This is a genomic window from Collibacillus ludicampi, assembly GCF_023705585.1.
Lineage (GTDB): Bacteria > Bacillota > Bacilli > Tumebacillales > BOQE01 > Collibacillus > Collibacillus ludicampi.
Window position 1 is genome coordinate 173,015 of sequence record NZ_BOQE01000001.1, and the last position, 115,343, is coordinate 288,357.

The following is a 115,343-nucleotide window of genomic DNA, read 5'->3' on the forward strand; positions in this document are numbered from 1 at the left end:
CCGGCAACAAGACTTTTTTAATGCCAGCCCGATGGGCAGACAGACATTTTTCCTTTACGCCTCCGATAGGCAACACTCTGCCGCGCAAAGTGATCTCCCCTGTCATTGCCACATGGCGGGAAACAGGCGTATTGGTCAAAGCGGAAACGACAGCAGTGGCCATAGAGATTCCTGCAGAAGGACCGTCTTTCGGGATCGCACCTTCCGGCACATGGATATGAACATCAAATTTTTCAGGAAAGTCTTCAGGAATTCCCAACTGAGCGGCACGCGAGCGAATATAACTGAATGCCGCTTGTGCAGACTCTTTCATTACATCGCCCAATTGCCCGGTCAACGTGAGCTTCCCCTTCCCCGAAACGACAGAGACCTCGATGGACAACGTATCTCCGCCCGTGGATGTCCATGCCAATCCGGTCACAACTCCTACCTGATCTTCCTTCTCGGCCAAACCGTATCGGTATTTGGGCGCCCCGAGAAAGCCAGGCAAATTCTTCCGGGTAATCACGATCCGTTTTTTCTTGCCTGTGACGATCTCTTTCGCCGCTTTGCGGCAGAGGGTGCCGATCTGTCTCTCCAGGTTACGTACTCCTGCTTCACGCGTATATTCGCGGATCACTCGAAGCATCGTCTCGCTTGAGATGTTCAGATTTTCCTTGCGTAATCCATGTGCCTCCAGCTGCTTAGGCAACAGGTGGTTCATGGCGATATGCTGTTTTTCAATCTCTGTATACCCGGAGAGGTAAATCGCCTCCATTCGATCGAGAAGAGGCCCGGGAATATCTTGGGCTACGTTAGCCGTCGTTATGAACAATACGTTTGACAAATCGTACGGGATCTCGATGTAATGATCAGAAAACGTACTGTTTTGCTCCGGATCTAGTACTTCCAACAAGGCCGCTGCGGGGTCCCCGCGAAAATCGTGTGCCATCTTATCAATTTCATCAAGCAGGAAGACTGGATTGATCTGTCCGGCAGTTTTCATTCCCTGGATGATCCGTCCGGGCAATGCCCCGATATACGTACGCCTGTGCCCGCGAATCTCCGCTTCATCACGCACACCGCCGAGGGAAATGCGCACGAATTTGCGCCCTAATGCGGTTGCGATGGAACGGGCCAGTGATGTTTTCCCAACCCCTGGAGGACCTACCAAACACAGGATGGGTCCACGCAACTTTTTCGCCAGCGCTTGTACGGCCAGATATTCCAAAATGCGTTCTTTCACTTTCTCAAGGCCGTAATGTTCTTTGTCTAACACTTCTTCCGCGTACTTGAGATCGATCTCGTCGTTCGCTTTCTCCGTCCAGGGCAATGCCATGAGCCAATCGATATATGTACGCACGACTGTCCCTTCGGCGGAAGTAGGAGGCATTTTTTCCAGCCGTTCGATCTCTTTCTCGATCTTGCTCCGTACATCTTCCGGAAGGTTCATCGCTTTCATTTTTTCACGTAATTCATCCGCTTCAGCGCCACGGCCTTCTTTCTCGCCCAACTCTTTTTGGATCGCTTTCATCTGTTCACGCAGATAGTATTCTTTCTGCGTCTTTTCCATCTGTTTGCGAACACGTTGGCTGATCTTTTTTTCTAATTCGAGAACTTCCCGCTCGTCCGATAAGATACGAAGCAATATTTCCAATCGTTCTTTTATGGAAAACGCTTCGAGGATCGACTGCTTATCCGGGATTTTCAGTGTGAGATGAGAGACGATCGCATCTGCCAAACGACCGGGCTCATCGATATCAGTGACTGACGCAAACATCTCTTGCGTGACCTTCTTAGAAAGCTTGCTATACTGTTCAAACTGGTTTAACACGGCTCGCATCAGAGCATCCACTTCTGGGTCGCGAACCTCTTCTTCTTCGATCACGTCCACATCTACCTGATAATGTTCTTCCGTACTCGTATAAGCGATAATCTGCGCCCGCGATAAACCCTCTACCAGTACTCTCATGGTTCCGTTCGGAAGTTTTAACATCTGCTTAATACGAGTAACCGTTCCTACACGATAGATGTCATCCGGTTCAGGATCATCCATATGTGTGTCCTTTTGTGCAGCCAATAAGATCAGGTTCTCTCCTACCATCGCCTTTTCCAGGGCCCGCACTGACTTTTCACGCCCCACATCCAGGTGCAACACCATGGTCGGAAAGACAAGAAGGCCGCGCAAAGGTAAAAGTGGCAAACTTCGTCTGCTGGTTTGTCTCATGTTGTTCACCCCCATTGGTAAACATCCTACACATTGGCTTGATTTGCCACCTTATTGTACCCTATTCCATGAATATATGTCTAATGCAAGAGAAAAAAGCAGGGGATCCCCTGCCTCTTACAAATCATACCGAAGGGGAAGCGGTCAGAACTCCGGCAGCTGGAATCGGTACCGTATTGATTTCCGTCTGTTCTTTATTAGCGAGTGCCAGTTCGATCGCTTGCTCCACTCGTTCGACAGGAATGATTTCGATCCCCTGCATGGTGCGGAAAATTTCTTGCCAGTTATCCTTGGGAATGAGCACACGGGTGGCTCCCGCCTGCTTGGCGGCTTCGATTTTCGCGACGACACCGCCAACGGGCAATATGCGTCCGCGTATGGAAACTTCACCCGTCATCGCCACTTTGTTATCGATAGGAATGTCTTTGATCGCCGAGTAAATCGCTGTGGCCATCGTTATGCCTGCAGAAGGTCCGTCTACCGGTATGCCTCCCGGAAAGTTCACGTGCAAATCAAAATCATAGGGATGAACATTCATCACTCTTCTCAAAACGGTCAACACGTTTTCAACCGAACCTTTTGCCATACTTTTACGCCTTGTGACACGACCGGCTCCTCCTGTTTCTTCTTCTTCGATCACGCCGGTAATCATCAACCTCCCCTGACCAGGGGAAGCGGCCGGTACGGCTGTTACCTCCACATCCAGTAACATCCCCATATTCGGTCCATAAACGGCCAAACCGTTCACGACACCGACCTGCGGCTGTGTAGGCACCCGTTTTTCTGGCCGCGGGGAGATCTGAGAAGAGTTCACCACCCATTCTACATCGCCAACCGTGATCGTGTTTCTTCCTTCGGATAAAGCGATTCCCGCCGCGATCTGTACCACGTTAACTGCTTCCCGACCGTTTGTCGCATACCGTTGTACGACTTCCACCGCTTTCTCCTCGAATGGAAAATTGATCCTTTTTGCGGCGTTCCTTACAATGACACCGATTTCCTCTTGTGTGAGTGAACGGAAAAAAATCTCGACACAGCGGGAGCGAATCGCCGGCGGAATCTCATGCGGCATTCGTGTGGTCGCTCCGACCAGCCGAAAATCGGCCGGCAATCCATTTTGAAACATATCGTGAATATGACTGGGGATATTTTTATCTTCTGAGCTGTAGTACGCACTTTCCAAATATACTTTGCGGTCTTCCAGAACCTTCAGTAACTTGTTCATCTGAATCGAATGAAGTTCACCGATCTCGTCGATGAAGAGAATCCCTCCATGCGCTTTGGTGACCGCTCCCGCTTTCGGCTGAGGAATACCCGCCATTCCCATCGCGCCGGCGCCCTGATAAATCGGATCATGCACGGAGCCTATCAATGGATCAGCGATACCTCGCTCATCAAAGCGGGCGGTTGTTGCATCTAATTCTACAAACTTGGCGTCTTTACCGAATGGACTGATTCGACTGCGTTTCGCCTCTTCCAGAACGAGCCTTGCTGCAGCCGTTTTACCTACCCCCGGAGGGCCATAGATGATCACATGCTGCGGGTTGGGACCACATAAGGCTGCCCGAAGCGCGCGAAGACCTTCCGTCTGTCCAATGATTTCATCGAATGAAGTGGGGCGCGTCTTTTCGGCCAGGGGCTCCGTTAAAGATATCTGCCTCATTTTATGCAATTTTTCGAGTTCCTTTTTCGACTCCTTTTCAACGGCTGTACGATTTGTTTGCTGAGATTTCAGGAGATTCCAGAAGTACAGTCCGATCACAACAGCAAAAAACACCTGAATAAGACTCAGTATGGATGTGATATTCACGCGTATGTACCTCCCTACTAACGACATGTCTGCCATTAGTATGTCCCCTATGGAAGGTTTTCAAACGAAAAATAACCCACCTCAAAGTGTAAGAGGTGAGTCAATGTGATGAGTGATTCTGCTTATGCTGTTTCTTCTTTTTTCTTTCTGCCGTCTTTGCGCACAAGCACAGGAGGTACGTTTTGAAGCACCGTTTCTTTCGTCACGATACATTTCGCTACGTCATCACGAGACGGTAATTCAAACATCACGTCGAGCATGATTCCCTCGATGATCGCCCGTAATCCACGCGCACCGGTATTGCGTTTAATCGCCTCACGAGCGATTTCTTGCAGCGCCTCCTCCGTGAATTCAAGCTCGACATCATCCATCTCCAGGAGACGTTGATACTGTTTCACCAAAGCGTTCTTGGGCTCCGTGAGGATCCGCATCAAAGCCGTTTCGTCCAACTTTTCCAATGTGGTAATCACAGGAAGACGTCCGATGAATTCGGGGATCAACCCGAACTTTAACAGATCTTCCGGTAAGACTTTAGAAAGATATTCATCTTCTTTGAGATTGCGATCTGCCTCATCCGTTTTCAAATCTGCACCGAAACCGATGACTTTCTTGCCGAGGCGACGTTTAATGATCTGTTCCATTCCGTCAAATGCGCCGCCACAGATGAATAGAATGTTGCTCGTATCAATCTGAATAAACTCCTGATGGGGGTGTTTGCGTCCGCCTTGAGGAGGTACACTCGCCACCGTACCTTCCAAAATCTTCAGTAATGCCTGCTGTACGCCTTCTCCAGACACATCGCGCGTGATGGAAGGATTCTCCGATTTGCGCGCAATCTTATCGATTTCGTCGATATAGATGATCCCACGCTCCGCTTTTTCTACATCGTAATCTGCCGCTTGAATCAGTTTTAACAAAATGTTTTCCACGTCTTCACCAACATATCCCGCCTCTGTCAATGAAGTGGCATCGGCAATCGCGAACGGAACGTTCAGAATACGAGCTAACGTTTGCGCAAGCAGGGTCTTTCCGCTTCCGGTAGGTCCGATCAGCAAGATATTTGATTTTGAAAGTTCGATATCATCGTTTTTCTGTGTGCTGTTGATCCGTTTATAATGATTATACACGGCAACAGCCAACGATTTTTTCGCCGTGTCTTGTCCAATGACGTATTGGTCAAGAATCGCACGAATCTCAACGGGCTTAGGAACGTCCTTAAGTTCAAACTCTTCTTCTTCGCCAAGCTCCTCTTCAACAATTTCGTTACACAACTCTATGCATTCATCACAGATATAGACACCTGGGCCGGCAACCAGCTTGCGTACTTGATCCTGGGTCTTGCCACAGAAGGAGCACTTCAACTGTCCCTTGTCATCGTTGAACTTAAACATAACGTTCCCCCCTTAAGATAAATCGGTACGTTCGATCACCTTATCGATAATACCATATTCACGGGCTTCCTCCGCACACATGAAGTTATCGCGATCGGTGTCTCGTTCAATCGTTTCCAGTGGTTGTCCTGTGCGCTCCGAGAGGATGCGATTTAATCTCTCTCGTGTTTTTATGATCCAATCTGCATGGATCTTGATATCTGTCGCTTGACCTTCCACACCGCCAAGAGGTTGGTGTATCATGATCTCGCTGTTCGGGAGAGCATAGCGTTTTCCCTTTGCTCCGGCAGCTAACAAGAAAGCTCCCATGGAGGCTGCCATACCGACACAAATGGTCGATACGTCAGGTTTTATGTATTGTATTGTATCATAAATAGCCATACCTGCTGTAACCGAACCGCCAGGACTATTGATATAGAGGCTGATATCTTTTTCCGGGTCTTCAGCCGCGAGGAACAACAGCTGGGCTACAACCAAATTGGCTACATCATCGTCGATCGGGGTGCCAATAAACACGATCCGGTCGAGCAGCAGACGCGAATAGATATCGTAAGCCCTTTCACCATGGCTCGTCTGTTCAACGACGATCGGTACTACGTTCATCAAGAAACACTCCTTTCAGCAGGCATTGTTTGGAAAAACAAGGCACTTTGAGTAAGTGCCTTGTTATCTAAAACTCACTATATTTTACACTATATTACACCAGTTTGCTTTGATCCACTAAAAATTGTACGGTTTTGCGAATCTTGAGTTCGTTTTTCAAACCGAGGAAGTTAGGATCACGCGCTTGCAAGAGTTGACGGACACGATCCTCTTCCATTTTCGCCGATTCTGCAATTTTCTTGATTTCTTCATCGACTTCTTCTTCGGTCGGCTCAATATTTTCAGCTGCAGCGATCGCTTCTAAAACGAGGGAGGTACGCACGCGTTTTTCTGCGTTATCTCTCATCTCCTCGCGCATCTTCTCTTCCGTGGTTCCAGTAAATTGCAAATACATGTCATAAGGAATCCCTTGGAATTGCAAACGCTGCTTGAAGTCTGCCATCATGGAATCGATCTCGTTCTCGATCATCACCGGTGGCAAATCGATTTCCGCGTTTTTCACAGCTTCGTCAATGACCGTTTCTTCGATATAATGTTTTTTCTCGTGTTCCGCTCTTTCTTTGATCTTATTCTCGAGATCGGCTTTTAATTCATCGAGTGTCTCGAATTCGGAGATATCTTTTGCAAACTCGTCATCGAGAACAGGTAATTGCTTGCGTTTGATTTCATGCAGCTTGATTTTGAATACAGCTTCCTTTCCTGCCAGGGAAGTGACATGATATTCTTCGGGGAACGTAACCTTGATTTCTTTTTCTTCCCCTTTCTTCATGCCGATCAGTTGATCTTCAAACCCAGGGATGAATGTACCGGAGCCGATCTCCAACTGATAGCCTTCTGCCTGTCCACCTTCGAAAGCCTCACCGTCAACAAAACCTTCAAAGTCGATGATTGCAAGATCCCCTGATTGCACTTCTCCGTCTTCGAGGACGATGATTTCCGCATGAGACTTCTGCAATTCGGCAAGCTCTTTTTCAACATCTTCCGCGGTGACAGGAAACTCCTTGTTGGGGACTTCGACCCCTTTATACGCACCGAGTTTGACTTCCGGTTTCACCGTCACCTTTGCTTTGAAGAGAAGCGGTTTGCCTTTTTCCATTTGGATGATGTCGATTTCCGGACGATCCACCGGTTCAATCTGAGTTTCTTTCACTGCGCTGGTATACGCTTCCGGTAACAGGATATCCAGCGCATCATTGTATAATACCTCGACGCCGAAACGACTTTCAAAGATGAAGCGAGGTACTTTCCCTTTACGGAAACCGGGGACGGTAACCGTCTTAACGACTTTCTTGAACGCTTGATCGAGTGCGCTCGACACTTTATCCGCATCTACCTCTACTTCGAGGACTCCCACGTTATTCTCTATCTTTTCCCATTTAACAGTCATTACTTGCATTTCCTCCTTACCTGCTCCCCACGTCTATGTAGGCCGAGAGAATACGCCTTGGCATGAACCATCTCATTATAACATAGATTCCTGAGAGTTCAAACAGTTGTATGAAAGAACAAAAATAAAACCTTGCCATAACGACACCTGTTACGGCAAGGAACGGATGGCGTCCCAGGAGGGATTCGAACCCCCGGCCCACAGCTTAGAAGGCTGTTGCTCTATCCAGCTGAGCTACTGGGACGTACCGATTCTCTACAAGTAGAAGTATAAAGGATCATCGGGAAGGAGTCAATGTGACGAGATAATCGGTCAGTTTTCTCATCGCCTGCGCACGGTGACTGATTTGATTTTTTTGTTCGACCGTCAACTCTGCCATACTTTTGTCCAAATGCGGCAAATAAAACAGCGGATCATAACCGAACCCTCCTGTACCGCGCAGCTCCCGCAAGATTCGGCCTTCACATTCCCCGCGAAAAAATAGGGTGCGCTTTCCAGGAATGGATAAAGCGAGGACACAAACGAAGCGAGCTGTCCTAAGTTCGACGGGTACATCCACCATCTCTTGCAGAAGTTTTCGGTTGTTCATTTCATCGGATGCGTTTTCACCCGCATACCTGGCCGAATATACACCGGGACGTCCTCCAAGCGCATCGACTTCAAGCCCGGAATCGTCGGCCAATGCAGCCATGCCGTACATTCGTGCGATCGTTTCCGCTTTCTTTTGTGCATTTTCCGCAAACGTCAAACCGTCTTCGATGATCAACGGAGCGTCTGCAGGCAATCCTTGCAACGTCCATCCGATACGCGCAAAATAGGGAACCAATTCACGAATTTTCCCTTGATTTCGCGTGGCGAGAATGATCGTTTTGTTGTTTTGCTCCATGTCATCTTCCCTGCCTTGGTCATCGATCTTGAGAAACTTGCGGTTGGAGGAGATACCTCTATGCGCACGAGCTCGACGAGAGTCTCCCCGATTTGAAGTCGGTGTGATGTTGCGAGGCGACCTTTATGCCCGTTTTCCGCAAAGAGATATCCCCTAAGTAATCATTCATCTTTCTAAATTATATCTTGCCCACATACTCGCCCACTCGACCCAGCACGTCTTTCTGGGTGCGGATCAATTGGCCGATGCCCTTTTGCGCCAAGAAAAGCAAGTTCTGTAGCTCTTCCGCAGTGAAAGGAGATTCCTCTCCTGTACCTTGGACTTCTACAAACTTACCGCTACCGGTCATGACTACGTTCATATCCACTTTCGCAGACGAGTCTTCTTCGTAACACAAATCAAGAACGGGAACTTCATTGACAACTCCCACGCTGACTGCAGCCAAAAAGTCAGTGAGAGGCATTTTTTCAAGCGTTCCTCGTTCGATCAACGTATGCAAAGCATCAACCAGGGCGACAAACGAACCGGTAATGGAAGCGGTACGCGTTCCCCCGTCTGCTTGGATGACATCACAGTCCACCCATATCGTCCGTTCCCCTAACGTCGGCAAATGGACAACCGAACGCAAAGCGCGTCCAATCAGCCGTTGGATCTCCATGGTCCGACCGCCCAATTTTCCTTTCGTGGCTTCCCGCTGGTTTCTTTGCTGAGTGGCCCGCGGAAGCATGGAATATTCAGCCGTGATCCATCCTGTACCCGTGTTTCTTAAGAATGGCGGCACTTTGTCCTCAATGGTGGCGGTGCATATCACTTTCGTATCCCCTACAGTGATTAAAACCGATCCTTCCGCATGTTTGATATAGTGTCGTTCAATGGTCACTTGACGTATTTGATCCGGTAGACGGCCGTCAACTCTCATAAGCAAAAGCCTCCTCGACTCCCAAGTCCTATTATCCTATACTAACATAACCAAATTTAGAAAATCCAACGCCTTAAAAAATAAAACCAACGCATAACGGTAACAAAACCGCGTTGGCCTGAAGGAAATCATCGGTTTAGAGCGTTTTTTGATTCACGAACTGAGGTTTTGACACAGGCTTCGTCAAATCGATTCCCTTCTCGACTGAAGGAACCTGTCCGTTTACCGTGATTCTGATTTTTCCCACCCCCGCATTCGCAGACACCGACAACACGATCGACTCGATCGCCTCTTTGTCAATCGGTTTTCCTGCTCCACTTGACAATGCACCTTCGTTAAAATTGAGGGAAGCGACACCGTTTTCCACTTTTGCTGGAGACAGCAGCTTGGCTGTCGGCTGAACCGTCGCCTGCAATCCTTCCACTTTCGGACCTGCCGCCAATTCGTTTAATGTCGTCGCTACGGCGTCCGAATCATGGATCTTTGGAATCACGCGAGTGACAGGGACTAGATAATGGAAATTACCTTCCTGGTTGCTGCCTTCAAAGTACAGAGTGATCTTCGAACTGTTGGACGGATTCACACGATCCGCCACTTGCAAATTGATGCCTTCGTCACGCGACAAGGCCATCCCTACCGGAGTTCCGCCTTTCAATGCCGGAACCTCTCTGCCGTCAAACTGGATCTGCACCTTTTTTATATTTGGGAATTCCGTTAATGCCCAGACGATCGCATCTACCATCTGCGATTCTTCTTTCGAGGAAGGCAGGTTCATTCCTTCTTTGGATAGTTCCACACGGGCGAGGCCGTCTTTAATCGAAACCCCTTTTACTTTGGTTCCCTCAGGTAGTGCACCATGCAAGCCTGTTCCCTTTAATTGTGCGTCACCGGGTCCTTTCGCCACCATGTATTCCAGGACTTCTTTAGCAATTCCTTCCGTTTGCGGAACCTTCACCACAAGAGGAACGACGAAACCTTTCTGATCGACGAAGTATAATGTTTTATCGACTCCGTTAGCAACCGTTCCCGACTGTGACACAGGCTCGTTCACCGGTTCCGATGTTTTATGTGGTATGAGCCCGCAACCGGTCATTCCCGCAACAACCGTCGCCATGACCCCCACATACATCCATTTTTTAAAATGCATTCGATGGCCTCCTCTACCCAATAGTTCGTTTTATTTTTATGTATACGGGAAGAAGGACGAAGTATGCCCGATTTGTCCTAAAAACGCGGAAAAGCTTCCGCCGCTTGACGAAAGCTTTCTGTTGAAATCGGGTGCCCACCAGGTTTCCTCATACATATGAGAATGCGATCTTTTCCACGTGAATAGGGAAACCTAACCATCGTTCCCCAACGGCATGAAATCTTTCTACAGAACCGGTCGTATAAAATTCATAGGTGGCATGAAGATTCCCTTCGTTTAATAAGTCCCGTTCGGAGAGTACGACACTTGCTTCCCTGGCCGTTTCTTCCGCCGAAGAAATCAGTTGGACATGTGGCCCGACTGTATTCTGTATGACTTGCGAGAGAAGCGGATAATGGGTACACCCCAGGATCAATGTATCAATATCCATCTGCTGTATGGGCTCCAAGTATTCCCGGACAATCTGTTTCGTTTCATCGCTCTGAATGCGATCTTCTTCAACGATCGGCACGAACGGAGGACAAGCTTTTGCCACGACATGCAGTCGTGGATTAATCCGGTGTAATTCTCGCGTATATGCATGGCTCGCGATCGTAACCTCGGTGCCGATCACGCCGATACGCCCTGTCTTGCTCGCGAAAATCGCTGCGCGGCTGCCCGGCGTGATCACACCGATCACAGGAATCGGATACCGCTCTCGTGCCTCAGGCAAGCAAACGGCCGTCGCTGTGTTGCAAGCGATCACGATCATCTTTACATTCTTTTCCATGAGAAAATCCATGATCTCGAAAGTGAATGCCTTCACTTCTTCAGGATCTCTGCTCCCGTACGGACATCGCGCATTGTCACCGACATACACGAGATCCTCCCTTGGTAATTGGCGCATCAATTCCTTAACGACGGTTAGACCGCCATAGCCTGAATCCAGGCATCCTATCGGGTTGCTCCTCACATTTCTTCATCCTCTCCAATAACGTAAAGCGCCTTTTGTTACTATACGTTATGTAAAAAAAGCTTCAATCGAAGCACCATCAACGAAGTCATGAGCGTATTTTGCAAAGAAAAAAAGCGTCAATCTTGGAAACACAAACAGCTTCCATCGACGCCTTTATCATTACTTCATGATCATGTCATGCAGACTTTGCAATGAAACCTTTAATAATGTCAATGTCTCCTTATCAACGGAAGATAACGCTTTCATGATATAATCTCTACGCGTAAAGAGAACTTTTTCGATCAACTCTTTCCCTTTCTCACACATATGCAGCCGTACGACTCTGCGATCGTTCTGATCGCGCACACGTTCCACCAGTTCGTTTCGTTCCATCCGGTCGACGAGATCGGTCGTCGTACTGTATGCCAGATACATTTTCTGACTCAGTTCCCCAATGGTCAAATCCCCATGTTCTTGAAGCAACAAGAGAGCTTCAAACTGGGGCGGCGTAATGGAAAAATCCACAAGGATCTCCCGGCCCTTGCGTCGCATTTCCTTGCTCACATCACGCAAAAGCCGTTCGATCTCATATACAAGTTCCTTGTGAGTGCCATCTGCATTCATTTAGAAAAGCCTCCAACTCGCACTGCCTTAATCGCAAATATTGTATCATTTTTTTACGGAGATCGCCATCCCGTCACCCAGAGGCAAGAACGTCGTTTCCAGCTCCGGATGGAATGCCAGGATTCGGTTATATTCCCTCAAACGATTGACAATCGTCCTCAGTTTGTGTTTCACTTCTCTCTCACCAGGAACCAATCCATGGAAAAAAATATTATCCGAAATCAAAAGACCTCCTGTTTCCAAATGAGGGAGAAGCAGATCGAGAAAACGGGGATACTGCCCTTTGGCCGCATCGAGAAAAATAAGGTCAAACCTGTCAAGGCGTGGAATCCATTCGAATGCATCCCCTTCAATCAGGTCGACCTTATGAGTAAGGCCTGTTCGCTGCAAATTCATTCTCGCTTCGGCCGCGCGCTCCGGATCCACTTCAAGTGTCGTAATCGTTCCTTCGATCCGTCTCGCCATTCGAATCGTAGAATAAGCGATCGCGGTCCCAACCTCGAGAACCCGTTTCGGCTTTTTCATCATGAGCAGAACTTCGAGAAATCTGGCCGACTCCGGATCGAGAATCGGTATATACAGTTCATTGGCCCGTTGTTCAATCTCTTGTAAGATCGGATCACTCTCGGGCAGAAGGTTGTGAATATAATCGATCAACTCGCTCGCTATCATCCGCTTGTACCTCTTTCCAAAAAAGTGATCACTGAGGGTCGTTACCATTCCTCCTATGCGAATGGCCATCCGGGACGTCATCCGCAGTGTAAGCGAAATGATGGATCAACTTTTCCAATTCTTTTTCTCCCATGAGATAGTCAACAACCATGTCTTCGGCTTCTTCTTTTCCTCTTGAGTCGAAAAAACACATGTCCTCATCTGCATGCATGTCCATCCTCCTCCTTTCCACATAGTTTTGGCCATCTTTTCTCGTGTATACAGCTCATTTGCGGGCACTGACATTTTGCTCGTTTTGCTCGCTCCGTTTTTCATTTTGCAATTGCTCATCGTAAGTTTTTGCAAAATAATGCTCTCCGGAACCATCTTTCTTCGTAACATAAAAGAGGTAATCGTTATGATCCGGTTCGATCGCAGCCCTCAAACTGTCCAACCCTGGGGATGCGATCGGTCCAGGGGGAAGGCCGAAATGTTTATATGTGTTGTACGGACTGTCAATCTGCAAATCCTGAAGGGACAACTCATCTTTATGTCCCAGAACATATTGAACGGTTGCATCGACTTGTAACATCATCGGCGGCTGCGAATGCAACCGGTTATAAATCACACCCGCGATCACCGGCCTTTCCTTCGGGACACGGGCTTCTCGCTCAACCAAAGAAGCGACTGTAACGACTTGAGGAATCGTCATTCCTCTTTTGCCAATTTCCGCTCTCATCTCAGGTGTCAGACGGGTATCAAAATTTTTCAACATCAGTTCGATAATCTCATGTTCCGACGTTCCTTTATAGATTTCGTAAGTATCAGGGAACAGATATCCTTCCAGACGATGCTTTACCCCCGCTGTTTTCGGGATTTCTTTGAGAAAAGGAACATCGAATGAGTCCGAATCCGCCACGCGAATAAATGTTTCTTTGTTCGCTAACCCCTTTTTCGCCAGCAGGTCAGCGATCTGCTCGAGGGTGAAACCTTCGGGAACGGTGAAACGAACCGTATTATCTTTGGCTTCCCCTTTCGTCAGTATGTCGAGGATCCCATCGACACTCATGCCTTGTTTCATCTCGTACATACCGGCTTGCAATTTGCCGTAATCCCCTCGCATATACACCCACCAGCGAAACACAGCGGCGTTTTTGATCAAGCCTTTGTCTCGTAAAATATGGCTGATCGTATAAGTGGTGCTCCCTTTGGGAATTTCCAAGATGATCGTACGGTTGCCGGTATCAGGCGGCTGTAATTCACTTTTGATATATAGAATACCTCCCAGCAACAGCAATAAGAGAAAAATCGCGATCATAAGCCACTTTTTCCGTATGATTAAGATTCTGTACACTTCCACAACTCCTTGCTTATTTCGACAATGATTCCCCTCCATTATACAGAAAAAGCGATTTTTCGACAGTCATTGTTTATCGAGATAAAAAATGCAGACCAGCTGCTGCGGTCTGCGGATAGAAATGGGTTTATTCTTCATATTCCTCAAACAGAAGTGTGTCGTACACTTCCGCCACCCGATCCCACTCCTCATCATCCTCGATGTTCACGAGAATCGGATTCCCTTCCTCATCTTCCTCTACTCGCAAGATGATCGCTTCTTCCTCCTGCATATCTGTGGGTTGCAAGATGGCATACGTTTTCTCTTCGACTTCAAGCACTTCAAGCACTTCGAATTCGTGTTCGCCGCCTTCTTCATCTGTCAGCACGATGATATTTTGAGCCTCCAATTCGCTCATGAGTACACCTACTCTCTATTTTTTAGAATCAAGGTAACTTTGTAAAATGATGGCCGCCGCCATCTTATCTTTCACTTGTTTTCGCTTCTTGCGGCTTACATCGGCTGAAATCAACGCGCGCTCCGCAGCTACGGTGGACAATCGTTCATCCCATAATATCACCGGCAGCCCAAATTTTTTCTTTAGTATCTCAGCGAACGCCATCGATAATTCACCGCGCGGACCGATCGTCCCATTCATGTTCTTGGGCATACCCACTACAATCGTCTCTACATGATATTGTTCGATGAGTTGTCCAATTCGCTCGATATCAGCATCGTCCTTCTTTTTCTGAATCACTTCCAATCCCTGGGCTGTCCATCCAAACTCATCGCTGATCGCTACTCCAATGCGGACGTCCCCATAATCCAATCCCAGTATTCGCATGAATCTTATACCCTTGATGCAAGATAGTAGCGAACGAGCTCTTCGATTAAATCATCCCGCTCTACCCGACGGATCAGATTGCGCGCATCGTTATAGCTGGTGATGTATGCGGGGTCGCCGGAGATCAAGTAACCGACAAGTTGGTTGATCGGATTGTAGCCTTTGACTTTAAGCGCTTCATACGCGACGAGAAGAGCCCGTTCCGCTTCATTTGCCTCTTCCTCTTCATGTTTCACGTTAAATTTCATGGTTTTATCTAAATGCGAGTTCATCCATCCACACCCCATTTCTAGTTTACTCTCTGTTTTAGAAGAATTCTTCTTCCAAAGGTAAAATCCTCTTTTCTGTCTCGTTTTTCCTTTCATCGGTTTTCACTTTTATTTGCGCACATAGTGGAGAATCACATGCTGCAAAATCACTTTGACCACAGCAACGAACGGTACAGCAAGGATAAGTCCCATCACTCCGCCGATCTCACCTCCGAACAGGAGTGAGAGAATGATGAGAAGCGGATGCAAGTTAAGGCTTCTGCCTACGATCTGTGGAGAGATGATATTGCCTTCCAATTGCTGTACGATCATGTTGATCACCAAGACTTTAATCACCATAGCCGGGGTAACGGTTAATGCCAGGATCAGCGCAGGAGCAAGACCTATAAATGGACCTACGTACGGAATGATATTGGTGACCGCGACGATCATGGCCAGCATCAGAGGATATGGCATGCCGATGATCAGATATCCCGCATAGACAAGCAGACCCACAGCAAGCATGACCAGAAGCTGACCACGAATATAATTCCCCAGCGCATCATCGATCGATTTTAACAATTGGATCGATTCCCTGCGATAACGTACAGGTAAGAGAGCGATCACGGTCTTCTCCATGATCTTCAAATCTTTTAACATGTAAAAAACGAGAAAAGGGACGACGAACGCGATCAGGACTTGTTCGACCGATTTTCCCAACATGGATAAAAAATTTCCGGTAGCCTCGGTGATGGCCCGCTGCAAGGAATCCAGGTTGTTTTCAACAGCAATGCGTACGGCAGGCGGAAGGCTTCTAGTTCCATCCGCTAATTGATCAAGCCAACGATCCACGCGTTGAATCAACTCGGGAAGCGATTCGACAAAATCTTTCACTTGTTCGATGAAACGGGGCAATGTATTGACGAGAACGACCGTGACACCCGCAAAAAAAATCACATAGATAATGAGGATACTGGCACCGCGAGGTACGCCTCTTTTCACAAGCTTGGTCACTATCGGGTTCAACATGTATGAAATAATCATAGCGATCAGGAATGGGGTGAGCACGACTTTCAACAATGTCCATAAATGTGAGAACATTGATTGCATCTGGGTTAACAGAAACAGGCTTCCCAGGATGACAAGTACTAAGAGGGCGTAATCGAGTGCTGTTTTTCGTGGATGTTGACTCATTGAGAGCCCCCTCCTGTCCATGCTTCTGATCCTAGGATATGCGATTTTCCGGGTTGGTATGAAAAGCTTGCCTATCTTGAAAACTAGTGCTTGGGTGGGTGTATCACTTTGCGCTTGGGTTCGATGATGGTCGTCCCGCTGGGATTCTTTACAGAGGTTGCGGAACGACCTTCAACTCACCTCTGCGCCGCAAAGCGATACAACCCACCCAAAAGATACTCCGTTGCATTAGGCAGCTTAAATCTCTCTTCCCGCACAAGAAACTTTTCATCCTCTGATGGTGCCGCTTGCGGCATGGAGGGCTATCTTGAAAATGAGTGCTTGGGTTCTTTGAGGCATATGCTTTACGTTCGTTCTTCGTGGAGATCGTCATTGCGGGCATATGCTTTGCGCTCATGCTCCGTGAAGGTCGTCTCGCATGGAATCATCATCAAATGTTGCGAGACGACCTCCAAAGTCGCTGTTTCACGCCAAGCATATGCCCTCTTAACAGCTTAAAGGAAGCGCAACGACCTTCAACTCACCTCTGCGCTGCAAAGCGATACCATCCACCCAAAAGCCACTCTGTTGCTTATGGCAACTTTATATTTCTCTTCCCGCACAAGAATCTTTTCATCCTCTGATGGTGCCGCTTGCAACATAGTGGGCTACCTTCTTAGAAACCAGAGCGTGTCGCCGCAAAAGATGATCTCGCGAAAAAAACGTATCTCCAGAGGCAATAATTTACGCTACCAGAGACGCATAGAAATATCCGTTAGGGTAAAGAGAAACGCGACCGAAGCGATCACACTGTTTACCGTGAAGAAAGCGGTGTGGATCTGCGACATGTCTTTGGGTGAAACGAGACGATGTTCGATGATCAAGAGAAAAGCCACGATCGCAACGCCGATCTCATAGATCGCTCCCAATTTCAGAAAGAATGGAAGAATGGCGAAAAGTAATACGGTTGCGAAATGTAAAAACCGGGAGATATGCAGTCCATTTTTGATACCGAAAGCAGCAGGGATGGAATATATCCCTTCTTTCCTGTCGAAATCCACGTCCATACACGCGTAGATAATATCGAATCCGGCGATCCAAACGGCGACCGCGGCAGCAAGTACGATCCCTGGGAGATCAAATCTTCCCGTGACAGCAATCCATGCCCCGAGCGGCGCCAACGCATCCGCAATGCCAAGTACGAGATGGCATAGCCACGTGAATCGTTTACAATAGGGGTAAACGACGAGCACGACGACGGCGACAGGCATGAGATAAAAACAAAGCGGATTGAGCATCCATGCGGAAATTCCCAATAATAAAAAAGATAAGATGATGAAGACAGTCGTTTCCTTTATGGATATTAACCCGCGAGGCAATTCTCGATTGGCGGTACGCGGGTTTTTCGCATCGATGGAACGGTCGATCAATCGATTCAATGCCATCGCTGCACTTCGCGCTCCTACCATGGCTAAAGTAATCCAAAATACGGTCATCCATCCCGGCATTTTCCCGGTCGTGTAATAACTGGCTAGAATCATGCCGATATAGGCGTAAGGAAGCGCAAATATCGTGTGTTCAAATTTTATCATCTCCAAAAAGAGACGTATCTTACTCATAAAAAAACCCCCATGATTGTAGTTGTTCATACTTCATTACAACGATCATGAGGGAATCTGTCAACTAGAAATCTACGTTCCATACGTTATGCTAGACTCTCCAAATTGTCCGTCGGAATCGAATGCCACGAGAGAGCCGTCTTCTTCTACCTGATACATTCTCACCTCTTCGCCCAAGATGCTGAATTCCAGGAAACATCCCCAACAGTAGTATTGGTTCGTTCCGATTTTCCCGATGTCCCGGCATTTGCAATTTGGACAACACAACATATGCGGATCCTCCTATCTTGAAAAAAGTGTAGTTTGGTCGGCGTATGCTTTGCGTTCGCGCTCCGTGGAGGTCGTTTCAGCGGGTATATGCATTGCGCTTATGCTCCGTGAAGGTCGTCATTGCGGGCATATGCTTGGCGTTCATGCTCCGTGGAGGTCGTCTCGCTTGGAAAATGTTTAGTTGTTGCGAAACGACCTCCAAAGTCGCTATTTCACGCCAAGCATATGCCCCTTTAACGTTCCAAAGGAAGCGAGACAACCTCCAAAGTCGCTGTCTCACGCAAAGCATTACGCCCACTCGAAGACACTTTTCATCATCTGATGGCGCCGCTTGCGGCATGGGGGACTTCTTTGAAAATGAGTGTTATTTTGAAAAAGAGTGCTAGGGTGGATGTATCGCTTTGCGCTTGGGTTCGATGAAGGTCGTCATTGCAGGCATATGCTTTGCACTAGATTCCTTCCAAAGCGACACCATTCTTGACAAGTATCGCCTCACCGATTTCCAGGGTCGCTTCAAAGGGAACACGCCTGCGTCCATGCAACAAATCGCCGATCAGTCCGTCGGAAGCTTCGTACCCTACTATTTTGTCCGAATCGCTCGCAACGTAAACATCTACCACTGTACCCAAATTGAATCCATCTTCTCGAACCATTTGCTTTCCGACAAACCGCGTCTCGGTCCCCATTAAACAGCGATATCGACCGAGGTTTTCGATGACTTTGATTCGTTCGGGACTCTCTATGGTCACAGCGTCAGGTCCAAGACTATGAATGTCGGTAAGCAGAATCGCCCGTGAATGGAAGAGAAGTCCCCCCCGCTCCAAAATCAAAGCGAACGCGTAATCATCATGGGCAAATAACACATCCGTCACTTTGCCGATCGTGGTTCCGGTCTTCAGGTCGATGACAGGAAGGCCAATCCAATCACTCGTTCTTCTCATACTTTTCACCTCAAAAAAAACGTACCCAAGATCGGGTACGTTTCATACACAAATGGGTTCGATCTTTTATTTACGCAAGCGGTTTATGATCTCCACCGTTTTCCTGGCTGCTTCCGTCACTTCTTCGAGCGTATTTTGTTCAGAAAAGCTGAAACGGATGGACGATCGCACGATCTTCGGATCGATTCCCATCGCCAACAACACGTGGGAAGGCTCTAATGAGCCAGCCGTGCAAGCGGAACCGCTGGAAGCGGCGACCCCTTGCAAATCAAGATTCATCAGCGTAATGTCCGCCGGAACACCTGGAAAAGCGACCGATAATATCGATGGAATGGAACAATCTGGTGTATGTATAATGATCTCTTGAATTCCCTCTCTCAAGATAGCAATCATTCGTTCGCGCAGCATTTGGAGATGTTGAGCAGTCCGGTTCTGATTTTCTTTTATTCTTTCCATCGCGACACCAAGACCGACAATTGCAGCCAAATTCTCCGTCCCCGCCCTGCGGTTCCTTTCCTGCGATCCACCCCGTAGCAGAGGAGTCCATTTCGCAGTGCGGGATACATACAAAGCGCCTACCCCTTTCGGTCCGTGCAACTTGTGCCCGGAAAGAGAGAGTAAGGTAAATCCTTCTTTTTTCACATCGATGGGGAGTACCGGAACCGCTTGCACGGCATCTGTATGAAAAGCAATTTCTCTCTCCTGACAGATCTCAGCGATTGTATCGACAGGTTGAATCGCTCCGGTTTCGTTATTGGCATACATGACGGATACGAGCACAGTATCCTCCCTGATCGCCTCGATCACGCGTTCGACGCTTACGATTCCATCCTTCTCCGGTGCCACATATGTAACAGTACAGCCCATTTCCTCAAGAAATTCACATGTGTGCAGAATCGCATGATGTTCGATTGCCGTCGTTACAATATGTTTGCCGCGATCTCGATTGGCTAGGACGGTACCGATTAAGGCTGAATTATCCGCCTCCGTTCCCCCGCTCGTGAAAACGATCTCTGCAGGTTCCGCTCCGATGGCGTGCGCCACTTGCTCGCGCGCCTTTTCTATCGCCTGTTTTGCCAAACGGCCGTAACGGTGAATACTCGAGGGATTTCCAAACGTTTGAGACAAGAAAGGTTCCATCGCTTCTTGAACGCTCGGATGAACCGGTGTCGTCGCAGCATTGTCAAGATAGATGTTACTCATGCCATATACCCTCTCTTTATAGCCCTTCAGGCCATCAAATATAATACATATAGTTATCTCCCGCTTGTTTTTTCTTATCAACCAAATCTTGCAGGGTTGTTGAATCTAAAACCTCGTTTATCGCATCCCTTACCTTTTCCCACAAATCGCTCAGTTCTTCTTCGGGATTATCAACGATGGTGATCGGTCCCTCTAAAACCCGGATCACATCACCTACGGTAATTTCGTGCGGCTCTTTAAGCAACACATATCCTCCGTATGCCCCGCGAATACTTCGTACGAGCCCAGCATTCCGTAACGGGGCGATCAGCTGCTCTAAGTAATGTTCAGAGAGCCCCTGTCTCTCCGCTACCGATTTGAGAGAAATCGGTCCAATTCCGTGATGCATCGCCAAATCCAACATCAGAGTAACACCATAACGTCCTTTCGTAGACAGTTTCAAAAGAATTTCCTCCTTCTTCATAAATCATAATGCGATCCGTTTGTATATGCGAGTCGACTATTTATCCGGTTCCCGAACGTTGGACATCTCACTGCGTCTATTGGGTACATGTTCGAGATATCGTTTGATCGTCGCTTCATAGCCATTCGTCGACGGCCGATAATAGCGACGATGGAGTAATTCGTCCGGCAAGTATTGTTGCTCCACCACGTGTCCCGGATAATCGTGGGGGTAGAGATACCCTCTGCCATGCCCCAAACGTTCCGCACCTTTATAATGGGCATCCCTTAGATGAACAGGCACTTCCAAAGACATCCCGTTCCTTACATCGTCGAGCGCTTCGTTGATTGCTTTATAAGCGGCATTGCTTTTGGGCGCACTCGCAAGATAGGTGACGGCTTGTGCCAGTGGAATTCTTCCTTCGGGCATCCCGATCAACTCAACCGCTTGGTATGCTGCGACCGCCACTTGCAGCGCGCGGGGATCCGCATTCCCGATATCTTCCGATGCGGCGATCACCAATCGCCTTGCAATAAAACGGGGATCTTCCCCAGCCGCAATCATCTTCGCCAGCCAGTATACCGCCGCGTCCGGATCCGACCCCCGAATCGATTTGATGAATGCGGAGATCGTATCGTAATGTTGATCACCGTTTTTATCGTATTGGACGGCCCGCTGCTGAATCGATTCTTCAGCAACTCCTAGATCGATATAAACGATCCCGTCATCCCCCGGGACGGTGGAGAGGACGGCCAATTCCAATGCATTTAACAAACGCCTGGCATCCCCGTCCGCATAGCGAATCAAATGGTCAAGCGCATCATCGTCCAAATGAACCCGGAAATGACCTAACCCTCGCTCTTTGTCTCGTAGAGCCCGCTCGGCAATTTCTCGCAGATCTTTTTCCTCCAAACGTTTGACAGGGAACACCCGAGAACGTGAAAGAAGCGCCGGATTCACTTCAAAAAATGGGTTCTCCGTAGTCGCACCGATCAAGATGATCGTACCGTCTTCCACATGCGGCAATAGCGCATCCTGCTGTGCTTTGTTAAATCGATGGATCTCATCGATAAAAAGGACGGTACGTTTATTGTACATGGACAAGTTCTCTTTCGCACGTTCCACGACCTGTCGAATATCAGCAATTCCTGCCGTAACAGCATTCAACGTACAAAAGAAAGATTTCGTATGGCCGGCTACGATCTGAGCGATCGTAGTCTTGCCGGTACCCGGGGGACCATACAGGATGAGGGAATGCAGTTGATCGCTTTCAATCGCGCGACGAAGCAATTTGCCTGGTCCGATCACATCTTCCTGGCCCACGAGTTCATCCAACGTGCGCGGACGCATGCGTGCAGCCAAAGGAGCAACTTTCTTCTGTTCCTGTTCCGCTTGATAAGAGAAAAGGTCCATCTTATGCCACCCCTCAACCTCTTCGAAATTCGTTCGATCGCTGTATGGTCATTCATCATCAATAACTTTACAATCTTGAAGCATTCAATATCATCTTACGTAAATAGAGAACACCATATCTATCTTATTCTATCATACATGACCATCCCGATCATCTGTCTGCCCAGGAAGGAAAGAGAGAGTCGAATTCACAGCCAGTCCCCTCAACGGAAACTGGCTGTGTATCTCGACGTTCATTTTATTTTGCGCCTGACATTTTCGCTTTACGCGGAAGATGATGTATCTCACGCATGCTGCCGCTGATTCCTTTACTCGCAACGAAACGAGCAGATGTATACTAACAGTTTATTGCCTGAACCACTCGGTGAATTCTCTCAATTGCTGTACGGATATCATTCCTATCGACATCTTTATGTGTCACGAAACGTACCTGAGTCTCGCCAAAAGACACACCGAGAACACCTTCCCGTTCTATTAACGACAAAAATTCCTCCGCTGTTTTTCCGGTTTCCGATACATCGACGATCACGATGTTCGTTTCCACTGTTTGCAAGTCAACCGTTAATCCCTTCATATTGGCCAATGCATGGGCCAACGTTTTCGCCGCTTCGTGGTCTTCAGCTAAACGGTCGACCATTTCCGTTAACGCGAGAATTCCCGGTGCCGCGATCACGCCGGCTTGTCGCAGACCTCCCCCTAGGCGTTTCCGCCACACCCGCGCCCGCTCGATGAATTCTTTCGTCCCTGCAAGCAAAGAGCCGACCGGTGCCCCCAACCCTTTAGACAAACAAATCTGAACGGAATCTACATACTGCGTGAACGCTTTTACATCCTGTCCGGTTGCGATCGCAGCATGAAACAGACGTGCACCGTCCAGATGAACGGGAACATTCGCTTCCCGTCCGATATTATAGATCGCTTGCATATTCGATACGGGAATTACCGTGCCCCCCGCACGGTTGTGTGTATTTTCGATGGCGATCATGGCTGTGCGCGGTTGATGGATATCCTTTCCACGAACCGCTTTCGCCACGTCCGACGGATCCATCGCCCCGCGTTTGCCAGGAATGGTTCGCGTTTGTACCCCGGCAAACGCGGATGCGGCAGCCGCTTCATAGTAGAAGATATGGGATTCCGCTTCTAGAATGATTTCCTCGCCAGGGCGTGTGTGTGCAAGTATGGCGACCTGATTTCCTTGCGTTCCGCTCGTAACAAACATTGCGGCTTCTTTGCAGAGGATTTCTGCAGCCAATTCCTCGAGTCGATTGACTGTCGGATCTTCACCATATACGTCGTCACCGACTTCCGCCTCATACATGGCGCGGCGCATCGCTTCCGTCGGCTTCGTTACCGTATCACTGCGCAGGTCGATCCGTTTCACTTGACGACTTCCTCCTTGGCCGCCTCCGGACGGATATGAAGCTCACGCCATTGTCGCTCACTCACATCGGAGGGCGCTTGCGTCATCAGATCGGTTCCCGAAGATGTTTTCGGGAAAGCGATGACATCTCGCAACGATTGACGGCCCGCCATGATCATGAGTATGCGGTCGATACCGAAAGCAATTCCGCCGTGCGGAGGGGTTCCATATTCAAACGCTTCCAGCAGAAAACCGAACTTGTCCCATGCTTCTTCCATCGTAAATCCGAGCGCTTGAAACATCGCTTCCTGGATTTCTCTACGGAAAATACGCATCGATCCGCCACCGATCTCATATCCGTTCAGTACCATATCGTACGCTTGAGCGCGCACTTCCGCCGGTGAGGTTGTCAATTTGTCAAGGTCTTCCCACATCGGCATCGTAAACGGATGGTGTTCAGCCACATAACGTCCCTCTTCTTCATCGTAACTCAACAGCGGGAATTCGGTGATCCAAAGGAAAGCGAAGCGGCTCTCATCAATCATGCCGAGTTCCTTTCCCAGTTTGAGACGCAAATTTCCGAGTGCGTCCGCGACAACTTTTGGCTTGTCTGCCACGAACAAGAGAAGATCTCCTTGTTCCGCTTCCAGGTTGGCAAGAATCCCTTCAATCTCCGCATCTGTGAAAAACTTGGCGATCGGTGATTTAATTCCGTCTTCGTTAACAGCCATCCATGCGAGCCCTTTGGCACCGTAACGTTTCGCAAATTGTTCCAGTTCGTCGATTTGTTTACGGCTGTATCCAGCGCACCCTTTGGCATTGATTCCTTTTACCTTGCCTCCGGCTTCCACAGTCGAACGGAACACTTTGAATCCGGACGTGGCCACCACATCAGATATATCTTTCAACTCCATTCCGAAGCGGATATCCGGTTTATCGGAACCGTAACGATCCATCGCCTCTTTATATGTGAGACGAGGGAAAGGCCGCGGGATCTCAACCCCCAACAAATGCTGGAACATTTCGGCCATCAACCGTTCCATTAACGCCTGGAACTCAGGTAACGACATGAAGGATTGTTCGATATCCAATTGCGTAAATTCCGGCTGGCGATCTGCCCGTAAATCTTCATCGCGGAAACAGCGAGCGACTTGAAAATAACGTTCAAATCCGGAGACCATCAGCAGTTGTTTAAACAACTGAGGGGATTGTGGCAATGCGTAAAATTCTCCGGGATGCAATCGGCTGGGAACCAGATAATCGCGCGCTCCTTCCGGCGTCGAGCGCGTCAACATAGGAGTCTCGACTTCCAGGAAATTCTCGCGATCCAAAAAGTCACGAATGAATTTGATGGCTTTATGACGCAACACAAACGTATTTAACATTTCAGGACGGCGCAAATCGAGATAACGGTACTTGAGTCTTACATTCTCTTCCACATCAATGTGATCCTGAATATAGAAAGGGGGATTTTTTGACGCATTCAGGATTTCGATTTTTTCAGCTTGAACTTCGATCTCGCCCGTAGGGATCTTCTCGTTGATCGTGTTTTCGGCACGGGCCACGACTTTCCCTTGCACGGAAACAACGTATTCGTTACGAAGGCTGTCCGCAACCTCCATCACCGATTCCGCTTCTGTTCCAATCAACTCCGGATCAAAAACCACCTGAACGATTCCACTGCGGTCACGCAAATCGATAAAGATCAGTTTACCGAAATCGCGGCGTCTTTGTACCCATCCGGATAGAACCACCGTCTTTCCTACATGATCGATGCGTAACTCCCCGCAATGATGATCGCGGGTTAACGTAAATCTGCTGACACCGTTCATCAGGCTCATCCTTTCTGCATCTGTAATTTTTTGATTAATTCATGAAACGGTACGGAGATTTGTTCGCCTGTCGCCATGTCTTTGACATTGGCTACTCCTTTCGCCAATTCTTCCTCACCGAGAATCACCACTTGTCTCGCATGCACCCGATCGGCCGCCTTCATCTGCGCTTTCACGCTTTTTCCGAGATAGTCTTTGTCAGCCGTGAGTCCTGCGGTTCGAATCTCCTGCAACAGGGAGACGGCTTTCCGTTCAGCTTCTTCCCCTAATGCGATGAGAAATACATCGATGCCTGGTGTGATCTTCATGTCCACTCCCTGTTCGCTCAGGACATCGATCACCCGCCCCATTCCGCAACCGAAGCCAATCCCGGGTACGTCCGGTCCGCCGATCTGTTTCACCAGACCGTTATAGCGCCCTCCTCCGATCAGAGTGAGGCCGTTATACGTGATTTCAAAAGCGGTTTGTGTATAATAATCGAGCCCGCGCACGATCCTTGGATTGACCGAATAAGGGATACCGCAATCATCCAAGTATCGCTTGACCGCTTCGAAATGTGCGGAACACGATTCGCATAAACAATCGAGCATCGTGGGCGCATCGGCCGTCAACTCTTTGTCGCGCGGAACTTTACAATCGAGAATCCGCATGGGGTTTCGTTCAAAGCGATTTTGACAATCGCTGCACAGTTCCGGACGGATCGCCGCCAAATGTTCCAGTAACCGTTCTCTGTACACGGCACGGCAGGAAGGGCAACCGACCGAGTTGATCTCAAGTGTATGTCCCTGGAGACCGGCTTCCAATAGAAAGGTCATCGCCATGGCGAGAACTTCCGCATCGACACTGGGATGATCGCTTCCCAGCGCTTCGATACCGAACTGGACAAATTGGCGTTCGCGGCCTGCTTGAGGGCGCTCATAACGGAACATCGGACCCACATAGTAGAGCTTGGTGGTTTCCGGATTGCCATACAGTTTGTTTTCCACAAACGCGCGCACGACTCCAGCTGTCCCCTCCGGACGCAATGTAATGGAACGCCCCCCTTTATCCGTGAATGTATACATCTCTTTTTCAACGATATCCGTCGTTTCGCCCACTCCTCGTTGAAAGAGCTCTGTATGTTCGAAAATGGGTGTGCGGATTTCATGATAGTTATATCGGCGACATACGTCTCGTGCGACCCGTTCAACAAATTGCCACTTTTCTACGACACCGGGTAAGAGGTCGGACGTGCCGCGTGGACGATTGGTCAACATATGAAAACCTCCTTCATATTACTTTGAAAACTAGTGCTTGGGTGGATGAATCACTTTGCGCTTAGGTTCGGTGAAGGTCTTCTTGAGGCATATGCTTGGCGTTCATGCTCCGTGGAGGTCGTCTCGCTTGGAATATGTTTAGTTGTTGCGAGACGACCTCCAAAGTCGCTGTTAAACGCCAAGCATATGCTCCTTTAACGTTCCAATGGATGCGAGACGACCTCCAAGGTCGCTGTCTCACGCAAAGCATTACGCCCACCCAAAGACACTCATCACTCTTCTGATGGCGCCGCTTGAAATCTACGTGCCTAAGCAGACCAAAGAGCCATACAAAAAAGCCCCTCGCCCCCAACAGATCATTTTCCGCCAGGGACGAGAGACCGCACTTCTCCCGTGGTACCACCCTCATTGAGGCAAAGCCCCCACTCTTCGAGATAACGCTTGACCGCGCCCGTGACGGATAAATTCCGCCTTGGGTCCTCAGGGGTGTTCTTCCCTCGACGCTTCTGTAGAAACAGTCTCAGCCACGCTGTTTCCTCTCTGGTCAGGCTCTTCGAGGTACTTCTTCCCATCATCGGATATGATGTATATGGTTCAACACATTATGTATGTAAGATGGAATGATACACAGGCCCTTCACGGATTTGTCAAGATAGTTCTATTATAACCGAACCGGTGGGTGGATGCTAGTCTATACGCGTGTTTGCACTTGTTCAAACGTTTTGCGAAGTGCATCGATCTTTCTGGCTATAACCGATTCGATCGATTCTACATACGCTTTCGGTTCTCTCGGATTAAAAACTTGCCCCAAATTTTTCCCGTTTAATCCGATCAATTTGGTTGTCGCTCCCCCGCCGATACCGATGATCGTCTGGCGTTCTTCCATGATGCAAATGTTATAAATCCCCTCTTTACCAGGCAGAGAATATCCTACATTCTCCAAGTTACCGAGAATGTCTTTCTGACGATAGATATAATAGGGTTTATAACCGAGTGATCTTGACCATGCCGACGTCTCTTCCATCATTCTCCTGACCATTTCTGTATGCGGAATCTCAAATTTTTCCCTCTCTTTATTGACAACTGCCGTACGCTTGAAAGACATCGTATGTACAGTCACTGAATCGGGAGACAGTTTTTCGATCCGTTCCCGCGTATAGCGAATATCATCGAGATCTTCACCCGGGAGACCCAAAATCATATCCATATTAATATTTTCAAATCCCGCTTCCCTGACGAGGTGAAAACGGCGATCCACGATATCAGGGGTATGTCCGCGTCCGATGGTCTTGAGCGTTTCCGCTTTAAATGTCTGCGGGTTCACGGAAATGCGGTTGACTTTAAAGCGGCGTAAGACATCGATTCGATCAGGGGTGATCGTATCCGGACGTCCCGCTTCCACGTTGAGTTCACGCCAGCGGTCTTGCCCCGGAATTTCCTTGTACAACGCTTCCATGAGGCGTTCCAATTCGGGAGCATTCAACGACGTAGGAGTACCTCCTCCTACGTAAACACTCGTCACAGGGATTTCGTACTGGCGCAGGCATTCGCCCACAGCCTTTAACTCCTTTTCAAGAGCGCCCAGAAATTCGTGAGCATATGTGTATTTCTCGATCATCGAATAGGCGGGAAACGTACAATATGCGCAATGTGTCGGACAGAAAGGAATACCGATATAAAGGGATACTTCTTTTTCCAGTTGGTAGAGATCGGGGATCACCTGAAGTTGAATGTCTGCAATTTCAAGCAAGAGATCGATACGCGAGTCCGAAATCCTGTATTCTTCGGCGAGTCGCCGGCGAATCATCACTGGATCCAACCTTTGTTCGATCATCTGATGGACAAGTTTCATGGGCCTAACGCCCGTCAGAATCCCCCACGGTTGCTGTTCACCTGTATAGTCGGACAGACAATCGTGCAACACGTGCAGAACCGCCTGTTTTCCTCTCCTACGCCGAAAAACGGAATCCGCATCGTCAGGCAGCAGCTTGGTAAACTCATGTACATAAGAAGTACTGTCGCGCACATGCAATTCCCCTCGCGCCCGCAAAGCGTTTCCGAGATCCTTGAGCCACAGCTTGATCGTCACATCTTCATGTGAAGGTTCTGATGAAAAAACTAGAGAACATTCAGGCAAAAAAAGATAGATGAGCCTTTCCACTTCTCTCTCAAAATTAAACTGGACTTGTTCGACTCGAAGCAGCACTCGAGCACCTCCCAGTCCCTAAGTCTACTGCTGCAGAATCGGAACGTCAACGGAGAGGTTCCACTATTTACGCATCCGATTTTTTAATGTTTGTACTTCTTTATGGGTGATTCCCATCGTTGTCAGAGCTTCATCATCTTCCAAGTAGGCGGTTTTTTCCAAAAAATCATGAACATCAACCGGCAAGAGCCGCGAATTTTCGTTCTCATTCCAATGCTGCCAGATACTTTTACGCATGCCAGCCCCTCCTTTCCTTGTTTCCTAGTGTATCCGCTCTACGTAGGAAAAAAACGAGGAGATCTCGAGGAACGATCACAAATCATCGCTTATGACCTTGGAACTGACCGTTTTGTAATAGCAACCGCGTACGATGTCAGTATTCTGACGATACCGGGACTGATCCTCAGAAGAGGATGAAACAATAGCAACGACGAGCATTTTTCAGGAATCAGAAGCCGAATCGTTTTCTCCAATCATTTCCGGAATATTTAAAATAAGGTCGGAAAAAGAGTGTTTTTCGCCCTTTTTCCGACCTTTTTGACTAATTTTCAATCTGTTTCTTCAATGCAGAGACAAGGATTCCCGTGACCACGGCACCTATGAGGATCGCCAAAGCGTAAAGACCCACATGGCCGACAGCGTTCGGTACCGCCAGAACGAAAATCCCGCCATGTGGCGCCCGTAACGTACAATGGAACAACATCGACAACGCCCCTGTTACGCCCGAACCGATGATAATCGAAGGAATGACGCGGAACGGATCGCGTGCAGCAAAGGGGATCGCTCCTTCCGTAATAAAAGAGATTCCCAGCACAGCAGCCGCTTTTCCCGCTTCCCGTTCTTCCTGAGAATATTTGTGTTTTGAGATCAACGTGGAAAGAGCCATTCCGAGAGGCGGAACCATTCCGGCAGCCATCACGGCCGCCATAACGGTATAGCCGGCATCGGTCTGTGTGCCTAACAGTCCGGTCGCGAATGTGTAAGCCACTTTGTTGATCGGCCCGCCCATATCAGCAGCCATCATCGCGCCAAGTAACAATCCAAGCCCTACCGACGCGGAAGCTCCCATATTCTTCAATCCCATGGTCAGCCAATCCATCAGCCCCTTCACTGGCGTGCCTATGACAAAGACCATGACCAGACCGACGATCGCCGTCGCGAAGAACGGAATGATAAGAACGGGCATCAAACCTTGCAGATTTTTTGGCAGCTTGATGCCATCGCGAATCCATTTGGCAACATACCCGGCTAAGAAACCGGCGATGATACCTCCAAGAAACCCTGCTCCAATTGTCGAGGCGAGCATACCGCCGACAAGACCCGGTGCTAAGCCTGGACGATCGGCGATCGACATAGCGATAAATCCTGCAAGAATCGGAACCATAAGGGCAAATGCGGAGCCTCCGCCGATATCCATCAATGCTTTGGCGATCGAATGGTATGGGGAAGCGGGATCTTTAAAAGCGGTAATACCGAACGCGAAGCTGAGAGCGATCAACAAACCTCCGGCTGTCACCAAAGGAATCATATTGGAAACGCCGTTCATCAAATGTTTGTAAAACGGCGGCATCGCAGCTTTCTTCTCTTCTTTTGCCCGTCTTACACGATCGGTATAATCTTCTCCTCCTCGATAAACAGGAGCTGACAATGCTTGTTCAATCAAACCTTTCGCATCTTTGATCGCTGCAGATACCGGTACCTCCACGAGTTTCTTTCCTATGAAACGATCCAACTCGACTTTTTTATCGGCGGCAATGATCACTGCTTCCGCTTCCTGCAGATCTTTGTTATCAATAACATTCTCTGCACCGACAGAGCCTTGCGTTTCAACTCTGATCTCAAAACCGAGTTCTTTCGCCGCCTTTTCTAGCGCTTCCGCAGCCATATACGTATGCGCAATGCCTGTCGGGCAAGCGGTAACCGCCACCACTTTTTTTACTGCTTTAGGATCTTGAGAGGAATTTTGCTCGGGTTCCGAGTAGCGATCGATGAGAGCGATGACATCTTTCGTTGATTGAGCCGACAACAGTCCCTCACGTACCTCTTCGTTCATCAATAACCGTGAAAGCAACGCCAGTACGCGCAGATGCTCATCATTCGCTTCTTCCGGCACGGCGATCATAAAAACAATGTGAACAGGCTTGCCATCCAAGGATTCGTATTCGATCCCTCCGCGGCTCAAACCGAGTGCAAGTGCCGGACGGACAACAGCTGATGATCGACCGTGCGGGATGGCCACACCGTCGCCGATTCCAGTCGTTCCTTCCTCCTCCCGTTTGCGCAGCGCTTGCAGGTAAGCCTCTTGATCTGTAAGTAGTCCGTCCCGTTTCAAAAGGTCTGATAGTTCTTTGAACAGATCCGCTTTATTTTCCGCTTGTAATTGCAATAAAATTCTGCTTTCTTGTAATAAATCAGTGATCTTCATACACTCACCCCATTTATTGGCATACAAACAATCTGATTGACGAACTGTTCTGCCTCGGTACGGTTGCAGACTTGTGAACCTTCTTTGAGAACAGTAGCTACACCGCACGCATTGGCAAATACGAACGAAGCGAGCGCATCACCTGTTGATAAATACTTGGTCACAAATCCTGCTAAAGTCGCGTCCCCCGCACCGACGGTGCTTCTCGCCTCCACCTTCGGAGTAACCGCACGAAAGGCTCCCTGTTTGGACACATAAAGAGAACCTCTCTCGCCCAAAGAAACGAGGATATGCTTCACTCCTTGCGCCAATAGTTCCTGCGCGGTTCGCACAATCTCTCCTTCCGTTCGCAACTCAATACCTGCCAATTGACTCAGTTCTTCCTCATTAGGCTTAATCAAATCGGGTTTTCCTGCAATCGATTCTTTCAACGCTTCACCCGAAGTATCGAGCGCGATAAACACGTTCTTGCGAAGCGATTGAATGATCTTCCGGTAAACGATGGGATCCGTTTCGCCTGGTACGCTTCCCGCAAGAATGAGTGCATCCCCGTCTTCCAGCAATTGATCGATTTTGTTACATAAGCGAACCAGGTCCTCTTCATGAGGATGGGGCCCCGTACCATTGCATTGCGTCTCGGACTCCGGTGAGATGATTTTCACGTTTGTGCGTGTTTCACCCGCGATCTTGATAAAGTCGGCAGGAATTTCTTTATGCTTGAGATCCGCCTGGAGCCATTCCCCGGTTGAACCGCCGATAAATCCAGTCGCAACCGTTTTCATCCCCAAATTGTGTATCACTTTGGAAACGTTGATCCCTTTTCCCCCACTGTCTTTCCTCATGGAAGAAACGGAATTGATTTCGCCTATACGTAAAACATCCACATTGAGTGTTAGGTCCACTGCCGGATTGAGAGTCACTGTTACGATTTTCAAGTCCTTCACTCCTTTGCCTCCATGACTGTAACACCGTTTTCTTCGAGCCAGGAGCGATCTTCATTGCTGATTCCTTCGTCCGTTATTACGATGTCGATTTCGCGGATGCCGGCGACGTGCGAGAGTGTGACTTTGCCGAATTTCGAACTGTCGATAAGCAAAACAACTTTACGAGCCGCGCGGATCATCGCTTGCTTCACAAATGCTTCTTGCATATCAGGCGTGGTCAGCCCTTCCTCCTGTGAAAGCGCGTTGATCCCTAAAAAACAGATGTCGACATGAAACCGTGATAAGAGCTCCAATGTCAACTCGCCCACCATCGCTTGAGTATTGGCTTTGAGCACGCCGCCGGTCACGAGAACGTTATATTGTTTCCCTCTGAGGATCTCGGCGACATTCAACCCGTTGGTGATGACACGAAGATGAGGAGTCTGAAGATGTCGGGCAAGTGCGGCCGTTGTCGTGCCTGCATCAATTATCAACGAGGTATGCTCTTCCACGAGGCTTGCCGCAAGTCTCCCGATTTTTTCCTTAGCTTCCGCAAACATGACCGATTTATCGAGATTGGAGGGTTCGTAAGTCATATGTTGGAGCAACACAGCCCCTCCATGTACCCTTTTAATCAAACCTTGTCTCTCCAACTCTTCCAGGTCACGCCGAATCGTTGATTCGGACGCAGTAAGCATTTTCATCAATTCGGATATACGAACCGATCCCTTCGTTCGTATTTCTTCCATAATGAAATGTTGCCTTTCAACACTTAAAATACAATCACCTCCCGAAAGCGATTTCTTATAATGTATCACAAGGTTATCACACAATCAATCATAATCATTCATATTCAATCATTACCATTCAATTTTCTATCATAAACTTTCAAAGACAAATCTGTACATTACGTAACTACCCTTTTGGCATTCTGGGTGCAGCGATTGCTATCTTGAAGATGAGTGCTTGGGTGGGTGTATCGCTTTGCGCTTGGGTTCGATGAAGGTCGTATTTGTGGCATATGATTTGCACTCATGCTCCGTGGAGGTCGTTTCAGCGGGTATATGCATTGCGCTTATGCTCCGTGAAGGTCGTCTCGCATGAAATCATAATCATATGTTGCGAGACGACCTTCAAAGTCGCTATTACGCGCAAAGCATATGCCCCTAAACTTCCGAAAGGAAGCGGAACGACCTTTCACTCACCTCTGGGCTGCAAAGCGATACAACCCACCCAAAAGCCAGTCCGATTATTTTGGCAGACTCAATCTTCTATTTCTACTCAAAAAAGTTTTCATCTTCTCATGGTGACGCTTGCATTATGAGGGACTACCAAAAAAGAAAAGACAGTCATCGTGTATGATGACTGTCCAACTCGTATATGATTCACTTGACCACAATCCGTTTCGGATGGTCGCTGACAACCTCTCCGATGATCGCCGCTTCTGTGACACCTTTTCCGTGAAGCGCTTGAACAAGCGGTTCCGCATCACCCGCCGGTACCGATAAGAGAAGTCCGCCCGATGTCACCGCATCACATAGGATGTAGCGCATCGTCTCGTCGATATGTCCGGCATAATCCACATCGTCTTTCAACCAGTCGAAGTTGCGATGTGTGCCTCCGGGCATGATTCCCTGTTCCGCGAGGGAGCGTGTCTCGGGCAGCACGGGAACCCGATCCGCATGAATGACAATCCCTGCGCAGGAGCCGCGGGCCATTTCCATTGCGTGGCCGAGCAAGCCGAAACCGGTGATGTCCGTGCATGCGTGTATTTCAAAGCCATGAGCGACTTCGGAAGCGGTTTTATTCAAAGACGCCATCACTTGCTGCACGCGTTCGATCGCATCTTGCGATGCTTTTCCCCGTTTGATGGCCGTAGTCAAAATGCCTACGCCGATCGGTTTCGTCAAAATCAGCTTGTCGCCCGGGCATGCCCCGGCATTGGTCCATACCTTATCAGGATGAACGATGCCAGTCACAGCCATTCCGAACTTCGGATCACGGTCATCGATCGAATGACCTCCGATTATCACGGCCCCTGCTTCTTTCACTTTGTCGGCACCGCCACGCAAGATTTCCGCCAGAATCTTTTTATCCAATTTGCTAACCGGAAATCCTACGATGTTCAGTACGGTAAGCGGTTTGCCTCCCATCGCATAGACGTCAGACAACGCGTTTGCCGCAGCGATCGCGCCGAACATGTAGGGATCATCGACGATCGGAGTAAAATAGTCGACCGTTTGCACGAGGGCTGTTTCCTCATTCAAACGATAGACCCCGGCATCATCGGAAGTGTCCAGTCCGACGATCACATCCGGATTGGGCATGTTTTTCGGTAGATGGCTCAAAACTTGAGCCAAATCGGCTGGGCCGATTTTGCAACCTCAGCCCGCTTTCTCAGTCAGCAATGTAAGCCGAACAGCTTCTTCAGGTGTCATGCCGTCAACAGATGTTGGCGAACGCTCTGCGGACACTTTCAATGCATTCTTGGATTTCTCGTCTGAAGATTGTACGGACATCGAACAACAAAGCCTCCTTTCGAATCATCGCCATTACGGGGATATCCACAAGGCGCATCGCTTCTGCCAAAGCATTGAGTGAGAACTGACTGCTCTTCACAGCCACCAGTAAAGTCGGCAGCTCTTCCGTCGGTAAGCTGCCTCCTCCCACTTGCGAAACGCCATCGACCACCGACACGTTTGCTAGCTCGTGAAAGATCTTTCGCAAGCCGGATGCCAATTCTTCCGCAGCTTCTCTCAAGTCTTCAAATGAGCGGGTTAACATGTACAGAGTGGGAATTTCCCGGATCGCCTTCTCCTCGTCGAGATACAAGCGAAGGGTCGCTTCCAAAGCGGCTAACGTCAGTTTGTCCACCCGCAATGCACGCGTCAATTGGTTTCGTTTCAATCGCTTTATATATTCTTTTTTGCCGATAATGATTCCTGCCTGTGTCGCTCCGAGCAGTTTATCTCCGGAAAACGAAATGATATCCACTCCCGCTTTCACGCTCTCGCTGACGGTCGGTTCATCTCCGATGCCATATTTCCTCAAATCGAGCAGTGAGCCAGAACCGAGATCTTCGTATACGGGAACGTTTCGCTCATGGGCGATGCGCACAAGCTCTTCCAGAATGGGCTGATGAGTGAACCCGACAATACGAAAATTACTGGTATGCACTTTCATCACCAGTGCGGTTTCTTCGTCGATCGCCCGTTCGTAATCATACCCGTGCGTCTTGTTCGTAGTACCCACTTCATGCAAAATCGCTCCAGATTCTGCCATCACTTCCGAGACGCGAAAAGAGCCGCCAATTTCAACGAGTTGCCCACGCGAAATCACAACTTTTTTCCCTTTGGCCATCTCCCGCAAGACGAGCAAGACGGCTGCCGCATTATTGTTGACGACAAGCGCGGCTTCAGCTCCCGTCAGCCTGCAGATCAAATCCTCGACATGCGCATAGCGAGTGCCTCTCTCCCCCGTATCCAAATTCAGTTCGAGGTTCGTATACCCGGAAGCTGTCTTAACGAGGATATCGACCGCACTTGACGCCAGCGGGGCACGTCCCAAATTCGTATGTAAAACGACTCCTGTCGCGTTTATGACGCGCCGGTAATGTGTTTGATAGAGGAGCGTCAATCTTCTTTCGACCGCCTCGACCAATTGCTCCATCGTCGGCGCTTGCTGTTCTTCCCCCGCAAGCATGCGATTGCGAATCGTAGTGATCACTTCCGATACCGTTTTCGAAACAAGCGTGTGACCATACTCTTGCAACAATGGTTCACATTCCGGTGAAACAATCACACGATGAACCGCAGGAAGGTTGCGCAAGAGTTGTTTTCGCGATTCGTTCGACATCCTGTTTCCCCTTTCAGGGTTTACTTCTCTTTTCCACTAATTGTACATGAATAGCTTTTCTGCGGCAAACATATAAGACGCATCAAATTCCCTTGTCAACAAAACAATGAATAACGGATCAAAGCGGACCTTTTTTACACCAATAATGAAAGCATCCGCCTCAGATGTGCGGATGCGATGAACAGATACTGATCTTCTTGTCATATTGCGTATATTCAAATAGGTTCCAACTCTCTTGTTAGACCTTCTTCTCGCGCCACTTCTCTGACCGTCAAGATACGCTTTTTTACGCGATATGGGGCGCCCGAACATAACCGAGTCAAAGGATTCACCGATGTGCTCAACTCCGCATCATACTTGCAGCGTTCCCCATCCGCTTCCATACCTGCGATGCATGTATCGGTGAATGCCCGGATTCATGTGGACAAGATCAGAATCGCATGCAAGAGGTTATAAGCCAACATCGTGTTTCCTCCGTCTTTAGCTTTGAACATCGGTCAAATCGTTGCGCAGAATCGGGGCGCCGGCAGGAACGTTTTGTTCCACGACTCCGCCACCTTCATCCACCATTCGATCCATTCCTTCTTCCTTATCTTCTTCGGCCAAGTCGTTCAACACATTGCTAGATTCATTCACTTTGCGATTGATTTCTGGTTCCATAGGTTCCATATGTATTCCCTCCTCATCGAATTATTCCGTCCTCCGCCGATACAACTTGAGTAACTTGGACATCTACAACTTTTATCATGGTTAAAACGGAACAGGTTATGTATCTTTTGTCAAATCACTCAGAAGACGATTAGTCGATTCCGATTTGGCACAGAATAGTCGAGTAAACAAAAATCGGACATAAAGTGAGGTTGATACTGTTGGTTCATAACCCTTTCTCTTCACTGTCAACTTTACATATAAACGGAAGGTCTTATCAGTACTACCGCTTGCAAGCGCTTGAAGAACAAGGGGTTGGGCCTGTTTCCAGGCTCCCTTTCACGATCAAAATCTTGTTGGAATCCGTATTGCGAAAAATGGACAATCGGGCGATCACCGAACAGCATGTTCGTCGTTTGGCCAATTGGGATCCAGCACCGAGCAATGGCGGTGAAGTGCATGAGGTTCCTTTTATGCCCGCCCGTATCGTCCTGCAAGATTTCACCGGTGTTCCTGCCGTCGTCGATTTGGCCGCCATGCGACAAGCGGTGCATGATCTAGGTGGAGAACCGTCGAAAATCAATCCTCTTGTCCCTGTTGACCTGGTGATCGACCACTCGGTACAGGTCGATTCTTTCGGCAGCGCCGATTCGCTCAGCAAAAACATTGAGATCGAATTCAAACGCAATGAAGAGCGTTACAAGTTTCTTCACTGGGCAACAAAAGCTTTTCAAAATTTCCGTGTGGTGCCACCGTCTGCAGGGATCGTGCATCAGGTCAATCTTGAATACTTAGCTTCCGTTGTACTGCAAAGACAGGATGGAGATGTACTACAGGTCTATCCAGATTCTTTAGTCGGTACCGATTCTCACACAACGATGATTAACGGATTGGGTGTCCTTGGCTGGGGGGTAGGCGGGATTGAAGCGGAAGCGGGGATGCTTGGTCAGCCCTTGTACTTCGTCACCCCTGAGGTCATCGGTTTTCGCCTGACCGGACAACTTCCTGAAGGATCCACAGCCACCGACTTGGCACTTACGATCACCAATATCCTTCGAAAAAAAGGGGTAGTCGGAAAATTTGTGGAATTTTTCGGGAAAGGATTAAGCACGATCAGCTTAGCCGATCGTGCCACCGTCGCGAATATGGCTCCGGAATATGGTGCAACGATGGGCTTTTTCCCTGTTGACGAAGAGACATTGGATTATTTGCGCATGACGGGACGCAGTGAGGAACACATTGCTCTTGTGGAAGCGTATACAAAGGCGCAAGGGTTGTTCCGGACAGACGAAACGCCCGATCCTCTTTTCTCTGATATCGTTGAACTCGATCTATCGACTGTAATGCCTACCATGGCTGGACCGAGACGTCCGCAAGACCGCATCGATCTCACACACATGAAGGAGCGTTTTCAACAAGCGCTCGTGCAGCCGCTACGGGAAGGCGGATTTGGTTTAACGCCTGAACAAGCGGATAAAAAAGTGACAGTCAGACATGCAGACGGAACGACGGGCGAACTGACCAACGGTTCTGTTGTTATTGCAGCGATTACGTCTTGTACGAATACTTCCAACCCTTCAGTCATGCTCGCGGCTGGATTGTTGGCGAAAAAAGCGGTGGAAATGGGTTTGAAACGGAATCCCAATGTGAAAACAAGCCTGGGTCCCGGTTCCCGTGTGGTCACCGATTACCTTGAGAAAGCGGGACTTCTTCCGTATCTTGAACAACTCGGCTTCCATGTTGTCGGTTATGGATGCACCACATGTATCGGAAACAGCGGTCCACTGATACCGGAAGTGGCGGAAGCGATTCGAGCCAATGAGTTGACTGTCACTTCCGTCTTGAGCGGCAACCGAAATTTTGAAGGGCGCATCCACCCTCTTGTCAAAGCGAATTACCTGGCTTCGCCTCCGCTTGTCGTCGCCTATGCCCTGGCTGGAACGGTTAATTTCGATCCGTATAAAGACCCGATTGGTTTTGGAAAAGAGAATCAACCGGTTTTTTTGAAGGATATTTGGCCGAGCGGCGACGAAGTGGAAACAGCGATTCGCTCGTCGATCAGCCCCGAGATGTTCCGCAAACGGTACGAAAACGTACTGGAATTTAATGACCGTTGGAATGCGCTCCCCACTCCAGAAGGAGCTCTTTATGCTTGGGATCCGAACTCCACATATATTCAACAACCGGACTTTTTTGTCGGTTTGTCCCGGGATGTCAAACCGATTGAAGAGATTCGCGGCGCCTGTGTACTGGCCTTGCTTGGGGATTCGGTTACAACCGACCACATCTCTCCTGCTGGCGCAATTCCGCCCACTTCCCCGGCCGGAAAATACTTGATCGAAAAAGGAGTAAAACCTGAAGACTTCAACTCTTATGGTTCTCGTCGCGGAAATCATGAAGTGATGGTACGGGGGACGTTCGCCAATATCCGCATTCGGAATCAAATGGCACCGGGAACAGAAGGCGGCTATACCACCGTTCCGACGAATGAAGTAATGACCATTTACGAAGCAGCGGTGAAGTATATGCATGACAAACAACCTACGCTTGTCATTGCGGGGAAAGAGTACGGAACCGGTAGTTCCCGTGACTGGGCTGCGAAAGGAACTTATCTGCTTGGCGTGAAAGCGGTGATCGCCGAAAGCTTCGAACGGATTCACCGCAGCAACTTGGTGGGAATGGGGGTCTTGCCGTTACAATTTGTTTCTGGTGAAAACAGAAACACACATGGAATTACAGGTCAAGAAACGTTCGACATTATCGGACTGAACGATCAGATTCAACCGAACCAAAAAATACGCGTACGCATGACGAAACAGGATGGAACGGTTTCCGAATTCGATGTGATCATGCGCCTCGACAGCCAGATTGAGATCGACTATTACCGCAATGGGGGCATCCTGCAAACGGTCCTGCGCAATCTGATGACGAGCTAGTAGATTTATTGAAAATAAGTGCTTGGGTGGATGTATCGCTTTGCGCTCATGCTCCGTGGAGGTCGTCTTTCAGGCATATGCTTTACGTTCGTGCTCCGTGGAGATCGTCTCGCATTGTTGCGAGACGATCTCCAAAGTCTCTATCTCACGCAAAGCATATGCCTCATTCACGTTTAAAGGAAGCGAGACGACCTACAAAATCGCTGTCTCACGTAAGCATTACGCCCACTCAAAAGACACTTTTCATCCTCTTGATGCCGCACACAGAAAAAGAACAACGCACCTTACCCGAAAGTTCAAAGGCAGGGTGCGTTTCGTTTTCGATATTTTACAATTGCAAGAATCCCATGCGTTCCCGCACTTTTTGCAGGGTTCTATTGGCGATCTCTCGCGCCTTTTTCGCTCCCTCGCGGAAGGCATCGACCGCTTCGCCCGATTCTAACAACCGATGGAATTTCGCTTGTATCGGTGTGAGTAGTTCCACGACAGAGTCCGCCACTTCACGTTTGAGATCCCCATAACCTTTGCCCTGGTAACGGTTCACGATGCTTTCAATACTTTCTCCCGTACAGAGAGAGAGGATTTCCAGCAAATTGCTGATCCCCGGTTTCGCCTCTCGGTCATAGCGGATTTCTCGCTCCGAATCGGTCGTGGCCCGCGCAAATTTCTTCTTGATCTCTTCCGGTGTATCCAACAGGCTGATATAACTGTTCGGATTCGGGGAGCTCTTACTCATCTTTTTCGTCGGCTCATCGAGTGCCATGATTTTCGCCCCGATTTCCTCAATCCATGGTTCCGGAATGGTGAATGTGTCACCGTAATCACGATTGAAACGTTCCGCAAGATCACGCGTCAATTCGATGTGCTGCTTTTGGTCGATTCCAACCGGTACGCGTTCCGTTTGATAGAGCAAGATATCGGCAGCCATCAACGCAGGGTAAGTGAATAACCCGACACTGACAACGTCTGCGTTCGCCCCGCCCCCACTTTTATCTTTAAATTGTGTCATTCGCCCCAGTTCACCCATTCGTGCCACACATTGCAACATCCATGCGAGTTCCGTATGAGCAGAAACATGTGACTGCACGAATACGATCGCTTTCTCGGGATCGATCCCGCATGCCAAGTACATGGCACATGCCTCAATCGTCTGTCTGCGCAGTGCCTCGGGATCCTGCGGAACTGTGATCGCATGTTGATCGACGATACAATACATGCATTCGTCAGTCTCTTGAATTTTCACAAAGCGGGACAAAGCCCCGAAATAATTTCCGAGTGTGAGTTTACCGCTCGGTTGAATGCCGGAAAAGACTCGTGCCATACTAGATACCTCCTATCTTGATAATAGACTACCTTGAAAATGTGTAGTTTGGTGGGCGTATGCTTTGCGTTCGCGCTCCGTGGAGGTCGTCTCGCACGGAATATGATCAATGTAGCGAGACGACCTCCAAAGTCGCTGTCTCACGCAAAGCATTACGCCCACCTAAAGACACTTTTCATCCTCTGATGGCGCAGCTTGCGGCATGAAGGGCTATCTTGACAATAGGGAAAACACAAAAAAGCCTCTCATCCGTAAGGGACGAGAGACCGCGTTGCCACCCTCATTGGCTCGTGATTGAGCCCACTCTGCCCGCATGCATGGATCCCCTATTCTCCGCAGATCCATCCATGCGCGTCTCTGTTAACGTAGAGACCTACCGGCCCTTCCTACTCAAGGTTGTTTTAAAAGGCTCAAGCGACGCCCTTCAAAGGACACGCATTCACAGTTGAAAGTAGCCTTTTACTATACCTTCCCTCAGTCGGGCAGCTCGGAAGCCCATTCCGCATCCGTCCCTCACCGATTTGCACCTTCCATCGGCTCTCTGCGGAGGTCACAGGATACGTACTTTTCTTCCTCATCGCATTCAATTATTCTGGAAGTTATCCACTATTATAACAAATATTTAACCGATGTCAAAACGGAGAATGGGTTTTCCATTATCTGAAAGTCTTCGCTTTACTCTCTATCTTTATTCTTATGTTTTCCGTGATCCATATGTTCTTTTTGTTTTTCCCATCCTTTATGTAACCCATGATCAGGGACATTGACTTTTTCTTTGTCAAATTTGACCTTTTCCCCATCTTTCATTACAATGTTCAACTCATGAACGGCTGTAAGAGCTCCGCGGTCAATCGTGGTTCCCGGTTGAGTGAATGCTTTGTTCAAACCGTCGGTCAAACCTAACCGTTCAATCAATTGATTCAGCAACAGTTTCGCGTCGCTCCCTTTCACCTCTACATGTTTGTCGCCTAGAGAACCTGTGAGCTGTGCCGTACCCTCTTTTTCCGAGCGGTAATCAAGCTTTAATTCTCCCTGATTCGTGTTGCTGCTAAGGTGTAATTCTTGTACGTTTTCGATGGAAAAACCTGACGAATTGGCCGTTTGCGCTCCTCCACTCTGATTCTCAGTCAAGGTTCCGTTCGGGGACGCAGATGTTTGATTCCCGCTCTCCACAACAAACGGGTTAGGAATGGCGCTCGTTGAAGGAACACTTGCATTTGCATTCTCTGTACCGGTTGGATTCGTTACGGGCACAGGTTTCACTTCTTCAATCGAGATGCTGACACCTGATGAATCCGTGTTTTTCGAAGAATGTGAAGGTGAGGATGTTTGTGGAACCGTTTGGATGGATGAACGGTTTGAATCCGATGAACTGGTGAACCCGCCCGAAGCGAACGCATATACAGAACCCGCCATGACAGCGGGTACGGTAATCAGTGCGATTTTAGACCATTTCTTCACTCTTGATCCCCCCTGGTGATTGCTGATCTATTCGTGACGACTCTTTTGTCCGATCAGTGAACGCACGGCCCAATAAATTGTCGTTTTTTATCAAAAGAATCCGCGCGGAAAGTCCTTCTATCCAATTCGCAAACACTCACTCCGGAATGTCCGTCCGATCGATCATGGACAGTAAGGCCCTAAATTGTTACGATGAAACAGGAATTTCTTTAAGGGGGCAACATGCGATGGATCATACACTTTCACAACGGTACTATGAAGAAGCGTTAGAATATATTGTCGGAGGTGTGAATTCTCCCTCTCGTTCGTTTAAAGCCGTAGGGGGAGGAGCCCCTGTATTTATGGCCAAGGGAAAAGGGGCGTACTTCTGGGATGTCGATGGAAACCGTTATATCGATTATTTGGCAGCATACGGTCCTTTGATCCACGGACACGGAAATGAACATATCGCAAAAGCGATCGCACACGCGGCGGAAAACGGTGTTCTTTACGGCACACCAACCGTACTGGAGATACAATTAGCGAAAATGTTGCGCGAAGCAATCCCCTCCTTGGAAAAAATCCGCTTCGTGAATTCTGGAACAGAAGCGGTGATGACATGCATACGTGTAGCACGTGCCTATACGAACCGCACGAAGGTGATCAAGTTCGAAGGGTGCTATCATGGACATTCCGATCTCGTCCTTGTAGCAGCCGGTTCAGGCCCTTCAACGTTAGGCATCCCTGATTCCGCAGGGATCCCTGAGTCAATCGCCCAGGAAGTGATTACCGTTCCCTATAATGATCTCACAAGCTTTGAGGAAGCGTTGAAACACTGGGGAGAACAGACGGCAGCCGTACTTGTCGAACCGATCGTAGGCAATTTCGGTATCGTCCAACCGGAACCGGGATTTCTCGAAGGGGTCAACCGACTGGCACATTCGTACGGAGCGCTCGTCATTTATGATGAGGTGATCACGAATTTCCGCTTCATGTATGGCGGCGCACAGAATCTGCTCGGAGTGGAACCGGACATGACCGCCCTTGGAAAAATTATCGGCGGCGGTTTACCAATCGGGGCATATGGCGGACGCAGAGAGATCATGGAAAAAGTGGCTCCTCTCGGTCCTGCTTATCAAGCGGGTACGATGGCTGGAAATCCGGCATCGATTGCCGCGGGAATCGCATGTCTGGAGGAATTGCAAAAACCCGGTACATATGAACGAATGGACGAATTGGCGGGGATTCTTGCTGAAGGATTGCTGGCTGCCGCGCGAAAATATGGTCACAAGGTGACGATTAATCGTTGCCGCGGTGCATTCACATTGTACTTCGGGCGGGAGGAACCTGTGAAAAATTATTCGGATGCACAAGCTTCCGATGGGGAAGCATTTGCACGCTTCTTCAGGGCGATTCTTGAAGAAGGAATTTGTTTGGCTCCGTCCAAGTATGAAGCATGGTTCGTTTCCACGGCTCATAGCCGTGAGGACATCGATTACACGATTGCTGCCGCTGAACGCGCATTTGCCAAAATGTAAAAACACATAAGGGAGGATCCCTTTGTTCGAGACTTTCCGTCTAAGCCCGGGTGTGTGTTTCTAGCACACACCCGTTCATTGTAAGACGGACACCCCCTCGTTCTGCGTAAGACGATTGAATCCCCAGGAATCACTTCCTCCTTTACATTGTTCGATCACTATAAGTAACTTGGCTCCTCGATTTCGCCCCGAATATAGGCGATCTCCTCCTTATAGCGTCCTTCCGGCGTTTCAAGAATACAAGGCATGTCCCTTAAAACCTCATGGTGAACGATCCGTCGAATCGCTTCTCCCCCGATTGACCCTTTGCCAATGTTTTCGTGGCGATCCTTACGGGAATTAAAAGGGGTCTTTGAATCGTTGATATGAAACACTTTTAAGCGATCAAGCCCGATGATATCGTCAAACTCTTTCATGACCCCTTCAAAATCATTGACAATATCATAACCGGCCGAGTATAAGTGGCAAGTATCTCCACAGACCCCCAACTTCTCCTTGTACTTGACTAAGGAGATGATCTCCGCTATCTCTTCAAAACGGTTCCCCACCTTTGATCCGTCACCGGCCATCGTCTCCAGACAGACGAATACATCTTCTTCTCCTGTGAGAATCGCATTCAATCCTTCAGCGATCCGTTTGATCCCGTAAGGAATCCCTTCTCCAACATGAGAACCCGGGTGAAAAACAACATACCGAATCCCCAGATACGAAGTTCTGCGAATATCTTCCCGTAACAAATCGATGCCGTACTCCCATGTATCTTCTTTGGGAGAAGCCAGATTAATCAAATAGGGAGCATGAACCACCGGATCTACGATGTCGTGTTCTTTCATCAATTCATACGCTTTCTCCCGATTAAACTGTTCAATCGGCCTCGCTTTGCCTCCCCGATTCGAACGGGTATAAATCATAAATGTATTCGCACGATAACTGACCGTCTCTTCAACAGCCGCGAGCAATCCTGTTTTTGCGATCGATACATTAGCTCCAATTTTAATCACGAGTATCCTCCTAACAGTCAATAACTCATGCTTATTCTAACATGAAATTCGACGGGGCCGTCCAAAGTCTAATACATTTCTCTTGCGTTGCTCCTTTCATGGACACTTTGAAAATGAGTGCTTGGGTGGATGGGGGACTACCTAGAAGAAATTCTTTTGCACGATTGGAACATACTAGGGAAAAGAACACCATTTGAAAAGCAAACGAAAAGGAGGAGACTATGTTTTCCCCATCCCATTCACGTTTGCTGTTGCCATTTGTAATGGTCATCTCTAGTATTTCTTTAATCTTACTGATTTCATCAGAAGTGCCTTATGCGTACAAACAAGTGAAAGTGGAGACGGCAAACAAACAAAGCAAACCACAAGATATCACGAGAAAATCCTATGAAAATACTGGATCGGAAGTAGTCATGATCGCCAAGCGTTACATCGGCACTCCCTATCAGTGGGGCGGAGGGAGACCGAATGGGTTCGACTGCTCCGGCTTCGTCCAGTATGTCATGCGCCAAGCAGGAATTTCGATCCCGCGGATTACATACGAGCAATACAAGTTCGGCGATCCGGTCGATCGCAAACAACTACAAAAAGGGGATCTGGTCTTCTTTCAGACCGATCCCCCCGGCGCTTCCCATGTAGGGATCTACGCCGGCAATCAGACGTTTATTCAGGCTGATGCGACCAAAGGCGTGAAAATTTCTTCCCTCGAACACTCTTACTGGAAACATTCCTACTTGGGAGCGAGGCGAGTCATACTCCCCTAACGGATAGAAGCGTCAATAACAAAGGAAAGCCCCCTATATGACAATAGGGAGCTTTCTCAGATCAAATGAAAACGGCTTTTCAGGCGCTCTTATAAGACATCCGCCAATTTATCCAGCATGTCTTTTTTGGGCATATAACCAACGAGCGACTTCACAACTTCACCGTTTTTGAAAACAAGCATGGTCGGAATCGACATGATGCCGTATTTCTGAGCGATCGCCGGGTTTTCATCTACATTGATCTTACCGACAACCAGTTTGCCCGAAAGTTCGTTGGCAACCTCATCGATCACGGGAGCGACCATTCTGCATGGACCGCACCACTCGGCCCAGAAATCGATCAAGACGGGTTTATCTGTTTTCAATGTTTCCTCGAAATTCGCTTCAGTGACTGAAAGAACAGAAGCAGATGCCATATTGAACCCTCCATCAGAAAGAATTAAACGGCGATAACCTCTTTGATCTCTGGTACAGATGCACGGATCGTACGCTCAATGCCCATTTTCAAGGTCATCGTGCTCATCGGACAACCGCCGCATGCACCCACCATTCGAATGGTTGCAGTTCCATTCTCCGCATCGACATCGATCAGTTCGGCGTCACCGCCATCCGCCTGCAGACCAGGGCGAATTTTATCCAAAGCTTCTTGAACACGTTCACGCAGATCAGCCATGAGAAAATCCCTCCAACATCAAATGTGGTTCATCAAGAATATCATACACGAATAGTATCGCCATAGAAAGACCAACCATTCGCGAGACAAACACAAACATTTCTGCCGGACTGAAATCATATTTGATTCAACCGGTACAATGTTAGTATACACGAACGATAAACCGGAAAATGTGATGCAACTCACACTTCATTTACATCTTGCCCTACGTTCTATAATTATGGTATTTTTAGATAATACTCGTCGCGAAATGGAGGCTTGTTAATTATGTGTACAATTGGTCAAAAGATCCGCGAGTTACGCGTCAAGCGTGGTCTCACTCAGATCGAATTGGCCAATGGACTCGTGACGCCGAGCATGATCAGCCTGATTGAGACGGACAAAGCGAATCCGTCACCAAAATTGTTGCAACACATCGCTGAAAAACTGGGTGTAGCGATGGATTATTTTTTGGAAGAAGGAACATCTCCCTGGGAACCGCTTAGCGCCTACACACTGGCGAAAGCAATGCTCCTTGCCGGAAATTATGAAGAGGCATATTCTTTATTGCAACAACTGACCGGGTCCACAACCTCCCTTTCTCTCAGCGATATCCAACTGCTGCTCGGTGAATGCCTCTTTTACATGGGAAAATATGAGGATGCAATCCAAGTATTTGAACGGATTATTGACGGGCAACCTTGCCCCTATGAACGCCGCGTTCAATTTCACTGCTTTTATCTGATGGGAAAAGCGTACATAGAACTACATAATTATACGTTGGCAAAACACTTTTGGTTGAAAGCTTACGAGTGGGCGTCCCGCTCAGATTCGATCGATCCTTCCGCGATCCGCACGCTTCTCTTGGACTACGTGCGCCTTTGTTTAATTACGGGGGAAAAAGAAGAAGCGGCTTCTTACGTCGAAAAAGCGAATAGAATCAAGGAAGTAGGCGCATCGATACAAGAGATCGCCCTTGCTTATGTCGAAAAGGCGAAACTGGAACAAGATCAGGAAAACTATAAGTCAGCAACCGATTACAGTCATCGCGCAGTTGGTCTGTTGGAAGCCATCCAGCTTGTCAAAACATCGATTGACCTGGATGTATACGCGGCGATCCTGCAAGGTGATCAAGGCAACATTCAAGAAGCGTTAACCGACCTGCAGAGATGTAAACAAGCGTATATGTCAATTGGAATCGATAGCGAAAACAGCTTTCTTCATCGTGAAGCCGCTCGTTTCTGTCTTCAACTTCAAGATTATGATACCGCTCTTTTTCATGCGACCAAAGCCCTTCATTTTGCCAAAAATGATAAGGAACGCGCCTATGTGTTACGTACACTTGCATTGATCAAAAAAGAGTTAGGTCATTTGCAGGAAGCAATTTCAAATGTAAAGAAAGCGATCCAACTTTTCGCAAGCCGCGAGATGTTCGATGAACTGACGAAATCCTACACCCTCCTGTCTGAAATCTTTGCTCTCCTGACGGAAATGAAAGCAAAAACGAGACCGTCCTGAAAACTTGCGTGTGAACTCTATCGGAGATGGAGTTACAGAACGGCCCCGGCACACGCCGGGGTTCTATTTGGTTTAGTAGAATTTTTTCCGATCCCGTTCTTCCTTGAGCATTTCGACCGCTTCACGAAATCGTTGCGAATGGATGATTTCCCGTTCCCTAAGAAATTTGAGCCCGTCTTTTAAATCGGGATCGTCCGTTAAATCGATCAACCATTGATATCGAGTAAATACTATAATTTTTGAAAATTGTGTTTTAATTCTTGATTAATAATGCATTTTCTGGTAGTATAAAAATACTAACCGGTTAGTAAGTATTAAAAAATTGAGGAGGTATATTTATGAAAATGAAAAAATTAATATTGTTTTTTACCGTTTGCTTACCTACATTCGGTACAAATTTGACTTTTGCAGCATCTTCGCAAGTTCCTATTGATGAAAATTTGAATCGTCCACATATTGAAAAACCATCAATTCCAGCTGATCCTCGTGGTCCTCTACCCAAAGATGCATCAGAATGGGATCAATGGATTAAAAAACATCCGGATCCACTAGCTAAAAATGGTGGAGTTACGAGTTCGGTAATTCCCGCCTCCATTACCTTGGGGCCGTTGGTTAATGGAGATATTATTTTGGGTGCATCCCCGACAAACGGAAGTAAAAGCAGTGTTCCATATGGGTATTTTCGACATGCCGCAATGTATGATTCCGGAAATGGAAACTTCATTTCTGCTATGCCTGGTATCGGTGTCTATCGTGAAACCACATCTTTCTGGTCAAACGGTTACAATGTAGTACGAAACATGTATGTGACCAATGCTTCTTACACTCAAAGGCAATCTGTCGTTCAAAATGCTGCTGCTCACATAGGGGAACCCTACAATTTTGGTTCTTCAAAAACGGATATAAGTTCATGGTATTGCTCTAAGTTGCCTTGGTTTGAGTATAATAAATGGGCTTCTATTGATATTGATGCAAATGGTGGATATTGGGTAACCCCAGATGATATTTATAATGATAGTGATGTTACTTTAGCTTGGTAACGTGGATAATAAAGAACATAGTACTTTTATGCGAACAAATAAACGCTATAAAAACAGGGGGATTCCATTCTGCCTGTTTTTATAGCAGCGGAGGATATTTATGTTAAACAAAGTATGGGTACTTCCCCTTTCATTATTCTTTTTGGTCGCTTGTTCAAGTAGTAGTCATTCACTTTCTACTACTACAGATGGACACTCGATTCTTTATGTCAGTGATAGCCATAAAATAGACATTGTTGATGTGGATACAAACAAGAACAACATCATAAACAATTCGATATTTATACAAAGCTTGAACTATGACAAAGAGAAAAAAAGAATTGTAGCTCCCGGATATTCTCCTGAAGAAAAATTTCTGGGACTTTTGTTTGTCGAGGGTACGGACTTGAAAAAAAAATCCACTTCGCCGTTTGCCCCTATCCATCTCTATCAATATGGAAATACGTATGTCATGGACTCCGCTCAGGTATTGAAAGACGGAAAAATAGATATCACCCAGATCGGAGTGTATAATTCATCAACCGAAAGCATGATCAAACTATTGCAGGTTCCAGGCATTGTAAAAGATATTATTGGATTTGGATCGAAGGCGTATATTTCCAGTTATCTCTCACCAGAAAGTACACAGAACGAGGGTGTACCCCCCAAATCGAATATTTATGAACTTGATCTCCATTCATATAAACTCCGTCCAATATTCCACCAGGATCAAAAGTTTGTTCCGTTTCGGTTGCTTTTTCATGATGGATATTTATACGGGGTCTATCAAAGCGCAAATAATGTGCCGATAGAAGCTCCGCAAAATCAATTGATCAAAATCGATCCCCAAAAAGGTGTGATCGAAAAGACCGTTCAGTTACCAATATTTGCTAAAGATATGACATTATCATCGGATGGGAAAAGCATTTTTGTCACCCATTTTGATCAATGGGGGAGTCAGGATCTCCTTGAAAAACCGTTAAGTAAAGTAGATCTAAGCACATTTCAGGTTGATGAATTAACCTATCCGATCCGAGCAGTTTCGCTTGTATCCCTCAATGGCAAGTTGTACGTTGGCAATAGTATTGATAGAAATATAGTGGTTATCGATGAAAAGACGTTTAAAGTGGAAAAGACCATTCAAGCAGAAATACCGGCGATGTATATGGTCAAAAATTAATCCATTTTCCCATAAAGGTGGCACCCCTTTATCATCAAGGAGTGCCATCGGTTCGCTAGAAGATGTGTTTCCGCTCTTGCTCCTCTTTCAATAATTCGACCGCTTCACGAAATCGTTGCGAATGGATAATTTCCCGTTCTCTGAGAAATTTGAGCCCGTCTTGTAAATCGGGATCGTCCGTTAAATCGATCAACCATTGATACGTAGCTCTCGCTTTTTCTTCAGCGGCAATATCTTCGTAAAGATCGGCGATCGGATCGCCCTTCGCTTGAATATAAGTTGCCGTGAAAGGAACACCCGCCGCATTATGATAAAACAATGCCCGATCATGATCCGCGTAATGTTCCCCGAATCCTGCTTCTTTCAATTGTTCCGGAGTTGCATCTTTCGTGAGTTTATACACCATTGTCGCGATCATTTCTAAGTGGGCAAACTCTTCCGTCCCGATATCTGTAAGTAATCCGATTACTTTATCAGGAATCGTGTAACGCTGATTCAGATAACGGAGTGCAGCAGCCAATTCACCGTCAGCACCACCATACTGTTCGATCAAATATTTCGCCATTCGTGGGTCACATTTACTGACACGCACTGGGTATTGCAATTTCTTCTCGTAAATCCACACGTCACGAACTGCCTCCCTCCGAAGTTACTCATTATACTTGCCAGGGCCACGGTGAATCGTCCCACTGCCATGGAAAGCGGGAATAGCTGTGTCCGAAGTGGGTCAAGGGACCGTAACGGCTCTCATATTCCTGCGCGATCTTCCAACGTTCTTGAACATAATGGTTGTGTTGTTCGAGAGCATTCCTATCATCCGGATGTGTATCCAAGTACAGATTGAGTTCTACAAGAACGAAGTCGATCGCCTGAAGTTGATGCAATAGCTCGTAGTATCGACGGTCGACAGAATGACGCTCGCTCATGACCGATCTCTCTCCTTGTAGCTGTCTGTTCGTCCTTCGTAAGGGCTATAGAGGGCAGGCCATAACACACCATGCTTTATCGCTTCGACAGGGGTAAATTGCGGGAGATTCGGGGGTTGAAAGCCCAGATACAGGTGCGGGGGCGTCGCGTATGTCTTGGAAACCAATGGCCTGCAGGGATCGAAAGGGCTCACGAAAGGATGGTAGACCTTCGTTTGTGTGAACAACTCACACCCCTCCTGTAAAACAATTGTGTTCACTTTACTGTATGTTAGGCATTTATACTTGGGTATGGGCTTTCGCCTTTTTTCGGGAGAAAAAAAAACGCGATTCCCTCATGGAACGCGTCATCTTTCGGGCATGACAAGAATTTTGCTATTGTATGTCTCTTGATTTTGTTGATTGGCTTCATTTCAAGCTTTCTATGCCGGCAGAATCATCAATTCCTTTGGAAACTTCGTGAGGACTTCGACCCCTCCGTCAACGACTAAGACGTCATCTTCGATACGAACACCGCCGGTGCCCGGCAAATAGATCCCCGGTTCGATCGTGAACGTCATTCCCGTTACCAAAGGAGTCGTATTCGCTCCATGAAGAGACGGAAATTCATGAACATCGATTCCTAAGCCATGTCCCACCCGATGAATGAAATATTCAGCATAACCGCTCCTCGCGATCACATCCCTCGCCGCGCGGTCGATCTCGGAAGCAGCAATCCCCGGTTTCACCGCAGCGATCGCCGCTTCGTTTGCTTGCAAGACTGTATCGTAAATAGCCCTTTGTTCTGGTGAAGCTTCACCGACAACGAACGTACGCGTAATATCAGAACAATAACCTTCAACAACAACTCCTAAGTCAACGAGGACGATATCACCAGAAGCGATCTTTCTGGTACCCGGTACACCGTGTGGCAGAGCGCTTTTTTCACCCGATAGAACGATCGTTTCAAAAGCCGCCCTTTCTCCCCCGTGCGCTTTGATCGCCGCTTCGATCGCCTGCACGATCTCCACCTCTGTTTTCCCCACTTCGATGGCCGAGACAGCCGCTTCCACCGCCAAATCCGCTAATTTGGCGGCTTTTCTCATGATACTGACTTCCGTTTCGTCCTTGCACTGCCTCATCTGCAAAAGTGCTGGTTCAATATCTTGATATGAGCCGCCGACACGAGCAGAGATCTCTTCATAACGGGCAACCGACATGCTTGCTTTCTCAATTCCAACTGTTTGCGGATTCGCGTACGTCCGTTCAATGACTGTATGTAGTACATCTGCCGCCATTTCCGTATCACTGTGAGAATCCACATTCATTTGACTTTTTGCTGTCGCCGCCTCTTTTTCCAAAGCAGGTACAATCAACGTGGATTCTCCTTTTGCCGGTACAACGATACCCAGGAAACGCTCATGCGGATTGCAATAAAAACCTGTCAAATAGAACACGTTGGCAGGGTGTGTCACGATCGCGAGATCGAGCCCCTCACGTTTCATCCAATCTTGCAGCCTGTTCCTTCTCATCAAATGAACCATCATGAGTTACCTCCCACAGAGCTTTGCAGCTCTTTCGTATTCACTTCCACCGAATATCTTAACAAAAGATTTACAAAAACAATGATGATAATTACAGTATAATTACAGGGAGGTCAATCGACAAAATTCAACGTTTTTCACGGAGGGTATTCAAGTGTTCAAAAAACAAAATCAATTTTTCGATCTACTTGTACAGATCACGGAAAATATCTCTGCCGCTTCTGCAGCTTTCAAAGAAGGATTGAAGAATTATACTAGCGGAGAAAAGCTAGCGGCATCCATCAAAGTATACGAAGACGAGGGTGATGAAAAAACCCATCAGATTATACGCGCATTAAACGCTACGTATATGACTCCCATTGAGCGGGAAGACATTCTGGCATTGGCGACAAAGTTAGACGATATTCTTGACGGTATGGAAGCGGCCGCCAATCGTTTTGATATGTTCCACATTCAATCGGTTGACAATTTCATGGTCGAATTTGCAAAAAACATACAGGATTGTGCCGAACAGCTAGAATATGCTATGAAATCGTTACAACGCAAAAAATTATTGGAAATCCGGCAATATACCGTTCGTCTAAACGAATTGGAGAATGTGGGAGACAAGCTGATGCGCGATTCGATCAAGTCCCTTTTCGCTCGTACAAACGATCCAGTGGAAATTATCAAACTAAAAGAAGTATACGAGATTCTCGAAGGCGTTTCCGACAGTTGTGAAGACGTAGCCGATATCCTCGAATCGGTTGTCATGACAAACGCGTAAGGAGGATCGTCATGACACTGATCGTCATTATTGTCATCTTCGCTTTGATTTTTGACTTTATCAACGGTTTTCATGATACGGCCAATGCGATCGCTACGTCTGTCTCAACAAAAGCGTTACCTCCACGGTTCGCTGTTTTTTACGCAGCTGTCCTCAACCTTGTCGGTGCCCTTACATCCACGGCAGTCGCGAAATCGATCGGTGGAAAAATAGCCGATCCTTTGCATATTCAAAATGGGCCGATCATCGTCATAGCGGCTCTCATTTCAGCCATCGCCTGGGGACTTATCACCTGGTATTATGGTATTCCTTCATCCTCTTCTCATGCGCTGATCGGCTCATTGGCTGGGGCGGTCATCGCATCATCCGGTATGAATGCTCTGAACTGGAGCGGCTTTACCCAAATCATCGAGGCATTGGTTATTTCTCCAGTTTTAGCGCTTCTCGTCGGTTATGTGATTATGTGGATTTTAAAACTTACAGTGAGAAACGTATCACCCCATCGTGTAAATAAATGGTTTCGTTTCTTTCAAATCTTTTCTGCCGGTTTACAATCATTTTCACATGGTGGGAATGATGCGCAAAAGACGATGGGGATCATTGTCTTCGCGTTGGTTGCCGGAAAATTTCAGACCGATTTGTCGGTTCCCTTATCGGTTAAACTGGCTGCCGCAGTCTCCATGGGCCTCGGAACATCGGTAGGCGGTTGGAGGATCATTAAAACAGTAGGTTCGAAGATCATTAAATTGGAGCCAATCAACGGGTTTGCTTCCGACCTCACATCCTCCGTTGTCATTCAATCAGCTACCGCACTGGGCATGCCGGTTTCAACAACCCACGTCATTTCTTCTTCGATCATGGGTACTGGAGCAGCCAAGCGTTTTCGTGCTGTCAAATGGGGAGTGGCAGGACGAATCGTGCTCACGTGGGTGATCACACTTCCCATCACCGGTCTGCTCGCAGGATTCTGTTACAAATGTATTAGTTTATTTCTATGAACTCTATGCAAAATGATCGATTTACCGTCCATCCGCGGTAAATCGATCATTTTTTTACCTTCACAACATTTGATGAAACCCGATAAGAATTAAGAGTATGCCCGCAACGATCGTGGCGCGGTCCCCTAGTTTTTGCGCAACATACCTTTTTCCCAGATAAGCTGCCCCTCCCAGAAAAATAAGGCTGAATACACCTACGCTCAGCGCTGTAAATATTATGTTTAGACCCGTTACTCCGGCATCGAATCCTCCGGCGAGCGCATTCATGGCTAGCGCGACTCCTAAGACGACCGACTCCCAGAACCCTATGCTCTTGGAACCGTCCCAATCGGCTTTTTCCGGATTCTGAAGGATTTTTGTTACCATATTATTTTCTGCATCGTTCTTTTTGCGAAACGGCTGCCAAAGAACCCACAACCCCACCGATACAAGGACGATCGTTCCAAGGATGTTTCCTACAATTGGAGAAAAAAAACGAGCGATATACCGCCCGAAATAACCGGCCAGAGCTGTACAGAGACAGGAAATGAGAGCGATCACAAGATTCGCCCAAAAAGGGATCGATATTTTACGAACCCCGTAGGCGATTCCCACCCCTCCATTATCCAGATTGGACGCGATCCCGATCAGGAGGATCGTCGAAAGCATACTTGTTTTCACGGACTCACCTCCATAACATTCACTACACGCTATCCTATTATTTCTGGCCTGTGAAGGTTCATACCGTGCACAATTTTTACCGAACAAGAACGGAGTTGAACAAATCCCCATATAGTACATATGACTATTGATTTGGGGTGATCATCATGTTCGATTCTCTCCACCGGAATTCTTACTTATATAGATGGAACGCATCCTTTGTCCCTGCATATGTTTCCCCATTCTCCTTCCATTCGACACCTCCTTATTCTCCATTGGATCCTTACCAAGACGTTACCTATCAAGAGTGGATGAGACAACAGGTCCCACCGCATGCACATGGACCTGAACGACATGAAGAAAGACATCCGCATCTCGTTCATGTGGACTGGGCTTCCCGCTTCCCAAACGAGGTCATACTGCACGGGCCGCCTCGCAGAGAAGTTGCATTCACGTTCGATGACGGACCCGACGATATCTGGACTCCTCGTATACTCGATGTACTCAAGCAATACGATGTCAAAGCGACATTCATGTGTGTGGGAAGAAGGATACAGCAACACCCACAGGTGCTTCTACGGATGATCAGGGAAGGGCATATTGTAGGCAATCACACTTGGAACCATCCGAATTTGACCAAAATCACGCTGGCTGAGGCACGATTACAAATCATTCGTACTTCCGATGAGATCAACCGCATAGCTGGTGTTCGACCGCGCTTATTCCGCCCCCCTTATGGAGCACTCAATGCAGATGTTATTCGTGAACTGATCACCTTAGACTACAAAATCATTTTCTGGAACGTGGATAGTCTTGATTGGGCAAAACTTACGGCTCCTCAAGTCGCCGCAAACATCTTGGCACATACAAGGCCGGGTTCCATTATATTGCAGCATAGTGCCGGTGGCGTGGGAGAAAGTTTGGAGGACACGGTGCAGGCGATTCCTTACGTAGTAGAAACACTGCGGCAAGGAGGTTACAGAATTGTGACTGTCCCGCAAATGCTCAACATCTCCGCATATCATTAGCAAATTCATAAAATTTCATAAAAATTATTCAATTCTTACACATAAAAAGTCCAGTAACACATTTCTCGTTCACGTAAAAAAACGAACCGCAAGCGTCGCGGTTCGTTTTTTACTCTTTCAAATGATACGGTACGGTTGGAATCACTACATCTTTGTTTCGCAACAGCCAGGCGCGAATGAATACAAGTTTAGGCTCGCCTGTAGGAACTTGAAACCGTTCCACATAAAATGACCCTGTCTAGAACAGGCCATGCGAATCGTTTATTTTTGCAAGAGCTTCAGAAACTCCTTCATAAAACCGGGCAAGTCGGGCCAAGCGTGACCAGATACCAGGTTCCCGTCTACACATAGAGTTTCAGAAGCATATTCGGCTCCCATATTCTCCACATCGGGACGGCAAGCCGTATATGCGGTCATCTTGCGACCGGCAAGCGGCAGCTGTAATGCCGATAAGATCTGAACGGCATGGCAAATCGCTCCCACCGGTTTCCCTGTTTCAAAAAAATGCCCCACAATGCGAGGGATATTCGGATCTAATCGGATATACTCAGGTGCTCTTCCTCCCGGAAGAATGAGGCCGTCAAATTCAGTTGGATCGATCTGATCAAATGATGCGTGTGATTCCAATTGATAGCCACGCTTCTCCGTATAAGTTTCCCAATCTTCGAAGTCATGAACGACCGTTTGCAATACTTTTTTCGTCGGTGAAGCGATCACCACACGATACCCTTCCTCCAACAAACGATAATAGGGATAGTAAACTTCCAATGCTTCTACAGCATCCCCTGTAAGAATCAGGACTTTTTTCGGCATGGAAAAACTCCTCCCCAAGATGGTTTTGAAATTACCATCTTTAGTCTATCATTCCCCATTTTTGTATGCAAATAACCATTCATTCTCCCTGTGCATCATTGTATACATGCGGTGCATGATTCGCTTCCCCTTTTATCTGTTTCTTCTCTGGTCTCTCCCCGCCAAAGATCATCCATACAGCTGCCATCATCATGAGAACCGCGATGATCCTGCGCCAGTCGATCTCTCGAACAGGCAAACCGAACCAGCCGAAATGGTCGATGATCATACCGATCAAGAGTTGTCCCGCAATCGCAGCGATCATCGCTGTACTCACACCGATTCGCGGTACAGCCACGATGATCGCTGTCACGTACATCGCCCCTAATAAACCTCCCGTCCATTCCCACAAAGGGGCATGTATGATTTCACGCAGGTTCCCTTTACCGCTGAGTAAAACCAGAAGCAATAGCACCGACATCCCGATGGTAAAGGATACGAGTGCCGATTCGAAAATACCCACTCGTTTCGACAAAGCGGCATTGATGGGAGATTGAAAACCGATAAACATTCCCGCAAGCATCATCATGAAGACGACAAGTACACCATTTATGACCCATCACTCCTCCCCAATGTTCATCCTCATATGTTGACTCATAATGACAAAGGAGTCAATCCTGTATGCGTGTCACGCAACATGGTATAATGAGAGATAGTTATGAACGAATTCAGAATGTCGATTGCGTAAAGGATGCGAAAAACCATGCAATCAAATATAAAAAAATGGTTAACCTACGTCGTCCCGTCCGACATGGCAGGAAAAACGGTTCAGGAGATCTTGACAGGACCTTTGTCGATCTCCAGACGAATGATCCAAAAATTAACGCGAACCAAAGGAATCCTCTATAATGACAAACCGACTTTTCTCAAACGTCCGGTCAAAGAAGGCCATGTGATCAAAGTAGCCACATCAGTAGAGGAACATCTCAGCATTGCTCCGGAACCGGTCGCATTTGACATCGTATTTGAAGATGAAGAATTGCTGATTGTAAACAAACCGCCGGGAGTCAACGTCCATCCTGTCCGTCCTGATCAAAAAGAAACGTTGGCCGCAGGTATCGCTTATCATTGGTTGAAAAAAGGGGAAACAGCCAAAGTCAGATTCGTGCACCGATTGGATCGTGACACCTCAGGCCTCCTGGTGGTAGCCAAATCGATGTATGCACATCAACAACTTGATCGCCAGTTGAGGGAAAGATCTTTAAAAAGAGAATATCTTGCTCTTGTAGAAGGCCAGATGGCAAAACTCACGGGAACTTTTACATATCCGATTGGACGCGCGAAGAATCATGCTACCAAACGAATGGTTCGTCCGGATGGAGAACCTGCGATCACGCATTATCATGTTCGGGAAACATTTGCGCATGCAAGTCTAGTCGAGCTCTCGCTGGAAACAGGACGCACGCATCAAATCCGAGTTCATTTGGCACATGCAGGCCATCCGGTCATCGGTGACAGACTGTACGGTTCCCCATCCCCTTTGATACAAAGACAAGCCCTACATGCGTTCCGCTTGACGCTTCAACACCCGGGGACGAAAGAAGAATTAACGTTTACCGCCGATTTGCCGGATGATATGAAGAACGCGGTCGCTCAATTTCGTGAACAAAGATAAAAAGTAAAGAGAAGTCCCGTCCATCAGGACTTCTCTTTTTCTTTCATCACGTGGATGTCGGAGGTTGTTTTTTTCTGTGTCCTCAGGACAACGAATTTCAACGCATATGGATACAGTACGGCCGCGTGAATCGTCTTACAAATTTTTTATCTTTCGTTTTCCACAGGATTTCTTTTTGTGTAGAGAAGAATGACTGCGAGGGGTGGGCTTTCTTTCGGATATAGGCATGAAAGGGAATCCGCCAAAAGGTTGTTGCTGATTTCCCGGCATCATCCAAAATGGATTCCCTTCACCAAACGGCCACGTTGGAGAAGACATCTCTTTTTCAGAAAAAAAGTTACGATTCCCGTTGGAAAACATCTGTCTCATCGCATTCCACATCCATGGCGGAAAAGCAGTCGAGGACTGCTGTTGATTGCTACCGGGGGCGTGATGGGAAGGAAATTGAGGCATTCCCGGTATCTGAAAGGGAAATCCCTTTTGTTGCCCGAACAAACCGGGGAAGATCGACGTTTGTCCCTGAGGACCAAAGTACTGCTGTAGAAACCATGTCAAGAGATTTTTGATCAAATTCCTGCCCCTCCTTTCGTCGATCTCCTACATTGAATGCGGTGAAACAAGATTTCGAGAGGTACACGCGTCCAATTCGGAAAAAAAGAGACCCGTAGGTCTCTTAAGCAAAAAAGAGGCCGAATGCCCTCTTTCATCAAATCAAATGTGTAATGGTTTGTTCCCCACTTTTCGGTAGGGGAACACACCGCCGTGATTCGAGCCTTACCGCTTACGGTCAACGGCAAAGGGGGAAGTTGTCGTTGCCGCATTTGCCCCTGCGACACTCTCAAAAGAACTTCTTGGGGAGGCTCGACGTACTCTATGTTATGAATGAAGCGAGGACTCGTTGAGGGCTTTTCCACTATAAAAGCTTACCTAATTTCATATCGAAGAAAATACCCACTCCTTCACTTCTTTCTCTGAAGCATCTCCGATATGACGTTTGATCTCCTTGCCGTTGTTGACAAGAATCATCGTGGGGACACTCAACACTCGAAAGAGGACACCGAGTTCAGGAGAATCGTCCAAATCCACATAAAAAAAGTTTACCTCTTGCACTTGTTTCGAAACGTTTGAGATCACCGATCTCATGACACCGCATGAAAATCAGGAATCGGTTCCGAATTCTAGTACGAGAGGGTTCCGCGACGTTCGCAGCCATCGACTGAGCTCCACTGTTGTAATCGTCTGAACCACAATCTTCCCCCCTTCCCTGCTTCTTTCATTTATCATTTACATGGTTTAATATAATATGAATAATATACGAATCAAATAAATTTAATAGGAGGAACATCATGAAGAGGAAACTTCTGATTGCTGGTGTAAGTATCGCTCTCCTGGGGTTTGGTTTGACAGGATGCGGAAATACGGACACGAAGCAAACAGATACAACGCAAGCGACAGCCACTGAAAAAGATAAAGCAGCCGATGTTGTAAAACAGTTCTTGGATACTCAAGCGAAGATCACATATAAGGATCCCGCTTCATTTAAGGCAGGCGACAAGTTTTTAACACCCGAAACCGCCAAAACGTATAATGAGGAACGTTCTGCCATGTATAAATATTTTACGAGTGCCAAAATCACAATGAACGGAAGTCCGGTTACTGTGACATTTATTAAACAAGAAGGAAATAAGTATATCTTTGAAGGGAAAACGACGCTTACCTTACATAGTGACAATGATAACAAGTCGCAAGGCAATATCACGATCGACAATGATTTCACGGTCAGCAAAGAGGCAAACGGTGGTTTCTTGATCAGCGAGATCAAAAATCATGGAGCCAAATAGATCGGATTCTTCGAGACTACCTTTGAAAATTAGTGCTTGAACGGTATGTGTGGCTATTAAGGAATTTTCGAGGCTGGCTCAGCCAGCCTTCATGTTTCTTTATCAATCTCCGTCGAATAATCCTCCTAAAAATCCCCCTTCTTCTCGACGGCTGCCACCGGCGATCGGGGAAGCGGAAATGATATGGTCTGCCAAGCGGCTGAGTGGCAAGGATTGTATCCACACTTTTCCAGGACCTCGCAGTGTCGCGAAAAACATACCTTCTCCTCCGAAGAGCGCAGTTTTAATGCCTCCAACAAATTCGATGTCATAGGTGACTCCTTGCGTCAAGGCAACGAGATTTCCCGCGTGGATACGCAATAGCTCTCCGGCAACTAATTCCCTCTCGTATATCGTCCCTCCGGCATGAATAAAGGCAAGACCTTCCCCTTCGAGCTTCTCCATGATAAAACCTTCACCGCCGAAAAAACCAGCTCCTAATCTCCTTTGAAAATCGATACCGACAGAAATACCTTTAGCCGCACATAAAAATGCATCTTTTTGGCACACGATTTTGCCGCCGTATATGCGAAGATCGAGTGGTATGATCTTACCGGGATAAGGAGCGGAAAAGGCCACTCGTTTCTTGTCATAACTTAGATTTGTAAACTCTGTCATAAACAAACTTTCGCCAGCCAACCATCTTTTTCCTGCCCCGATCAATTTCCCCATAAATCCTTGCTGTGAACCATCTCCGAACAGCGTCTGAATCTGAACGCCATCTTCCATCATCATGAGACTACCAGCTTCTGCAATCACACTTTCTTGCGGATCCAGTTCGATTTCTACAAATTGCATCTCATTCCCGTGAATCTGAAAGTCAATCTCATGGGCCATGCCATACACCTCTCCTCTCAGTTTCATTACTTCCATGCATCCGCATGTAACAGATTAAGTTTCTTTGAAATGAAAATCAAGGATTTTTTTACTAAATATCTCTATTATGTAATCTTTGTGTTTCTTTTTCATTGACAGGTAGAAAAATTTTCTCATACTAAAAATGAAAGTTGTGCTGAATCCCCATGTTCTCATTTATGCTTAATGAACGATGATGAATTATAATCTATATTTATAAAATTGACAATCTTATATTATATTTTTTATAATCCTTACTGTTGAGATTTTAACATGGTTTTCCATACATGTCTCTTTCGAATATTCCCTGGGAATTTAAATGCACAAGAATTTTATACATACAAAATTTCCACAATGAAAGGAAGGCGATCATTTATGTACATAAAAGTAACCAGACAAGATATTTTTAATTCGTTCATGATATCACAATTACAAGGAAAAAAGCAGGATCTCCTGGATATGCTGGCTTTTTCTCCAGACTTGGCGGAAAGTGAAATTGCGGAGATTAACCAGTTAATCAGCCTCATTGATTACAGAATGGAAGATATTAATGAATTGATGGAGAACGTGGTGTAAACATCGGCACTTTTTGATCATGATTGAAGCGAGTGAATGCCGTTCTTACGAACGGCATTCATTTTCATTCTTTCACTCCGGGAAGAGTCGCTGCTTCGCTTCGGAGAAGTCCGTTTCTTTAGTAACTTGATTCCGTTTTACCGATAAACATGGTTATCAAATTTCACGTAGCCAACCGGATGGTGAGTGAAATGCAGGACAGGATCTTTGTCTCCGTCATTCGGAACATACATACCTTTTAATTCCATATGCTTTCCAATCGCATGTTCCAAGTGTAAACGCTCCGGAATTCCATCTTTGTCCCCGTAGCGTAAGGCAACCAATACGTTCCCCTTCGTATCTACAGGAACGCTTTTGGGATTTTCCAGCACTTTATCGATATGGATGAGGAATCGCTGATGTTTCGCCCCTTTTTCATCATCAGGAAGCACTTTTACAACCGTTGCTTCCACTGTAACAGGATATTCTTTTGATACAGGATTTTCCTTCGAATCGGGCGTATCTTTTGAACAAGCGGCGACTGTAAGCAGAACAACGAACAGAGTCAACAACATGAATATTTTATCTAAAACCTTCTTCATCACTACCACCTGTGCTCATCAAACTTGTATCGTTTTCCTTGCAGTTACCATGATATTTAAGAGCATCGTGTCCCCCAGACACCGACATTTTGAAAATCAATCCGCAGTACTAGACATATTCAAATACGACCCTTCTTACTCATAGATTGTGAAATCACTAGAAATTCCGTTTCAGACTGATTCATCATTTGATGTGGTGTAAGAGGGTAGTACTTCATGTGAAACGTTGCGATTATCCGTTTATCCACGCACCAATCGTGTAACCTAAGAAAGCAAAGAGTATACCGAACAGATAACTTATGCCTAAATAGAGGCCAAGAACTCTCCATTCTTTTTGTTTTGCCAACTGGAGACTATCCACTTTGAACGTTGAGAACGTTGTAAAAGCTCCCATGAAACCGGTACCGAATAGTAAATAGATCGAGGTTCCCCATTTTCCCCCAATAATGAAGCCTAATAAAAATGACCCCAAAAGATTTACAAATAAAGTTCCGTACGGAAACCTCGATGAAACGCGCCCCGCAATCCACTGACTCGAACAATAGCGAGCAATCGCCCCAAAAAAACCTCCAACGCCGACCAATAAACCATCCCACATCATCTTGATTCACTCCTCTCTCGTTATCCCTCTTAATTTAAAAAGGCGGTAACCGCACCATGCCATCAGTAATCCCCCCCATAGACTTAGGAGAACGTAAAGAATAGCGATACCCCATAATCCCTTCTGAATGAGAGCCAAAGTCTCCGCACTAAAAGTGGAAAATGTAGTAAAAGACCCGATAAACCCCGTACCAAAACCTACGCGTATCCACGATGGAAAGTTTTTATGGCTTGCTGCCCAGGGAGTGAACCATCCGAGAATGATACATCCCAGATAATTGATCAACAGAGTTTCCAAAGGAAATGAGAGGGACCACCATGAATGAATAAGTAACCCCAAATCATAACGGAATAAGGCACCCAGTACTCCAGCGATTCCGACAATGAAATAAATCATTTGACACCACCTTTTTCATAAACAGTTTCCTATCGAAGTTCTTCGAGGGTACCACTGCGTTAAAGAGAGCTTTTTCATCCGCAAACCATCTCATGGGGGTAAAGAAGCTTCCCCTTAAACACTTGTTCCCGATGATAAAAATAACAGACTCCCACCATGATATACTGGTAGGAGTCATTAGCCACCCGGGCGCTTATGGCGAACTCCATCGCCTTTGTTGATTACAATGAAAACTAAAAAAAGTATACCGAATGTCATTTCTTGTATCAAGACAACACTCCTGCTCCAACCCCATCAACACGGAAAAATATTACATGTATCCTGGAAAAGAAACTGTTAAACCATATCATTACTGAATCCCCAGTGTGGTGGTCATATGAAGAAACGCACACGATACATGAAAGTAATCTTTTTTTGTTGTATAGCTTTACTACTGACTCCTGCCATCGTTCATGCTGGTAAAAAGGGACGTATTTATTTGGGGTCTCACGAACAAATCCTTAGGGAAATTCCAACAACAGAAAAATTGGTTGCTCTTTCCTTTGATGACGGACCGAATCCGAGATACACACCTCAAGTATTAGACCTATTGAAACAATATAACGCCAAAGCAACATTTTTTGTGATCGGCTCACGGGTCGAAAAATTTAGGGATTTGGTGCAAAGAGAAGCCATGGAAGGGCATGAAGTTGCTAATCATTCCTATCGTCATACTTTTAAAAAGTTATCTGAAAAAGAATTTAAAGAAGACTTAACGAAAGCACAAAAAGCAATTTATTATGCAACAGGACATTTTTCACACCTCTATCGCCCTCCAGGGGGATATTATGATGAAATGACGATTCATCTTGCCAAAAGCGAGGGGTATATCATCGTCCTTTGGTCGAAGGACACCAGAGATTGGAGTAAGCCTGGCGTGGATAAAATTGTCCATCAGGTGCTCGATCATTTGCATAACGGTGACATCATCCTCTTTCATGACCACGGGCGTGATCGCGGACAAACGATTCAGGCATTAGCAAAAATACTCCCGGAGATTCAAGCAAAAGGATATCAATGCGTTACGATCTCAGAGTTGTTAAAAACAAAAGCGAGTCCGTAGACGAATCGACTCATACGGTCAAGTTGAACATGAAAAATCTACCATGTTGGGTAAATAACTAAACGACAATCACAGTTCTATCTACTTTTAGCGTTCTGCCAATATGATCGAGCAGTGTTAAAAAACCGTTCTGTCTCGTTTTCAGATGAAGTCATCTCAATCATGGACACGTGAAACCTTTGAGACGCTGAAGGAATGGATCTCGGATGAACTGGTTCAAGTGAGGAGGCAGTTACATATGAACGCTATCTTAACCGTTGAGAAGGAAAGGCGTAACGTGGACGTACTAGTGGAGTTTAAGGAGAAGGGTTTGATCAAAGAAGCACAATACATGTCGCCCATGCTAGAAGCGGAGGCGGTGGAGAGATTTAAAGCCGTACCCCGAAGAAGAGATGTATGCATATCCCGTTCTCCTATGGTCGGAAACGTAAAAAATGATGGGCCGGAGTGTATCGGAAGGATGTAATATACGTTAAGGACTTAAAGATGAGAAATGCCGGTTTCTCCTACTCTGCAGAGGAAACTTGCATTTTTCGATTCGTTCAAATCAAATCTTTGATGTAATAAAAATGATTATAAACGAAGCGATTTATCGGAAATATATGTTAGTCACTCTTTCGCTTTCCGGGCAATTAAGAAACGCTTGATGTACCCGAACCCCATCAACTTTCTGCGATTTTCGTCCCATATGCGGAAGTTAAGCGATCTCAGGCTGGACAAAAGGGTAACAGGCGTCACATTCTGAAACATCGTATTCTCTTCATGAGCACGGTCCAGATAGTAGTTTGGCACCCGAGGACTCAGGTGATGAATATGGTGGAAGCCAATGTTTCCCGTGAACCAATGCAGAACCTTTGGCAGCTTATAGAATGAGCTCCCGCGTAGAGCCGCATTCATATGATCCCATTTATCTCCTTTTTCGAAGTAGGTCCCCTCAAACTGATGCTGAACGTAGAAGAGCCAGACGCCGAACAAACTCGAAATTAGAAAGACAGGTCCCTGGACCAATAAGAACGTTTTCCAGCCGATTGTCCAACAAAGCAGCCCGGTAACGACTGCTATTCCGAGGTTGATCAAGTAGGTATTAAGCCGTTCCTTCATCTTGGCCCCCTTCCGGTTAAATCGGTATTTAATGAGGAAAACGTAGGAAGGACCGAGTCCGAACATAATCAGCGGGTTCCTGTACATGCGATAAGCCAGTCGCTTCAGTGGCGGTAACGCCAGATATTCTTCCACTGTCAACGTCCAAATGTCCCCTATGCCGCGCCGATCCAGGTTACCACTGGTAGCGTGATGGACCGAATGAGTGTGCCGCCACTGATAGAATGGGCAGCAGGTCAAAATACCGGCAATCGTTCCTAACACCTCGTTTGCGGTCCGACTGGAAAAGAAGGAACCATGACAGCAGTCATGAAAGATGATGAAGATCCGGACCAACAAGCCAGCTGCTAGACCAGTCAGCACCAAAGTGAGCCAATAGGACACCGAAAGGCTCAAATACGCAGCGTACCAGAACAGAAAGAAGGGTACACAGGTGTTAATAATTTGCCAAACGCTCCGCTTCACGTTCGGTCTCTCGTAAGGTGCAATTATCTTCCTCCAGCTTTCCTTCATTTTGTGATCTATCACTAAAAACTCCTCTCCCTCATTCAAGATCTGAATTCATTTTTGTTATTAAGCACATCGAATTGCCCATCGAATTACTTTTCATGAACAACGACCGCTAATATACATTAGCGGTCGTTAGGCGTTTTCGTAACGTATACTCGATATCTGTGAATATTTAAACTATTATAACAATTATATCATGTCTGCCAATGTAAGTCAACATTTGGAGCATATTTTGGATTGAATTAAAAAAAGGATGCGCTTCAAAGTACGCCTCTACTTTCTTTTTCAGCATTTAAATCTGAACCTCAACGCAGGAATGAACCTATTTTCTCAAGCATGAATATACTACTGGTATCATGGGTCCTGATTAGGCAAACTCTCCCTTATTGATGCCATAAGCCACCTTTTCAGGTGGTGTTTTTGTTTCGATTCTTTTCGAATAACTTAGCGGCGTTTACTATATTGCCGTTTCATTTACTCATTCCTTTTTGCCTGCCTATTTTTTTAAAGACCACCGATCAGGTGGCTCTTTTTTCCTTTCTGTAGCCGATCGTGGTTTATTTCCTCTCCATAATCCAAATGAAAACACAATTGCCTCACTTGTTTCGGTGGAGGCTTTGCCGCCGCGATCCAGACCTTCATCCCTGCGGTCAGGATAGGAAGGGATTGAGCCCTTTGTAGCTTTACCCCGCTACAAGTTTTACGAGTGCTCAATCCTGAGAAGGTACAGAGTAATCTATATGATTTGCCGCTCGCTTTGTTCTCGTTGAACTCATTGAGAGCCTTTACAATGCCGCTTTGTAGAGCAGGCTTAACCGTCTACGCCTTAACAGCTAGCAACTTATATGCTCTCAAACTCACTCTATACCATTACAAGTTCCTCGCCTGTGAGGTCTTTATTAACTTTATATTATTCATACTATAATTGCGTTCGCCAAGAAATTGATGATGAGAAACTAAAATCAGAATTTATCCGAATTACTCTAACCCCATCTCCGTCTTGGACTCTACACCTAGTTGTTTATCCTGACGCTCTTCGGTACTAAACGTAATAAGTATGTCCTTTCCTGTCGATGAATCTTCCCATTCGTAAACCGCCGATGACACGTAAGTACTCAATAATCAGACTGCTTAACACCCGTACCGAGAATCGCTTCTACCTCCGCTAACGTCATCCCTTTTTGAATTTTTTCGTAGTTAGCGAGTGTGAGTTTATTCGCATCTGTACTAGTTGAAGAATTGTCATTTCCGCTGTTATTATCATTTGTAGTGCTACCGTTGGTATTACCATTCGTATTACCGCCCCCTAACATCCCTGCTTCGGACAAATTTTTGAGGACTGCAGCAAGTTGTGCACGAGTCACAGGCTCATTAGGAGCAAAATTACCATTACCCATACCGCTCATGAGACCTTTTTCTGCTACCCAGTTTACGGCATTCGCGTACCATGCCGATGAGTTCACATCTGCGAATACTTGTCCCGCCGCGTGTACTATGCCTAGACCTGTTGTAGCGACCACACCGACAGCCGCCCCTAGAAATACGCTTTTAATATCGAACTTTTTCATGTATGTACTCTACCTCCATAAATGAAATCTAAGAGGAATATATAGTACAATAGAACGTTATGAAAAGCGGTACATTACGGTATAAGTGGATTGAGTTACCGTATCCCTTTTGGTATGATGTGATAGCCGCATTAACTGCGACCCTCAGTGACCACCTTCCGTTAATGATGACCTCGATTATGTTTCTCCTGATAATTGAGTCGCTCCTTTCAATTCAGCTGTTTAAAGTTAATTGAAGCAAAACAAGGGCGGATTCCAGTACCCACCCTTCCGTATCTTATGGTTCAGGCATATAACCTATCACAGTACCGAGCCTATTTACAAGGATCAGCTTTAAGGAAGAAGTACCTAGGTCAATGCCTGGTAAGGTATCCATTTCATTTCCTACGTACGTGTACGTAGCCGATCCAGCAGAACGGCAATTACGATGACCGCACCTTTTACAACAAGCTGCCAATAGTAACTTACATCCATCAAGGTCAGCCCATTACCGAGAATTCCCATAATCAGAGCACCAATAATCGTTCCCAAAATCGAACCTACACCTCCAGTAAAACTTGTGCCACCCAAAATCACGGCTGCAATAGCATCGAGTTCAAACCCGATCCCGGCGGTCGGCTGTCCCGAGAAAAGACGACCTGCCAGAACCACACCTGCAAGCCCGGATAACAATCCGCTGATCGCATAGACGGAAATCAGAGTGCCTTCCACTTTAATTCCCGTAAGACGTGCCGCTTCTTCGTTTCCGCCAATCGCGTACACATGTCGACCGAACATGGTATATTTCAAGATAAAAAAGGAAGCAGCATAAACCAGAGCCATAATATAAATTGGTGTCGGAACCGAAGCAACAGAACCTGCACCAAGGAATTTAAACAAGTTCGATTGCAAAACGATCGGATATCCCCCGCTGATCACATACGCAAGTCCCCTTACGTACGTATAACTTCCCAGTGTCACAATAAAAGATGGAAGCTTTGTTTTTGCCGTCAAAAAACCATTTAACATACCAGCAAGAAGTCCGACCAATATTCCGGCAAGCATGGCAACCAGCGGATTCACCTTATGGGTGAGCATAACCGATACTACTCCGGATAATGCCAGTATTGAGCCGACCGACAAGTCGATTCCACCGGTCAAAATTACAAACGTCATTCCTGCTGCAAGGATGGCAATAATCGAGATTTGTTTCAAAACGTTTAGTATATTGTTGACCTCCAAAAAATTGGGCGAGAGAAAAGACAGGATGATGCAAAGCATAAGCAGTATGATCAGCATCCCTAGTTTATTCCAAATAGAACCGATATTGTACATAAGCTTCAGATTCGTGTTATTGGAGACCTGTGTTTGCGAATTCATTGTATCTCCCCCGTCGCATAGTACATGATTTTTTCCTGGGTTGCTTCCTCGCGGGATAGGTTGGCCCTGATTCTTCCTTCGTGCATCACGAGAATCCGATCACTGACTCCTAATATTTCCGGGAGTTCGGAAGAAATCATAAGGATCCCGAGGCCTGTTTTCGCTAATTCGTGCATAATTTTGTGAATTTCGGTCTTTGCGCCGACATCAACACCTCGTGTTGGTTCATCCAAAAGCAAGACTTTCGGTTGAATGGACAACCAACGGGCGAGGACCACTTTTTGCTGGTTACCGCCGCTTAAGTTCACTACTTTTTGGTCAGGTGACGAAACTTTTATTCCAAGTTTTTGAATATATTCCTGAGATCTTTTATTGATCGTGTTCCACTGCAGTATCCCAGTCTTTCTGAAGTTTCGGAGTACCGCCATAAGGATGTTTTCTTTTACGGACATTTCAAGGAAGAGTCCTTGTTCCTTGCGGCTTTCGGGCACAAGTGCAATTCCATTGGCTATGGCATCGACCGGGGAGTTGATATTCACCTTTTTACCTTCAATAAAAATCTCACCGCCGGTTCGCTCCGTACAACCAAAGATCGCACGAACCAATTCGGTTCTCCCCGCCCCGACCAAGCCCGCAAGCCCTACAACTTCACCGGGATAGACCTTGAGATCCACATTTTTGACAATCTTCTTATCCGAGATCCCCTTCACTTCAAGAATCGGTTTTTTATCCTGAACGCTCACCTGAACGTCCTGTCTTTGGAAAAGCTCTTTAAGCTCGCGCCCCACCATGAGCTGTACCAGACGCTCTGGGTTGGTGTCCCCGATCGGCATGCTTGCTATCCATTGCCCGTCGCGCAGTACTGTACAACGATCTGACACTTTAAAAATCTCATCCATACGATGCGATATATAAACAATAGCGACACCTTGTTGTTTGAGATCATTGATTATTCCGAACAATTTGTCGATTTCCTTATCCGTGAGCGTAGCCGTTGGTTCATCCATAATCAAAACCTCTGCTTTAAAGGATAAGGAACGGGCGATCTCAACCATCTGTTGTTGCGCGACACTGAGAGAGGAAACGAGGGTACGAGGATTCAAATCTGAACCGATCGACTTTAAAAGAGCATCAGCCCGTTCGTGAATTTCTTTCCAATTTATCATGCCAAAGCGGTTTTTGGGCAATTTGGTACCCATTAAAATATTTTCACCGATAGTCAAATTCGGAGAAAGGTTGAGTTCCTGATGTATCACACTTATGCCGTTGGCTCTCGCTTCAAGAGGATTCGACCAAACAACCTGTTTCCCCTTGTATTCAATCATTCCGGAGTCGGGGAGGTAAACGCCTGAAAGAATTTTCATTAGAGTTGACTTTCCGGCACCGTTTTCCCCCATGAGAGCATGAACCTCACCCTTGTAAAGTTCAATCTGTACATTGTCCAAAGCCTTCACGCCGGGAAATCTCTTGCTGATACCTGTCATGCGAAGAATTACCGGAGACCCAGTTGAATTTTGTTCATGCACTATTTCTGTCTGCAGCATGTATCTCCCCTCCTTGAACCAATGTTCAAGTCAAAAATTAGTTGAATGCGGTCCTCCTTTAGAACCGCACCCCTTTTAATCGGTCTTTCTTTCTACCAACCTTTATAACTATCGACTGTCTCTTGAGTAACGAGTTCGACAGGAACTTTGACTACTTTCTCAACTTGTTCTCCCTTTTTTATCTTCAAACCGATCTCTACAGCCTTTTTAATCATTTCATTCGGGTGTTGAGCCGCACTTGCCGCGAAACTCTTCTTCTCTTGCAGCGTTTTCACTGCTTCAGGGGCACCATCGACACCAACGATAAAGAACTCCTTATCACGACCTGCCTGTTCAGCTGCAATCTTTGCTCCAAGTGCCTCCGGGTCATTGATTCCGAATACAGCATTGATTGTTCCTTTGGGATTCGCTTGCAGGATGGTCTCCATCAAGCTAAGCGCTTTCTCTCGCGAACCTTCCCCATTTTGCTTCGCAATCACCTTGATATCGGTTCCTTTAAGGGCATCTTCAAACCCTTTTACACGGTCGATCACAGCAGTTACCGGAGGACCATCAAGTATCACGACATTACCTTTTCCATTTAAGCGTTTTACGAGATATTCACCAACTATTTTCCCAGCTTGATAGTTATCAGAGGTAACTGTCGCGTCCACTCCGCCTTCGGCTCCTACGTCAACCGCAATAACCGGAATGTTGGCAGCTTTTGCCTCTTGAACGGCCCCAGCAATCCCCTTCGAGTCAACCGCATTCAGGAGAATCAAATCTACCTTTTTGGTAATAAAATCTTCAATCTGAGCGGTTTGCTTTGCCAAATCGTAGTCTCCGCTAACGGTTATAACTTCTGCGTTAATCTGCTTTGCCGCTTCTTCAGCTCCCTTTGACATGGAAACAAAGAAAGGATTGCTTAAAGTACCCACAGTTAACCCAATTTTCAATTTCTTTTCGGCACTTGTCTGGTCGCTTCCGGAAGCCGCCGGCTTATCATTTCCTCCGCCGCCACATGCGGTCAAAAGCAGCATGGATGTCATTGCCAACGCAGAAAAAAATTTTAATCCTTTTTTCATTCGAACTCCCCCTAAAATTTTTTGGATTTGATAGAGTTTTTTCTACAAACTAGCAACCGGAAAAATGTAATCGCTTTCACCACCACTCAGTTTAACCCGGCTGATCGCTTGATCGCTGGATCAGTGAAGATATCATATTCATCGCGGCTGGTGCTGGAGAATTCGGATACAACAGCTCCTTCATCACCCGCTTGAAACCAGTGTTTCGTGTTGGGAGGAATCGTATATTGCTGTCCCGGTGTAAGAATAATCTCATGACGCACTGTATAATAAGCTTCTTTTCCCTTCGGAGGATTCACACTGGGATTCACAGTTGCCTCCCCGTCGACGTATAGATACACAGTTCCCCATCGGCAACGGAACGTTTCCTCTTTACCCGGTTCCCCGAACACAGGCGGATGCAAATGTTCCGGACAAGTCTGATTCGGGAAGAGTACCAATTCTTTCGCACAATAACGGCTTGTGTTGACATACGTGTAAAGTTGCAATCCTTCAACTTCCAAATGCCCCAGGCCCATCTCGGCAATCTCAATCTTTTGTTGTTCTTCTTCTGTCAGAACGATGCCTGCTTTTCTCAAAAATTCCAATGTACGTTTTACAGCTTGATCATGGTCGGTCATGAAAACTGCCCCTCCTGTTTTTTACACAAGTATAAGATGCGGACGCAGTTTTGCTTCAAACTGATCCTTATATTGGCTGTCCAATTCCTCCGTCGTTATGATTGCATCCACACGTTCCCATGAAGCAAAAACACTAAAAGATGTAGCTTCAAACTTCGTATGATCTGCCACAACGTAAACTTTCTCGGCAATTTGCATCATGGTTCTCTTTATTTCTCCCTCGGCCATATTCGAGTTCATCAATCCTCGCTCCATAGACAATCCGCTGCATCCGATAAAAGCATGATCCACTCGAAGTGCCTGTAAAAACTGAACCGTAGCGTGTCCTACGAGAGATTGGGTTGAATGACGGACATCCCCACCGGTCATTACAATCTCAATATTGGGGTTTTGCAAGAGAATCGAAGCGATATTAATTGCATTCGTGACAACAGTTATATTTTTTCTGCCGAGAAATTTTTTGGCGATTTCGAGAGTCGTAGTTCCTGCATCCAAGAGAACCGAGTCCCCGTCATTGACAAGAGAGGAAGCTTTCTCTGCAATTCGTTCTTTTTCTTGTTTTTGACTGTCTTCGCGAACGGAAAGCAGAATATCCTTGTCCCTGTCCGGCAGATAGATGGCACCGCCATGGACACGCTTGACCAGCCCAATATTCTCCAAGTGACTAAGATCGCGGCGTACTGTCATGTCAGAAACATGAAATTGATCCATCAGATCCTGAACGGTGACAGTTCCCTTAGACTGTATATACTGTTTCATTTGAGCCTGCCTTGCGTTATTGAGCATTTCCTTACCTCACGTTTCTAAAAAATTTTGTCAAAAAATATTTAAATATCTATAATATTTCTGATAATTCTCGTTTTAATCACTCTCAAACGAAAAACAATCTATTTCTACAATACTTATACAAAAACAAACATGATAAGTACTAAATCTTTCTCCAAGCTTCTTCTACTTCCATAACCATGCACAATGCATGATAAATCGGAAGATGGTATTCCTGAATAAAAGGGGTGGATGACGCTGGAACGCAAATGCAAACATCCACGATCTCTTTTAAATACCCTCCGCTTTTCCCCGTAAAAGCGACCGTTCTCATGCCAAATGCTTGTGCCACCTTCATTGCGTAAACCACATTTTTCGAATTTCCGGAAGTACTTAACCCGACAACAATATCTCCAGGATTCCCATATCCATATACTTGTTGAGCAAAAACAAGTTCCGGATCCACATCATTATGAAAAGCGGTCATAAACGCGCTTTGGCTGACCAAAGAAATTGCCGGAAAACTGCATTGCAGATGATCTGCAAGGTATCCGCCTACTGACGGGTTGTCGGTCGTCACCCTGAAAATTCGATCACGGTCCTCAACAGGCAGCGGACGTTTGCTCATGAAGCCTTTCACCAGTTCGCCAACCATGTGCTCTGCATCCGCCGCACTGCCTCCATTGCCACAAATCAATAATTTCCGTCCGCTACGAAAACACTCAAGCCACAATTGTGCAGCATCCTCAATAGCTTGACGGCATTCGTTCAAAGCGGGGTGGCGAAGGATTAATTCATCAAAAATCCTTACACTCTTCGCTTTCATACTTGTTCACCCCTTGATAGTGGATTCCATTGCCTTATGAGAGGCGACCGACAACGCTGCATAGTCTCCCAATCGCTCACCAAGTCTGGCAGGGACGATCTGGCATACTTTCCTGGAATAAAAAAGCGCCTCAGATTCAACCACTTTCGTAACAATAGGCGCCAAAATTTCTTCCTGGCGTACATAAATACTACCCAAAACAATTTTCTGCGGATTTAGAATGTCGATTAGAATCGACAATCCTCTTCCCAGATAGTAACCAACCTCTTGATAGATCGCTTTGGCGACCGGGTCACCAGTCTGTAACGCTTCCGCCACCGTTTTTGCCGATAGTTTTTCAAACTCCTGCGAGGTTTTGCACCACCAGACTTCTTCCCCTTGCTGCTGCTTTTCCAATATAATGTTTTTCGCTAATTGAGAAATTCCCCCTCCACTGCAGAAACCTTCAAATGAGCCGCGTTTTCCAAAACCAACAGGACCATTTTTTTCTAAACGGATGTGACCGACTTCTCCCGCCATGTCATTGGTACCGCTGTATAGCTGTCCGTTTAAAATCAGGCCTGCCCCCATCCCTGTACCGAACGTTAAAAAAATCATATTTTTTGTGCCTTTTCCTGCTCCCCACTTCCATTCCGCCAATGCACAAGCGTTAGCGTCGTTTTGAATCGCGGCCGGGATCCCAAACTTTTGTTGGAAATGAGCCACGATCGGAACACGGTTCCACCCCGGCAGGTTAGGCGGTGAAAGAATCATTCCATTACGGCTGTCTAGCGGGCCTCCACAACTAATTCCCAAAGCGGCTACATCTCTCCTTCCCGAAACATGTTGCCGGATTAAGGAATCGGCCAGACTCTCAATTTTATTTATAGTTTCGGTATAAGCGTTACCGGATATCGTTTGAAACTCCCGGCGATCTATAATTTCCACTTGGCCGGATTCCTCCTTGCCAAGGATAACTGCTGTTTTCGTGCCACCGATATCTATACCAAGCAGAAACATCCTTAAAACCCCTTGTTAACAGTCGAATCATTGGGACCTATCCATAGTTGGTGTTCTTTGTCCCAAACCCATCCCAAAAACTTTCTGTTAATCGGAAGGCGTTCCCAACCGTCGGCAATTCTTTTCTGCACTTTATCCCAATGTAGAAGACCGCTGAGAGAATCCATCCTTTCTACGCAACATGCTCCTACAGCAACCGCACTGTTCAAAACTTTTTCCGGCGGCAGCCCTCTTAAAAGTCCGGCAAGAAATCCGGCTATCGTGCTATCCCCCGCCCCGGTTGTTCCTGCCACACGGGTTTTATAGCAGGGTACCCATAATTCCCGGTTTGCCCACAAATCGCTTTGAATTCTAAGCAAATCACTGATCTGTTTGATTTTACTTTCTGTACCCGTTCGCAGATATAATCCCGAATCCCCCAGTTTTAACCCAATGATCGGGCAACCCATTTCTAGCAGGCTTTCTGCCAATTCCTGAATCATCTTTTCACTCACAAGGGATAGGACATGTCCCTCAACGGATTGATGCAGGAGTTGTTCATACAGATCCCTTTTTAGCATAAACATCGTTTCTTCGAAACTGGGCAGAAAAATATCGACATAAGCTAATGAAGCACGTAACAAAGCATGCCAATCCACTTGGCCTGCAGCGGAATTCGCGTCGGGCATCGCCATGTCTAACGAGGTGACAAGTCCCTGAGTCTTGACTTTACGCATCAGATCAACAAGCTGTTCGCCATTGTCACGGAACATTTCTTTCATTATAGGAGGGTATCCGAAGTGAAACATCCGCGCCCCTTGTAAGCGGTAACATTGAACGTCCTCAGATTGAGACGTATGGTTTGCCCCTGGATAATGGAGAAAAATCCGATCCACTCCCGGCAAGTTCAAGACGATTGAGTAGGAACTGTCTTCACCTGGGGCCACAATCATTCCTTCCGCCAATACAGGATCCATTTTTCGCAATAAATCCAGGATCACCCGCCCAAACTCATCATCCCCGACTTTCCCTATTAAGCGGGTAGACACTCCCAAGCGATGCAGACCCAATCCCGTGTTTGAGACTGCTCCTCCTGTTGAAATCGTCACACCTCCGACTTCGTTCAACCGCCCGGGAATAAAAAATTGGGTGGGTGTCTTTCCCTCCGGCAAATCGGGGATCACATCCAAACAGATGTGTCCCGCGACAACGATTTCCGGTTGAATCGATGTCATATACGCCTCCACTCCTTAAGACAATTTGACCGTCTCCCCCGTTTTCTGGGATTGCAACGCGGCGGTAAACAGTGCGTGGCTTACAGCTGTTTCTTCCGGTGTTACACAATGGAGTGGTTGGTGCATTTCGGTTCCGTTCGCGATTTCATCGCAAAATGCCGCCCACATCTGGAGAATGGAATCTGAGAAACCGAATTCAAAAATTCCGCCGGTGATCGTAGGATAAGCAGTTTGGTAAGGAACGTCCACAACGGTCCACACTTGTTCCCCACCCGATGAATAGTCCATCATTTTTACCTGCTTCGGATTTTGAGTGGAGTACTCGATCGATCCATTCATTCCATGAATGCGGAGAAACCATGTATTCGCGTGCCCGGGTGCAATTCGCTTCATCGATAACACCATAGGGAACTCTTCCGAATCCGTTTGGACATCACATGCCAAAATCGCGTTATCCCAAGTTTCGCATGGAACCATTTGACCTTCTTGATTCGGCCGTTCTGTCACCAGATTCGATAATAAAGCCCGGACAGAGTTGGGTTTCCAACCAAAACGTAACGGCAAATGAAGGACGTACATTCCAAGATCGCCCATGCATCCGTATTCACCATTGGTGGCCATTTGCCGTTTCCAGTTAATCGGCTTGTTGGGATCCAAATCGCTACTGTGCCAGAAACCTGCCTCGACTTCGATAATTCTGCCAAGTCTCCCCTCACGGACAAATTGAAACACTTTATAAGCCCCCGGATAAAATGGAATCTCTGAAGAGCAACGAACAACCACTTGCGGATTTTCTTGCAGCGCCTGCAAAATTGCCTGATTAGCCTTTAAATCAATGCCAAACGGTTTTTCACCCAAAAGATGTTTGCCCGCACGGATGATGTCTATGTAAAACTTCTCATGCAAATTGTGGGGAACCGCACAGTAAATGGCCTCAATTTCCGGATTCGCCAATATATCATGGTAATCTTTCGTAACAAATTGAACGGTAGGCACATTTTGTTTAAACCAGTCCATCGCTGCCGGATCCGTGTCACAAACCGCCGTTATCACCGGTTCTACATTCAGTTCTAATAAATGTAACCAACGCGAAGCCGCACTCGCAAATTCGCGTCCCATCAATCCGCATCCAATGACACCGAATCGAATCCTCCTGCGCGTCATCTTGCTTGTGCTCCCTCTCTCAAGATTCCCAATGCTTCATTAACCGTTGCTCCATCATGTACAATAGCCATAAACGCTCGGGTCATCTTGTTGGGATTTTCATGTTGAACCACGTTTCGGCCATATACAATACCGGATGCACCCTGCTGCATCAATTGATGGGTTCGGGTAAGAATCTCTTCTTCCGACGCTTTTCCGCCACCTCTTGGCAAAACTGGCACTCCCGATGCCGCTTCGATCACTTTGTAGTACTCTTCAACGTTATCACACGGGTCCGCTTTGATAATATCGGCTCCCAACTCAACCGCTTGACGAACCAACGGAATAATCTTCGTAATATCTCCGTCTACCATGTATCCGCCGCCTCGATCGTTCGGCTGCATGACGAGGGGTTCCACCATCAATGGCATCCCGTAACGCTCACATTCAGACTTCAATCGAGTCACGTTTGCAACACATTGATGGTACAATTCAGGCTGCTCGGGCAATAAAAACAGGTTCACAACCACACAAGCAGCATCCAGAGCAAGTGCTTGCTCCACAGGCCGATCAATTAACTGGCTGAAAAGATGGCGTGGAAGTTCTTTTCCATAAACGTTGGCCACATCCGTGCGCAAAACAAGCGACGGCTTTTGTTTCCCAGGAATTTTTTGCAGAATTCTCGCCTGTCCGGGGCTTAATTGTATCGCGTCAGGATTTGCTTCAACAATTACCTGAACCGCTTTTTCGATCGATTCAATTCCTGTCAGAAATGCATATTCATTAAAAAAACCATGGTCAATGGCCACATCAAAACATTTTCCGTCCGAAGCAAACAACCGGTTCAATCGTGGTTTTATGAACATGGATACACTCCTTCTGATTGAATAATCTATAAATTACTAACAATTAGATTATAAACACTTTCAAACATAAAAATCAAGTTTATCTCATCAAGAATAAACAATTTCAAACATTAGCATGTAGACCTTGTAACTTCGGTACTTTGCTTACAAGTAGCGAATCAAGAAAGTTCTGTACCTTTATGTCATTTGTTTAGTCGAATAAAGCATCATAAAATGGAAAATATTAAAACGGCCAACCCGATTTACAGGTTGACCGTCAAATACGTCTTTAATAAGGACGTCCTTATTTAGAAACTATCCGGATTAGTAACCTCCTGCTCCAGCTCCGTATCCTGGAACTAGTAAGAAGAACAACACAAAGATGATCAGAAAAACCACTGCCCATTGGGTATAGGTTCCAAATATTCCATACATAATATTACCCCCTTTTCAAAACGTTACATTCATCAGGTTCATCAATTTTGGGCCTTTCAGGACACGCTATAATATCATGGTCACTTAATAAACATAGGGTCGACGGAGAACGCCTGCATAACCCGGACACCCTGGATCGACGATCACGTTCCTTGTCATGGGTACATAATAATGTTGGGGAACATTCACCACGACATGTCTATTGATATAAACAATCGGGTGTACATAAGGAACCATACGCGGAATAAATGAGTTCCGTACGCGGTAACGAGGTGGGCACATGATCGGAGGGCAATTCATGGATAGATATACCTCCCTAAGAGATATTTGGTTTGCATTATATTGAATGCAAACGATCCATTTTTAGAAACGGATAATCGGCCATAAGTTCAAACAGAGGGGATTTTTTCCGAAACCGTGTATGACTTGCCTTTCTTCCGAAACTTGATCGCCTTCAGGCGAGAATGTTGAGTACCATACCCTGCAGAGAAGATGAGAGTATATCCGATATCTCCGCTCGTCGGGAATGTGAAGAATAATCCGGTGGAGTGTATTAAGTGAAGTATAGGATGAAGCAGAGGCGGTTGGGAGGTTGGAGCATATGTACGAGCCCCGACACTTGGCCGGAAAAGCTCTTTTCGAATTTGTGTTAATTCTACTCAAAATCAAAAAAGCATTCTTTGACGATCACCGACGACCTGTGGTACGGCGACGTCTCCATGACTCTGCCTCTGATTCACGTCTCTCAATCTCAGACTCAGCCTCTCGCTCGCGTCTCTCAGTCTCTCGCTCACGTCTCTCAACCTCAGACTCAAACTCTCTCTCGCGTCTCTCGCCCTCAGACTCAAACTCTCTCTCGAGTCTCTCAATCTCAGACTCAGCCTCTCGCTCACGTCTCTCGACCTCAGACTCAGCTTCTCGTCTTGACATATACAAATTCCAGTCCATAAACTCAGCTCCTTTACGATTTTCATAATTACAATATTGAATAAGAAGTCAAACGGAGACAGATGAATGACATATTTTAACGCTGAAATCTGATGTACACGATGCCCATGATAGAAGCGGAGGCGGTTGAACTTCAGACCGAAACCTCATATGCATACTGAACAGCTTATAAGGAAATATTAAGTAAAACCTAAATTTAACAAACCATTATTACTTACGCGGACAGAACCGATGGGATAACGATGAGAAACATTGCCGCTTTATTTTCAATGCTGATGCCTGGATTTGGGCAAATATATAATGGTCAGTTCACGAAAGGTGTCTTCTTTTTAATCGTTGAACACTTTGATAATATATTAGGAAAAATAAGCCAAGCCATTCACCTTGATTTTAACGGATTACATCAACAAGCTGTCGAGGCGGCCAATTTTGAATACTTGTTATTTTACCCTGGATTTTATGCTTATTGCATATGGGACGCATGGTATTACGTAAAACCGAATGCTGACAAGTCAAAAACCGCCATTCCTTTTGTTATTGGTGGTTTCCTTGGAGAGATAGGTGCAATATTGGCGAACCGATTACCCGATAAGTTGAGTCCGATATACTGTGTAAAAATGGTTCAGTAATCTAGCAAAAATTGAGCCATTTCGCTTCCTCTTTGGTAGAATAAGGTTGGCGACTAATCTACTAAGGAGGAATGGAAAATGGCTCAATATCAGATTAACCTAAATGATGAAATTTTGCACGGTTTATTTCAGAGGGATGAAGCGGTAGCTCGATTAATCGAGCAAGTATTGAATCAGGTCCTTCAGGCCCAGGTTACAGAACAGCTGAAAGCAGCTCCGTATGAGCGTACCGAAGAACGTCAAGGATACCGGAATGGTACACTCCCCCATACTCTCACTACACGAGTAGGGACGCTCACGCTTCGCGTTCCAAGACTCCGGAATGGTCAATTCTCTACAGACCTTTTCATGCGCTATCAGCGGAGTGAACAAGCTCTCGTCTTAGCCTTAATGGAAATGGTGGTCAATGGGGTCTCCACCCGTAAGGTAGCCAAAATTACGGAGGAATTGTGTGGAACAGAGTTCTCAAAATCAACGGTGTCGGACTTGTGTAAACGCCTGGATCCCATTGTACATGCCTGGAACAATCGGAACCTTAGAGAGCATACGTATCCCTTTCTCATCGTGGATGCCATGGTTTTAAAAATCCGGGAAGAGGGACGTGTGCGTTCTCGGAGTGTCATGATCGCAACGGGCATTAACGAAGAAGGATATCGTGAAATCCTGGGGCTGATGCTTGGAGACAGCGAATCGGAAGCAAGCTGGACAGAGTTCTTTTCATGGCTCAAAAGCAGAGACTTGCGAGGCGTGGATATCGTCGTCTCGGACAGCCATAGTGGGTTGGTAAATGCCGTAAAAGCGCAATTTCAGGGATGTACGTGGCAACGTTGTCAAACTCATTTTATGCGTAACTTACTGGATGCTACACCCAAGTCCCTACAAGGGGATGTCTATGGGCGTGTAAGAGCGATTCTTGACGCTCCTGACTTAAAAACGGCGAGAGTCTTACTGAACCAGGTGATCGAAGACTATTACGAAAAAGCTCCACGTGCTATGCGGGTGCTTGAAGAAGGATTTGACGATGTGACAGCTGTATTGGAGCTTCCAGAACGTTATCGCAAGCGATTACGCACAACCAATGGCCAGGAGCTCCTGAACGAAGAAATCCGTCGACGCGAGCGGGTGATCCGCATCTTTCCCAATCGAGAGTCCGCCTTACGGCTGCTTGGTGCGTTGCTGATGGAGATGGATGAGAAGTGGAGTACGGGCCGTCGCTACCTGGACATGACTGAGTACTGGGATTGGCGTAAAGTACAGAAAGAGACTTTGAAACAGGCTTCCAAGGTACACCATCTTCGCTAGGCGACCTGTTCTACCAAAGAGGGGATTTTACACACAAATTCGGACTTGATCTAGCTGCCGAGCCTATAAAGGCTCGGTATCTTTTTTCTTTGATTATCTTTCTCTGTTTATATATTGCTTTGTTTTATACCCTCACTGTTCAGGTAAGGTCTATCCTGTATTGTGCAGGTAAGGCTAACCCTCACTGTGCAGCTTTACAGTCGATATCTGCATAGGCGGCGAGGCTAGTCAGTGACTGAAAATTAGATGCGAAATGGAGACGGTATTGGCATACGCTGTCGGTCGACTTACTTTCGAGAGGCACACCGTATCGATGTTGTCGGAGCGTTGTCGGTTATCTGCGTTCGGTTGTTGGCGGTCAATTTCGTGGCCCCGCTATGTACGGTTTACCCCCTCGGGTCCAAAAAATTGTTAGCTATGTGCGGTACGCAGTCGCAAGCGGTCGCATGGGCGGCTTGGGGGGTATACACTTGTTCCGCATCTTAAACCGCCTTCCCTCCGTTCGGAGCCTCGGTTGTCAACTGCCTCGACTCGATGACCTTCATTGTCGCTGCTCTTACCGAGCCGATGTGAGCCGTTAGAGACCGCATACGACATGCTTCCCGAGTGAGAGCCGTTACGCTTTTCGATGTCTGGCCGCTGGCGTGCCTATAGCTTGTGCCGTCTGGTATACCCATGTACTGCGGCTATGTCTGCCGCCCGCTTCGGATAGGTCACGTTTGGATACCGTTACCGCACCGCTTTCTTCCCGCCTGTCTCTGCGGCTTATGCCGAGAGCTATACCGACACCCTTTGTTTTCCGCAACTTAAAGATGCAGAAAAACGCGGCGTTCCGATATACCGCGTTTTTGCATACTAATGCAGGATTGGTCGGGTGTCGTAAACTAACGCCCCCGTTAGTTCAAGGAGAATATACTAATCATTTAATCCCTTTCCATTGAGAATTTGCTGCATACATTTTTCAACCCTTGACTGTCGAGTTTTGGATTGTTTGGGTTCAGAAAAATAAAGAATGTATGCTCTTTGCCGTCCCGGCGTCAATGCTTCAAAAGCAGTTTTCAAGGCAGGGATTTCATCGAATTTATTTTGAAGTTCTACAGGAATTATGAAGTCTGTATTCTTTTTAAAATTCACTTCCAAACCGGCTTTTTCAACTTCAATGGCTTCATAAATATAGGCTTTCAAGATGGTTTCCATTTCAACTATTTCTTGAACATTGGTGAACCGAATCTGGCGCGCCGCCTGTACATTCTCCGTTTGTTGGATTAGAATCCCATGGGCATCCTGTAACAAGGCACCTTTGAAAAACAGAAGCGCACAATATTCTTTAAATCCATGTATTAAAACTATGTTTTTTTTCTCAAACGTGTAACAAGGATGCATCCACTTAAATTCTTCGGTCAGCTCACAGTCAAGAACGATATTTCTCAACTTCTCATATTCTTCCTTCCATTTTTTAGCTTTACTTAAAAATTCATCAACCTTTGGATTCATTCTACTATTTGTCATCAAGGAACACACCCCTCATCAATTTTTCGTTCAGCTGACAGTCAAGCAGACCTGGCTTGGAAAGTTACAGGGAGCTTATGTCGCTATTCTGCCCTAAACTGCAATAAGTGTAGCACACAACTTGCGTATGAATATGCAACAATCATAAATACGTCACCGCCGCGTTTTTCTGCAAATTGAAACTGCGGAATACGACCCTTGACCGCATAGACAGAGCGGTTATACGCTAATTTCTGCGGTCTCGGTGCGTGTGGTTACTTGCGGTCTAACGTGCCTACTCGTGTCGACCTGTGCCGCCCGAGCTTGCGGTCTTGAAATGAAAAAAGGACGTTCTAAACGCCCTTTGCCTCGCTTTGCTTTCGTTCCTTTAAGGCTCTGTAAAGAGTCGCCTTCGTAACGCCTGTAAGCTGCGTAATCTCCGCGACGACTACGCCGCTATCGTAGAGCTTCATCGCTTGTGCGAGCTTGCGTTTGTCGGTTCGGGGCCTGCCTCCGATACGCCCTCTAGCCCTCGCAGATTCTAGACCTGCTTTCGTTCGCTCTACAATCATCTCACGCTCTAGCTCTGCGATAACTCCTATCATCTTGAACATCGCCCGACCTGTCGACGTTGTCGTATCTAATCCATCGCAGATACTCACGAGTTCGACTCCTAGGTCGTTTAGGCGTTCGTAAACCTCGATGAGCTTCTTTGTGGAGCGTGCGAGTCGGTCTAGCTTGTAGACCACGAAAATATCGCCTGCCCTTAACGCATCCAACGCCCTTTCCAGCTCTTGGCGGTCGTCTTTAGCTCCGCTAGCCTTCTCGGTATAGATGCGGTCGCATCCCGCCTCTTTCAATGCGTCGAGCTGCATATCTAGCGATTGGTCTGCGGTCGATACTCGTGCGTAACCGATTTTCATCGTGCCGTCTCCTTCGTTGCTTGGTGTATCACTATCGTATCATAAACGTACGTTTTTGCAACGTAGTTTTTGAGACGGTTTTTGAAACTGTTTTAAGGGCAAAGAGTGCGATAAAAGTATCTCGTTTCAAAAAGGCTCATAAACGAAGGTTTTTGAAACAGGCACTCGCAGATTATAGAATCGGCGTTATTGGGACACGATAGAACACGGCTAGTGGTTGGATTCGCTGCGGCATGTGTGGTAACCGATGCGAGACCCCCCGAGTTTTGGGAGCCGTCCTCGGCAGGAGCGGCGTGCGGTTGTAATCGCAAATATGGCGTAGTCTCCGATGCGATAAGCCCTCTAATTCTCGAAAACGTATGAGCCTGTACGCCTGTAAACCGCTAATGCTCCCGTCCTTAGACCCCCTAAAAAACGCAAAAATGTAAACTATCGTAGACTTGCGGGATAAACTATTTCACCTAGTGAAACGGAGAAAGACGGCGATTTAGCGAGATTTTAAGGTGATTTTTAACCTTGCCGTATTTGGCAATAGGCGTTTACATCGTTATACCTCGTAATCGTATGTACAAAAAAAGACAGCTCGGGCTAGATACTGTTCAATGGTACCTCGCCTTTTGCCGTCTGTTTAATGATGATTTAAAATGCTGTCTCCGCAAACTTTTGATCACTAGTGTTGCATAAATTATAACTGAATTTTCTGCGTTTTAATCTAATGCTATTTTAACAAAATAAGGACAGAGCACGTTAAAGGTAGCCCCGCCCATTTGGTATAATATGTATATTCTAAAAAGAAAGGGTTCCGTTACTGTCCTGTATTCTGGCATGCCGATTCATTGCTGAGATCTCTTACCTTCGCCTTTTTTTCGATGATCTATTGTACTTGAACCATTCTATGTAATCGCACCATAAGAAGGCCTTTAGACTTCGAAGCAACTCCAATAAGCTTTTGGTAGTTTGAATTTGCATCTTCATTAGAATCATCAGACAATAGGTGATCAAAGCAAGATACACTTGGTTCCAAACCGCCGTTTCGGAGAGACCATAAAACGTTTTGATTCTCAAATGTTGTTTCATCCATTTAAAAAACAATTCGATTGCCCATCGTGTACGATATATGTCACTGATCTCTTCTGCTGACAAATCAAAACAGTTGGTAATAATTCTTATGTCATTGCCCTGTGAATCCTTTGCCTCGACCAGTCGAAGTACGTGATCCATGGGCTTTTGAGGGGATCCTAGCAACACTTTTGTGTCCGCAAGGACAGGACTCTCATGAAGCACTTGAGATTCCAGAAGGTAGAACGTTGCATTGTCCTTCAAACGGGTAACAAAGCCTATTCCCCTACGGCAATAATCATCAAATTTCTTGTAATCGACATAACCACGATCAAACACATAGATGGCTTCCGAATCATCAATCAAGGAATCCATTTGTGTGATGTCATTAGGCTTCGCCGTCGTTAGACGAATCTGTTCAGGATAGACTTCATCATGATCGACAAATGCCAAGCTCACGTGGATTTTTATTCCCGCTTTGGTTTTCCGAAAGCTCGCCCAGCGGTATTTTGATAAACATAAACTGATCGTAGTTGAGTCTATGATTTTGTATGGCTTCCGCCCGGCAGGGTTAGCAGCCATGCATTGGATTTTTCCAACTAAAGAAAAAAACAGATGAGCGAGTAGATCGGTATCCACCTGACGGTGTTTCCGTGAAAGTTGCGAATAGCTGATGGAATCTAATTGCAAGAATTCTTGCATATGAGGATTCAAGATATCTGCCGCAACGGCACGTAAACTTTCACGTTTTTGCAAGATGGCGTGCAGAAATAACAGGACGTAAGATTTCGTAGTAAGCTTCTTAGCGTATTTATCTTGTTGGTTTTGATCTACTTTTTCTTGAAAATTACACTGAAAAAGTGGTTCAACCCATTTACCAAATGCCGAAAGTAGGGTATCCTTATCCTTGTCCATAAGTGTATTTCCTTTCAATGGATTTGGACAGGACTACCTGACCTCTCCATTGTAAAGGATTTTTTTATTTAAGAGATGAAAAAAATAATAGAAGAATATTCTGAATTAATTAATGCAACACTAGTGACTTTTGATACTGCTTTCTGACATCATCCGTATTTTGGTTTACGTAGCGGTTTACCATCTCCATGGTGCTATGCCCGAGAAGCCTCCGCAAGCTAAACGGGTCTCCCGTTGCCTTTATGTAGCAAGTAGCGAATGTATGGCGTAGTGTGTGCGGCGATACTCGTACGCCCTTTATGCCTGCTTTGTCCCCGAGGTAATGAATACGTTTCGATGCCCAGTCCTTAATTAGAGGAGTGCCGTATTCATTTACAAAGAGATTCGGAGCTTCTGCGGCTTGTTCGTGCCATTGTAGATATGCCATAAGCAATTTCTGCGTCCGATTCCCGAAATAGACCGTACGTGCTTTCCGAGTCTTAGCGGATTCGCCACGAACAAGTACCGACCGATTCGTTAGATTTACGTCCGATACGTGGATATTAAGACACTCTCCGATGCGTACGCCCGTATCAAGCAGAAACGATATTAGGAGAGCGTCTCGGATACCGATTATCGTGTTCAGGTCGCAGACACCGAGAAGTCTTCGCTCCTGTTGCTTGCTTAATACGTTAAATTCTTCCTCCGGTACTTTGAGTAACTCAATATTCTCAAACGGCGATTCTTCGAGTAGTCCTTCGGCTTTCGCCCAGTTAAACATCGCCTTTACAGTCCGTAGCCGTATATTTATCGTTGATGGTTTCAGCTTTTGCACAGTCATCATATGAGATATCCAGTCACGGATGACCTTACGATTTGGCACAAAATTGTCAAGACCGTTGTAGTTCAGAGCCATAAACAGCCGTAGCCATCGCATATGTTTGACGTAATCCTCTAACGTACGATTCGCCGCTCCTGCCGCTTTCCTAGCGGTATAATAACGATTAAATATATCGTCGAGCGTGAGTGTCTTTCCCTTGCCTCCTGCGGTCTTAAAACCGTCTACTCCATCGGTCTTAAGCGTCAAATTTAAATCGTCTGTAGTCAAACGGTCTAAGACCATCTGCGGTACCGCGATATTTGTTTTCCGATGTCCTCGCTTTCCTTGTCCTTTAGCCGTTTTAGTCATCGTAAATGCCCTCGCTTTCTGCCCTCGTTGTGCTATCGTAGTGCAACGGTCACGAAAACGAAAAAACGCCTTTGCACGCATTTCTGCGACAAAGACGTTATGCTTTAAAATCCGCATAACAGCGGCATATTTACTATGGCGGAGAGGGTGGGATTCGAACCCACGGTAGCCTCACGACTACGGCGGTTTTCAAGACCGCTGCCTTAAACCACTCGACCACCTCTCCGTGTGGTTTGAATATGGTATTGCCAGTTGAAAGGATTTGACCTCCTAGGTAAACCCTTTTGCCCCTATAACGTGTACGTCTGTTGATTTCACATGATCGCATAAAGGGACAAAGTAGGATTTTCCACACCGTAGGAAGTGTTCTCATCAATAGCCGAGTTCCTTCACACATGAATAGTATACTGCCTTAAAATGATGTGGTCAAGCATTATTTACATTTCATTTAACCTGTTTCCACTCCAAGATCTTTGTATGTATGAATCGAATCTTTAAGTAATGTTTCTCTTCTATTTATCGGTAATTCATGATCAATGAACATCCCCATCGATTCTTTGCATGAGTGGCGCAATCCAGTAAACAATGAAGCTTCATATATTGCGTTATCAATACGAGTGTATTTTCGTACAAAAAATAAAAAAGCAGTCTTTCAAGACTGCTGCCATAAATTACCCAACACTTCTCAATGTGTTTTGTATATATTTGGTGCGGTCGAGAGGACTTGAACCTCCACGGGATAACCCACACGCCCCTCAAACGTGCGCGTCTGCCGATTCCGCCACGACCGCATATAATTTTTATGGAGCGGAAGACGGGACTCGAACCCGCGGCCCTCGCCTTGGCAAGGCGATGCTCTACCACTGAGCTACTTCCGCATATCTGGTGAGCCATGAAGGACTCGAACCTTCGACACCCTGATTAAAAGTCAGGTGCTCTACCAACTGAGCTAATGGCTCATCAACACTTTATTAAACTATCATAAATTCTATTGTTCGTCAATCTTTTTTTTCAAAATAATTGTCTGGTAATTATTGGTCAACCAAGCATCGACCCCTCAACTGAAGTTGGTCCAGCCAAACTTTCAGTTGAGTCCGTATAATTGTGTAAAAACGAAACCTCTCTGAAAAATAAGAGAGCCATTGTCAAAAACCCTCGGTTAGAATGAAGTTTGCGGACACCATTCTAGGAGAGGAGTTTTTGTTATGGCTCAATACCAGATTACCGTAGATTCCAAGCTTTTGCAGCAGTTATTTTTGGGGAATTCACAGGATACCGGGGTGGCTGCGTTGTTAGAATCCGTATTGAACCAAGTATTGCAGGCTCAAGCGAGCGAACAATTGGCTGCAGAGCCCTATGAGCGGACGGAAGATCGTCAAGGTTATCGAAATGGTGCCTACCCTCACCAACTCACAACCCGTGTGGGAACGATCACTCTTCGAGTTCCTCGTATCCGTAACGGTAAATTCTCTACAGAGTTGTTCGTCCGATACCAACGTAGCGAACAAGCTCTTGTCTTGGCCTTGATGGAGATGGTCGTAAATGGTGTTTCGACCCGCAAAGTGACCCAGATTACGGAAGAATTGTGTGGTACGGAGTTTTCCAAGTCTACTGTGTCCGAACTCTGCAAGCGTCTGGATCCCGTGGTGAACGCTTGGAACAATCGGAGTCTCCGCGATTCTCGTTATCCGTTTGTCATTGTCGATGCCCTCGTATTGAAGGTTCGTGAAGAAGGCCGTGTCCGTGCTCGAGGCGTTATGTTGGCTTATGGAGTGAATACAGACGGCCACCGTGAAATCCTCGGACTGATGCTTGGAGACAGCGAGTCGGAAGCGAGCTGGAGTGAGTTTTTTGCTTGGTTGAAGAGCCGTGATTTGCGTGGAGTGGACTTGATTGTGTCTGATCATCATGGTGGCTTGGTTCGTGCTGTACGCAACCACTTTCAGGGTGTCACTTGGCAGCGGTGTCAGACCCATTTCATGCGGAATATCCTAGACGCGACTCCTAAAGCGTTGCAGGAGGAACTGTATCCACGTGTAAGAGCGATTCTGGATGCACCGGATATGGATACCGCTCGATTGCTTCTTGAGCAGGTACTGAAATCTTACGAGAACAAGGCTGCCAAAGCCATGAGGATTCTGGAAGCCGGTTTTGAAGATGCGACAGCAGTCCTCATGCTGCCAGAAAGATACCGAAAACGCCTGCGAACAACGAACGGAATGGAACGGCTTAATGAGGAGATTCGACGGCGTGAACGAGTCATTCGCATCTTCCCCAACAGGGAATCCGTCGTTCGTCTCATCGGTGCTTTGCTCATGGAGATCGATGAGAAGTGGGCGAGTGGTAAGAAGTATCTTGATATGTCCGAGTATCTAGCCTGGCAGAAAATTCAAGTACAAGAAAGAAAAGTTTCCAAAGTGACTCATATTCGCTAGGCTTCATATGGCCGAGGGATTTTACACACAAATATGGACTTGATCCAGCCGTTCTTCTGCTCCCCGAAAAGTACCGTAAACGCCTTCGGACAACAAATGGCATGGAGCGACTCAACGAAGAAATTCGCCGACGAGAACGTGTCATTCGCATTTTTCCTAACCGTGAATCTGTTATTCGCCTGATCGGGGCTTTGCTTATGGATAGACGAAAAATGGGCAAGCGGCAAAAAGTATCTCGATATGGCAGAGTATATGGTATGGCGAGAAACTCAGGCAACAAAAGCAGTGTCTAAAGTGACTCGTATTGGCTAATTTATTTCTCTAATCGAGGGGGATTCTCTCGACCGTCCACTGTTCCGATTTTTTGTTTGTCCAATAAACTACATCTCCTGTTTCTGGTGATACGTTGTAACTAAGGATTTCATTAGCAAGCAATCTATACTCACCAAGTTTAAACATTTTATTTTCCAAATAGATCAACTCCTTCAATTATGAATCATTTGACAGGCTGTTGACAAATTCCTTCTTACTAAAAATTCAAATGAAATTTTTAGTGTGTGTACGTGTTTTAACACAACATTACTTTTGTCAATTGGGAGGAAAGTCAATGGACGTGACGGTTCATCAATTAAAGACATGGCCTGAATACTTCCAAGCTGTTAAGGAAAGCGAAAGAAAGCTGAGATCAGGAAGAACGATCGGGCTTCAAAGTTGGGGATGGACTGATACTACGCGAATGGGACCCGGAAACAGGAGAGTATACCGAACGTGCATTAAGGCGAGTCATCACTCATGTATTGGTAGACGGTATGGATGAATCTACCCTGTCTAGAAAAATTAAAAATCTTAATATAGAAAAGGAATTAACATATTATTTGAAAAGGAAATGATTGTCGGTGCGCAGGATGCGTCCTCAAAGGTTGACTCTTGGCCTCAGCGTCTCAACTCGTAGAGGAGACTGGTTCGATTGTTGACGCCGAGCTTTTCATAGATATTCTGTAGATGTTTCTTGACGGTGTTAATGCTAATACAGAGTTCATTGGCAATCTCCAAGTTTGTGCATCCCTTTGCAATCAGTTCGCATATGTCCAATTCGCGCTCCGACAGCCTTTCCCCCGCCTCTCCCCTATCTTGCCCTTTCGTGTCGGGCAGCAGATATATGGCGTATTGACACCGGTGGTCTCCGAGTATTCCCTCTATTCCATGAATCACTTGGACGGACCACCGTTTCTGTTTCGAGGAAACGAGCGGGACAGCTAGTCCCATTTGCCATTCGGGTTTGGCATAGACAAACCGGCTTAAAAATTCCTCAGCTTCACCCGAACAGCTCATGAATTCAGCACAAATTTCTCTGGCAGCCTCATTTACAAACCGGATGCGCCCATCCCGATCAATGAGAATCAGTCCGATCGTCGAGACGTTGGTCCGCGCCTCCAACAATTTCTTTTGGAAACTCGCATCTTCCAGGCGAATGTGATTGGCCAGCAGGTGACCGAGATGAGCTGACAGCATTGTTAAGCGCTTACAATCTTTTTCAGAAAAAGCCTTCTCTTTTCGGGAACGGGCCATCCCCATAACGCCGCAAAGTTTTCCCCTGTCCATGAGATAGACGACCATTTCGTGGTAGAAGCGGTGCTTGCACATAAACATCGAGAAGTAATCCGTTTTTTCGTACTCGGTCAGCGATGTGACATCATCGATACGCAAGGCCGGGCGATCGAAGAACGTGCCCCACTGATTTTTCGGATGGAGCGGATCGTGCTGAAAGAAACACTCTACGTAATCGACAAGCACTTGATCGGGAAGGTTGATTGTTTCCGGACTGTAGAGGTTTCCCTGGTCGTCGGCCAGCCAAAAAATAGTGTGGTTATAGCCAAACCGGTCCGCCAATGACTTCTGTACTTTTTTTCGGAAAAACGGAGCCGAAACGCGAATCTCATCAAAAAAGCGGAAAATATCCTCGTACTCTCTTTTTGACAATCGCATAATATGACCCCTATCACACAATGATGTCGAAGGAACGACGGGCCAAAATCATCCTTTCGGGTAATTGGTGGCTCTTATCCCTCCTGCCATAATTATAAAAAACGAGTTGCACAAAAATCCAGCAGAGTCGTCACAATATTCATTATTTAAAAAATCAACTTTGGGAGGTATGGTCAATGAGAAAAACAGGATTTGTTTGTGATGAAAGTTATTTCTGGCATGATACGGGCAACGGCGCCTTGTTCCTTCCGCCCGGTGGTTGGGTGGAAACCGACGTTCATTCCGAAAATCCGGCAACCAAGCGGCGGTTTAAGAATTTGCTTGAACGAAGCGGTCTGATGGCCAAGCTGGTCCAGATTGCCCCGCGTCCGGCCACACGAGAAGAAATTCAGTTGTACCATACGCCGGATTACGTAGAAAAAGTAAAACATTTGAGCGATACAACCGGCGGTGATGCCGGTGAACTGGCATTAGTTGGCTCCGGATCTTACGAAATTGCCGTGCTTTCAACAGGGGGAGCGATTACGGCTGTCGATGCGGTGATGAAAGGACAAGTTGACAACGCGTACGCTCTCACTCGTCCGCCCGGCCACCATGCCGAAAAAAGCCTGGGCATGGGTTTTTGCCTCTTTAACAATGTGGCCATCGCCGCCAAGTACGCGCAAAAAACCTATAACCTGGAGAGAATCCTCGTTTTGGACTGGGATGTGCATCACGGCAACGGCACGGAGAGCGCCTTTTACGACAATCCGAACGTCCTGTTTATCTCGCTTCATCAAGAACTGAACTACCCTCCGGGAAGGGGCCTTGCCGAACATGTGGGAGAAGGTAGGGGAGAAGGGTACAACGTGAACATTCCGTTGCCGGCCGGAACCGGAAACGCAGGCTATATGTACGCGTTGGAGACGCTTGTCCGGCCCATCGCCGACCAGTTTAAACCGCAACTCATCCTGATCTCTGCCGGACAAGACCCGAGCCTGTTTGATCCGCTTGCCCGCATGATGGTGACAGCGGAAGGTTTTCGAAGGATCGCATCCTTTATGCTGGAGCTGGCCGACACGCATTGCAACGGACGTCTGGTCGCCTGCCATGAAGGCGGATACAGTGCTCCTTACGTACCCTTCTGCTCGCATGCCATCGTGGAAGAAATGAGCGGAATCCGAACCGCCGTCGAAGACCCGTTTGCGCCTGCGATGCACACGATTCCCACGGATGTGTTGTATGACATACAAAAGGAATATGTCGACCGTGTGAAGGAAGTGCAATCGAAGTACTGGAAGATGAGCTAGATTTTTGATCGATAGAGGGCGTGCACAGCGTGCAATGCCCGCTTTCTTTCTGGGATAAATGGTCGGAGTGTCAGAACGATTGCAGCAGGAACACGGACTTGGCTGCTGTTCTTACAATTTGGCAAATACCTCCCCCAGATCGATGCAGACGCAGAGGAATGGTTCAGAGATCAGCGTATCGCCATCGCCGAATGTCGCGTGCAGCAAGTACTTTCCCTCTTCCAGCACAAACTGGTCGACGAGCAGATGGACCGGGTCGACCACCCAGTATTCCTTCACCCCGAAGCGTTCATACTGCGCTTTCTTGCGAATTTTGTCGTTGACGCTGGTACTTGGCGACAAGATTTCCGCAACCAGATCGGGAGCTCATTCAATTCGCGCTTCTTTGATGATTTTCGCGTTTTCATCAGTGATGAAGATCAAATCGGGTTGAAACAGGTTTCCTTCGTCGAAGTAGACATCCAGTGGAGGGGTGAGGAGCACTCCGTTGGGATAACAGGACGCGTACAAACGCTGGCATAGCTCGATGAGCAGCTTCTGGTGTTTCACCGTGGGAGACGGTTTTAGTTCGTACCGCACGTAGTCAATCAATTCGTACCGGTCAAACTCGTCGTAAATGTCTGGCTGTTCGCGGACGGTTTTGGGTCCGGAAGGAGAAAAGGGGAAGAGAATGTGGCCGAATGATAATTCAGGATAATTTTGTAACCTAGGCCTCCCTTATTCGTAGTTTTCTAGGAAAGGGAGGAATTGATATGAGTAAATTAAAAAAATGGGGAAAAATTATTCTACTAACCATCTGGGGGTTATCCGTTTTAACAATTTTTTTATTAGTAATGGTGTCGGATGACCATGGGGGATTAGTTCGGGCCATTCGCAAGCATTTCCAAGGTGTTACCTGGCAGCGATACCAGACGCACTTCGTGCGCAACATTCTGGATGCTACACCAAAAGCGTTGCAAGACGAGGTTTATCGACGGGTGCGGGGGATTTTGGATGCCCCGGATATGGACACTGCACGAGTGCTCCTGAATCAGGTGCTCGAAGCTTACGAAACGAAAGCTCCCAAAGCGATGGCGACGCTGGAAGCCGGTTTTGAAGACGCAACAGCCGTCCTCCATTTGCCGGAGAAATATCGCAAACGGCTGCGGACGAATGGTCTGGAACGTCTCAACGAGGAGATCCGCCGCCGTGAACGAGTGATTCGGATCTTTCCGAATCGGGAGTCGGCTTTACGTCTGATCGGTACCTTGCTCATGGAAGTGGATGAGAAATGGGCCAGCGGCAGAAAGTATCTGGATATGGCCGAATATCTGGAGTGGCGGGAATCCAGAACCGCCCAAATGAATAGCAAAGTGACCCGCATCGGCTGACGCACGCCTCGTAGCCTGTCAAGGCCGCGAAGCGTTCCATTTAGCCTTGACAGGCTTGATGGAAAGACACTTCAGAGCAGCCCGGCATGCCTTGCCGGGTCTGCCACACGGCGAGTGACGGGGTGCAGGGGGCGTGCTCCCTGCGTCTCCCCCTTCGCGGGACGGAAGGGGGCCAATCTAACCGAGGGCAAATTTACACACAAATATGGACTTGATCAAACTTTCCGATAGTGCCTGGTTGGATGTATCACTTTGCGCTTGGGTTCGATGAAGGTCGTTCCGCCCGCATTATAAACAAATGTTGCGGAAACGACCTTTAGTTTGAAGGGCGTATGTTTTGCGTTCGCGCTCCGTGGAGGTCGTCTCAGCGGGTATATGCATTGCGCTTATGCTCCGTGAAGGTCGTCTCGCATGGAATCATAATCATATGTTGCGAGACGACCTTCAAAGTCGCTTTTACGCGCAATGCATACACCCCATCCCAAAAAGGAAGGAAACAAAAGCGATTCATATGCTCGATGATTCACATCCCGTCCATCTGAAACTCATGATTACGCAAAATAAAAGAGCGGGGTGAACCGCCCTTTTTTCCACTCCATCACGACACAATCGAATAGTAAAAACGTCAATTGGAAACGGTATAACTATCAATGAACAATTCTTGTAGCGAATAACATACGTTTCTGGATGACTGGATCATGAAGACTGACTTTGACAAAAGTGCCGTTTTTGTCATCAGGATGCAGAACTTGCCCTTTTTCTAGATAAACGCCAACATGTCCAACCTCCGTAGCTCGATTCGCTTGACTGAAGAAAACGAGGTCACCTGTATTCAGATGTTTTGGGTCTTGTAGGCGGATTCCATATCGGGAGAGCGCATATACAGAATGTGCGGGTATCCATATTCCACACGAGCGATATAATTGCTGAACGAAACCAGCACAAAAAAATGTATGGGGTTTATCCAGTGAGGCGGCTTGCGAACGTCTTTTCGTTTCACTTAAGACTAAAGCAGAACGGATTAATTTTTGGCGAAATGCTTTTGTGTCTTTTAGTTGAAGCATCATTGCGGGTTGTACGGTCACAAGTACTTCGCCTTGCCAGTGGTCAGGTTCGCGGGGAATCGGTAGGGGAGTTGAGACGGTCGGTGCAGCAGCATAGGTTCCTGTGTTGGCGAGAAGTAAAAATACTATGATTATAAACGCTCGTTGCCATACGCTTTTCACCGATACTTCCTCCTTTCCCAAAGGCCTAGGCTACCACCCTGCCCTTATCATCAGAATCCCCCGTTTTCCTCACGGATACATCGTTAATTTCTTCCCGCGATGGATTGGACGGATGCGTTTTCCTTGACAAAAACGGCATTCATAATGGATCTGATACGATTTCTCTTCTGATGATTCCGTGTACAAAACCTTTTGCATAATCCGTCCGCACTCGGGGCATTTTGTTATCGTGAGGAACATTTGCAGGAGGAAGTAAATGTACGAGGATGCAAGTACAGCGCAAACAGCGATAATAATCATGACCATGAAATTGATCATAAACTGAACACCCCCCAATACACTGTATGGGGGGTCCGAAAAAAAAATCACATAAAAGAAGTACGAGCGTCAATCGGTTACAAATCCGAACGGGTCAGTGTTCACTTGTGAAACAACAACATCGATCGACAGATTCTCCTCCGAAAACCTTTTCCTTAAATAATTGGCCAAAGGTTCCAAAACCACTCGTTCCGTACCGTAATGACCCGGATCCACAATTGACAAACCTGCTGTAACCGCATCCTGCGCCATATGGTAGGTCACATCAGCAGTTACAAATACATCAGCGCCGCGAGCAATCGCTGTGGAGATCCAATCTTGTCCAGATCCTCCCAAAACAGCAACTCTTTGAACGTTTCGATTCAAGGAACCGCAAACCCGGACACCAGGGACTTGCAGCCGCTCTCTTACAAAAGAAGCAAATGATCGCAAGGTCATCGCATTTGGCAAATTGCCGATCCGACCTATGCCATATTCTCGACCCATGATTTCCAATGGATACAAATCATAAGCCACTTCTTCATACGGATGCGCTTCTAACATGGCATGGATGATCTGATGTTCACGCGGTTCCGGAACTATCGTTTCCACACGAACTTCTTCAACTTCTTCTAAACGTCCCTTTTCCCCTATAAATGGATGGGTACCTTCTTCCGGTTTGAATGTTCCGATCCCTTTTGTATTAAACGTGCACCAGCTGTAATTGCCGATATGTCCGGCTCCCGCCTGACACATGGCAGCGATCACCTGTTTTTGATGAGTAACAGGGACAAATACCACCAATTTTTTCAACCGTTGATTGTGCATACGTTCGAGGATTTCTACATCTTTGAGGTTAAGTGCCGCCGCCAAAGCATCATTGACCCCACCCTCCGCAATATCCAAATTCGTATGCGCCACATATACCGCGATATCGTGTGCGAGCAGCTTCGCCAGCCCTTTTCCGTAAGGTGTATCTGTCCGTATGTTGGATATTTTTCTATAAATTAAAGCGTGATGGGCAATAACCAAATCCGCACCGACTTGAACCGCTTCATCAATCACCTCAGGTGCCGAGGAATCCAATGTCACAAGGATTTTATTGACTTGTTTCTGGGGGTTACCGATATGTAAACCGATTTTATCTCCTTCCATTGCCAAACGTTTTGGCGCCAACTGCTCAAAGATATCAATAATTTGCTTTACGGTTGCAGACACGTTCCTTAACCTCCTGTAACCAATTTTTTCTTCTTTCCAATTCTTTACGTTTCTTTTCCGCAGCTTCCCCATTGCTTCTCTCTAGACTTCGCAGAACGCGCTCCGCTTTTTCGATCTCCTGTTGAAGCTTCACCTGCAGTAGCGGGTGACTTTTTCGTAAGAGAATGGGACCGAACTCCTCTTCCTCTTTCGTTAATGATTGGACCCCAGGCTCCGCTACAATGATCTCATAAAGCAATTCATCTTCCATGAGAAGATCTTCCTCATAAATCATCCATCCGTTTTCGCCTAACCAAAGGCGTACACGATCCGCATCCCCTTGTGGTTGAAGAATCAGCCTCTCTACCCCTGAAAGCTTGTTCCTACCAGCGGCAAGAATGTGCACGATGGTACCCCCTCCCATCCCAGCGATAATGACAACGGATACCTCGCCTTCTTTAACGACTTCCAATCCATCACCTTTGCGTACATCGACCCGGTGTTGTAATCCCATGCGCGAAACATTCGCTATTGCAGTTTGGAAGGGGCCGTCATTCACTTCTCCTGCGATCACGCGATTCACTTTTCCGCTTGTAACCAACTGAATAGGTACAAGTGCATGATCGCTTCCGATATCGGCAACCACACTGCCAAAAGGGACATATTCCGAGATTCTACCCAATCGTTTCGAAATCTTCATAGACTCCTCCATCATTTTCTGCATCCACCTGAATCCATGATACATGAGAAAAACGGAAGAATGCAAAAAATAGACCACGCCGATTGGGCATGGCCGTGAAATCTACCGAACATTTGGACTTATGCGGTTTCGATGGAAGCTGCATCATGCAATCCCAAGAGTTCAATCGCTTGTTCACGCAGTTTGAATTTCTGGATTTTACCCGATGCGGTCATAGGAAATGATTCGCAAAACTCGATATAGCGAGGGATTTTAAAACGGGCAATCTTCCCTTCACAGTAAGCACGCACTTCTTCGGGGGTGAGCGTCTCGCCATCCTTCACTTGAATCCAAGCCATCACCTCTTCTCCGTATTTGACAGAAGGTACCCCGATGACCTGAACGTCGCGAATTTTCGGATGCGTGTAAAGGAATTCTTCGATTTCGCGCGGATAGATGTTCTCACCACCGCGAATGATCATATCTTTTAATCTCCCGGTAATCTTAAAGTATCCGTTTTCGTCCATAGTAGCCAGATCTCCCGTATGCAGCCAACCGTCTTCGTCAATCACGTTTTTCGTCGCTTCCGGATTTTTATAATATCCTTTCATCACATGATATCCTCGCGTACATAGTTCTCCCTGTTCCCCAGGAGGCAATTCCTTGCCTGTAGACGGGTCGACGATCTTGACTTCCACGTGAGGCAAAGGACGTCCAACAGATGTCACGCGCAGCTCGATAGGATCATTCGTGCGCGTCTGAGTGATTACGGGAGACGATTCCGTTTGTCCATATGCGATCGTGATTTCACGAGCACCCATCCGTTCTACAACCGCTTTCATAACCTCGATCGGACAAGGAGATCCGGCCATGATTCCGGTGCGCAATGACGACAGATCGAAAGAAGAGAACTCTGGATGATTCAACTCGGCGATAAACATGGTAGGAACACCATGCAATCCGGTACAACGTTCTTTTTCAACCGTTTTAAGAACTTCCAATGCATCAAATTCCTGAACAGGTACCATTGTGGCCCCGACCGATACACATGCCATCGTACCTAAAACACAACCGAAACAGTGAAAAAAGGGAACAGGAATGCACAATCGGTCTTGATATGTTAAATTCATACATTCAGAAATATTCCGACCATTGTTGATAATATTACTGTGCGTTAACATCACACCCTTGGGAAAACCGGTTGTTCCCGAGGTATACTGCATGTTAATCACATCAAACGGATCGAGACTGTCTTCCCTCTCTCGCAATTCTTCATCTGAAACGGTTTTCCCCAACTCCATCACATCGGACCAGTTGAACATGCCTGGGTACTTTTTATCGCTTAAAATTACAACATTTTTCAAACAAGGGAATCGTTGGGACTGCAGTTTTCCTGGTTCGGCATCCTTCAATTCGGGAACGATTTCATATAGCATCTCCGTATATGAGACTCCGCGATAGGATTCCATCAGAAGCAATGTCGAAGTGTCTGATTGACGAAGGAGATACTCCAGCTCGGCTGTACGATAGTTTGTGTTTACCGTTACGAGAACAGCACCCATCCTTCCTGTCGCAAACTGTGTAATTAACCACTCCGGATAATTGCTTGCCCAAATCGCCAATTGATCGCCTTTCGCGATACCTAATTTCATGAATCCTTTAGCAGCCTGTCCACAAATCTCATAGAACTGCCGATACGTGTAACGAAGATCCCGGTCCGCATACACAACAGCCTCATGCTCAGGGTATTGATCCGCAATTTTGGAAAGTAGTTGTCCAACCGTGAGATGCATGATATCCGCCATCCGCACAACCCCTTTATCTTTGATTCATCAATATTATAATAAAAACTCCCCTGTCCGTGCAGGGGGTTGAAACAAAATTAACAGTAATTTTTCAAATTATTTGTATATAATCAATCATTAACACCCCAACTGACGAGCGATCACAATGCGCTGAATTTCAGATGTGCCTTCTCCAATTTCCATCAGTTTCGCATCGCGGAAATACCGTTCGACCGGGTAGTCTTTCATGTAACCGTAACCGCCGTGAATCTGTATCGCTTGGTCACAAACACGCATACAGATTTCAGAAGCAAAGAGTTTGGCCATCGCTGCTTCCTTCGTAAACGGACGGTGGTTATCTTTCAACCAAGCAGCTTTCAACACCTGATTTCGTGCCAATTCAATATGCATAGCCATATCCGCCAGTTTAAATTGGATCGCCTGGAACTTGGATATGGATTGGCCAAACTGTACGCGTTCCTTCGCGTATTGAAGTGCCGCCTCAAACGCAGCTTGCGCAATCCCAACAGAGAGCGCGCCAATGGAAATGCGTCCGCCGTCTAACGTGTACAAAAATTGTTTGAAGCCCGCTTGGGGATCACCCAGCAAGTTTTCTCGGGGGACTCTCACATCCTCCAATACCAACTCTGCAGTATTCGAGCCCCGTAAGCCTAATTTTTCATAATTTGCGATCGCCTTAAACCCAGGGGTGTCTGTTTCCACTATGAACGCAGAGATTCCTCTGCTCCCAATGCCTTTCTCCGTAACAGCCGTGACAATCACCGTTTTAGCATAGGAAGCATTCGTAATAAAACATTTCGTTCCGTTAATAACCCATTCATCCCCATCCAGTCTCGCTGTTGTTTGTGTGCCTCCCGCGTCGGAACCTGCATTGGGTTCTGTTAAGCCGAATGCCCCCAATACTTCACCACGCGCTAAAGGACGCAAATATTTTTGCTTCTGCTCCTCATTGCCGAAATAATAAATTGGACATAACCCTAATGAGACGGCAGCCGCATAACTGAGCCCGGTTGAGCCGCACGCGCGCCCGACTTCTTCAACCGCTAATGCATAGGAAATCGTATCTCCGCCAGCCCCGTCATATTCTTCAGGGATCGGGAGACCAAGCAGTCCGAGTTCCCCCATTTTACGAAATGTCTCAATCGGAAATTCCCCCGTGCGATCCACATGTTCAGCCTTAGGAGCAATCTCGGCTTCCGCGAAATCACGAACCATCGAACGTATCATCTTCTGCTCCTTGGTTAAATCGAAATTCATGGCCTCTCCTCCTGGATTAACAATCAAGTAGACCGAGCGTTCGCTCAGTGTAAGAACAATCTATAAATATTATAACGTAACGACCGTTTGGTTCAAGAACGAATTTTGTAATTTCTGAATCGAAAGTGCTATTCCCGCATTTAGGGAACCAAAAGGCAAAGAAAACAGAAAACCAATTTGCATCAATACTGGAAACGATGTAAAATAAAAAACAAAAATGAAGTTAACGCATTCCGTTAATCCTACACAGTAAACGCAGTTGATGGATGTACCTTGAATTGAATATCACGTGTGTAGATTATATGGAAACGAAAGGGAGAAACAAGGTCGAGCAGAACTAGAAGCAAGAGTCTAGCAGTAGAACGTTTTGAAGAGATGCGATGATCAATGTCCCGGACTTTATTAACCGCTTTCTGTAGATCATGATTGGGCAATGAAGCTTTGAAGGTACTGATTAAGTTTAACGAAATATCATAATTTTCTGCAGGCGTTTGTCTGATTGCCGTTAGCAAACCTTTTAACCTAACACGCTTCTTCGGCTCTTTTGCTACATTAACTGACCAAATTAAAAAGCACCCGTATGCAAACGAGTGCTTCTTCCAACCAAGGTTTATTCGAGAAAATCCTTTAAGCGTTTGCTTCGGCTTGGATGCCGCAATTTACGCAACGCTTTTGCTTCAATTTGACGGATGCGTTCTCGTGTCACACCAAAAACTTTACCTACTTCTTCAAGTGTACGTGTACGTCCGTCATCGAGGCCAAAACGGAGTCGAAGAACGTTCTCTTCACGTTCAGTTAACGTATCTAAAACATCTTCGAGTTGCTCTTTCAACAACTCGTAAGCGGCAGCATCCGCCGGTGCAAGCGCATCCTGATCTTCGATGAAGTCACCCAAATGGGAATCGTCTTCTTCGCCGATCGGTGTTTCAAGAGAAACTGGCTCTTGTGCGATTTTCATGATTTCCCTCACTTTATCGGGACTCATATCCATCTCGGCAGCAATTTCTTCCGGGGTAGGTTCACGCCCTAACTCTTGCAGGAGTTGACGCGAGATGCGAATCAATTTGTTAATGGTCTCCACCATGTGCACGGGAATCCGAATCGTACGAGCCTGATCGGCGATTGCACGCGTGATCGCTTGACGAATCCACCATGTGGCATACGTACTGAATTTATAGCCTTTCTGATAATCGAATTTCTCGACCGCTTTGATCAAACCCATGTTACCCTCTTGAATGAGATCAAGAAACAACATACCGCGTCCAACATACCGTTTCGCGATACTTACAACGAGACGAAGGTTCGCTTCAGCCAAGCGTCGTTTCGCTTCCTCGTCGCCTTGCTCGATACGCTTCGCTAACTCGATCTCCTCTTCGGCAGAGAGAAGAGGTACGCGTCCGATTTCTTTCAAGTACATGCGGACGGGGTCATTGATCTTAACGCCCGGTGGAACCGAAAGATCATCCAAATCAAAATCCTCATCGTCTTCGACATGTGGATGTGCGTCTTCATCGTCATCTTCGACGATATCCTCCGACTCATTCATGACTTCAATGCCCTGTTCAGACAGGTACTCAAAAAATTCATCGATTTGATCCGGGTCCTGGTCAAAAACAGAAAGTTTATCCATGATCTCATTATAAGTGAGAATTCCTCGTTTTTTTCCTGTTTCAATCAGCTCTTGTTTTACTTGCTCGATCGTCATTTCTTTCGTTTCTCCATCTTTCACTTTTTTTGCCATGCCGACCCCCTCCTTTCAAAAAGCATAAAAGATCTATCGTAAGACTGCTCGCAACTGAAGTTGTTCCTGTTGCAAAGCGCGTAAAAGAGCATAATCTCCATTCCGCAAGGCTTCTTCCATTTCGCGTGGTATTTCTTTCAGTCGTTTTTCAAACGGATAACGGCGAATACATTGAATGTATTCTTCCACCAATCCAGGTCGCATATCAAGATTTTCAGCTTCAACAACCAATTCTGATGCCAGCTGTATTAAGACCGGATCGTCCAATTGCGCGATAAACAACGCCGGATTTGGTTTCTCATTCTCACCATAAAAATGATACAAATGAATGGCAAGTGCAGCATGTTCATCCACAGAAAATTCGTCGACAAGAGTCTCTTGAACTTGTCTAGCCGCCCCTTCATCGATTAACATATAACTTAGAAGCTTTCGTTCAGCTTCCAAATGTGCCGGGAGTGGCAATTTGCTCTGTAAGGATTCCTTTACGACCTGTTTCCCATTATCTCTATTAGTATTCCACATTCTAGGTGGAATATCCCCGTTTTTCCGGGTTTTAAGGCTTTTTGTGGCGACTTCGACCTCCATACTAAGTGATTCAAGAGAAACATCGAATTCTCCTGCCAACTGACGCAAATATGATTCTCTTTCTACTGGGCTTTTTAATTCAGAAATGATACGGACGGCTTCCGTCAAGAAGCGAATCCGTCCCTCTTGTGTCGATAATTGGCTTTCTTCACGCAGTTTCTGTAGCTTGAAAGAAGTGACCGACATTGATCGGTCGCGAATCATGCGCTCGAAAGCTTCGTAACCATGTTTCCGTATGAATTCGTCGGGATCCAGTCCGTCAGGGAGAACGACTACACGTGCGCTTCCCCCTGTTTCTTTGATCACCTCTGAGCTCCTTAGAGCTGCGTTTTGACCTGCACGATCACCGTCATACACCATGACGATTTCTTCCGCGTTACGGTTCAAAAGCCGTGCTTGATCAGGTGTTAATGCCGTTCCCAGGGCTGCTACTACGTTTTCAACTCCAGCCTGATATGCTACAATTACATCCATATAGCCTTCTAAAAGAACTGCCTGTTTTGTCTGACGTATCGCATTACGGGCACGATGAAAATTGTATAGATGACGTCCTTTATGAAACAGAACGGTTTCCGGGGTATTTAAATACTTGGGGTGCGATTCGTCCATCACCCTGCCGCCAAAGCCTACAACACGTCCTTGCGCGTCTTGAATCGGAAACATGACCCGATTGCGAAATTTATCATAGTAACGGCTCGGATCTGTCTGGCTTTTGGAGAGCAAGCCCGCTTCTTCCAAAAAATCTTCGGAAAAACCGCGTTTTGTTAGAAAACGAAGGAGTACATCCCAAGCGCTCGGTGCATAACCGAGCTGGAACCGTTCAATCGTGCCGGGAGTTAACCCTCTCCCTTTAAGATATTCAAGAGCTGGCTCTCCCACTTTCGTATTCATCAAAATATGATGATAATATTTAGCAGCCAGGTCATTCGCCGCGAACAGCTTCTTTCGCCGTACCGCTTCTTCAGACTCTTCATCCACCACTTCCTCGTACGGGATATGGATGCCGGCTCGCCCCGCGAAATGTGTGACTGCTTCTACAAAGGAAACATTCTCAATTAACATATAAAATGAAAACACATTTCCACCAACGCCGCAGCCAAAGCAATGGAAAATCTGTTTATCCGGTGACACAGAAAACGAAGGAGTTTTTTCCGAGTGAAAGGGACACAGCCCAACAAATGATCGCCCCGTTCGTTTTAATGAAACATATTCGGAAACAACATCAACGATGTCAAAGTGCTGGCGAACGTTCTCGATCACCTCATCCGGAATTCTTCTCCACATCCCGACATCACCTTTCTTATGTGAAGTCAGAGCGTTGAGTAATCTTAATTCGCCAATGCATTTCAATCTCCTTCTCGCACGTTAAATTATTTTCTAATCAACTTTTTGCAAATAAATTGACATTGATGTATTCTACAAACAGGAACAAAATCCTTCTCCTTCAAAAAAACTTATGACCTCGTTTGACGAAAATCGACAAACTTCCCGAAAAAGGAAGCGTTATGTCCTCAGTATTGCCGACATTCGTGTACATTCAATCCGATAACGTTAGAATCCATGAAGACGCATCATCTTATTTGTACGCACTTCTTTGGAAAAAATCCCTTGATTTTATGATTTACAAAAAAAGCCTCGATTTCTAAATCGAGGCCGTAAATACCATTCTTTACCCATGCAGGATTGTCGCCTGTGCCGCTGCCAAACGGGCCAAAGGTACGCGAAATGGAGAACACGAAACATAGTCGAGACCGATTTGATAGCAACATTCTATGGAGCTTTTTTCTCCACCGTGTTCTCCGCAAATCCCCAGCTTGATATCCGATTTAACCGCTCTCCCTAATTCGGTAGCCATCTGAATCAATTTCCCAACTCCATGGCGGTCGAGCACTTCAAACGGGTTATCCGGTAAAATCTTGTGTTGCACATACTTATGCAGAAATTTCCCTTCCGCATCATCCCTTGAGAAGCCATAGGTCGTTTGTGTCAAATCGTTCGTTCCGAAGGAAAAGAAATCGGCCTCGGCAGCAATTTCATCAGCCGTAAGCGCAGCCCTGGGAATCTCGATCATCGTGCCGATGGGGCATACGACGGGATGGCCTGTTTCTTCCCTAACCTGTGCTGCCACTTGTAGAACAAGATCACGCATGGCCTTTAACTCATTCACATGGCCTACCAGCGGAATCATCACTTCGGGACGAACATCCAAACCTTCCTGTTGTAATTTCACCGTCGCTTGAAAAATTGCCTTGACTTGCATCGCATAGATTTCCGGAAAAGTCATTCCCAATCTGCATCCACGATGGCCCAGCATCGGATTGAATTCCTGAAGGGCACGAACTTTACGTAACAAGTTCTCCTTCTGCCTGATCGTTCTGGGATCCTCACCCGACAGCCTCATCTGTGTCAACTCTACGATCAAACTTTCCATATTCGGCAGGAATTCATGTAGCGGCGGATCCAGAAGGCGAATCGTAACGGGAAGCCCCTCCATCTCCCTCAAAATCCCTTCAAAATCCCGCTGTTGCATCGGCAAAAGTTTCTCCAATGCTTCCGTACGTTCTTCTTCCGTTTCCGCTAAAATCATCTCCTGAACAATGGGAACGCGCTCAGGCTCCATGAACATATGTTCCGTTCGGCATAAGCCGATACCTTGCGCACCGAAGGCACGCGCTTTGGCCGCATCTTCCGGATTGTCTGCGTTGGCGCGCACCTCCATCTTCCGAACCTCGTCCGCCCATGTAAGCAACTGCTGAAATTCAGCAGACAGCTCCGGATCGATAAGCGGGACAGCTCCGCGTAACACGCGTCCCGTTCCCCCATCGATCGAGATGAGATCCCCTTCATGAATGGTTTCTTCTCTTATCGTACATTCTTTTTTCCGCAGATCAATTCTGATCATTTCGCATCCGCAAATACAAGGTTTTCCCATTCCTCTCGCCACGACGGCCGCATGGGAGGTCATTCCTCCGCGAGATGTGATAATTCCCTGAGCAGCCAATATCCCGTGGATATCTTCCGGCGTCGTTTCCGGTCTTACAAGGATTACACGCTTTCCTTCAGAAGCCCATCGTTCAGCCGTGTCTGCATCGAAGACCACGTGACCGGAAGCCGCCCCCGGAGAAGCTGGCAGTCCTTTCGCGAGTACGTCGAGCTTTGCAGCGGGATCGATGCGCCGGTGTAACAATTGATCCAATGAATGGGGATCAATGCGCATGATCGCTTCTTCTTTGTTAATAATCTGTTCCTTGACCAGATCGACCGCAATTTTGACAGCGGCATGCGCCGTACGTTTTCCGTTTCTCGTCTGTAAAATGAAAAGCCGCCCGCGTTCTACAGTAAACTCAATATCCTGCATATCCTTGTAATGCTTCTCCAGCAATTCGGCAATCTTTGTAAACTGACTATAAATGTCTGGCATCCTCTCGCGCAAAGCATGTATCGGTTGTGGCGTGCGAATACCGGCCACTACATCCTCTCCCTGCGCCCGAACGAGAAACTCACCGAACAATTCCTTTTCTCCCGTCGAAGGATTACGCGTGAAAGCAACCCCTGTCCCTGAGTCATCCCCCATATTGCCAAAGACCATCATCTGGACATTAACGGCGGTGCCTAAATCATCCGGAATCTTATGAATGCGGCGATAAACTATCGCCCGCTGGTTGTTCCAAGATTGAAAAACCGCCTGGATCGCACGCATCAGTTGTTCGCGGGGATCCTGCGGAAAATCTGCACGCGTGTGCTTTTTGACCAAAGCTTTGTAGGCCTGAATAACCTCTTTCCAATGTTCCTCCCGTAACTCGGGATCCTGCGTAAACCCGTAGTGTTCTTTCACTTCATCAAGAATGTGCTCAAAGTGGAAATGATCGATCCCGAGAACCACACTTCCAAACATTTGAAGAAAACGACGATAACAGTCATAAGCAAAACGAGGGTTAGCTGTCAACGACGCGAGACCTTCCACCGTCTCGTCATTTAATCCGAGATTGAGGACTGTATCCATCATCCCCGGCATGGAATAGACCGAGCCTGAACGAACCGAGACTAACAAAGGGTTTTGTACAGAACCGAGCTTCTTGCCGGTACGACGTTCAAGTTCCGCAAGCCCCTGCTCGATTTGCTCCTTCATCGTGTTTGTAAGCGTACGACCTGCCCGGTAATATTCGTTACATGCAGTCGTCGTTACGGTAAAGCCTGGAGGGACAGGCAGCCCGGCCCGCGTCATCTCTGCCAGGTTTGCCCCTTTCCCGCCCAGAATATTTTTCATATCCGCACGACCCTCTTCGAAAAGATAGACATATTTTGTGGTCATCAGCCTCGTCCCCCACGTTTAATGAGATCCATGACGATATTTGCCGTTTCTTCCACCGCTTTATTCGATACATCAATGACCGCACATCCGAGTTTCCGGTGCACCTTGTCGGCAAAATCGAGTTCGTACAAGATACGGTCAAATGCGGCGTAATTTGCCTGTGCGCGCAATCCCAGAGATTTCAAACGTTCTGTACGAATTAAATTGAGTTCATTCGGCGAAATGGTTAAACCGATCACCTTTTTTGAAGATACTTGAAATAATTCGTCAGGCGGTTCTACCTCTGGTACAAGAGGAACATTTGCTACTTTCAAGCGTTTATGAGCCAGATACATGGAAAGCGGTGTCTTCGATGTACGCGAAACGCCCACCAGAACGACATCCGCTCGCAAGATTCCCCTCGGGTCTCTCCCGTCATCGTACTTCACCGCGAATTCGATGGCTTCCACCCGTCTAAAATATTCATCGTCCAACTGATGCAAGAGTCCCGGACGAAGTTTTGGTTCCATCTTATAGACCTCATGAAACGCGTCCATCATGGGACCCAAGATATCGACAGCACGAACACTCTGGCGTGCCGCCTCTTCAATCAAAAACTTCCGCAGATCGGGGAGAACGAGGGTAAACGCAATCATACTTTGATTTTCCTGTGCGGCCGTCACTACCTCAGCGATCGCTTCCTTATCATCCACATAAGAAATTCGCCGGATTTCCACACGACCACCGTCGAATTGGCTGGCGGCTGCACGTACAACAAATTCTGCTGTTTCTCCCACGGAGTCTGACACCACGTAGACGATGGGTATATCTTTCACTCGCTTCCAAACCTCCTGTTCTACACATCTCGATTCGAACCGAGTTCCACGAAGATGCGTGCGATTGTCGTTTTCGTAAAGCGCCCGATTACTTCATATTGTTTCTTGGCGGCATCGATCACTTTGATCACAGGCATTGAGTCGATTTGGTAATCGATTAATTTTTTCGCCGCATCATAGACCGTTTCATCCGGTTCAACCGTCACGATATTCGGCATACGCGTCATCGCCAGTGAAACAGGGACCTCATGCATGTTTTGGTTGCCGATCGCCACTTTCAATACATCTTTACGGGAGAGCGTTCCGGCAAGGATCCCGTGTTCCTTTACTACATAGAGGTTTCCTACGTCTTCAAGAAACATCGTCACAACGGCATCATAAACGGATGTACTTTCTTCAACCACTACGGGGACTGATTTATAATCACGAACAAGCATCTTACGCAACTGGTCACCAAAAATTTCGCCTGGTTTCTTGCCTACATAAAAATAACCGACACGAGGACGCGCTTCCAGGAAACCGGCCATCGTTAAAATCGTTAGATCCGGACGTAATGTCGCACGTGTCAGATTCAGCTTCTCTGCAATCTGTTCACCTGTGATGGGACCCTCTTTGCGAACAATATCCAAAATTTGTTCCTGACGAGCTGTGAGTTCGATGGTTTTCACCACCTTACTTGAAATGTGTTATACTTTTTTGAATGATCTCCTCTATAGTATAGTATATTATACATGCAATACCGCAACAATTTTGTTCCGAATTGAATGTGGACATCGGACACGTTACAATATACACGACCCGACATAAGGAGGCAGGATTCACCATGCACGTGATTCTTTTTCACATAGGCTCATTTGAAGTGCGATCCTACGGTGTGGTCGTGGCACTCTCTATCCTTCTCGGTCTCGGAGTTGCCACCTACTTCGCTCGCCAAGCGGGTAGGTACGTGGATCACGTATCGGGGATGGCCATTTACGCGGTGATCGGTGCTATTCTCGGGGCTCGCGTATGGCAAGTGCTTTTTTTCGACTGGAGTTATTATTCCGAACACCTCTCGGAAATTTTCATGATCTGGAATGGCGGCATGTCCATTCAAGGCGGTTTGGTCGGCGGGTTTGTCGGCGGCGCTCTATACACTTGGCGATACAAGATTCCATTTTGGGACTTCGCGGATATCGTTTCCCCGGGCATTATCCTCGGGCAAAGCGTCGGACGTATCGCTTGCCTTTTAAACGGTGACGCGTTCGGCAGCCCGACAGGAGGCAATTTTGGGCTTGTGTATCCACCGGGCACATTCGCCTATGACACATATCAATCACAGCCCCTTTGGCCCGCGGAAGTGTGGGAGGGACAATGGGATGTTGTCGTTTTTGCTTTGCTTCTGATTCTCAAACAGCGTTCATGGCCGACGGGATACATATTTCTCTTTTACAATATTCTCTATTCAACAGGTAGATTGTTACTCGAATTCCTGCGTGGCGACACCCCGCGCTTCGCGGGGCTGACCGCCGCACAATGGACGAGCCTCGCTGTGATCGCGCTCTCGTTCATACTTCTCATCTATCTGCGCATGAGACCCGCTCGCCGCGGGGAACAGTCTCAAGAGCCGCTCTCTTCATAAATGGACCGGGGGTACAACCAGGAATCTGGTGTACCCCCGTTATAGTTGTTCAAAAAGTACGTGAACCATGGCGGGCGCATTTCTATTTTGAACACACTTTTAAAATTTCATTTTTTCCTCAATATATCCCTTTACCCGTTCGATCGGCATGCGCACTTGTTCCATTGAATCGCGGTCACGCACGGTGACTTGACCATCTGTCTCCGAATCAAAGTCATATGTGATACAGAAAGGAGTACCGATTTCGTCTTGCCGGCGATATCGCTTACCGATCGAACCTGTCTCGTCAAAGTCACACATGAAGTGTTTCGCCAATTGTTCGTGGATCTTGCTTGCCGCATCCGACAATTTTTTCGAAAGAGGCAAGACGGCTGCCTTAAACGGAGCCAACGCCGGATGGAAATGAAGCACGGTCCGTTTGTCTCCCTCTCCAAGATCCTGTTCTTCATAAGCATCAATCAAGAATGCAAGAGTCACACGATCAGCGCCAAGCGAAGGTTCGATACAGTAAGGGATATATTTCTCATTGGTCACCGGATCGGTATAATGGAAATCTTCTCCGGAGAATTCCATATGGCGTTTCAAATCGAAGTCGGTGCGATCGGCAACGCCCCAAAGCTCTCCCCAACCAAATGGAAATTTGTATTCAAAATCGGTCGTAGCATTTGAATAATGAGAAAGCTCTTCCTTTGAGTGATCACGCAAGCGGATATTTTCCGGTTTCATCCCCAAGTTGATAAGCCATTGATAACAGAAATCACGCCAATACTGGAACCATTCCAAATCCTCCCCTGGCTTGCAGAAGAATTCCAATTCCATTTGTTCAAATTCACGAGTGCGGAAAGTAAAATTGCCGGGTGTGATCTCATTACGGAAAGATTTCCCGATTTGGCCGATCCCAAAAGGTATTTTTTTGCGCATGGTACGCTGGACGTTCTTAAAGTTTACAAAAATCCCCTGTGCCGTTTCCGGGCGGAGGAAAATTTCATTCACTGAGGATTCAGTAACGCCTTGGAATGTTTTAAACATAAGATTGAATTGACGAATATCCGTGAAATCTTTTGAACCGCAGTCAGGGCAAGCGACATCATGCTCTTTGATTAACTCCTGCATTTGTTCAAACGAAAGCCCGTCAACAACCATCTCGATCCCTTTTGCTGCAAGCGCTTCTTCGATCAATTTATCGGCGCGATGTCTCGCTTTGCACTGCTTGCAATCGATCATCGGGTCATTGAAATTTCCCACGTGACCGGATGCGACCCAGACTTGCCGATTCATGAGTATGGCTGCGTCAAGACCCACGTTATAAGGAGATTCCTGAATGAATTTTTTCCACCATGCTTTTTTCACATTGTTTTTCAATTCGACGCCAAGAGGTCCGTAATCCCATGTATTCGCTAGACCTCCGTAGATTTCCGAACCTGGGAAAATAAATCCCCGATGTTTCGCCAACGCTACGATCTGTTCCATACTTACACTCACAGTCAATCGCTCCTTCTATGTATGCCCATCCAGATGATGAATGTAGCCACCCATGCCACGTGGGCGGCGCCATCAGAGGATTAAAAGTTTCTTGTGCTGGAAGAGAGATTTAAGCTGCCTAATACAACGGAGTATCTTTTGTGTGGGTTGTATCGCTTTGCAGCGCAGAGGTGAGTTGAAGGTCGTTCCGCTTCCTTTATACCGTTAAGAGGCTTATGCTTTGCGCGTAATAGCGACCTTGGAGGTCGTCTTGCAACATTTGTTTATTATTCCATGCAAGACGACCTCCACGGAGCATGAGCGCAAAGCATATGCCTCAATGACAACCTTCATCGAACCCAAGCGCAAAGCGATACACCCACACAAGCACTCATTTTCAAGATAGCATAGCAAACGAATGAATCTGGTGTCAATGTTGTCCTGCATCCGCCGCTTAAAGTTTATAACGATCCATTTGTTCAAGAAAATGGCGTGACTTCAGTGTCACGCCTGTATACTCGTCATAATACTGGCGTATCACGCTGGCCAGTTGCCGTTTCACCTCATCCTGCACGGATATTGTCCCTATACGGCTGATATCTATCATTTGGAACAGCCGCATCAATTTAAAAACGGCAGGTTTCATCCAAATGGCTTGCGGATCGGCATCATGACAAGATTCACATAAAGGTCCTGCTAGGCGGATCGAAAAGCGAACGGCTAGACTTATTTCTTTCCTGCAATGGGTACAGTGCAGGAGATCCGGTTCGATCCCCGCCACGCGCAACATCTTTATCTCGAAAATGCGGATTAAGATTTCTGCGTCTTTACCTGCTGCTATCTGGTGCAACATGTTTAAAACGAGAAAAAAGAGTCCTTGCGAGGGCTCTCTTTCCTCAACGAAACGCTCAGTCAATTCCATCACATAAGCGGTATATGCCGTTTTGTATAAATCTTCGCGAATCGACCGGAAGGATTCAATCACTTCCGCTTGGGATGCACGTAACATTCCTTTGCCGCCGCCATACAAAATCCAATGTCCATGGGTGAAAGGTTGGGAAGCTGCTGTGAGGCGGCTCTGTGGCTTCTTTGCTCCGCCTGCCATTACGGACAATTTGCCGAAATCTCTTGTCAACAATGTGACGATTTTATTCGTTTCCCCGTAATCGATCCCTCTCAAGACGATCGCTTCTGTCTTATACACCGCATTCTCCATCTCCTGCAGATCATTCTTGCGTCGTTACCAATGTGCTATCGAAGGTTTCCGCTCCCTCTTCATGTTCAACTTGTCGTTCCATAGCCTCGTGCTCTTTATACAGAAGGTAAGCATCGATCGATCCTGTTGCAGTAAAAAAACGCCATGAAAAATCCCGCATGTCGCTCATCCTTTCCGTAGAAGAGTGAGGTACTCTCTTGTACTTCTATCATTTCAAACTCTTCTTTCTTATATACTATGGAAAAGATGGCAAACATGCTCCCGTCACTCATGCCAGTGCTTCAGGAGATGCTCAGCCCTAATTGTCCCTTTTTAACCCGTCTGATTTCACAAATTCTCGTCGAAACCAAAATTACGTAACAGATGTTCTCGGTTCCGCCAGTCCTTTTTGACCTTTACCCACAATTCGAGATAAACTTTGGAACCAAAAAGCTTTTGAATGTCTGCACGAGCCAGACGGCCGACTTCTTTCAGCATCCCTCCCTGCTTACCGATCAAAATCCCCTTTTGTGATTCACGTTCTGTAAAAATAACCGCATGTATGTACAGAAGATCCTTGTCCTCGCGCGATTCCATTTGTTCAACTGCAACCGCAACCGAATGCGGTACTTCTTCTCTCGTCAGATGCAAGACTTTCTCCCGAATCAGCTCCGCTACAATGAATCGTTCGGGATGATCAGTCACTTGGTCGGGCGGATAATATTGCGGCCCTTCCGGCAAATATTGATGCAACAGTTGGACAAGCCTCTCGATGTTTTGGCCTTGCAACGCAGAGACCGGCACGATCTCGGCAAAAGGAAAATCATCTTTGTAAGTGGCGATCGTTTCTAAGATCTTATCGGGATGAATCGCATCCACTTTGTTGATGAGTAGAAACACAGGGGTTTTGATCCCTTGCAGATTTTCAATGATAAACTGATCTCCCGCTCCTTTTTCTTCCGTAGCGTCCACAACGAAGAAGATCAGATCGACCTCTTTCAAAGTATTGATTGAAGTTCGAACCATGTAATCGCCAAGTTTATGGCGGGGTTTGTGAATCCCCGGCGTATCGAGAAAAATCACCTGCATATCTTCTAGTGTCATCACACCGCGAATACGGTTTCTCGTGGTCTGCGGTTTATCGGACATGATCGCCACTTTCTGACCGACCATGTGATTCAACAGTGTCGATTTTCCTACATTCGGGCGACCGATTATCGCCACAAATCCGGATTTATGATTCTTTTGAGCCATCGAGATCCTCCTTGGAAAAAGCGAATGGAAGCAATTCATGTACAGTCGTCTCTAGTCTGTCTCCTTGCAAATTGCCCAATATCACCGGTGTCTCCGGCCGACAAAATTCGGCTAAGACTTGACGGCACATCCCACAAGGCGAAACCGGGCGTTCGGTATCAGCGACGACTGCAACCATCTGAATGTCTCTTTTTCCTTCCGAAACCGCCTTGAAGATCGCCGTTCGTTCCGCACAATTGCATAGGCCGTACGAAGCGTTTTCGATGTTGCACCCTGTAACCACTTCACCATCAGAGAGAAGCAAGGCGGCTCCTACCGGAAAGCGGGAATAAGGTACATATGCCCTATCGCGGGCGTGAAGTGCATGTTGGATCAATTCTTCTTTCGTCATCGTTTCACCTCATTCGCCGAAAATCTATAGGTAAAACGGGACCTCAGCGATGGCGAGCCTTCTTGATCGCGAGGTATCCGAATGTAAGCACGAAACAAATTCCTAAATACAAAAATGACAAAACGATTGCGTAGGATTCCAAATGATGAAAGTTACGCAATCGCAGTGGAAACAGTTTGTCATAGAAGACCAATATCCCTACGACAACAGCGTGAAGCGCCGTCAATAAAACAGCGGCCGCGGCGACATCCTTGGCGATCTTCGCCAAGCGATGATAGCGGACAACCATGAGATCAACGACAGCCTCAATCGCCGTGTTGATCAATTCTGCCGCAATGACAAGCACAATCGCAAAAAAGAGCAGGATCATCTCTATCTTGGTTACGTCCAACAAGAGTGCTAGAATCATGACGAGAAGGGTAATACCTAAATGAATACGCATGTTTCGTTGCGTGAGAATCGCATAGGTCATGCCTTCGATCGCATATCCTATGCTCGCCAAAATCTGTTTCCAAACACGCAAGAGGGATCATCCTCTCGTAAGTCCGATCTGTTCCAAGATCGCTCTTTGCCTCGAAAACATTTCCTTTTCGTCTTCTTCGTTCATGTGATCATAACCGAGCAGATGGAGAAAACCGTGTATCGCCAAGAACGCCAATTCACGCTCAAGCGAATGCCCGTACTCTTCCGCCTGCCTGATGGCGGTTGGCAGAGAGATCACAATATCCCCTAACGGCTGTTCTTCAATTTCGTCTTCCAGATCGTCATATACGATGTCCGGTTCATCTTCAATGGATTCGTTCATCGCAAATGAAAGGACATCTGTTGACGCATCCTTGTTACGATAGGTGCGGTTCAATTCCCGGATCGTTTCGTCATCGACGATCGTGACCGCGACATCAACCGTTTCACAACCTTCATAACTCGCTGCCGCCATAATCGCTTTGGTTAGCAAATCGTCTACATCAACCGGCAGATCCATTTCAACTTCTTGAATCACTTCCACTGAAACGTCCACTTTCATTCCCCATTTCACGATTGCTTAGGCGGATCGGGATATTCGATCCGCGAATGATAGATCCCGTTCAATGTCCTCATAAAAGATTCGGCCAATGTATCCAAGTCTTTTAAGGTAATGTCACATTCATCCAATTGCCCGTCATTCAAACGGTCTTTGATAATTTTGCGTATCACTGCTTCAATGCGGTTGGGATTGGGACGGCTCATCGCCCGCACGGCCGCTTCTACCGCATCACATAACATCACGATTGCGGCCTCTTTGGTTTGAGGCTTCGGTCCGGGATAGCGGAAATCGTCCACTTGCACAGTACCGCTCTTATCCTGTTCCCGCGCTTTATTATAAAAATACCAGAGAACCGTCGTCCCGTGATGCTGTTCGCATATATCGCGAATCGGTTTTGGCAATCGGTAATGCTCCTGCATCTCCAATCCATCCCGCACATGCGAAGTGATAATCAAGTGAGAGAGACTGGGAGCAATCTTATCATGCGGGTTTTCTTTTGACATCTGATTTTCGATAAAAAATACGGGACGCTTCGATTTACCCACATCATGAAAATAAGCCCCGACACGACATAACAACGGATTGGCACCGATCTGTTCCGCCGCCGTTTCCGCCAAATTGCCAACGATCAAACTATGATGGTACGTCCCGGGGGCTTCCATCAGTAACTTACGTAATAACGGATGGTTCGGATTCGATAACTCTAGCAAACTCACCGG

Annotated in this window: 110 protein-coding genes, 5 tRNA genes, 4 pseudogenes, 1 riboswitch and 2 other annotated features (2 of these 122 running past the window's edge); of the genes and pseudogenes, 22 read left to right on the forward strand and 97 right to left on the reverse strand. The window is 46.8% G+C overall.

The window, feature by feature from the left end; translation table 11 throughout:
• From lon to DNHGIG_RS01110, 35 genes are all read right to left on the reverse strand, one after another.
• Nucleotides 1-2,206, reverse strand: the 5' portion of a protein-coding gene (gene lon, locus DNHGIG_RS00940; protein ID WP_282197913.1) for an endopeptidase La. It extends 113 nt beyond the left edge of the window; the window shows 2,206 of its 2,319 coding nt (coding positions 1-2,206); it begins with the start codon at nucleotides 2,204-2,206; its stop codon lies off the left edge, out of view.
• Nucleotides 2,207-2,330: 124 nt separating this feature from the next.
• Nucleotides 2,331-4,043 (reverse strand): ATP-dependent protease LonB, encoded by a 1,713-nt coding sequence (gene lonB / locus DNHGIG_RS00945; RefSeq protein WP_282201321.1) that lies wholly within the window; start codon nucleotides 4,041-4,043, stop codon nucleotides 2,331-2,333.
• Between the two features lie 95 nt (nucleotides 4,044-4,138).
• Nucleotides 4,139-5,407: an ATP-dependent protease ATP-binding subunit ClpX gene (gene clpX / locus DNHGIG_RS00950; protein ID WP_282197914.1), complete on the reverse strand. Its 1,269-nt coding sequence runs from the start codon at nucleotides 5,405-5,407 to the stop codon at nucleotides 4,139-4,141.
• Between the two features lie 12 nt (nucleotides 5,408-5,419).
• Nucleotides 5,420-6,010: an ATP-dependent Clp endopeptidase proteolytic subunit ClpP gene (gene clpP, locus DNHGIG_RS00955; RefSeq protein ID WP_282197915.1), complete on the reverse strand. Its 591-nt coding sequence runs from the start codon at nucleotides 6,008-6,010 to the stop codon at nucleotides 5,420-5,422.
• 94 nt (nucleotides 6,011-6,104) lie between these two features.
• Nucleotides 6,105-7,397 carry a trigger factor gene (tig, locus tag DNHGIG_RS00960; RefSeq protein WP_282197916.1) on the reverse strand — a complete coding sequence of 431 codons (1,293 nt, stop codon included), beginning with the start codon at nucleotides 7,395-7,397 and terminating at the stop codon, nucleotides 6,105-6,107.
• 167 nt (nucleotides 7,398-7,564) lie between these two features.
• Nucleotides 7,565-7,641, reverse strand: a tRNA-Arg gene (locus tag DNHGIG_RS00965).
• A 33-nt stretch (nucleotides 7,642-7,674) separates the two neighbouring features.
• The gene (locus tag DNHGIG_RS00970; RefSeq protein ID WP_282197917.1) at nucleotides 7,675-8,283 is read right to left on the reverse strand and encodes an XTP/dITP diphosphatase; all 609 of its coding nucleotides are present in this window, start codon (nucleotides 8,281-8,283) and stop codon (nucleotides 7,675-7,677) included.
• 178 nt (nucleotides 8,284-8,461) lie between these two features.
• Nucleotides 8,462-9,202 (reverse strand): ribonuclease PH, encoded by a 741-nt coding sequence (gene rph, locus DNHGIG_RS00975; RefSeq protein WP_282197918.1) that lies wholly within the window; start codon nucleotides 9,200-9,202, stop codon nucleotides 8,462-8,464.
• A 136-nt stretch (nucleotides 9,203-9,338) separates the two neighbouring features.
• Nucleotides 9,339-10,349 carry a GerMN domain-containing protein gene (locus tag DNHGIG_RS00980; RefSeq protein ID WP_282197919.1) on the reverse strand — a complete coding sequence of 337 codons (1,011 nt, stop codon included), beginning with the start codon at nucleotides 10,347-10,349 and terminating at the stop codon, nucleotides 9,339-9,341.
• A gap of 148 nt (nucleotides 10,350-10,497) precedes the next feature.
• Nucleotides 10,498-11,301 (reverse strand): glutamate racemase, encoded by an 804-nt coding sequence (gene racE, locus DNHGIG_RS00985; protein WP_282197920.1) that lies wholly within the window; start codon nucleotides 11,299-11,301, stop codon nucleotides 10,498-10,500.
• Nucleotides 11,302-11,463: 162 nt separating this feature from the next.
• Entirely contained in the window at nucleotides 11,464-11,907 is a 444-nt protein-coding gene (locus DNHGIG_RS00990) for a MarR family winged helix-turn-helix transcriptional regulator (RefSeq protein WP_282197921.1), read from the reverse strand.
• Nucleotides 11,908-11,952: 45 nt separating this feature from the next.
• On the reverse strand, nucleotides 11,953-12,579 hold the full coding sequence (locus DNHGIG_RS00995; protein WP_282197922.1) for an O-methyltransferase: 627 nt from the start codon (nucleotides 12,577-12,579) through the stop codon (nucleotides 11,953-11,955).
• Between the two features lie 28 nt (nucleotides 12,580-12,607).
• On the reverse strand, nucleotides 12,608-12,790 hold the full coding sequence (locus DNHGIG_RS01000; RefSeq protein WP_282197923.1) for a hypothetical protein: 183 nt from the start codon (nucleotides 12,788-12,790) through the stop codon (nucleotides 12,608-12,610).
• Between the two features lie 54 nt (nucleotides 12,791-12,844).
• The gene (gene mltG / locus DNHGIG_RS01005) at nucleotides 12,845-13,912 is read right to left on the reverse strand and encodes an endolytic transglycosylase MltG (protein WP_282197924.1); all 1,068 of its coding nucleotides are present in this window, start codon (nucleotides 13,910-13,912) and stop codon (nucleotides 12,845-12,847) included.
• Between the two features lie 130 nt (nucleotides 13,913-14,042).
• A complete protein-coding gene (locus DNHGIG_RS01010) occupies nucleotides 14,043-14,312 on the reverse strand; it encodes a DUF1292 domain-containing protein (RefSeq protein ID WP_282197925.1) in 270 nt (89 codons plus the stop codon).
• Between the two features lie 15 nt (nucleotides 14,313-14,327).
• Nucleotides 14,328-14,738, reverse strand: coding sequence for a Holliday junction resolvase RuvX (gene ruvX, locus DNHGIG_RS01015; RefSeq protein WP_282197926.1), 411 nt, complete (start codon nucleotides 14,736-14,738; stop codon nucleotides 14,328-14,330).
• A gap of 5 nt (nucleotides 14,739-14,743) precedes the next feature.
• On the reverse strand, nucleotides 14,744-15,010 hold the full coding sequence (locus DNHGIG_RS01020) for an IreB family regulatory phosphoprotein (protein ID WP_282197927.1): 267 nt from the start codon (nucleotides 15,008-15,010) through the stop codon (nucleotides 14,744-14,746).
• 105 nt (nucleotides 15,011-15,115) lie between these two features.
• Nucleotides 15,116-16,180, reverse strand: coding sequence for an AI-2E family transporter (locus DNHGIG_RS01025; protein ID WP_282197928.1), 1,065 nt, complete (start codon nucleotides 16,178-16,180; stop codon nucleotides 15,116-15,118).
• A 728-nt stretch (nucleotides 16,181-16,908) separates the two neighbouring features.
• The gene (locus tag DNHGIG_RS01030; RefSeq protein WP_282197929.1) at nucleotides 16,909-17,778 is read right to left on the reverse strand and encodes a UbiA-like polyprenyltransferase; all 870 of its coding nucleotides are present in this window, start codon (nucleotides 17,776-17,778) and stop codon (nucleotides 16,909-16,911) included.
• A 72-nt stretch (nucleotides 17,779-17,850) separates the two neighbouring features.
• Nucleotides 17,851-18,048 carry a YrzR-like zinc ribbon domain gene (locus tag DNHGIG_RS01035; RefSeq protein ID WP_282197930.1) on the reverse strand — a complete coding sequence of 66 codons (198 nt, stop codon included), beginning with the start codon at nucleotides 18,046-18,048 and terminating at the stop codon, nucleotides 17,851-17,853.
• Between the two features lie 449 nt (nucleotides 18,049-18,497).
• Complete coding sequence (locus DNHGIG_RS01040; RefSeq protein ID WP_282197931.1) at nucleotides 18,498-18,989, reverse strand: PRC-barrel domain-containing protein; 492 nt, start codon at nucleotides 18,987-18,989, stop codon at nucleotides 18,498-18,500.
• A 66-nt stretch (nucleotides 18,990-19,055) separates the two neighbouring features.
• Nucleotides 19,056-20,192 (reverse strand): cysteine desulfurase family protein, encoded by a 1,137-nt coding sequence (locus DNHGIG_RS01045; RefSeq protein ID WP_282197932.1) that lies wholly within the window; start codon nucleotides 20,190-20,192, stop codon nucleotides 19,056-19,058.
• A 34-nt stretch (nucleotides 20,193-20,226) separates the two neighbouring features.
• Nucleotides 20,227-20,634: a cysteine metabolism transcriptional regulator CymR gene (cymR, locus tag DNHGIG_RS01050; protein WP_282197933.1), complete on the reverse strand. Its 408-nt coding sequence runs from the start codon at nucleotides 20,632-20,634 to the stop codon at nucleotides 20,227-20,229.
• Nucleotides 20,635-20,691: 57 nt separating this feature from the next.
• Entirely contained in the window at nucleotides 20,692-22,047 is a 1,356-nt protein-coding gene (locus tag DNHGIG_RS01055; protein ID WP_282197934.1) for an AAA family ATPase, read from the reverse strand.
• A gap of 337 nt (nucleotides 22,048-22,384) precedes the next feature.
• A complete protein-coding gene (gene ltaE, locus DNHGIG_RS01060) occupies nucleotides 22,385-23,428 on the reverse strand; it encodes a low-specificity L-threonine aldolase (protein ID WP_282197935.1) in 1,044 nt (347 codons plus the stop codon).
• Nucleotides 23,425-25,239: an aspartate--tRNA ligase gene (gene aspS, locus DNHGIG_RS01065; RefSeq protein ID WP_282197936.1), complete on the reverse strand. Its 1,815-nt coding sequence runs from the start codon at nucleotides 25,237-25,239 to the stop codon at nucleotides 23,425-23,427. The genes ltaE and aspS overlap by 4 nt, the downstream gene beginning before the upstream one ends.
• A 5-nt stretch (nucleotides 25,240-25,244) precedes the next feature.
• Nucleotides 25,245-26,495: a histidine--tRNA ligase gene (gene hisS / locus DNHGIG_RS01070; protein WP_282197937.1), complete on the reverse strand. Its 1,251-nt coding sequence runs from the start codon at nucleotides 26,493-26,495 to the stop codon at nucleotides 25,245-25,247.
• Between the two features lie 365 nt (nucleotides 26,496-26,860).
• Nucleotides 26,861-27,079, reverse strand: a binding site (T-box leader).
• A gap of 107 nt (nucleotides 27,080-27,186) precedes the next feature.
• Nucleotides 27,187-28,701 carry a coproporphyrinogen dehydrogenase HemZ gene (gene hemZ, locus DNHGIG_RS01075; RefSeq protein WP_282197938.1) on the reverse strand — a complete coding sequence of 505 codons (1,515 nt, stop codon included), beginning with the start codon at nucleotides 28,699-28,701 and terminating at the stop codon, nucleotides 27,187-27,189.
• 63 nt (nucleotides 28,702-28,764) lie between these two features.
• Nucleotides 28,765-28,938, reverse strand: coding sequence for a hypothetical protein (locus tag DNHGIG_RS01080; protein ID WP_282197939.1), 174 nt, complete (start codon nucleotides 28,936-28,938; stop codon nucleotides 28,765-28,767).
• A 304-nt stretch (nucleotides 28,939-29,242) separates the two neighbouring features.
• A complete protein-coding gene (locus DNHGIG_RS01085) occupies nucleotides 29,243-31,126 on the reverse strand; it encodes a PTS fructose transporter subunit IIABC (RefSeq protein ID WP_282197940.1) in 1,884 nt (627 codons plus the stop codon).
• Nucleotides 31,123-32,070 carry a 1-phosphofructokinase gene (pfkB, locus tag DNHGIG_RS01090; protein ID WP_282197941.1) on the reverse strand — a complete coding sequence of 316 codons (948 nt, stop codon included), beginning with the start codon at nucleotides 32,068-32,070 and terminating at the stop codon, nucleotides 31,123-31,125. The genes DNHGIG_RS01085 and pfkB overlap by 4 nt, the downstream gene beginning before the upstream one ends.
• Nucleotides 32,067-32,867, reverse strand: coding sequence for a DeoR/GlpR family DNA-binding transcription regulator (locus tag DNHGIG_RS01095; protein WP_282197942.1), 801 nt, complete (start codon nucleotides 32,865-32,867; stop codon nucleotides 32,067-32,069). Before DNHGIG_RS01095 ends, pfkB begins: the two co-directional genes overlap by 4 nt.
• 567 nt (nucleotides 32,868-33,434) lie before the next feature.
• On the reverse strand, nucleotides 33,435-34,487 hold the full coding sequence (gene selD / locus DNHGIG_RS01100) for a selenide, water dikinase SelD (RefSeq protein ID WP_282201322.1): 1,053 nt from the start codon (nucleotides 34,485-34,487) through the stop codon (nucleotides 33,435-33,437).
• Between the two features lie 4 nt (nucleotides 34,488-34,491).
• The gene (gene selA / locus DNHGIG_RS01105) at nucleotides 34,492-35,904 is read right to left on the reverse strand and encodes an L-seryl-tRNA(Sec) selenium transferase (protein ID WP_282197943.1); all 1,413 of its coding nucleotides are present in this window, start codon (nucleotides 35,902-35,904) and stop codon (nucleotides 34,492-34,494) included.
• A gap of 480 nt (nucleotides 35,905-36,384) precedes the next feature.
• Complete coding sequence (locus tag DNHGIG_RS01110) at nucleotides 36,385-36,573, reverse strand: hypothetical protein (protein ID WP_282197944.1); 189 nt, start codon at nucleotides 36,571-36,573, stop codon at nucleotides 36,385-36,387.
• A gap of 197 nt (nucleotides 36,574-36,770) precedes the next feature.
• On the opposite strand from DNHGIG_RS01110, the gene acnA reads away from it, so the two are divergent.
• Nucleotides 36,771-39,488 carry an aconitate hydratase AcnA gene (acnA, locus tag DNHGIG_RS01115; protein WP_282201323.1) on the forward strand — a complete coding sequence of 906 codons (2,718 nt, stop codon included), beginning with the start codon at nucleotides 36,771-36,773 and terminating at the stop codon, nucleotides 39,486-39,488.
• Nucleotides 39,489-39,816: 328 nt separating this feature from the next.
• On the opposite strand, the gene trpS is transcribed toward acnA, so the two are convergent.
• Both trpS and DNHGIG_RS01125 read right to left on the reverse strand, forming a co-directional pair.
• Complete coding sequence (trpS, locus tag DNHGIG_RS01120; RefSeq protein WP_282197945.1) at nucleotides 39,817-40,809, reverse strand: tryptophan--tRNA ligase; 993 nt, start codon at nucleotides 40,807-40,809, stop codon at nucleotides 39,817-39,819.
• A gap of 251 nt (nucleotides 40,810-41,060) precedes the next feature.
• Nucleotides 41,061-41,396: a binding site (T-box leader), on the reverse strand.
• 88 nt (nucleotides 41,397-41,484) lie between these two features.
• The gene (locus DNHGIG_RS01125) at nucleotides 41,485-42,270 is read right to left on the reverse strand and encodes a hypothetical protein (RefSeq protein WP_282197946.1); all 786 of its coding nucleotides are present in this window, start codon (nucleotides 42,268-42,270) and stop codon (nucleotides 41,485-41,487) included.
• 227 nt (nucleotides 42,271-42,497) lie between these two features.
• Between DNHGIG_RS01125 and DNHGIG_RS01130 the strand changes: the two genes are divergently transcribed.
• Complete coding sequence (locus tag DNHGIG_RS01130; protein ID WP_282197947.1) at nucleotides 42,498-43,787, forward strand: glutamate-1-semialdehyde 2,1-aminomutase; 1,290 nt, start codon at nucleotides 42,498-42,500, stop codon at nucleotides 43,785-43,787.
• 158 nt (nucleotides 43,788-43,945) lie between these two features.
• Here the strand turns inward: DNHGIG_RS01130 and DNHGIG_RS01135 are convergent, their stop codons facing one another.
• Nucleotides 43,946-44,788, reverse strand: a complete 843-nt coding sequence (locus DNHGIG_RS01135; RefSeq protein ID WP_282197948.1) for a deoxyribonuclease IV — start codon at nucleotides 44,786-44,788, stop codon at nucleotides 43,946-43,948.
• Between the two features lie 221 nt (nucleotides 44,789-45,009).
• Here DNHGIG_RS01135 and DNHGIG_RS01140 point away from each other — a divergent pair, with 221 nt between their 5' ends.
• Nucleotides 45,010-45,552 (forward strand): C40 family peptidase, encoded by a 543-nt coding sequence (locus DNHGIG_RS01140; RefSeq protein ID WP_282197949.1) that lies wholly within the window; start codon nucleotides 45,010-45,012, stop codon nucleotides 45,550-45,552.
• Between the two features lie 89 nt (nucleotides 45,553-45,641).
• Here the strand turns inward: DNHGIG_RS01140 and trxA are convergent, their stop codons facing one another.
• Nucleotides 45,642-45,968, reverse strand: coding sequence for a thioredoxin (trxA, locus tag DNHGIG_RS01145; protein ID WP_282197950.1), 327 nt, complete (start codon nucleotides 45,966-45,968; stop codon nucleotides 45,642-45,644).
• A gap of 23 nt (nucleotides 45,969-45,991) precedes the next feature.
• Entirely contained in the window at nucleotides 45,992-46,225 is a 234-nt protein-coding gene (locus tag DNHGIG_RS01150) for a NifU family protein (RefSeq protein WP_500790168.1), read from the reverse strand.
• A gap of 267 nt (nucleotides 46,226-46,492) precedes the next feature.
• On the opposite strand from DNHGIG_RS01150, the gene DNHGIG_RS01155 reads away from it, so the two are divergent.
• Nucleotides 46,493-47,722: a helix-turn-helix domain-containing protein gene (locus DNHGIG_RS01155; RefSeq protein WP_282197951.1), complete on the forward strand. Its 1,230-nt coding sequence runs from the start codon at nucleotides 46,493-46,495 to the stop codon at nucleotides 47,720-47,722.
• Between the two features lie 72 nt (nucleotides 47,723-47,794).
• Here DNHGIG_RS01155 and DNHGIG_RS01160 read toward each other — a convergent pair.
• Nucleotides 47,795-47,941: pseudogene (locus DNHGIG_RS01160) on the reverse strand (manganese catalase family protein); the annotation flags it as partial.
• A gap of 119 nt (nucleotides 47,942-48,060) precedes the next feature.
• Here DNHGIG_RS01160 and DNHGIG_RS01165 point away from each other — a divergent pair.
• Complete coding sequence (locus tag DNHGIG_RS01165; RefSeq protein WP_282197952.1) at nucleotides 48,061-48,762, forward strand: YiiX/YebB-like N1pC/P60 family cysteine hydrolase; 702 nt, start codon at nucleotides 48,061-48,063, stop codon at nucleotides 48,760-48,762.
• A 100-nt stretch (nucleotides 48,763-48,862) separates the two neighbouring features.
• Nucleotides 48,863-49,921 (forward strand): YncE family protein, encoded by a 1,059-nt coding sequence (locus DNHGIG_RS01170; protein ID WP_282197953.1) that lies wholly within the window; start codon nucleotides 48,863-48,865, stop codon nucleotides 49,919-49,921.
• A gap of 55 nt (nucleotides 49,922-49,976) precedes the next feature.
• On the opposite strand, the gene DNHGIG_RS01175 is transcribed toward DNHGIG_RS01170, so the two are convergent.
• From DNHGIG_RS01175 to DNHGIG_RS01190, 4 genes are all read right to left on the reverse strand, one after another.
• Nucleotides 49,977-50,546 carry a manganese catalase family protein gene (locus DNHGIG_RS01175; protein WP_282197954.1) on the reverse strand — a complete coding sequence of 190 codons (570 nt, stop codon included), beginning with the start codon at nucleotides 50,544-50,546 and terminating at the stop codon, nucleotides 49,977-49,979.
• A gap of 31 nt (nucleotides 50,547-50,577) precedes the next feature.
• Nucleotides 50,578-50,847 carry a spore coat protein CotJB gene (locus DNHGIG_RS01180; protein WP_282197955.1) on the reverse strand — a complete coding sequence of 90 codons (270 nt, stop codon included), beginning with the start codon at nucleotides 50,845-50,847 and terminating at the stop codon, nucleotides 50,578-50,580.
• Nucleotides 50,844-51,074 carry a spore coat associated protein CotJA gene (locus tag DNHGIG_RS01185; RefSeq protein WP_282197956.1) on the reverse strand — a complete coding sequence of 77 codons (231 nt, stop codon included), beginning with the start codon at nucleotides 51,072-51,074 and terminating at the stop codon, nucleotides 50,844-50,846. The genes DNHGIG_RS01180 and DNHGIG_RS01185 overlap by 4 nt, the downstream gene beginning before the upstream one ends.
• A gap of 195 nt (nucleotides 51,075-51,269) precedes the next feature.
• Nucleotides 51,270-52,373: a M24 family metallopeptidase gene (locus tag DNHGIG_RS01190; RefSeq protein ID WP_282197957.1), complete on the reverse strand. Its 1,104-nt coding sequence runs from the start codon at nucleotides 52,371-52,373 to the stop codon at nucleotides 51,270-51,272.
• Between the two features lie 151 nt (nucleotides 52,374-52,524).
• Between DNHGIG_RS01190 and DNHGIG_RS01195 the strand changes: the two genes are divergently transcribed.
• Together DNHGIG_RS01195 and DNHGIG_RS01200 are read left to right on the forward strand one after the other, a co-directional pair.
• Entirely contained in the window at nucleotides 52,525-53,136 is a 612-nt protein-coding gene (locus DNHGIG_RS01195; RefSeq protein ID WP_282197958.1) for a DUF47 domain-containing protein, read from the forward strand.
• Nucleotides 53,137-53,147: 11 nt separating this feature from the next.
• Nucleotides 53,148-54,134, forward strand: coding sequence for an inorganic phosphate transporter (locus tag DNHGIG_RS01200; protein ID WP_282197959.1), 987 nt, complete (start codon nucleotides 53,148-53,150; stop codon nucleotides 54,132-54,134).
• Between the two features lie 60 nt (nucleotides 54,135-54,194).
• On the opposite strand, the gene ytaF is transcribed toward DNHGIG_RS01200, so the two are convergent.
• Nucleotides 54,195-54,794: a sporulation membrane protein YtaF gene (gene ytaF / locus DNHGIG_RS01205; protein WP_282197960.1), complete on the reverse strand. Its 600-nt coding sequence runs from the start codon at nucleotides 54,792-54,794 to the stop codon at nucleotides 54,195-54,197.
• A gap of 146 nt (nucleotides 54,795-54,940) precedes the next feature.
• Here ytaF and DNHGIG_RS01210 point away from each other — a divergent pair, with 146 nt between their 5' ends.
• A complete protein-coding gene (locus DNHGIG_RS01210; protein ID WP_282197961.1) occupies nucleotides 54,941-55,801 on the forward strand; it encodes a polysaccharide deacetylase family protein in 861 nt (286 codons plus the stop codon).
• Nucleotides 55,802-56,062: 261 nt separating this feature from the next.
• On the opposite strand, the gene DNHGIG_RS01215 is transcribed toward DNHGIG_RS01210, so the two are convergent.
• Both DNHGIG_RS01215 and DNHGIG_RS01220 read right to left on the reverse strand, forming a co-directional pair.
• The gene (locus DNHGIG_RS01215; RefSeq protein WP_282197962.1) at nucleotides 56,063-56,614 is read right to left on the reverse strand and encodes a DJ-1/PfpI family protein; all 552 of its coding nucleotides are present in this window, start codon (nucleotides 56,612-56,614) and stop codon (nucleotides 56,063-56,065) included.
• 79 nt (nucleotides 56,615-56,693) lie between these two features.
• Nucleotides 56,694-57,182, reverse strand: a complete 489-nt coding sequence (locus DNHGIG_RS01220; RefSeq protein WP_282197963.1) for a DMT family transporter — start codon at nucleotides 57,180-57,182, stop codon at nucleotides 56,694-56,696.
• Nucleotides 57,183-57,356: 174 nt separating this feature from the next.
• Between DNHGIG_RS01220 and DNHGIG_RS01225 the strand changes: the two genes are divergently transcribed.
• Nucleotides 57,357-58,268, forward strand: coding sequence for an RluA family pseudouridine synthase (locus DNHGIG_RS01225; RefSeq protein ID WP_282197964.1), 912 nt, complete (start codon nucleotides 57,357-57,359; stop codon nucleotides 58,266-58,268).
• Nucleotides 58,269-58,403: 135 nt separating this feature from the next.
• Here DNHGIG_RS01225 and DNHGIG_RS01230 read toward each other — a convergent pair whose 3' ends face one another.
• Both DNHGIG_RS01230 and DNHGIG_RS01235 read right to left on the reverse strand, forming a co-directional pair.
• Entirely contained in the window at nucleotides 58,404-58,838 is a 435-nt protein-coding gene (locus DNHGIG_RS01230) for a hypothetical protein (protein ID WP_282197965.1), read from the reverse strand.
• A 363-nt stretch (nucleotides 58,839-59,201) separates the two neighbouring features.
• A complete protein-coding gene (locus DNHGIG_RS01235) occupies nucleotides 59,202-59,411 on the reverse strand; it encodes a thioredoxin family protein (RefSeq protein ID WP_282197966.1) in 210 nt (69 codons plus the stop codon).
• Between the two features lie 203 nt (nucleotides 59,412-59,614).
• Between DNHGIG_RS01235 and DNHGIG_RS01240 the strand changes: the two genes are divergently transcribed.
• Nucleotides 59,615-60,109 (forward strand): hypothetical protein, encoded by a 495-nt coding sequence (locus DNHGIG_RS01240; RefSeq protein ID WP_282197967.1) that lies wholly within the window; start codon nucleotides 59,615-59,617, stop codon nucleotides 60,107-60,109.
• A 102-nt stretch (nucleotides 60,110-60,211) separates the two neighbouring features.
• On the opposite strand, the gene DNHGIG_RS01245 is transcribed toward DNHGIG_RS01240, so the two are convergent.
• Nucleotides 60,212-60,985 (reverse strand): TIGR00266 family protein, encoded by a 774-nt coding sequence (locus tag DNHGIG_RS01245; RefSeq protein WP_282197968.1) that lies wholly within the window; start codon nucleotides 60,983-60,985, stop codon nucleotides 60,212-60,214.
• 393 nt (nucleotides 60,986-61,378) lie between these two features.
• Between DNHGIG_RS01245 and DNHGIG_RS01250 the strand changes: the two genes are divergently transcribed.
• Nucleotides 61,379-61,579, forward strand: a complete 201-nt coding sequence (locus DNHGIG_RS01250; protein WP_282197969.1) for a hypothetical protein — start codon at nucleotides 61,379-61,381, stop codon at nucleotides 61,577-61,579.
• 137 nt (nucleotides 61,580-61,716) lie between these two features.
• Here DNHGIG_RS01250 and DNHGIG_RS01255 read toward each other — a convergent pair whose 3' ends face one another.
• From DNHGIG_RS01255 to crcB (DNHGIG_RS01265), 3 genes are all read right to left on the reverse strand, one after another.
• Entirely contained in the window at nucleotides 61,717-62,160 is a 444-nt protein-coding gene (locus DNHGIG_RS01255; protein ID WP_282197970.1) for a DUF3465 domain-containing protein, read from the reverse strand.
• Nucleotides 62,161-62,392: 232 nt separating this feature from the next.
• A complete protein-coding gene (gene crcB, locus DNHGIG_RS01260) occupies nucleotides 62,393-62,758 on the reverse strand; it encodes a fluoride efflux transporter CrcB (RefSeq protein ID WP_282201325.1) in 366 nt (121 codons plus the stop codon).
• A gap of 9 nt (nucleotides 62,759-62,767) precedes the next feature.
• The gene (gene crcB, locus DNHGIG_RS01265; RefSeq protein ID WP_282197971.1) at nucleotides 62,768-63,157 is read right to left on the reverse strand and encodes a fluoride efflux transporter CrcB; all 390 of its coding nucleotides are present in this window, start codon (nucleotides 63,155-63,157) and stop codon (nucleotides 62,768-62,770) included.
• A gap of 161 nt (nucleotides 63,158-63,318) precedes the next feature.
• A riboswitch (Fluoride riboswitch) is annotated at nucleotides 63,319-63,379 on the reverse strand.
• A 154-nt stretch (nucleotides 63,380-63,533) separates the two neighbouring features.
• On the opposite strand from crcB (DNHGIG_RS01265), the gene DNHGIG_RS01270 reads away from it, so the two are divergent.
• Nucleotides 63,534-64,259: a polysaccharide deacetylase family protein gene (locus tag DNHGIG_RS01270; protein WP_282197972.1), complete on the forward strand. Its 726-nt coding sequence runs from the start codon at nucleotides 63,534-63,536 to the stop codon at nucleotides 64,257-64,259.
• Between the two features lie 145 nt (nucleotides 64,260-64,404).
• The gene (locus DNHGIG_RS01275; protein ID WP_500790169.1) at nucleotides 64,405-64,725 is read left to right on the forward strand and encodes a YhjD family protein; all 321 of its coding nucleotides are present in this window, start codon (nucleotides 64,405-64,407) and stop codon (nucleotides 64,723-64,725) included.
• A gap of 143 nt (nucleotides 64,726-64,868) precedes the next feature.
• Here DNHGIG_RS01275 and desA read toward each other — a convergent pair whose 3' ends face one another.
• The 12 genes from desA to DNHGIG_RS01335 form a co-directional block, all read right to left on the reverse strand.
• Nucleotides 64,869-65,873 (reverse strand): Delta(5) desaturase DesA, encoded by a 1,005-nt coding sequence (gene desA, locus DNHGIG_RS01280; protein ID WP_282201326.1) that lies wholly within the window; start codon nucleotides 65,871-65,873, stop codon nucleotides 64,869-64,871.
• 1,112 nt (nucleotides 65,874-66,985) lie between these two features.
• Nucleotides 66,986-67,438, reverse strand: a complete 453-nt coding sequence (locus DNHGIG_RS01285) for an S-layer homology domain-containing protein (RefSeq protein WP_282197974.1) — start codon at nucleotides 67,436-67,438, stop codon at nucleotides 66,986-66,988.
• A gap of 384 nt (nucleotides 67,439-67,822) precedes the next feature.
• On the reverse strand, nucleotides 67,823-68,797 hold the full coding sequence (locus DNHGIG_RS01290; RefSeq protein WP_282197975.1) for an ABC transporter permease subunit: 975 nt from the start codon (nucleotides 68,795-68,797) through the stop codon (nucleotides 67,823-67,825).
• Nucleotides 68,794-70,341 carry a sugar ABC transporter ATP-binding protein gene (locus tag DNHGIG_RS01295; RefSeq protein WP_282197976.1) on the reverse strand — a complete coding sequence of 516 codons (1,548 nt, stop codon included), beginning with the start codon at nucleotides 70,339-70,341 and terminating at the stop codon, nucleotides 68,794-68,796. Before DNHGIG_RS01295 ends, DNHGIG_RS01290 begins: the two co-directional genes overlap by 4 nt.
• A 92-nt stretch (nucleotides 70,342-70,433) precedes the next feature.
• Nucleotides 70,434-71,405 (reverse strand): ABC transporter substrate-binding protein, encoded by a 972-nt coding sequence (locus DNHGIG_RS01300; RefSeq protein WP_282197977.1) that lies wholly within the window; start codon nucleotides 71,403-71,405, stop codon nucleotides 70,434-70,436.
• 86 nt (nucleotides 71,406-71,491) lie between these two features.
• Entirely contained in the window at nucleotides 71,492-72,025 is a 534-nt protein-coding gene (locus DNHGIG_RS01305; RefSeq protein WP_282197978.1) for a D-lyxose/D-mannose family sugar isomerase, read from the reverse strand.
• A gap of 21 nt (nucleotides 72,026-72,046) precedes the next feature.
• On the reverse strand, nucleotides 72,047-72,811 hold the full coding sequence (locus tag DNHGIG_RS01310; protein WP_282197979.1) for a DeoR/GlpR family DNA-binding transcription regulator: 765 nt from the start codon (nucleotides 72,809-72,811) through the stop codon (nucleotides 72,047-72,049).
• Between the two features lie 142 nt (nucleotides 72,812-72,953).
• Entirely contained in the window at nucleotides 72,954-73,616 is a 663-nt protein-coding gene (locus DNHGIG_RS01315; RefSeq protein WP_282197980.1) for a D-sedoheptulose-7-phosphate isomerase, read from the reverse strand.
• A 6-nt stretch (nucleotides 73,617-73,622) separates the two neighbouring features.
• Nucleotides 73,623-74,615, reverse strand: coding sequence for an ROK family protein (locus DNHGIG_RS01320; RefSeq protein WP_282197981.1), 993 nt, complete (start codon nucleotides 74,613-74,615; stop codon nucleotides 73,623-73,625).
• A 2-nt stretch (nucleotides 74,616-74,617) separates the two neighbouring features.
• On the reverse strand, nucleotides 74,618-75,829 hold the full coding sequence (locus tag DNHGIG_RS01325) for a carbohydrate kinase family protein (protein ID WP_282197982.1): 1,212 nt from the start codon (nucleotides 75,827-75,829) through the stop codon (nucleotides 74,618-74,620).
• Nucleotides 75,830-75,844: 15 nt separating this feature from the next.
• Nucleotides 75,845-76,993: a Gfo/Idh/MocA family protein gene (locus DNHGIG_RS01330; protein ID WP_282197983.1), complete on the reverse strand. Its 1,149-nt coding sequence runs from the start codon at nucleotides 76,991-76,993 to the stop codon at nucleotides 75,845-75,847.
• Nucleotides 76,990-77,838 (reverse strand): class I fructose-bisphosphate aldolase, encoded by an 849-nt coding sequence (locus DNHGIG_RS01335; protein WP_282197984.1) that lies wholly within the window; start codon nucleotides 77,836-77,838, stop codon nucleotides 76,990-76,992. The genes DNHGIG_RS01330 and DNHGIG_RS01335 overlap by 4 nt, the downstream gene beginning before the upstream one ends.
• A 1,604-nt stretch (nucleotides 77,839-79,442) precedes the next feature.
• On the opposite strand from DNHGIG_RS01335, the gene DNHGIG_RS01340 reads away from it, so the two are divergent.
• Together DNHGIG_RS01340 and DNHGIG_RS01345 are read left to right on the forward strand one after the other, a co-directional pair.
• Nucleotides 79,443-79,829 (forward strand): hypothetical protein, encoded by a 387-nt coding sequence (locus tag DNHGIG_RS01340; RefSeq protein ID WP_282197985.1) that lies wholly within the window; start codon nucleotides 79,443-79,445, stop codon nucleotides 79,827-79,829.
• A 78-nt stretch (nucleotides 79,830-79,907) separates the two neighbouring features.
• Entirely contained in the window at nucleotides 79,908-81,131 is a 1,224-nt protein-coding gene (locus DNHGIG_RS01345; RefSeq protein ID WP_282197986.1) for an IS256 family transposase, read from the forward strand.
• Nucleotides 81,132-81,747: 616 nt separating this feature from the next.
• Here DNHGIG_RS01345 and DNHGIG_RS01350 read toward each other — a convergent pair.
• The 9 genes from DNHGIG_RS01350 to DNHGIG_RS01390 all read right to left on the reverse strand — a co-directional run bounded on the left by DNHGIG_RS01350 (nucleotide 81,748) and on the right by DNHGIG_RS01390 (nucleotide 87,643).
• A complete protein-coding gene (locus tag DNHGIG_RS01350; protein ID WP_282197987.1) occupies nucleotides 81,748-81,936 on the reverse strand; it encodes a hypothetical protein in 189 nt (62 codons plus the stop codon).
• Between the two features lie 110 nt (nucleotides 81,937-82,046).
• Nucleotides 82,047-82,640: a YdeI/OmpD-associated family protein gene (locus tag DNHGIG_RS01355; protein WP_282197988.1), complete on the reverse strand. Its 594-nt coding sequence runs from the start codon at nucleotides 82,638-82,640 to the stop codon at nucleotides 82,047-82,049.
• Between the two features lie 332 nt (nucleotides 82,641-82,972).
• Nucleotides 82,973-83,542 (reverse strand): recombinase family protein, encoded by a 570-nt coding sequence (locus DNHGIG_RS01360; RefSeq protein WP_282197989.1) that lies wholly within the window; start codon nucleotides 83,540-83,542, stop codon nucleotides 82,973-82,975.
• 849 nt (nucleotides 83,543-84,391) lie between these two features.
• On the reverse strand, nucleotides 84,392-85,516 hold the full coding sequence (locus DNHGIG_RS01365; RefSeq protein ID WP_282197990.1) for an IS4 family transposase: 1,125 nt from the start codon (nucleotides 85,514-85,516) through the stop codon (nucleotides 84,392-84,394).
• 109 nt (nucleotides 85,517-85,625) lie between these two features.
• Entirely contained in the window at nucleotides 85,626-86,684 is a 1,059-nt protein-coding gene (locus DNHGIG_RS01370; protein ID WP_282197991.1) for a tyrosine-type recombinase/integrase, read from the reverse strand.
• Nucleotides 86,685-86,820: 136 nt separating this feature from the next.
• Nucleotides 86,821-86,910, reverse strand: a tRNA-Ser gene (locus DNHGIG_RS01375).
• Between the two features lie 480 nt (nucleotides 86,911-87,390).
• Nucleotides 87,391-87,475, reverse strand: a tRNA-Leu gene (locus DNHGIG_RS01380).
• A 12-nt stretch (nucleotides 87,476-87,487) separates the two neighbouring features.
• Nucleotides 87,488-87,562, reverse strand: a tRNA-Gly gene (locus DNHGIG_RS01385).
• Between the two features lie 5 nt (nucleotides 87,563-87,567).
• Nucleotides 87,568-87,643: transfer RNA gene (locus DNHGIG_RS01390), tRNA-Lys, on the reverse strand.
• Between the two features lie 246 nt (nucleotides 87,644-87,889).
• On the opposite strand from DNHGIG_RS01390, the gene DNHGIG_RS01395 reads away from it, so the two are divergent.
• The 3 genes and pseudogenes from DNHGIG_RS01395 to DNHGIG_RS20895 form a co-directional block, all read left to right on the forward strand.
• On the forward strand, nucleotides 87,890-89,119 hold the full coding sequence (locus DNHGIG_RS01395) for an IS256 family transposase (protein WP_282197992.1): 1,230 nt from the start codon (nucleotides 87,890-87,892) through the stop codon (nucleotides 89,117-89,119).
• A gap of 47 nt (nucleotides 89,120-89,166) precedes the next feature.
• Nucleotides 89,167-89,431, forward strand: a pseudogene (locus tag DNHGIG_RS01400) (transposase); the annotation flags it as partial.
• 401 nt (nucleotides 89,432-89,832) lie between these two features.
• Nucleotides 89,833-90,009: pseudogene (locus tag DNHGIG_RS20895) on the forward strand (DUF3850 domain-containing protein); the annotation flags it as partial.
• A gap of 43 nt (nucleotides 90,010-90,052) precedes the next feature.
• Here DNHGIG_RS20895 and DNHGIG_RS01405 read toward each other — a convergent pair.
• Nucleotides 90,053-91,105, reverse strand: coding sequence for a helix-turn-helix domain-containing protein (locus tag DNHGIG_RS01405; protein WP_282197993.1), 1,053 nt, complete (start codon nucleotides 91,103-91,105; stop codon nucleotides 90,053-90,055).
• A gap of 176 nt (nucleotides 91,106-91,281) precedes the next feature.
• Here DNHGIG_RS01405 and DNHGIG_RS01410 point away from each other — a divergent pair, with 176 nt between their 5' ends.
• Nucleotides 91,282-92,394: a class II histone deacetylase gene (locus tag DNHGIG_RS01410; protein ID WP_282197994.1), complete on the forward strand. Its 1,113-nt coding sequence runs from the start codon at nucleotides 91,282-91,284 to the stop codon at nucleotides 92,392-92,394.
• A 111-nt stretch (nucleotides 92,395-92,505) separates the two neighbouring features.
• On the opposite strand, the gene DNHGIG_RS20900 is transcribed toward DNHGIG_RS01410, so the two are convergent.
• Nucleotides 92,506-92,751, reverse strand: coding sequence for a Uma2 family endonuclease (locus tag DNHGIG_RS20900; protein ID WP_369414745.1), 246 nt, complete (start codon nucleotides 92,749-92,751; stop codon nucleotides 92,506-92,508).
• A gap of 9 nt (nucleotides 92,752-92,760) precedes the next feature.
• Nucleotides 92,761-92,985, reverse strand: coding sequence for a hypothetical protein (locus DNHGIG_RS20905; protein WP_369414652.1), 225 nt, complete (start codon nucleotides 92,983-92,985; stop codon nucleotides 92,761-92,763).
• A gap of 239 nt (nucleotides 92,986-93,224) precedes the next feature.
• On the opposite strand from DNHGIG_RS20905, the pseudogene DNHGIG_RS01420 reads away from it, so the two are divergent.
• Nucleotides 93,225-93,764 (forward strand): annotated as a pseudogene (locus tag DNHGIG_RS01420) (transposase); the annotation flags it as partial.
• Nucleotides 93,765-94,411: 647 nt separating this feature from the next.
• Here the strand turns inward: DNHGIG_RS01420 and DNHGIG_RS01425 are convergent.
• The 11 genes from DNHGIG_RS01425 to ccpN all read right to left on the reverse strand — a co-directional run bounded on the left by DNHGIG_RS01425 (nucleotide 94,412) and on the right by ccpN (nucleotide 108,346).
• On the reverse strand, nucleotides 94,412-94,990 hold the full coding sequence (locus tag DNHGIG_RS01425; protein WP_282197995.1) for a C40 family peptidase: 579 nt from the start codon (nucleotides 94,988-94,990) through the stop codon (nucleotides 94,412-94,414).
• A 69-nt stretch (nucleotides 94,991-95,059) separates the two neighbouring features.
• The gene (locus DNHGIG_RS01430) at nucleotides 95,060-95,308 is read right to left on the reverse strand and encodes a hypothetical protein (RefSeq protein WP_282197996.1); all 249 of its coding nucleotides are present in this window, start codon (nucleotides 95,306-95,308) and stop codon (nucleotides 95,060-95,062) included.
• 69 nt (nucleotides 95,309-95,377) lie between these two features.
• Nucleotides 95,378-96,505 (reverse strand): Nif3-like dinuclear metal center hexameric protein, encoded by a 1,128-nt coding sequence (locus DNHGIG_RS01435; RefSeq protein WP_282197997.1) that lies wholly within the window; start codon nucleotides 96,503-96,505, stop codon nucleotides 95,378-95,380.
• Nucleotides 96,477-97,184, reverse strand: coding sequence for a tRNA (adenine(22)-N(1))-methyltransferase (locus DNHGIG_RS01440; protein ID WP_282197998.1), 708 nt, complete (start codon nucleotides 97,182-97,184; stop codon nucleotides 96,477-96,479). Before DNHGIG_RS01440 ends, DNHGIG_RS01435 begins: the two co-directional genes overlap by 29 nt.
• A gap of 119 nt (nucleotides 97,185-97,303) precedes the next feature.
• Nucleotides 97,304-98,968: an AMP-binding protein gene (locus DNHGIG_RS01445; RefSeq protein WP_282197999.1), complete on the reverse strand. Its 1,665-nt coding sequence runs from the start codon at nucleotides 98,966-98,968 to the stop codon at nucleotides 97,304-97,306.
• A gap of 117 nt (nucleotides 98,969-99,085) precedes the next feature.
• Entirely contained in the window at nucleotides 99,086-100,225 is a 1,140-nt protein-coding gene (locus DNHGIG_RS01450) for an acyl-CoA dehydrogenase (protein WP_282198000.1), read from the reverse strand.
• A gap of 610 nt (nucleotides 100,226-100,835) precedes the next feature.
• The gene (gene rpoD, locus DNHGIG_RS01455; protein WP_282198001.1) at nucleotides 100,836-101,966 is read right to left on the reverse strand and encodes an RNA polymerase sigma factor RpoD; all 1,131 of its coding nucleotides are present in this window, start codon (nucleotides 101,964-101,966) and stop codon (nucleotides 100,836-100,838) included.
• Between the two features lie 33 nt (nucleotides 101,967-101,999).
• Complete coding sequence (gene dnaG, locus DNHGIG_RS01460; protein ID WP_282198002.1) at nucleotides 102,000-103,835, reverse strand: DNA primase; 1,836 nt, start codon at nucleotides 103,833-103,835, stop codon at nucleotides 102,000-102,002.
• A 385-nt stretch (nucleotides 103,836-104,220) separates the two neighbouring features.
• Nucleotides 104,221-106,863 carry a pyruvate, phosphate dikinase gene (gene ppdK, locus DNHGIG_RS01465; RefSeq protein WP_282198003.1) on the reverse strand — a complete coding sequence of 881 codons (2,643 nt, stop codon included), beginning with the start codon at nucleotides 106,861-106,863 and terminating at the stop codon, nucleotides 104,221-104,223.
• On the reverse strand, nucleotides 106,863-107,678 hold the full coding sequence (locus DNHGIG_RS01470; protein ID WP_282198004.1) for a pyruvate, water dikinase regulatory protein: 816 nt from the start codon (nucleotides 107,676-107,678) through the stop codon (nucleotides 106,863-106,865). The genes ppdK and DNHGIG_RS01470 overlap by 1 nt, the downstream gene beginning before the upstream one ends.
• A gap of 20 nt (nucleotides 107,679-107,698) precedes the next feature.
• Nucleotides 107,699-108,346, reverse strand: coding sequence for a transcriptional regulator CcpN (gene ccpN / locus DNHGIG_RS01475; protein WP_282198005.1), 648 nt, complete (start codon nucleotides 108,344-108,346; stop codon nucleotides 107,699-107,701).
• A 155-nt stretch (nucleotides 108,347-108,501) separates the two neighbouring features.
• Between ccpN and lgt the strand changes: the two genes are divergently transcribed.
• Nucleotides 108,502-109,299, forward strand: coding sequence for a prolipoprotein diacylglyceryl transferase (gene lgt / locus DNHGIG_RS01480; protein ID WP_282198006.1), 798 nt, complete (start codon nucleotides 108,502-108,504; stop codon nucleotides 109,297-109,299).
• A gap of 99 nt (nucleotides 109,300-109,398) precedes the next feature.
• Here lgt and DNHGIG_RS01485 read toward each other — a convergent pair whose 3' ends face one another.
• The 8 genes from DNHGIG_RS01485 to DNHGIG_RS01520 all read right to left on the reverse strand — a co-directional run.
• A complete protein-coding gene (locus DNHGIG_RS01485; protein ID WP_282198007.1) occupies nucleotides 109,399-110,781 on the reverse strand; it encodes a glycine--tRNA ligase in 1,383 nt (460 codons plus the stop codon).
• 433 nt (nucleotides 110,782-111,214) lie between these two features.
• Entirely contained in the window at nucleotides 111,215-111,964 is a 750-nt protein-coding gene (gene recO, locus DNHGIG_RS01490) for a DNA repair protein RecO (RefSeq protein ID WP_282198008.1), read from the reverse strand.
• Nucleotides 111,965-111,986: 22 nt separating this feature from the next.
• A complete protein-coding gene (locus DNHGIG_RS01495) occupies nucleotides 111,987-112,136 on the reverse strand; it encodes a YqzL family protein (RefSeq protein WP_282198009.1) in 150 nt (49 codons plus the stop codon).
• A gap of 167 nt (nucleotides 112,137-112,303) precedes the next feature.
• Nucleotides 112,304-113,209: a GTPase Era gene (gene era, locus DNHGIG_RS01500; protein WP_282198010.1), complete on the reverse strand. Its 906-nt coding sequence runs from the start codon at nucleotides 113,207-113,209 to the stop codon at nucleotides 112,304-112,306.
• Nucleotides 113,190-113,600 carry a cytidine deaminase gene (locus tag DNHGIG_RS01505; protein ID WP_282198011.1) on the reverse strand — a complete coding sequence of 137 codons (411 nt, stop codon included), beginning with the start codon at nucleotides 113,598-113,600 and terminating at the stop codon, nucleotides 113,190-113,192. Before DNHGIG_RS01505 ends, era begins: the two co-directional genes overlap by 20 nt.
• 43 nt (nucleotides 113,601-113,643) lie before the next feature.
• Entirely contained in the window at nucleotides 113,644-114,123 is a 480-nt protein-coding gene (locus DNHGIG_RS01510; RefSeq protein ID WP_282198012.1) for a diacylglycerol kinase, read from the reverse strand.
• A gap of 6 nt (nucleotides 114,124-114,129) precedes the next feature.
• On the reverse strand, nucleotides 114,130-114,582 hold the full coding sequence (ybeY, locus tag DNHGIG_RS01515; protein WP_439647759.1) for an rRNA maturation RNase YbeY: 453 nt from the start codon (nucleotides 114,580-114,582) through the stop codon (nucleotides 114,130-114,132).
• A 50-nt stretch (nucleotides 114,583-114,632) separates the two neighbouring features.
• Nucleotides 114,633-115,343: the 3' portion of an HD family phosphohydrolase gene (locus tag DNHGIG_RS01520; protein WP_282198014.1), read on the reverse strand. It continues 1,386 nt past the right edge of the window; only the last 711 of its 2,097 coding nucleotides appear in the window; its start codon lies beyond the right edge, outside the window; it ends in the stop codon at nucleotides 114,633-114,635.

Excerpts from the sequence above, each read along its gene's own strand:
- DNHGIG_RS01270 (WP_282197972.1), top strand. The coding sequence starts at position 63,534 with ATGAAGAAACGCACACGATACATGAAAGTAATCTTTTTTTGTTGTATA.
- DNHGIG_RS01080 (WP_282197939.1), bottom strand. The coding sequence starts at position 28,938 with ATGCGTAAAAGTATCTGGCAGCATTGGAATGAGAACGAAAATTCGCGG.
- trpS (WP_282197945.1), bottom strand. The coding sequence starts at position 40,809 with ATGGCACGAGTCTTTTCCGGCATTCAACCGAGCGGTAAACTCACACTC.
- DNHGIG_RS01030 (WP_282197929.1), bottom strand. The coding sequence starts at position 17,778 with ATGAGTAAGATACGTCTCTTTTTGGAGATGATAAAATTTGAACACACG.
- DNHGIG_RS01035 (WP_282197930.1), bottom strand. The coding sequence starts at position 18,048 with ATGTTGTGTTGTCCAAATTGCAAATGCCGGGACATCGGGAAAATCGGA.
- DNHGIG_RS01250 (WP_282197969.1), top strand. The coding sequence starts at position 61,379 with ATGTACATAAAAGTAACCAGACAAGATATTTTTAATTCGTTCATGATA.
- rph (WP_282197918.1), bottom strand. The coding sequence starts at position 9,202 with ATGAGAGTTGACGGCCGTCTACCGGATCAAATACGTCAAGTGACCATT.
- DNHGIG_RS01130 (WP_282197947.1), top strand. The coding sequence starts at position 42,498 with ATGGATCATACACTTTCACAACGGTACTATGAAGAAGCGTTAGAATAT.
- DNHGIG_RS00980 (WP_282197919.1), bottom strand. The coding sequence starts at position 10,349 with ATGCATTTTAAAAAATGGATGTATGTGGGGGTCATGGCGACGGTTGTT.
- DNHGIG_RS01235 (WP_282197966.1), bottom strand. The coding sequence starts at position 59,411 with ATGAGATCGGTGATCTCAAACGTTTCGAAACAAGTGCAAGAGGTAAAC.
- DNHGIG_RS01495 (WP_282198009.1), bottom strand. The coding sequence starts at position 112,136 with ATGCGGGATTTTTCATGGCGTTTTTTTACTGCAACAGGATCGATCGAT.
- DNHGIG_RS01055 (WP_282197934.1), bottom strand. The coding sequence starts at position 22,047 with ATGGACCTTTTCTCTTATCAAGCGGAACAGGAACAGAAGAAAGTTGCT.
- DNHGIG_RS01190 (WP_282197957.1), bottom strand. The coding sequence starts at position 52,373 with ATGATGGTTCATTTGATGAGAAGGAACAGGCTGCAAGATTGGATGAAA.
- DNHGIG_RS01410 (WP_282197994.1), top strand. The coding sequence starts at position 91,282 with ATGAGAAAAACAGGATTTGTTTGTGATGAAAGTTATTTCTGGCATGAT.
- DNHGIG_RS00990 (WP_282197921.1), bottom strand. The coding sequence starts at position 11,907 with ATGAATGCAGATGGCACTCACAAGGAACTTGTATATGAGATCGAACGG.
- DNHGIG_RS01310 (WP_282197979.1), bottom strand. The coding sequence starts at position 72,811 with ATGCTCAATAACGCAAGGCAGGCTCAAATGAAACAGTATATACAGTCT.
- DNHGIG_RS01255 (WP_282197970.1), bottom strand. The coding sequence starts at position 62,160 with ATGAAGAAGGTTTTAGATAAAATATTCATGTTGTTGACTCTGTTCGTT.
- selA (WP_282197943.1), bottom strand. The coding sequence starts at position 35,904 with ATGTCGAACGAATCGCGAAAACAACTCTTGCGCAACCTTCCTGCGGTT.
- DNHGIG_RS01340 (WP_282197985.1), top strand. The coding sequence starts at position 79,443 with ATGAGAAACATTGCCGCTTTATTTTCAATGCTGATGCCTGGATTTGGG.
- DNHGIG_RS01335 (WP_282197984.1), bottom strand. The coding sequence starts at position 77,838 with ATGTTCATAAAACCACGATTGAACCGGTTGTTTGCTTCGGACGGAAAA.
- crcB (WP_282201325.1), bottom strand. The coding sequence starts at position 62,758 with ATGTGGGATGGTTTATTGGTCGGCGTTGGAGGTTTTTTTGGGGCGATT.
- DNHGIG_RS01215 (WP_282197962.1), bottom strand. The coding sequence starts at position 56,614 with ATGCCGAAAAAAGTCCTGATTCTTACAGGGGATGCTGTAGAAGCATTG.
- DNHGIG_RS01360 (WP_282197989.1), bottom strand. The coding sequence starts at position 83,542 with ATGAAAATCGGTTACGCACGAGTATCGACCGCAGACCAATCGCTAGAT.
- DNHGIG_RS01025 (WP_282197928.1), bottom strand. The coding sequence starts at position 16,180 with ATGAGTCAACATCCACGAAAAACAGCACTCGATTACGCCCTCTTAGTA.
- desA (WP_282201326.1), bottom strand. The coding sequence starts at position 65,873 with ATGAAGGAAAGCTGGAGGAAGATAATTGCACCTTACGAGAGACCGAAC.
- lgt (WP_282198006.1), top strand. The coding sequence starts at position 108,502 with ATGCACGTGATTCTTTTTCACATAGGCTCATTTGAAGTGCGATCCTAC.
- hisS (WP_282197937.1), bottom strand. The coding sequence starts at position 26,495 with ATGTTGACCAATCGTCCACGCGGCACGTCCGACCTCTTACCCGGTGTC.
- DNHGIG_RS01505 (WP_282198011.1), bottom strand. The coding sequence starts at position 113,600 with ATGACGAAAGAAGAATTGATCCAACATGCACTTCACGCCCGCGATAGG.
- DNHGIG_RS01405 (WP_282197993.1), bottom strand. The coding sequence starts at position 91,105 with ATGCGATTGTCAAAAAGAGAGTACGAGGATATTTTCCGCTTTTTTGAT.
- clpP (WP_282197915.1), bottom strand. The coding sequence starts at position 6,010 with ATGAACGTAGTACCGATCGTCGTTGAACAGACGAGCCATGGTGAAAGG.
- DNHGIG_RS01305 (WP_282197978.1), bottom strand. The coding sequence starts at position 72,025 with ATGACCGACCATGATCAAGCTGTAAAACGTACATTGGAATTTTTGAGA.
- DNHGIG_RS01295 (WP_282197976.1), bottom strand. The coding sequence starts at position 70,341 with ATGCTGCAGACAGAAATAGTGCATGAACAAAATTCAACTGGGTCTCCG.
- rpoD (WP_282198001.1), bottom strand. The coding sequence starts at position 101,966 with ATGGCAAAAAAAGTGAAAGATGGAGAAACGAAAGAAATGACGATCGAG.
- DNHGIG_RS01150 (WP_500790168.1), bottom strand. The coding sequence starts at position 46,225 with ATGGCTGATCTGCGTGAACGTGTTCAAGAAGCTTTGGATAAAATTCGC.
- dnaG (WP_282198002.1), bottom strand. The coding sequence starts at position 103,835 with ATGTGGAGAAGAATTCCGGATGAGGTGATCGAGAACGTTCGCCAGCAC.
- DNHGIG_RS01330 (WP_282197983.1), bottom strand. The coding sequence starts at position 76,993 with ATGACGCGCAGGAGGATTCGATTCGGTGTCATTGGATGCGGATTGATG.
- trxA (WP_282197950.1), bottom strand. The coding sequence starts at position 45,968 with ATGGCATCTGCTTCTGTTCTTTCAGTCACTGAAGCGAATTTCGAGGAA.
- DNHGIG_RS01220 (WP_282197963.1), bottom strand. The coding sequence starts at position 57,182 with ATGATGATGCTTGCGGGAATGTTTATCGGTTTTCAATCTCCCATCAAT.
- DNHGIG_RS01440 (WP_282197998.1), bottom strand. The coding sequence starts at position 97,184 with ATGAAGATTTCGAAACGATTGGGTAGAATCTCGGAATATGTCCCTTTT.
- DNHGIG_RS01165 (WP_282197952.1), top strand. The coding sequence starts at position 48,061 with ATGAAAATGAAAAAATTAATATTGTTTTTTACCGTTTGCTTACCTACA.
- DNHGIG_RS01110 (WP_282197944.1), bottom strand. The coding sequence starts at position 36,573 with ATGGAACCTATGGAACCAGAAATCAATCGCAAAGTGAATGAATCTAGC.
- DNHGIG_RS00995 (WP_282197922.1), bottom strand. The coding sequence starts at position 12,579 with ATGATAGCGAGCGAGTTGATCGATTATATTCACAACCTTCTGCCCGAG.
- DNHGIG_RS01040 (WP_282197931.1), bottom strand. The coding sequence starts at position 18,989 with ATGAGAAGAACGAGTGATTGGATTGGCCTTCCTGTCATCGACCTGAAG.
- crcB (WP_282197971.1), bottom strand. The coding sequence starts at position 63,157 with ATGATTTATTTCATTGTCGGAATCGCTGGAGTACTGGGTGCCTTATTC.
- aspS (WP_282197936.1), bottom strand. The coding sequence starts at position 25,239 with ATGAACGGTGTCAGCAGATTTACGTTAACCCGCGATCATCATTGCGGG.
- era (WP_282198010.1), bottom strand. The coding sequence starts at position 113,209 with ATGGCTCAAAAGAATCATAAATCCGGATTTGTGGCGATAATCGGTCGC.
- ruvX (WP_282197926.1), bottom strand. The coding sequence starts at position 14,738 with ATGCGAATACTGGGATTGGATTATGGGGACGTCCGCATTGGAGTAGCG.
- DNHGIG_RS01085 (WP_282197940.1), bottom strand. The coding sequence starts at position 31,126 with ATGAAGATCACTGATTTATTACAAGAAAGCAGAATTTTATTGCAATTA.
- DNHGIG_RS01245 (WP_282197968.1), bottom strand. The coding sequence starts at position 60,985 with ATGGCCCATGAGATTGACTTTCAGATTCACGGGAATGAGATGCAATTT.
- DNHGIG_RS01445 (WP_282197999.1), bottom strand. The coding sequence starts at position 98,968 with ATGGCGGATATCATGCATCTCACGGTTGGACAACTACTTTCCAAAATT.
- DNHGIG_RS01325 (WP_282197982.1), bottom strand. The coding sequence starts at position 75,829 with ATGACATCGATTCAACCGGAAATCGTTGTCGCGGGACACATCTGTTTG.
- lonB (WP_282201321.1), bottom strand. The coding sequence starts at position 4,043 with ATGTCGTTAGTAGGGAGGTACATACGCGTGAATATCACATCCATACTG.
- DNHGIG_RS01450 (WP_282198000.1), bottom strand. The coding sequence starts at position 100,225 with ATGAATTTCGATTTAACCAAGGAGCAGAAGATGATACGTTCGATGGTT.
- DNHGIG_RS01355 (WP_282197988.1), bottom strand. The coding sequence starts at position 82,640 with ATGACAAATAGTAGAATGAATCCAAAGGTTGATGAATTTTTAAGTAAA.
- DNHGIG_RS01365 (WP_282197990.1), bottom strand. The coding sequence starts at position 85,516 with ATGGACAAGGATAAGGATACCCTACTTTCGGCATTTGGTAAATGGGTT.
- DNHGIG_RS01010 (WP_282197925.1), bottom strand. The coding sequence starts at position 14,312 with ATGAGCGAATTGGAGGCTCAAAATATCATCGTGCTGACAGATGAAGAA.
- DNHGIG_RS01000 (WP_282197923.1), bottom strand. The coding sequence starts at position 12,790 with ATGCATGCAGATGAGGACATGTGTTTTTTCGACTCAAGAGGAAAAGAA.
- DNHGIG_RS01020 (WP_282197927.1), bottom strand. The coding sequence starts at position 15,010 with ATGAACTCGCATTTAGATAAAACCATGAAATTTAACGTGAAACATGAA.
- DNHGIG_RS01275 (WP_500790169.1), top strand. The coding sequence starts at position 64,405 with ATGAAGTCATCTCAATCATGGACACGTGAAACCTTTGAGACGCTGAAG.
- DNHGIG_RS01155 (WP_282197951.1), top strand. The coding sequence starts at position 46,493 with ATGTGTACAATTGGTCAAAAGATCCGCGAGTTACGCGTCAAGCGTGGT.
- DNHGIG_RS01345 (WP_282197986.1), top strand. The coding sequence starts at position 79,908 with ATGGCTCAATATCAGATTAACCTAAATGATGAAATTTTGCACGGTTTA.
- DNHGIG_RS01285 (WP_282197974.1), bottom strand. The coding sequence starts at position 67,438 with ATGAAAAAGTTCGATATTAAAAGCGTATTTCTAGGGGCGGCTGTCGGT.
- DNHGIG_RS01180 (WP_282197955.1), bottom strand. The coding sequence starts at position 50,847 with ATGAGCGAGCGTCATTCTGTCGACCGTCGATACTACGAGCTATTGCAT.
- DNHGIG_RS01395 (WP_282197992.1), top strand. The coding sequence starts at position 87,890 with ATGGCTCAATACCAGATTACCGTAGATTCCAAGCTTTTGCAGCAGTTA.
- DNHGIG_RS01315 (WP_282197980.1), bottom strand. The coding sequence starts at position 73,616 with ATGAAAGCGAAGAGTGTAAGGATTTTTGATGAATTAATCCTTCGCCAC.
- DNHGIG_RS01240 (WP_282197967.1), top strand. The coding sequence starts at position 59,615 with ATGAAGAGGAAACTTCTGATTGCTGGTGTAAGTATCGCTCTCCTGGGG.
- DNHGIG_RS01200 (WP_282197959.1), top strand. The coding sequence starts at position 53,148 with ATGACACTGATCGTCATTATTGTCATCTTCGCTTTGATTTTTGACTTT.
- DNHGIG_RS01430 (WP_282197996.1), bottom strand. The coding sequence starts at position 95,308 with ATGATCAATTTCATGGTCATGATTATTATCGCTGTTTGCGCTGTACTT.
- DNHGIG_RS01225 (WP_282197964.1), top strand. The coding sequence starts at position 57,357 with ATGCAATCAAATATAAAAAAATGGTTAACCTACGTCGTCCCGTCCGAC.
- DNHGIG_RS01320 (WP_282197981.1), bottom strand. The coding sequence starts at position 74,615 with ATGTTTCTGCTTGGTATAGATATCGGTGGCACGAAAACAGCAGTTATC.
- ppdK (WP_282198003.1), bottom strand. The coding sequence starts at position 106,863 with ATGACCACAAAATATGTCTATCTTTTCGAAGAGGGTCGTGCGGATATG.
- DNHGIG_RS01300 (WP_282197977.1), bottom strand. The coding sequence starts at position 71,405 with ATGAAAAAAGGATTAAAATTTTTTTCTGCGTTGGCAATGACATCCATG.
- DNHGIG_RS01045 (WP_282197932.1), bottom strand. The coding sequence starts at position 20,192 with ATGAGTAACATCTATCTTGACAATGCTGCGACGACACCGGTTCATCCG.
- DNHGIG_RS01290 (WP_282197975.1), bottom strand. The coding sequence starts at position 68,797 with ATGAATTCGCAAACACAGGTCTCCAATAACACGAATCTGAAGCTTATG.
- DNHGIG_RS01170 (WP_282197953.1), top strand. The coding sequence starts at position 48,863 with ATGTTAAACAAAGTATGGGTACTTCCCCTTTCATTATTCTTTTTGGTC.
- clpX (WP_282197914.1), bottom strand. The coding sequence starts at position 5,407 with ATGTTTAAGTTCAACGATGACAAGGGACAGTTGAAGTGCTCCTTCTGT.
- DNHGIG_RS00970 (WP_282197917.1), bottom strand. The coding sequence starts at position 8,283 with ATGGAGCAAAACAACAAAACGATCATTCTCGCCACGCGAAATCAAGGG.
- DNHGIG_RS01370 (WP_282197991.1), bottom strand. The coding sequence starts at position 86,684 with ATGACTAAAACGGCTAAAGGACAAGGAAAGCGAGGACATCGGAAAACA.
- DNHGIG_RS01210 (WP_282197961.1), top strand. The coding sequence starts at position 54,941 with ATGTTCGATTCTCTCCACCGGAATTCTTACTTATATAGATGGAACGCA.
- ybeY (WP_439647759.1), bottom strand. The coding sequence starts at position 114,582 with ATGGATCTGCCGGTTGATGTAGACGATTTGCTAACCAAAGCGATTATG.
- tig (WP_282197916.1), bottom strand. The coding sequence starts at position 7,397 with ATGACTGTTAAATGGGAAAAGATAGAGAATAACGTGGGAGTCCTCGAA.
- DNHGIG_RS01140 (WP_282197949.1), top strand. The coding sequence starts at position 45,010 with ATGTTTTCCCCATCCCATTCACGTTTGCTGTTGCCATTTGTAATGGTC.